General features: G+C 63.3%; 61 protein-coding genes. 17 read left to right on the top strand and 44 right to left on the bottom strand.

What is annotated here, in order from left to right:
- The first annotated feature begins 367 nt into the window (after positions 1-367).
- Positions 368-1273, top strand: a complete 906-nt coding sequence (locus PFU01S_RS18460; RefSeq protein WP_027916270.1) for a LysR family transcriptional regulator — start codon at positions 368-370, stop codon at positions 1271-1273.
- Positions 1274-1283: 10 nt separating this feature from the next.
- On the opposite strand, the gene PFU01S_RS18455 is transcribed toward PFU01S_RS18460, so the two are convergent.
- The 14 genes from PFU01S_RS18455 to PFU01S_RS18390 form a co-directional block, all read right to left on the bottom strand.
- Complete coding sequence (locus PFU01S_RS18455) at positions 1284-1979, bottom strand: response regulator (protein ID WP_027916271.1); 696 nt, start codon at positions 1977-1979, stop codon at positions 1284-1286.
- Positions 1976-4630, bottom strand: a complete 2655-nt coding sequence (locus PFU01S_RS18450) for a DUF4118 domain-containing protein (RefSeq protein ID WP_028686583.1) — start codon at positions 4628-4630, stop codon at positions 1976-1978. The genes PFU01S_RS18455 and PFU01S_RS18450 overlap by 4 nt, the downstream gene beginning before the upstream one ends.
- Positions 4631-4652: 22 nt before the next feature.
- The gene (kdpC, locus tag PFU01S_RS18445; RefSeq protein WP_027916273.1) at positions 4653-5219 is read right to left on the bottom strand and encodes a potassium-transporting ATPase subunit KdpC; all 567 of its coding nucleotides are present in this window, start codon (positions 5217-5219) and stop codon (positions 4653-4655) included.
- A 10-nt stretch (positions 5220-5229) separates the two neighbouring features.
- On the bottom strand, positions 5230-7284 hold the full coding sequence (gene kdpB, locus PFU01S_RS18440) for a potassium-transporting ATPase subunit KdpB (protein ID WP_028686584.1): 2055 nt from the start codon (positions 7282-7284) through the stop codon (positions 5230-5232).
- Positions 7285-7293: 9 nt separating this feature from the next.
- Entirely contained in the window at positions 7294-8988 is a 1695-nt protein-coding gene (gene kdpA / locus PFU01S_RS18435; protein WP_028686585.1) for a potassium-transporting ATPase subunit KdpA, read from the bottom strand.
- Between the two features lie 10 nt (positions 8989-8998).
- A complete protein-coding gene (gene kdpF, locus PFU01S_RS18430) occupies positions 8999-9088 on the bottom strand; it encodes a K(+)-transporting ATPase subunit F (RefSeq protein WP_033695165.1) in 90 nt (29 codons plus the stop codon).
- Positions 9089-9222: 134 nt separating this feature from the next.
- Positions 9223-10272 carry an AI-2E family transporter gene (locus tag PFU01S_RS18425; RefSeq protein WP_027916276.1) on the bottom strand — a complete coding sequence of 350 codons (1050 nt, stop codon included), beginning with the start codon at positions 10270-10272 and terminating at the stop codon, positions 9223-9225.
- Between the two features lie 11 nt (positions 10273-10283).
- Positions 10284-11078 carry a DUF4892 domain-containing protein gene (locus PFU01S_RS18420; RefSeq protein ID WP_027916277.1) on the bottom strand — a complete coding sequence of 265 codons (795 nt, stop codon included), beginning with the start codon at positions 11076-11078 and terminating at the stop codon, positions 10284-10286.
- Positions 11079-11187: 109 nt separating this feature from the next.
- Entirely contained in the window at positions 11188-12042 is an 855-nt protein-coding gene (locus tag PFU01S_RS18415; RefSeq protein WP_028686586.1) for an alpha/beta hydrolase, read from the bottom strand.
- Entirely contained in the window at positions 12039-12827 is a 789-nt protein-coding gene (locus PFU01S_RS18410; protein ID WP_027916279.1) for an alpha/beta fold hydrolase, read from the bottom strand. Before PFU01S_RS18410 ends, PFU01S_RS18415 begins: the two co-directional genes overlap by 4 nt.
- Before the next feature lie 91 nt (positions 12828-12918).
- Positions 12919-13293 carry a hypothetical protein gene (locus PFU01S_RS18405; RefSeq protein WP_028686587.1) on the bottom strand — a complete coding sequence of 125 codons (375 nt, stop codon included), beginning with the start codon at positions 13291-13293 and terminating at the stop codon, positions 12919-12921.
- A 132-nt stretch (positions 13294-13425) separates the two neighbouring features.
- Positions 13426-13884, bottom strand: coding sequence for a phosphohistidine phosphatase SixA (gene sixA, locus PFU01S_RS18400; RefSeq protein ID WP_028686588.1), 459 nt, complete (start codon positions 13882-13884; stop codon positions 13426-13428).
- Positions 13881-14228 (bottom strand): DUF4389 domain-containing protein, encoded by a 348-nt coding sequence (locus PFU01S_RS18395; protein WP_028686589.1) that lies wholly within the window; start codon positions 14226-14228, stop codon positions 13881-13883. Before PFU01S_RS18395 ends, sixA begins: the two co-directional genes overlap by 4 nt.
- 37 nt (positions 14229-14265) lie before the next feature.
- Positions 14266-15291 carry an NAD(P)H-dependent glycerol-3-phosphate dehydrogenase gene (locus PFU01S_RS18390; RefSeq protein ID WP_027916283.1) on the bottom strand — a complete coding sequence of 342 codons (1026 nt, stop codon included), beginning with the start codon at positions 15289-15291 and terminating at the stop codon, positions 14266-14268.
- 201 nt (positions 15292-15492) lie between these two features.
- Here PFU01S_RS18390 and PFU01S_RS18385 point away from each other — a divergent pair, with 201 nt between their 5' ends.
- The 5 genes from PFU01S_RS18385 (at position 15493) to fabB (ending at position 22380) form a co-directional block, all read left to right on the top strand.
- Positions 15493-17607: a TonB-dependent receptor plug domain-containing protein gene (locus PFU01S_RS18385; RefSeq protein WP_028686590.1), complete on the top strand. Its 2115-nt coding sequence runs from the start codon at positions 15493-15495 to the stop codon at positions 17605-17607.
- Positions 17607-18497, top strand: coding sequence for an ABC transporter substrate-binding protein (locus PFU01S_RS18380; RefSeq protein WP_028686591.1), 891 nt, complete (start codon positions 17607-17609; stop codon positions 18495-18497). The genes PFU01S_RS18385 and PFU01S_RS18380 overlap by 1 nt, the downstream gene beginning before the upstream one ends.
- Positions 18494-20425 (top strand): ATP-binding protein, encoded by a 1932-nt coding sequence (locus PFU01S_RS18375; RefSeq protein WP_028686592.1) that lies wholly within the window; start codon positions 18494-18496, stop codon positions 20423-20425. The genes PFU01S_RS18380 and PFU01S_RS18375 overlap by 4 nt, the downstream gene beginning before the upstream one ends.
- Before the next feature lie 207 nt (positions 20426-20632).
- Positions 20633-21148: a 3-hydroxyacyl-[acyl-carrier-protein] dehydratase FabA gene (fabA, locus tag PFU01S_RS18370; protein ID WP_023533607.1), complete on the top strand. Its 516-nt coding sequence runs from the start codon at positions 20633-20635 to the stop codon at positions 21146-21148.
- 11 nt (positions 21149-21159) lie between these two features.
- Complete coding sequence (gene fabB / locus PFU01S_RS18365; RefSeq protein ID WP_027916287.1) at positions 21160-22380, top strand: beta-ketoacyl-ACP synthase I; 1221 nt, start codon at positions 21160-21162, stop codon at positions 22378-22380.
- A 96-nt stretch (positions 22381-22476) separates the two neighbouring features.
- Here the strand turns inward: fabB and PFU01S_RS18360 are convergent, their stop codons facing one another.
- The 3 genes from PFU01S_RS18360 to htpG form a co-directional block, all read right to left on the bottom strand.
- Positions 22477-23481, bottom strand: a complete 1005-nt coding sequence (locus PFU01S_RS18360; RefSeq protein ID WP_028686593.1) for an amidohydrolase family protein — start codon at positions 23479-23481, stop codon at positions 22477-22479.
- Between the two features lie 114 nt (positions 23482-23595).
- Positions 23596-24321 (bottom strand): dienelactone hydrolase family protein, encoded by a 726-nt coding sequence (locus tag PFU01S_RS18355; RefSeq protein WP_028686594.1) that lies wholly within the window; start codon positions 24319-24321, stop codon positions 23596-23598.
- 64 nt (positions 24322-24385) lie between these two features.
- Positions 24386-26290, bottom strand: a complete 1905-nt coding sequence (gene htpG / locus PFU01S_RS18350) for a molecular chaperone HtpG (RefSeq protein WP_028686595.1) — start codon at positions 26288-26290, stop codon at positions 24386-24388.
- 432 nt (positions 26291-26722) lie between these two features.
- Here htpG and PFU01S_RS18345 point away from each other — a divergent pair, with 432 nt between their 5' ends.
- Positions 26723-26998: a hypothetical protein gene (locus PFU01S_RS18345; RefSeq protein ID WP_027916291.1), complete on the top strand. Its 276-nt coding sequence runs from the start codon at positions 26723-26725 to the stop codon at positions 26996-26998.
- 66 nt (positions 26999-27064) lie between these two features.
- On the opposite strand, the gene PFU01S_RS18340 is transcribed toward PFU01S_RS18345, so the two are convergent.
- The 11 genes from PFU01S_RS18340 to sdhC all read right to left on the bottom strand — a co-directional run bounded on the left by PFU01S_RS18340 (position 27065) and on the right by sdhC (position 41098).
- Positions 27065-27814, bottom strand: coding sequence for a DUF599 domain-containing protein (locus PFU01S_RS18340; protein WP_028686596.1), 750 nt, complete (start codon positions 27812-27814; stop codon positions 27065-27067).
- 236 nt (positions 27815-28050) lie between these two features.
- Entirely contained in the window at positions 28051-29364 is a 1314-nt protein-coding gene (gene brnQ, locus PFU01S_RS18335) for a branched-chain amino acid transport system II carrier protein (RefSeq protein WP_027916293.1), read from the bottom strand.
- A gap of 406 nt (positions 29365-29770) precedes the next feature.
- The gene (gene sucD / locus PFU01S_RS18330) at positions 29771-30655 is read right to left on the bottom strand and encodes a succinate--CoA ligase subunit alpha (RefSeq protein WP_004376004.1); all 885 of its coding nucleotides are present in this window, start codon (positions 30653-30655) and stop codon (positions 29771-29773) included.
- Positions 30655-31821, bottom strand: a complete 1167-nt coding sequence (gene sucC, locus PFU01S_RS18325) for an ADP-forming succinate--CoA ligase subunit beta (protein WP_023533614.1) — start codon at positions 31819-31821, stop codon at positions 30655-30657. Before sucC ends, sucD begins: the two co-directional genes overlap by 1 nt.
- 172 nt (positions 31822-31993) lie before the next feature.
- Positions 31994-33430, bottom strand: coding sequence for a dihydrolipoyl dehydrogenase (gene lpdA, locus PFU01S_RS18320; protein WP_028686597.1), 1437 nt, complete (start codon positions 33428-33430; stop codon positions 31994-31996).
- Between the two features lie 94 nt (positions 33431-33524).
- Positions 33525-34745 (bottom strand): 2-oxoglutarate dehydrogenase complex dihydrolipoyllysine-residue succinyltransferase, encoded by a 1221-nt coding sequence (gene odhB / locus PFU01S_RS18315; RefSeq protein WP_027916295.1) that lies wholly within the window; start codon positions 34743-34745, stop codon positions 33525-33527.
- Between the two features lie 42 nt (positions 34746-34787).
- Complete coding sequence (locus tag PFU01S_RS18310; protein ID WP_023533567.1) at positions 34788-37619, bottom strand: 2-oxoglutarate dehydrogenase E1 component; 2832 nt, start codon at positions 37617-37619, stop codon at positions 34788-34790.
- A gap of 238 nt (positions 37620-37857) precedes the next feature.
- Positions 37858-38562 carry a succinate dehydrogenase iron-sulfur subunit gene (locus PFU01S_RS18305; protein ID WP_023533615.1) on the bottom strand — a complete coding sequence of 235 codons (705 nt, stop codon included), beginning with the start codon at positions 38560-38562 and terminating at the stop codon, positions 37858-37860.
- An 11-nt stretch (positions 38563-38573) separates the two neighbouring features.
- A complete protein-coding gene (sdhA, locus tag PFU01S_RS18300) occupies positions 38574-40346 on the bottom strand; it encodes a succinate dehydrogenase flavoprotein subunit (RefSeq protein ID WP_023533625.1) in 1773 nt (590 codons plus the stop codon).
- A gap of 3 nt (positions 40347-40349) precedes the next feature.
- On the bottom strand, positions 40350-40718 hold the full coding sequence (gene sdhD, locus PFU01S_RS18295) for a succinate dehydrogenase, hydrophobic membrane anchor protein (RefSeq protein ID WP_023533603.1): 369 nt from the start codon (positions 40716-40718) through the stop codon (positions 40350-40352).
- Positions 40712-41098 carry a succinate dehydrogenase, cytochrome b556 subunit gene (gene sdhC, locus PFU01S_RS18290; RefSeq protein ID WP_088523617.1) on the bottom strand — a complete coding sequence of 129 codons (387 nt, stop codon included), beginning with the start codon at positions 41096-41098 and terminating at the stop codon, positions 40712-40714. The genes sdhD and sdhC overlap by 7 nt, the downstream gene beginning before the upstream one ends.
- A 352-nt stretch (positions 41099-41450) precedes the next feature.
- Here sdhC and gltA point away from each other — a divergent pair, with 352 nt between their 5' ends.
- Positions 41451-42740: a citrate synthase gene (gene gltA, locus PFU01S_RS18285; RefSeq protein ID WP_023533602.1), complete on the top strand. Its 1290-nt coding sequence runs from the start codon at positions 41451-41453 to the stop codon at positions 42738-42740.
- Positions 42741-42848: 108 nt separating this feature from the next.
- Here the strand turns inward: gltA and PFU01S_RS18280 are convergent, their stop codons facing one another.
- The 9 genes from PFU01S_RS18280 to PFU01S_RS18240 all read right to left on the bottom strand — a co-directional run bounded on the left by PFU01S_RS18280 (position 42849) and on the right by PFU01S_RS18240 (position 49880).
- Positions 42849-43454, bottom strand: a complete 606-nt coding sequence (locus tag PFU01S_RS18280) for an START domain-containing protein (protein ID WP_028686598.1) — start codon at positions 43452-43454, stop codon at positions 42849-42851.
- Between the two features lie 33 nt (positions 43455-43487).
- Positions 43488-43742: a YkgJ family cysteine cluster protein gene (locus PFU01S_RS18275; protein WP_027916297.1), complete on the bottom strand. Its 255-nt coding sequence runs from the start codon at positions 43740-43742 to the stop codon at positions 43488-43490.
- 126 nt (positions 43743-43868) lie between these two features.
- Positions 43869-44333 carry a hypothetical protein gene (locus PFU01S_RS18270; RefSeq protein ID WP_023533622.1) on the bottom strand — a complete coding sequence of 155 codons (465 nt, stop codon included), beginning with the start codon at positions 44331-44333 and terminating at the stop codon, positions 43869-43871.
- Positions 44334-44397: 64 nt separating this feature from the next.
- Complete coding sequence (locus PFU01S_RS18265; protein WP_027916298.1) at positions 44398-45840, bottom strand: aminotransferase-like domain-containing protein; 1443 nt, start codon at positions 45838-45840, stop codon at positions 44398-44400.
- A 292-nt stretch (positions 45841-46132) separates the two neighbouring features.
- A complete protein-coding gene (locus PFU01S_RS18260; protein WP_371259684.1) occupies positions 46133-46942 on the bottom strand; it encodes an OmpA family protein in 810 nt (269 codons plus the stop codon).
- Entirely contained in the window at positions 46942-47295 is a 354-nt protein-coding gene (locus PFU01S_RS18255) for a DUF4398 domain-containing protein (protein ID WP_027916300.1), read from the bottom strand. Before PFU01S_RS18255 ends, PFU01S_RS18260 begins: the two co-directional genes overlap by 1 nt.
- Before the next feature lie 9 nt (positions 47296-47304).
- A complete protein-coding gene (locus PFU01S_RS18250; RefSeq protein ID WP_027916301.1) occupies positions 47305-48126 on the bottom strand; it encodes a substrate-binding periplasmic protein in 822 nt (273 codons plus the stop codon).
- A gap of 74 nt (positions 48127-48200) precedes the next feature.
- Positions 48201-49130: an electron transfer flavoprotein subunit alpha/FixB family protein gene (locus PFU01S_RS18245; protein WP_028686599.1), complete on the bottom strand. Its 930-nt coding sequence runs from the start codon at positions 49128-49130 to the stop codon at positions 48201-48203.
- The gene (locus PFU01S_RS18240) at positions 49131-49880 is read right to left on the bottom strand and encodes an electron transfer flavoprotein subunit beta/FixA family protein (protein ID WP_027916303.1); all 750 of its coding nucleotides are present in this window, start codon (positions 49878-49880) and stop codon (positions 49131-49133) included. It lies immediately after the preceding gene.
- A 575-nt stretch (positions 49881-50455) separates the two neighbouring features.
- Between PFU01S_RS18240 and PFU01S_RS18235 the strand changes: the two genes are divergently transcribed.
- A complete protein-coding gene (locus PFU01S_RS18235; protein WP_028686600.1) occupies positions 50456-52120 on the top strand; it encodes an electron transfer flavoprotein-ubiquinone oxidoreductase in 1665 nt (554 codons plus the stop codon).
- Positions 52121-52213: 93 nt separating this feature from the next.
- On the opposite strand, the gene PFU01S_RS18230 is transcribed toward PFU01S_RS18235, so the two are convergent.
- From PFU01S_RS18230 to PFU01S_RS18220, 3 genes are all read right to left on the bottom strand, one after another.
- A complete protein-coding gene (locus tag PFU01S_RS18230) occupies positions 52214-53533 on the bottom strand; it encodes an MFS transporter (RefSeq protein ID WP_027916305.1) in 1320 nt (439 codons plus the stop codon).
- Positions 53534-53606: 73 nt separating this feature from the next.
- Positions 53607-54080: a response regulator gene (locus PFU01S_RS18225; RefSeq protein ID WP_028686601.1), complete on the bottom strand. Its 474-nt coding sequence runs from the start codon at positions 54078-54080 to the stop codon at positions 53607-53609.
- 152 nt (positions 54081-54232) lie between these two features.
- A complete protein-coding gene (locus tag PFU01S_RS18220) occupies positions 54233-54709 on the bottom strand; it encodes a sigma-70 family RNA polymerase sigma factor (protein WP_028686602.1) in 477 nt (158 codons plus the stop codon).
- Between the two features lie 211 nt (positions 54710-54920).
- Here PFU01S_RS18220 and PFU01S_RS18215 point away from each other — a divergent pair, with 211 nt between their 5' ends.
- From PFU01S_RS18215 to PFU01S_RS18205, 3 genes are read left to right on the top strand one after another with little or no spacing between them, the layout of a single operon-like run.
- Positions 54921-56087: an efflux RND transporter periplasmic adaptor subunit gene (locus tag PFU01S_RS18215; RefSeq protein WP_027916307.1), complete on the top strand. Its 1167-nt coding sequence runs from the start codon at positions 54921-54923 to the stop codon at positions 56085-56087.
- Positions 56088-58052: a MacB family efflux pump subunit gene (locus tag PFU01S_RS18210; protein WP_028686603.1), complete on the top strand. Its 1965-nt coding sequence runs from the start codon at positions 56088-56090 to the stop codon at positions 58050-58052.
- 3 nt (positions 58053-58055) lie between these two features.
- Positions 58056-59471, top strand: coding sequence for an efflux transporter outer membrane subunit (locus PFU01S_RS18205; protein WP_028686604.1), 1416 nt, complete (start codon positions 58056-58058; stop codon positions 59469-59471).
- Between the two features lie 79 nt (positions 59472-59550).
- Here the strand turns inward: PFU01S_RS18205 and pvdP are convergent, their stop codons facing one another.
- The gene (gene pvdP, locus PFU01S_RS18200) at positions 59551-61179 is read right to left on the bottom strand and encodes a pyoverdine maturation tyrosinase PvdP (protein ID WP_028686605.1); all 1629 of its coding nucleotides are present in this window, start codon (positions 61177-61179) and stop codon (positions 59551-59553) included.
- Positions 61180-61390: 211 nt separating this feature from the next.
- Between pvdP and PFU01S_RS18195 the strand changes: the two genes are divergently transcribed.
- The 5 genes from PFU01S_RS18195 (at position 61391) to PFU01S_RS18175 (ending at position 69219) form a co-directional block, all read left to right on the top strand.
- Entirely contained in the window at positions 61391-62737 is a 1347-nt protein-coding gene (locus PFU01S_RS18195) for a dipeptidase (protein ID WP_027916311.1), read from the top strand.
- Between the two features lie 16 nt (positions 62738-62753).
- Positions 62754-64040: a pyoverdine-tailoring periplasmic protein PvdN gene (gene pvdN, locus PFU01S_RS18190; RefSeq protein ID WP_028686606.1), complete on the top strand. Its 1287-nt coding sequence runs from the start codon at positions 62754-62756 to the stop codon at positions 64038-64040.
- Between the two features lie 37 nt (positions 64041-64077).
- Complete coding sequence (gene pvdO, locus PFU01S_RS18185) at positions 64078-64980, top strand: dihydropyoverdine dehydrogenase (RefSeq protein ID WP_033736625.1); 903 nt, start codon at positions 64078-64080, stop codon at positions 64978-64980.
- 27 nt (positions 64981-65007) lie between these two features.
- The gene (locus tag PFU01S_RS18180) at positions 65008-66657 is read left to right on the top strand and encodes a cyclic peptide export ABC transporter (protein WP_028686608.1); all 1650 of its coding nucleotides are present in this window, start codon (positions 65008-65010) and stop codon (positions 66655-66657) included.
- 111 nt (positions 66658-66768) lie between these two features.
- Entirely contained in the window at positions 66769-69219 is a 2451-nt protein-coding gene (locus PFU01S_RS18175; RefSeq protein WP_033736584.1) for a TonB-dependent siderophore receptor, read from the top strand.
- Between the two features lie 450 nt (positions 69220-69669).
- On the opposite strand, the gene PFU01S_RS18170 is transcribed toward PFU01S_RS18175, so the two are convergent.
- The 3 genes from PFU01S_RS18170 to PFU01S_RS18160 form a co-directional block, all read right to left on the bottom strand.
- Complete coding sequence (locus PFU01S_RS18170) at positions 69670-70638, bottom strand: alpha/beta hydrolase (RefSeq protein WP_027916316.1); 969 nt, start codon at positions 70636-70638, stop codon at positions 69670-69672.
- A 36-nt stretch (positions 70639-70674) separates the two neighbouring features.
- Positions 70675-88362, bottom strand: a complete 17688-nt coding sequence (locus PFU01S_RS22735; RefSeq protein WP_042139768.1) for a non-ribosomal peptide synthase/polyketide synthase — start codon at positions 88360-88362, stop codon at positions 70675-70677.
- On the bottom strand, positions 88362-88990 hold a 629-nt coding region (locus PFU01S_RS18160; protein ID WP_042139767.1), incomplete at its 5' end, for a phosphopantetheine-binding protein. The genes PFU01S_RS18160 and PFU01S_RS22735, both read right to left, overlap by 1 nt.

Below are 88990 nucleotides of genomic sequence, written 5' to 3'. Positions count from 1 at the left end.
GGCCCCTACGCTACGCTCCGGGGTCCCCTCGCTCCGGGCTTGCTCCCGGGAGGACCGCGCTGCAGGCCCCATCCTGGGGCCCAGCGCTTGACGGGCATCCATGCCCGTCACCTCCCTCCGCAAGCCCTGCGCTCGGCCTCCTGAAGTCGCGATCTGTGTTGCCTGGACTACCGTGCGCTTAGAAGCAAAAGCCAAAGCAACGGCAACGGCAACGGCAACGGCAACGGCAACGGCATCTTGGGCTAAAGCTCCAGCCCCATTTCAGGACGAATCTTATAGATGAACCCCGAAGACCCGTAAGGCGGTAGCAATCTCCCCGCCCCAGCATTACCCTCGACCCCCACCCCGCTCAGCATCAGGCACCCGCATGGCCTTCACCAGTGACTCCCTTACGATCTTCCTGGCCGTGCTGGAGGCCGGGTCCTTTTCCGCTGCAGCGCGCAAGCTAGGCCGGGTGCCATCCGCAATAAGCATGGCCATCGCGCAACTGGAGGCAGAACTGGACCTGCCGCTGTTCGACCGCACCACCCGCAAAGCCTTGCCCACCAGCGCAGCCCTGGCGCTGGAGCCGCAAGCCAGGCAAGTGATCTGCCAGCTGAACCTGCTCGATGCCCAGGCCCTGCAACTGCACCAAGGCTTGGAAAAGCGCCTGACCCTCGCCATGGCACCCGAACTGCAAACCGGGCCCTGGAGCCAACCCCTACACGCCTTGGCGCAGGCCTTTCCCGGCCTGGAAGTGGAGGTGCGCTCGGCCAGCCAGCGCGAGGCCATCCGCTTGCTGCACGACGGCACCGTGCAACTGGCACTGGTCTTCGAACGCCCTGGTATCGATGAGCGCGAGTCGTTTCTCGAAGCCGGCAGTCAGCTACTGGTGGCCGTCGCCTCCCCGCGTCACCCTGCCGGCGTGCAGGGTGCCATGCCCCTGCCCGAAGAAGCCTTCGCCGAACAGCGGCAGATCATCGTCGCCTCCGGCAACCCCACCGGCTCTGACCCGCGCATGGTGCTGTCCCGACGCATCTGGCTGACCGACAGCTACCTGGCCACACTGGACCTGGTGCAATCAGGCCTTGGCTGGGCTTATTTGCCACAGCCCCTGGTAGAGCCGCTCATCGCGTCAGGCGCGCTGGCAGAGGTGCGCATGGACAATATGGCCAGCCGCCTGCGCCTGTGGGTGGACATCATCTGGATCAAATCCAGACCCTTGGGCCTGGGCGCACGGCACTACCTGGACAGCGTCCGCACGCTGTTCGAGAAGGACCCGCCCAGAGCCTGAGCCAGGCCGGTCACTGCACTGGGGCGAGCAACCGGTACCCTACCCCTGCCTCGGTGGCAATGAAGCGCGGCGCCATTGGGTCGTCGCCAAGCTTTTGCCGCAGGTGCCCGACCACGATGCGCAAATAATGCGTGTCACCCACATGGGTTGGCCCCCAGATGTCCTTGAGCAGTTGCTGCTGAGTGATGACGCGCCCCGGATGGCTTGCAAGTTGCGCCAACAGTGCATATTCCTTGCGGGTCAAGGTCACTTCGGCGTCATCCAGGGTCACGCGTCGCAAGGCAAGATCGACGGTCAGCGGCCCAATGCTGAGGCAGGCTGGGGCACCGCCCGTCTGCGGTATCTGCCTGAGCAGCGCACGAATACGCGCGAGAAACTCCTGAATGCCAAACGGCTTGGTCACATAGTCGTTGGCGCCGCTGTCCAAGGCGTCGACCTTCTGCGCTTCGCTGGCGCGTACCGACAAGACCACCACCGGCACCGTGCTCCACTGGCGCAGTTCGCGCAGCACCTGCTGCCCGTCCATGTCCGGCAGGCCCAGGTCCAGGACCACCAGGTCAGGCTTACCCAAGGCCGCCTGCGCCAGCCCCTGGGTGCCGTTCTCCGCTTCTAGGACTTTATAACCCTGGGAAGCCAGGCTGATGCGCAGGAATTTGCGGATCTGGGGCTCATCATCGATGACCAGCAAAGTGGCGGTCTGGCTCATGGCACGTCGCTTCCGGTATCCGGTTGGGTAGGCAGCGGCAAGCATAAAGTCATGCAGGTGCCAACGCCATCGATGCCCTCGCCAACCCTGACCTGACCGCCATGTGCCCCGATCATCCCCTGGCAGATCGCCAAGCCCAGGCCGGTGCCCTGACCACCGCGATCACCGCGGGCAGCGGTGTAGAACATGTCGAAGACCTTGTCCCGATCTGCCAGGGCAATGCCAGGGCCTTCATCGCTGACGGCGATGTGCAGTTGCTGGTCGCGCGCCGTCACCTCGACGCGCAGCCGCCCCTGAGCAGGCGAAAACCGCGCGGCATTCTCGAGCACGTTGACCAGGGCCTGCTCGACCAACGCGGCATGCACGAACAGCAGCGGCAAGTTGGCCGGCACCTGAGTTTCCAGGTTCAGGGGTGCCAGCACGGCGCGCAGTCGATGCAACGCGCTGCCCACGATGTCGGCAGGCGCTACCCAGTCCCGTGCCAGCTTGAGACTGCCGTGCCCCAGGCGGGTCATGTCCAGCAGGTTCTGAATATAGCGGTCCAGCCGCTCGGCTTCGTCGCGGGTGCCTTCGAGCAGCTCACGCCGGTCCGACTCGGCAAGGGCCTCGCCCAACGCCAGCAAACTGTCGATGCTGCCGCGCATGGACGTCAGCGGCGTGCGCAAGTCGTGGGATACGGAGGCCAGCAACGCACTGCGCAGTTGTTCGGTCTCACCGTGCAGACGCGCCGCCTCCAACTGCTCGGACAACTGCGCCCGCGCCAGGGCTTGGGCCACAGGCTGCGCCAAGCCACGAAGCAATCGCCGGTCGGGGCCACTGAGTGCCTGGCCTGGGCGCTCAGACACACCCATCAAGGCCAGAGGCTGGCTGTCCACGGTCAAGGGCCACCACCACCAACGCCCTTCGGGCAGGGTGTCGCTGCTGCGCCCGGCCGCCTGGTCGTGCTGCCAGGCCCACTGGGCCGCGGCGCGCTCGTTATCGGTGAAAGCAATGGGACCGCCGCTGGCTATGTGCAGTTGGCCATGCTCGTCGCGCTGCAGGATGCAGACCTGCCAGCCAAGCCGACCATCGAGGTGCTGGTGCGCAACCTCCAGCACCGCCTGACGGTCCGTGGCCCCGGTCAGGCGTCGAGACAGGTCCAACAACTGGATGGTTTGCGCCTGGGTTTCACGCAGGGCCTGCAACTGGCTGCGCTGGCGCGCGGCCAGGTTACCCGTGAGCGCGGCCATCAGCAGGAAGAACACCAGGGTCAGCACGTCCTCTTCGCGCTGGATACTCAGGGAAAAGTTGGGCGGAATGAACAGAAAATCGTACGCCAGGAATGAAAGCAGCGCACAGGCCAGGGCGGGGCCAAGGCTGGTGCGCACCGCCACCAGCAGGACCGCTGCCAGAAACACCAGGGAAATGTTGGGCAATGCCAGCACGCTGGCCACTGCCCAGGCCAGGCCCGCCGCCAGAGCGGTCGCTGCCAGCGCCAGCAGGTAATGTCGCCACACCCACGCATACCGGGCCGTTGGCTTGGGTGCCGAGCGCAGGACGTCGCGATCGAGCACATTGACCTCCAGACCCTGACTGGCCCGCAACAGCCGTGCAGCGACACCAGCGCCGAACAGGCGGCGGCGCCACCGGTCTCGGGACTGTCCGACCAGTACCACGCTGGCACGCCGCTCTCGGGCATGCTCGATCAGTGTACGGGCCACCTCCGCGGCGCGCAGCACGACCACGTCCCCACCCAGGCGCTCGGCCAGTTGCTGGGCGGCCTGTAACCGCTGGCGCCCGGTCTCGTCGCGCAGGCGACCGTTATCCACGTGGACCAGGCTCCAGGGTAGGTGCCGGCGCTGCGCCACGCGGCTGGCATGACGCACCAAGCGCTCGGCCTGGTCATCGCCATCCACACCGACCAGCAAGCGCCCACGCAGCGCTGGCGCTGCAGCGCCGCCTTGGCGATAGCCCTGGGCCGCATCGGCATCGACCTGGGCGGCAGCGGCCTGCATGGCCAGTTCGCGCAGCGCGCTGAGGTTGCGCTGGGAAAAGAATGCGTCGATGGCTGCGCGCGCTTGCTCAGGCACATACACCTTGCCTTCGCGCAAGCGTTCGAGCAGGTCGCGCGGCGGCAAGTCCACCAGCAACAGGTCGAACGCTTCGTGCACCACCCAGTCCGGCACCGTTTCACGCACCAGGACACCGGTGATATCGCGCACCTTGTCGTTGAGGCTCTCCAGGTGCTGGACATTGACCGTGGTGTAGACGTCGATGCCGGCGGCCAGCAGTTCCTGCACATCCTGCCAGCGCTTGGCGTGGCGGCTGCCCGGTGCGTTGCTGTGGGCCAACTCGTCCACCAGCACCAGGCTGCCCGGGGTACCGAGCACCCCATCCAGGTCCATTTCGTGCAAGGTCACGCCCCGGTAACGGGTGCGTAGCATCGGTTGCTGGCGCAAGCCTGCCAACAGGGCCTCGGTTTCGGCACGGCCATGGGTTTCGACCACGCCTACCAGTACCGGGCGGCCCATGCGCTGCTGGGCATGGGCGTGGGTGAGCATGGCAAAGGTCTTGCCGACACCGGGCGCGGCGCCAAGAAACACCTTCAGCCGGCCTCGCCCTGGCTGGGGGAAATTCGCCAGCAGCGCATCGGCGCGGTCGGAGTCACTCATGGGATTTCCTTCACAGCAAGGGTCACAGGCCCTGGCCCGAACGGCTCGTCTTTTCCAGCGCCTGGTTAAGGGCCAGGACGTTGACCACCGCAGGGCCCACCAATGGGCGCAGCGTGGCGGCTTCGAGCAGACTCTGCAAGCGTTCGACGGGTAGATGCCGGGCGGCAGCTACCCGTGGCAACTGATACGCCACGGCCTGCGGCGGCAGGTGGGGGTCCAGCCCACTGCCCGAGGTCGTGACCAAGGCCAAGGGGACCGGCCCTTGCCCTGGCCGGTACAACGCACCCGCCTGTGCCTGGACACGCTGCATCAACGCGGGATTGCCAGGGGCAAGGTTGCTCGCGCTGCTGGCCACGGTCGCGAAATCACCTGCCGAAGGACGGGAATGAAACCAACCGTCACCCTCGAAGCGCTGGGCGATCAAGGCAGAGCCGCGCACACGCCCCTGCTCGTCTTGCACCAGGCTGCCATTGGCCTGGTAGGGGAACGCCACCTGGGCAATACCCGTGACTGCCAAGGGGTACAGCGCACCCGTCAGAAAGGTCATCGACAGGAGCAGACTCAGGGCCGGGCGTAGGTATGCAGTCATGATGGCCTCCTCAGACCAGGTGCAAGGCGTTGAGCAACAGGTCGATGACCTTGATGCCGGCAAACGGTACGATGATGCCGCCCAGTCCGTAGATCAGCAGGTTGCGCCTGAGCAGCTGCGCAGCGCTGGCAGCCTTGATCTGCACCCCACGCAGGGCCAACGGAATGAGCACGACGATGATCAGTGCGTTGAACACGATGGCAGACAGGATGGCGCTCTGCGGGCTTGCCAGCTGCATGACGTTGAGCACGCCCAGCTGCGGGTAAATCACCGCAAACAAGGCTGGCAATATGGCGAAATACTTGGCCACGTCGTTGGCGATGGAAAAGGTGGTCAGCGCCCCACGGGTGACGAGCAGCGCCTTGCCAACGTGCACCACGTCCAGCAGCTTGGTCGGATCACTGTCCAGATCGACCATGTTGGCCGCCTCACGGGCAGCCTGGGTACCATCGTTCATGGCCATGCCCACATCCGCCTGGGCCAGGGCTGGCGCGTCGTTGGCACCATCGCCGCACATGGCCACCAGGCGCCCGTCTTGCTGCTCCTGGCGAATGCGCGCCAGTTTTTTCTCCGGTGTAGCCTCGGCCAGCACATCGTCCACGCCTGCTTCGGCCGCGATCGCGGCTGCCGTGAGCGGGTTGTCGCCAGTGACCATCACGGTCCTGATGCCCAGTTTGCGCAGTTCGGCAAAGCGTTCGCGAATGCCAGGTTTGACCACATCCTTGAGGTGAATCACGCCCAACAGGCGCTTGTCGACGCAGACCAGCAGCGGCGTACCGCCTGACTGGGCGGTGCGCTCTACCTCACGGGCAAGGGCTGGCGGCATATCCGCGCGCGGCATATCGACGAAGGCAAGGAGCGCATCGACGGCACCTTTTCGATAACGATGTGCCCCCAGGTCGATACCAGACAGGCGTGTCTGGGCAGTGAAGGCCACCGGTTGGTAGTGCCCGGCCGGCGGTTCGACGAAATCATGAAGCTGATGCAGGTACTCGACGATCGACTTGCCCTCTGCCGTGTCGTCGGCCAGCGAAGCCAGCAAAGCCCCCTCCCCCAGCTCACGGGCCGTCACCCCGGGCGCAGCGTACAGTGCGCTGCAGCGGCGGTTACCGAAAGTGATGGTACCGGTCTTGTCCAGCATCAAGGTGTGCACATCGCCTGCGGCTTCCACGGCGCGCCCTGAACGGGCGATGACATTGAGGCGCACAAGGCGGTCCATGCCGGCGATGCCGATGGCCGAGAGCAGGCCGCCGATGGTGGTGGGAATGAGTGTGACGAGCAACGCCGCCAGGAAGATCAGCGGCAAGCTGCCCCCAGCGAAGTGAGCAAAGGGTTGCAGGGTCACCACCACGATCAGAAACACCAGGGTCAGGCCGATCAACAGCATGTCCAGGGCGATCTCGTTGGGCGTTTTTTGCCGGCGCGCGCCCTCGACCAGGGCGATCATGCGGTCCAGGGTGGAATCACCGGGGTTGCTGGCGATGCGGATCAGCAGCCAGTCCGACACCAGAAGGGTATTGCCGGTCACCGCCGAACGATCGCCGCCTGACTCGCGAATGACGGGCGCGGATTCCCCGGTGATGGCTGCCTCGTTGACGGCAGCGATGCCTTCTATCACCTCGGCGTCGGCGGGGATCATCTCCCCAGCCTCCACCCGGACGACATCACCCTTGCGCAGGGACGCGGCCGGGACGTTGTCGAAGCTGCCATCCGGGTTGCGCCGCCTGGCCGAGAGCCCCTGGCTGCCGGCTTTGAGGCTGTCGGCACGGGCTTTCCCCCGGCCTTCGGCCAGGGCCTCGGCGAAGTTGGCAAACAGCACGGTGAACCACAGCCAGGCGGCGATCTGCACCGCAACGCCTGGGGTGACGCCATTGGCTGGGGTCAGGCACAGCACGGTGGTCAGTACGGCCGTGATGGCCACCACCAGCATGACAGGTGAGCGCTTGAGCTGACGCGGATCGAGCTTGAGGAACGCCTGCAGCAATGCCGGCCGCCACAGCGCGGCCAGCCGCGTCTGGGCTGCTGCGTCTGGTTGGGCCTTGATCTCTGGAATGGGCATGTTCATGGTCATCTCTCAATAGGCCTGGCTAAAATGGTCGGCAATCGGCCCCAAGGCCAAGGTCGGCAGGAAGGTCAGCCCGCCTACCAGCAAGATGGTCAGCAGCAGCAGGAAGGTGAACAGTGGCCCATGGGTGGGGAAGCTGTTGGGGCCTTGAGGTGCCTGTGGCTTGGCTGCCAGGCTCCCTGCCAGCGCCAGGATTGGCAGGATGTAACCAAAACGGCCGATCAGCATCGCCAGACCGATCATGAGGTTGTGAAACACCGTGTTGGCGCCAAAGCCTGCGAAGGCTGACCCGTTGTTGGCGGCCCCGGAGGTATAGGCATACAGCAACTGGCTGAAGCCATGGGCACCGGGGTTGCTGACCGCTGTGGCCGGCCCTGGCTGGCTGGCAGCGACGGCGGCCAGTACCAGCACGCCGACCGGCATCACCAACAAGGTCGCCACCAACAGCTGCACCTCACGGGCTTGAAGCTTCTTGCCCAGGTATTCCGGCGTGCGGCCGATCATCAGCCCGCAGAGAAACACCGCGATCAGCACGAACAGCAACATGCCGTACAGGCCCGCCCCGACGCCGCCGAAGATGACTTCGCCGACCATCATGTTGACCATGGCCACCATGCCGGTCAGTGGGTTGAGGCTGTCGTGCATGGCATTGACCGAACCGTTGGAAGCGGCCGTGGTGGTGACCGTCCACAACACCGATCCGGTGGTGCCAAAGCGACTTTCCTTGCCTTCCAGAGGGGCTGCCTGCTCTACCTCGCTGGCGTGCAGCGCTGGGTTGGGCTGATGTTCGGCCCACAAGGCCGAGGCGCCGCCGACCAGAAACAGTGCAAGCATGCAGGCCACAATGGCGCGGCTCTGGCGCAAGTCTTTCACGTAATGGCCGAACATGAACACCAGAGCCACGGGAATCAGGATGATCGCCGATACCTCGAACAGGTTGCTCCACGCTGTCGGGTTTTCAAACGGATGCGCCGAATTGACGCCGAAGAAGCCGCCGCCGTTGGTACCCAGCTGCTTGATCGCAATCTGGCTGGCTGCCGGGCCGAGCGGGATCAACTGCTCGGCCCCTTGCAACGTCAGGGCATGGGCATAGTCGCTGAAGGTCTGTGGCACGCCCTGCCAGACCAACAGCAGCGCCAGCAGCAAGGACATGGGCAAAAGCCCATAAAGCGTGGCCCGGGTCATGTCCACCCAGAAATTGCCCAGGGCCGCACTGCTGCGACGGGCGATACCACGGCACAGGGCTACCAGCACGGCCAGGCCCGTGGCAGCACTGACGAAGTTCTGCACGGTCAGGCCGAGCATCTGGTTCAGGTAGCTGATGGAGGCCTCGCCACTGTAGGCCTGCCAGTTGGTGTTGGTCACGAAACTGACCGCGGTGTTGAAGGCCAGCGACCACTCAAGACCGGGTAAGCGCTGCGGATTCAACGGCAGAAGGCCTTGGCCCAACAGCGCGCCGAACAGCAGGAGGAACCCAACCAAATTGAAGATCAGCAGCGCCAGGGCATAGTGGCGCCAGCCCTGTTGCTGCGATGGGCAAATCCCAGCCAGCCGGTAGCAGGCATTTTCGATCGGTCCCAGTAATGGCGTAAGCCACGTGCGCCGGCCCTCCATGACATTGAAGTAGAACCTTCCCAGCCAAGGGGCCGGTAGCAGGACTATGGCGAAGAAGGCCAGCAGCAAGGCGATATCGTAGGCATGCATGGGCGACCCCTTAACTGCGATCGGCGCGCAATAGCGCCGTCAGCAGGTACACCGCCATGGCCACCGCGATCAGCAGTGACATCCCTTCGAGCACGTTCATGAATGATTCCCCGTTGATGCGGCAGTGGCCGCTTTACGGGGATTTTCGGTCAGGCCAGCGTAAAGGCTCGAGATCGAAGCGGCAGGCCTGGCATAAAGAACACGTAAAGAAAGGTGTTCGGCCAGGCAGCAGGGCTAGGCAGTTGGGGTGGGCTGCACGTTGCGACTCCAGTCCAGCAGCAGGCTGTAGCCTATGGCCAATAACGTCGGGCCAATGAACAGGCCGATGAAGCCGAAGGCAATCAGGCCGCCGAACACGCCGAGCAACACGATCACCAGCGGTAGGTCTCCGCCACGGCTGATCAGGTAGGGCTTGAGCACGTTGTCCACGCCACTGATGACGAAGGTGCCCCAGATGCCCATGAAGATCGCCATGCCGTACTCACCCTTCCAGACCAGCCAGCCGGTCACCGGCAGCCAGGCCAGCGGCGGGCCCATGGGGATCAGGCTGAGCATGAAGGTGACCAACCCAAGCACGATGGCACCCGGCACGCCTGCGATGAGAAAGCCGATCAAGGCGAGCAGGGCTTGCGCCGCCGCCGTACCGATCACACCGTTGACCACCCGTTGCACCGTGCCGGCTACCAGGTTCAGGTAATACTCGGCACGCTCGCCGGTCAGCCGGTGCAGCAGCCGCAGCACGAACGCCGAGAGCCGCGGCCCGTCGCGATAGAAGAAGAACACGAAGACCAGGCTCAGGGTGAGCTCCAGCACGCCACTGCCGATCTGCGCGCTGCGGGCCAGCAACCAGTTACCCACTTGCCCCAGGTAGGGTTTGACCGACGCCAGTAGCGCAGCACCCTGCTGGTCCAGCGACGACCACCAGCTGGCCATGCGTTCGCCTACCAACGGGATGTCGACCAGCCACACGGGCGCATCCGGCAGGCCATCGACCTGCACATCACGCACGAACAAGGTTGCATCACGAATGTGGTCGGCCAGGTTGAAGCCCAGCCAGACCAAAGGCAGCGCCACGATAAGGATCCAGGCGCTGGTCAACAGACCGGCGGCGAGGGTTTCGCGTCCACCCAGCACGCGGGTGAGAAAACGCATCAGGGGCCAGCTGGCGAATGCGAGGATGGCCCCCCACAGCAGCGCCGAAATGAAGGGGGCCATGACCCACAGGCCGGCGCCCAGCAATGCCAGCAACAGGATCTGGATCAGCAGGCGGTCATTTTCAACCATGGTCTTGCCCGTCAACGAATCAGTTCGAGGTGCAGGCCATCGGTGGGCGAGTCGCCGACTTCCAGGCGAGCGCTGCGTACACCGGCCTTTATCAGCGCTTCACGCCAGGCCTCGGCCTGGGCGCCGCTGAGGGTGGCGCGCAAGGTGCTGTCCAGGTTGAGGCTGCGTGCAAGCAGGGTTGCCCAGGCCGGCTGCGGGTCGCTCAAATCAGGATAATCAAGCTTGCCGGTGTCACGCATCTCACGCAGCACGGTTGCAGCCGTGGGCAGCAGCTCACCCAACGGGTGGGCTGCGACGAACTCCTCCACATGCAGGTAGGCCCGCCGGTTGCCACGGGTTACGCTGTAGAGTGCGACCAACGTATCAGCCTGGTCGGCAGAGCGGCGTAGCAGGATGAACGCCTGGCGCTCATCGCCACCATTGAGCCGAGCATTGGCAAAGACTTCGTTGGCCCACAGGCTGGCCTCGCCACAATCGCGGCCTTGGCACCAGAACAACGGGTACCCGCCTTCTTGCTGCAAGCTCTCGCGCGCGCGCGTGAACGCCTCCCGCGCAGAGCGCTCAACCGGCAGTTCATAGGTCGTGGAGCTGACCTGGCCACGGCTCTCGACTTTATCCTCCACCCGCAGACGGCCGCTGATCTTGCGCAGTGGCCCCAATGGGTAGACACGCTCCTGCTCCACGGCGGGGCGCTGGTCGACAATCTTGGCGTCCACTGGCACGGGCAGGCCGCCGGCCCAGAGCGTAGAGCTGGCGAGCAGCGTACCGGCGGCCAGCAGGCAACGCCAGGCGACAGGCGCAGTCATAGGCAAACCACGCGGCGCCCGGCGTCAAGGTGAAGCATGTACATGTCTGGCAATTGCATGGTTGTCTCCCTGATCAACCCGCCAAGCCTCGACACTTGTCCGGTGCAAGTCAAGCAAAGCCAAAGAAGCGATTGAAACAGTCTGCTACAAGCGTTGCGCCCTGCTCATCGTTCAGGTGCAGGTGATGGCCACCGGGCAAGGTCACCTGTTCAAAGGGTAGCTGCTCAAGCAGCCCTTCGCGACGTGCCAGCATGCCCTGCGCTGCCACCACCAGGCAGCCGGGGCACTTGACGTGTCGCACGTAGGCCATTGCCTGGTCTTGCGTCAGGCGCACTGGCGAGGGCAAAGTCAAGCGGCTGTCGCTGCGCCAGCTGTACCCCCCGGCCACGGGCATCAGCCCACGCTGGGCCAGCAGCTCGGCCGCTTCGCGGCTCACCGCCACCATGCCCTTCATGCGTGCCTCCACGCCTTGGTCCTGCGTGCTGTACACCGACTTGCGCTTGGTATCGAGGCGCATCTGTGCACGCAGCGCCATCCCCAGGCGCTCGGGGGCGTCCTGCTCTTCGCCGGTGGGCGGGATGAGGCCATCGATAAGTGCCAGGTGGCTGACGCGCTCGGGCAGTGCGGCGGCCAGTTGCACGCTGATGATGGCGCCAAGCGAATGGCCCAGCAGCGCGAACTGCTCCCAGCCCAGTTGCTCGGCTGCGCGCACGATGTCGTAGGCGTAGTCGGCCAGCGCGTAGCCGGCACCCGGCGGGCGATGCTGCGAATGGCCATGACCGGCCATGTCCAAGGCCACGATGCGCAGGCCCTGAAGGCGAGGCGCGAGACGCGCGAAGCTGTTGGCGTTGTCCAGCCAGCCGTGCAACGCAATGACCGGCAGGCCGTCCTCGGGGCCGAACACGTGGCCGGCCAGTTCGATATGGCCAAGATTCAAGCGTATGTCTTCGACCTGCACGTTCATGCCTGCCCCCACCTATCGAACAGGCCCTTGATCAGGCTGGCGGTATCTTCCGGGTGCTCCAGCGGGAACATGTGGCCACCCGGAACGCTGTGGTATTCCCCCTTCGGTATGCCCCGCACCGCCAAGGCATGATGGCGGCGCACGACGGTACTGGCCTGGCCACGGACCATGGCCAGCGGCAGGCGCAACTGCCGGACAGGCGCAGGGTTCAGGTGGGGTACGTTGCGATAGATGCTGATTTCGGTAGCAGGATCGAAGCGCAGGGACAGCGTGTGCTGCTGCTCGTGCAAGCCATGTTCGACGTAGGCATCCAGGCAGTCGGGGTCGAAGTGGCGGAACAGTGATCGGCTGGCGAAATACGCGCGGGCACTGAGCCGATCTTCGAATTCGGCGCGCCGCCCTAGCGTCCGACCGGCTGGGGTAATGCGGTCGATCAAGCCCAGGTGCTTGGCGGCGCGCAGCAACAACTGGTCTGCGCGGGTCAGCACGGGCGAGTCGAGCATGACCACGCCCCGGTAAAGTTCTGGTCGGCGCAGGGCGGCATGCAAATGCAGAACACCCCCCAGCGAATGCCCCACGCCCCAAACGGGGTCGGGCTGCTGCTCAAGATGGTACAACAGCTCGTCCACCAGGCTCTGCCAGTTGGCGTCCACCGGAAACCGCGGGTCATGGCCGTGCTGGGGCAGGCTCTGCACGTGGTAGTCCGGCGCCAGAGCGGCGAACAGCTTGCCGTAGGTGGCCGACGGAAACCCATTGGCATGGGCAAAGAATATCGGTTGCGGCATGGCGGGCTTCCGGGCGCAGAGAATGGCCCATTGTGGGTGTCCACCAGGGCTCAGGCAACGTTCGGAAAGGTCATCGGCAAGGGCGATCAGGTCATGCCGATCGATCAAAGCTGCCCAGCGAGCGTCGCAGGCACGCCTTGATGAAGACTTGATGGCTTTCCAGCGTCTCACGGGCCAGACGCTGGTCATCAGCGTCCAGCTCCAGCCTGCGCAATGCCAGGCAGCTGGTTTGCATCAGATGGGCCACGCGGGTGCAGGCTTGCTGCAAGGCGAGCAGCTCCTGCTCGGCCTGCTGACGTCGATTTTCCTCAAGCGCCGTGTCCGTCTGGATCTTGCGCATCAGATGGTAGAACTTGGCGTCGGCGACCTCCCGCAGCAAGCTGTGCTGGGCGTGATCCAGGGCGATGCCTTGCTCGACCTTCTCAGTGGTGGTTTGCAGGTCCAGCGAGCACAACAATTTCCACATTTCGCCCGTCATCGACCCAACCTTGTACATGTCCTTTGTGGCAAAGCTAGCAAACCGCAATCGATTGAAACAACTGACAAAAATGCCAGTTGCCTCCCTTGCAAACCCGCTTGGCAAAGCCACGGCAGGCAATCAGCGGGACGTGTGCAAGGCCCGTAGCGTCATCAGGCCTGCCAGGGGCCAATCACCCTCAAGTTCCGCCAGGCTGGCAGTGCCCATGGCGGCTGGCCGCTGCAGGTGACCGTGTTCGAGCAGCCCGACCAGGTGCCCGACCAGTGGCTGGTGGCTGACCAACAGCACGTGATCAAGGCCAAGGCGCTCGATCTGGCCGATCGCGTGTTGCACATCGCTCTCGGGGGTCAGCCACGGCACCGTGCTTACCGGCTCGCTCAACCCCAATGCCTCATGAACCAACGCAGCGGTCTGCTGCGCCCGGACATAAGGGCTGGCAATGATCGCCTGCAATGGCTTGCCTGCCAGGTGTGCGGCGCTGTGCAGCACCTGCTCGCGACCATGCGCGGTCAAGCGCCGCTCGGCATCGCGGGTGGCTCGCGGCTCGGCTTCGCCGTGGCGCAACACCCACAGGTTCACAGCTTGGGCTCTTGGTCAGGTTGGGCAGGCTCAGGCGCGCGCGCCACGTGGGGCGCCTCGCCGTCGGCCGGGCGTGGTGCTGGCCAATCGGCAAACGGCCAGGGTTTCTGATCCGTGTGGAAGGTGCCGAAACGTCCGATTTGTGCCAAGTACTGGCTCAGGCTATCGCCAAGGTCCATCACGCTGGCGCTGGGGGCGCCGTAGATCAGCCGATAGATCAACTGGATCACCACCAGGCCTGCGAGCACCAACTCGGCCAATTGCCAGACCACCAGGAAAATCAGCATCCAGACCACACGCAGGATGAGGGACTCGCGCTGGGCGTGTTCAGGGGTATCGTTCATGTGTCGCTCCTTGCCGTTTTGCCAGGGTTATCCGGGCTCAGTTGAAGCCGCTGGTGGAAATGAAATCGACATCGGTCTTCGGCTCGGCGCTCATCAGGTGCTCGATCACCTGGTTCAACGTGCGGCCTTCGAACAGGATGGCATGCAGGCCAGCGACCAGGGGCATGTACACCTGCGCCTGCTGGGCCTTGGCCTTGAGCACCTTGAGGGTATTGACGCCCTCTGCCACTTCCCCCAGCCGACTCACGGCCTCATCCAGGCTCAGCCCCTGGCCGAGCGCGTAGCCCACCTGGTAGTTGCGGCTCTTGGGCGAGGAACAGGTGACGATCAGGTCGCCCACGCCGGCCAGGCCCAGGAAAGTCATGGGGTTGGCACCCTGGCTGACCGCAAAGCGGGTCATCTCGGCCAGGGCGCGGGTGATCAGCATGCTCTTGGTGTTCTCGCCCATGCCCAGCGCCACGGCCATGCCAGCGATGATGGCGTAGACGTTCTTCAAGGCGCCGCCGAGTTCCACGCCAAAACGGTCACTGCTGGCATACACGCGGAAAGTCTTGCCATGCAGCACAGCCTGCACCTGCTGGCACAAAAGCTCGTCTTCACTGGCCACCACGGTGGCAGTCAGGGCGTGCTCGGCAATTTCCCGGGCAAGGTTGGGCCCGGAAAGCACACCTATGCGCGCCTGCGGGGCGATCTCCTCGACGATCTGGCTCATCAGTTTGAACGTCTGGGCCTCGATCCCTTTGGTGAGGCTGACCAGCCCCTTGCCACGCAACAGGTCGGCATGTGGCGCCAATACGCTGCGCAAGGCGCTGGAGGGCAAGGCCACGAAAATCAGGTCGCAGGCCTTAAGCGTGGCCAGCAGGTCACTGACCGGCTCCACCCCTTCGTGCAGCCCGATGCCCTTGAGGTAACGCGGGTTCTCGCGATGCTCGCGCATCGCCTGGGCCTGTGCCGGGTCGCGCATCCATTGACGCACTGGCACACCGTTCTGTGCCAGCAGGTTGGCCACGGCCGTGCCAAAGCTGCCGCCGCCCAGAACTGCAACAGGTTGCTGATCAGTCATATCCAATCCGTTAACACCTAAAATAAATGGCGACCGGCGCATTATACGGGTCGCCTGCCCCGCGCCAAGGCCGGTCGGGCATCGCTCATCCAGGCCAGGTATGTACCCACCGGTCGGCGAGCATCAATACCGCCGCAGATCACTGGCAAAACGGCAAAGTTCATTTACCATGCCGGTTTACCCACGATACAAGGCCGCTCCGTGCTCCCTGGCTCGCCTCCCTACCCGCGGCTGTTGCTGTTGACCGCCCTGCTCGGTGCACCTGCCCTGGCAGATGACTTGTTCATCGACAACAGTGACCTGCCACAGGTTTTGACTGCAACACGCCTCAAACAATCCCCGGCTGCGGTGCCAGGGAGCATGACCGTGCTCGACAGCGCGTTGATCCGGGCCAGCGGCGCGCGTGACATTCCCGAACTGCTGAGGCTCGTGCCGGGCATGATGGTGGGCTACGGGGCGGGCAATCAACCGACCGTCAATTACCACGGCAGCAACGTCAACGAAGCACGTCGCATGCAGGTGCTGATCGACGGCCGCTCGGTGTACCGGGCAGGGCTGGCTACGGTGGACTGGAGCGATATCCCGCTGGCGCTGGAGGACATCGACCGGATCGAGGTGTTCAGGGGGCCGAACACGGTCAGCTATGGCGCCAATGCCCTGATGGCCGTGGTGAACATTCTCACTCGCAATCCTGCCGACAGCCACGGCACGCGTCTGAAAGTCACACGCGGGCAGAACGGCATCGACGACTTCTATGCCAGCCAGGGCTTTGGCTGGGACAACGGCGATATGCGTCTATCGCTGTCGGGCCAGCAGGATGACGGGTTCGACCATGACCAGTTCGGCCAGGACTACCGTGACAGCCGCCGCGCCACACGTTTGAACCTGAGCGCCAGCCATACCCTGACGGTGGACCAGACACTGGAATGGCAACTGGCCGCCAAGGAAGGCACCAACCAGCGGCCTTATACCTACCAGCCGGTATTCCCGTTCGTGACCCAGCGCGGCAAGGATGCCGACGTCAAGGCCATGGACTATGCAGGCTCGGTGCGTTGGAACATCGACTTTGCCGCTGAACACAGCCTGTATGTCCAGGGCTCGGCGCAGCATTTCGACCGCCAGCAGGTGTGGCGAGCCTGCGACGCGGCGCTGTCCTTCAGCCCCGAACTTACCCGCCTCTGGCAGATGAACCCCAATTACGCCGAGCGGGTAGCCCGTGGCGCGAACAACCCGCCACCTAGCAGCAACCCCCAGGAGCAGGCCCTGGTCGATGCGATCAAGGCACAGTGGAACAGTCAGGGCGGCAGTGACGTGGTGTGCGGCGATGTCGACCAGAGCACGCGCGAAACCCGCTATGACCTGGAAATTCAGGACACCTACAGCCTGACCGACAGCCTGCGCCTGCTCAGCGGCATGAACTATCGCTATGATCGTGCCGACTCGCAGACCTATTTCAATGGCAGCGTCGACGACCAGACCTGGCGGCTTTTCGGGCAACTGGAATGGCGAGCCGACGAGCACTGGATCGTGCAGGGTGGCGCCATGTTCGAGGATTCGCGGCTCTCTGGCAGCTCGCTTACCCCACGGTTGGCGGTCAATTACCTGATCACCCCGCGCCATGGCCTGCGCGCCGTCTATTCCGAGGCGGTACGTTCGCCTGACATGTTCGAAAACAACGTCAACTGGAGCTACACCGTCAAGAACCTGATGCCCTACGCCTTTGGCCAGCAGCATGGCGAATACTTCGTCAAGACCCGCGGCCCTGGTGACCTGGAGCAGGAGCACATGCGCTCGCGTGAGCTGGGCTACAACGGTTATTTCAGCGACCTGGACCTGAGCATGGACCTGAAGGTGTTCTACGACGAGATCACTGGCATGATCAGCGAGCCGCTCAAGAACAACCAGTACATTGCCAGCAATGCGAACCGGGCGCGCTTCAGCGGCAGCGAGGCCCAGTTCGATTGGCGCCCTACCCTGCGCGACCGGCTGCGCTTGACCTTCGCCCATGTCGACGCCTGGGCCAGCAATCCTGCCGACCGCAACCTCAGCGCCAGCACCAGCGGCTCTGCCGGCTGGATGAGGGACTGGGGCCACGGCTGGTCCAGTGGCGCTTTCTACTACGGTGACGATGCCCTCAATCAGTACCGCTACGAGCGCCTGGACCTGCGCGTGGCCAAGCGCTGGCGCGTGTACGGGAGCAATCTGGAACTGGCAGCCCTGTGGCAGCAACGCCTGGATGATGAGCCCACCACCGCCGTGCAGAACCGCTATGACAGCCGGCAGCGGCTGAGCCTGAGCGCGGAGCTGGAGTTCTGATGGTTCGTTTGCTGCGCCTGTTGGTGCTATGGCTGTGGCCATTGGGGCAGTTGTCCGCCAGCGAGATCTTGCTGGTCGGCGCCCAGGACCAGCCAGGCATCCGCAGCTTCATCGCTGCCCTGGAAAGTCGACGCCCCAACGACCACGTGCATTTTCAGGCTGCCAGCGAGCTGCCTGCGCCGAGCCGGCTCGACCTGGACCTGCGCCTGGTGTTGCTGGACGACGAGGCATTACAGTGGCGCCTGTCGCAAACCGCCGGCCCACCGGCACTGGCCATGAGGGTCAGCCGGGTGCAGGTGGAACAGCGCCTGGGAAAGTCACGCCCCGGGTTTCTCACCTTGTTGTGGAGCGACCCGCCACTGGATCGGCAGTTGCGCCTGACCCGCTACCTGTTGCCGCAAGCCAGGCGCATCGGGGTGCTCTACGGTGAACACAGTGGGTTTCTGCTTGATGAGCTGCGCCGTGCCGCGCAACCGCTTGGCCTCGAGATCGTGGCACAGGCTTGGCCCGACCCACGTGACAGCCGCCCCCTGCAACACCTGCTGGGCAGCAGTGACGTGCTGCTCGGGCTTGATGATCCGGACCTGTACAATTCCAAGACAGCGAAAAACCTGTTGCTCAGCAGTTACGGCCGTCAAATGGCCCTGATTGGCCCCAATGCCGGATTCGTCCGTGCCGGCGCGCTGGCCAGCACCTACAGCGACCAGCAAGATTGGTTAAGCGTGCTCGACAGTCTGCTCGGGCAATCACCTGCGCGCTGGCCCCGCAGCCTCTACCCAGCCCATTTCGGGGTCAGCGGCAATCAGCAGGTGGCACGGGCGCTGGGCCTGGAGCCCATTGATCCCGACACCGCCGCCCAAGCCTTGGCTGATGGAGAGCGCACCCCATGACCAAGGGCGTGAACTGGGACATTCATACGCGCACGCAGATCATCAGCCTAGGCCCGGCGCTGCTGCTGACGCTGCTATTGATCAGCTTCTTCACGTTCGTGCGCATCCAGGATTTGCGTCAGGAGCTCAACCACACCGGCCAATTGATCGCCAACCAGCTTGCGCCCGCGTCCGAATACGGGGTCATCTCAGGCAACAACGAAGTGCTCGAAGGCCTGATGCGCGCCACGCTGAGCATTCCCCACGTGCGGTTCCTGGAGGTACAGGACAGTCGCAATCACATTCTGGTGTACGTCGAGCAGTCTGACGAAAGCACCAACCGTGCCCAGCAGGTGGAAGTGTTTCAAGCGCCGATTCGTCTGCAGCAGATACGACTCGAAAGCGACTTTTTGCAGGAAGGCCTGGCGGCTGCCCCGGCCATCGGCGATGACTACCTGGGCCGGGTCATCGTCGGCATGTCGGACGATGCGTTCAGCCAGCGTCAGCAGGAGATCGTGATCAAGGCCGCAGTGCTGGCGTTGTTCGCACTGCTGTTCACATTTTTGCTGGCTCGCCGTCTGGCCATGAGCCTGGCCAAGCCCATCAGCGACATGGGCCATGCCGTCAAGGCCATCCAGCAGGGTCACTACGACACGCCGGTTCCGGTGGTGGACGACAGCGAGCTAGGGCATCTGGCCCGGCACATCAATAACCTGGCGCATGCGCTCGAGCAGGCCAGCACCGAGCAGAAAAAAGCCATCGCCGAGCTGATCCAGGCACGCGAGGAAGCCGAGCAGGCCAACCGCGCCAAGTCTGATTTCCTGGCCATGATGAGCCACGAGCTGCGCACACCGCTAAACGGCGTATTGGGCATGCTGCAATTGCTCGAAACCACCTCGATGAGCAGCGAGCAGGCCGACTACACCGCGGTGGCGAGCGAGTCGACGGGGCATCTGCTGCGGGTCATCAATGACATCCTCGATTTTTCGCGGATCGAACGGGCGGCCTTGCAGCTCGAACACATCGATTTCAACCTCGGCGAGCTCATCACCCACTGCGTCCAGTCGTTCCAGCATGCTGCACAGCAACAAGGTCTGGCGCTCGACTTGAGCCTGGCCGAGGACACCGCCCAGTTGCAGGTGAACGGCGATCCTACCCGGATCCGGCAGATTCTCCTGAACCTGATCGGTAATGCCCTGAAGTTCACCGAGCAGGGGCAGGTGCGGGTCGAAGCCCGTTGGCAGTTGATGGATGAGCAGCGCATCTGGCTGACATGCAGCGTGCAGGACACGGGCATCGGCATTGACAATGATCGTCTGGAGATGATGTTCGTCGCTTTCCAGCAGGCCGACAGCTCGATTTCTCGCCGCTACGGCGGCACCGGCCTGGGCCTGTCCATCGCGCGCACCCTGGCCGAGCGCATGGGCGGGCACCTGCACGGTCAGAGCCTTGAAGGCCATGGCTCGACCTTCACGCTGGAGATGCCACTGGCACTGCCAGCATCGGCGCGCCAGATCCGCCGCGCTGCGCCGCCCGGCCAGCTTGCCTGGACCGAACCCACCAGGGTACTGCTGGTCGAAGACAATGCTGTCAACCAGAGCGTCACCGAGGCCATGTTGTGCAGCCTGGGCGTTGAGGTGAGCACGGCCGACGACGGCCAGCAGGCCGTGGAGCTGGTCAGGCTGCAACGTTTCGCCGCCGTTTTCATGGACTGTGGCCTGCCCTACATGGATGGTTACGAGGCCACGCGCCAGATGCGCCTGCTGACCCACGGTGCACACGTACCGATCATCGCCCTGACTGCCAATGCATTGCAGGGTGATCGCGAACGATGCCTTGCCGCAGGAATGGATGACTATCTGAGCAAACCCCTGCGCCGCAGTGAATTGCAGCAGGTGCTGGTGCGCTGGCTGCCAGGACGGGCAACCGCGACTGGCGATAAATGCTAAAGTGCGGCAGTCTTAAACACTGGACAGGACTCCTTTCGGACCTGAAAATAGACGTTTCAGTGCACACCTGTACTTCTTTCGACAGGTGCGCTGTGACTTTCACTACAACGCAATAGTCTACCTGTAGGCTGCCGCCCCGTTCGCGATGCGTGACGGGCTGGCCGGGAAGATTCATCCCCTGCCGCAGGGGGTTATTGAGGAGCTCGCATGACCAAACAACACGCCTTTACTCGGGAAGACCTGCTGCGCTGCAGTCGCGGTGAGCTGTTCGGCCCAGGTAATGCGCAACTGCCCGCGCCGAACATGCTGATGGTCGATCGCATCACCCACATCAGTGAAGAAGGCGGCAAGTACGGCAAAGGTGAATTGGTCGCCGAGCTGGACATCAATCCTGATCTTTGGTTTTTTGCCTGCCATTTCGAAGGCGACCCAGTGATGCCAGGCTGCCTGGGCCTCGATGCCATGTGGCAGCTGGTCGGCTTTTTCCTGGGCTGGCAAGGCCTGCCGGGCCGCGGTCGTGCACTGGGCTCCGGTGAAGTGAAGTTCTTCGGCCAGGTGCTGCCTACCGCCAAGAACGTCACCTACAACATTCACATCAAGCGCGTGCTCAAAGGCAAGCTGAACATGGCCATCGCCGATGGTTCGGTCAGCGTCGACGGCCGCGAGATCTACACCGCCGAAGGCCTGCGGGTCGGCGTGTTCACCTCCACTGACAACTTCTAAGGGTTATTCGCATGCGCCGCGTCGTTATCACTGGTCTGGGCATCGTGTCGTGCCTGGGCAATGACAAAGCTACCGTCACCGAAAACCTGCGCAACAGCCGTCCGGGTATCCGTTACAACCCGGAATACAAGGAAATGGGGCTGCGTAGCCAGGTTTCCGGCTCCATCGACCTCAACCTCGAAGAGCTGATCGACCGCAAGGTCTTCCGTTTCGTCGGGCATGCGGCTGCCTACGCCTACCTGGCGATGCAGGACGCCATCAAGGACTCGGGCCTGACCGATGAGCAGGTCTCCAGCCCACGTACCGGCCTGGTGGCCGGCTCCGGCGGTGCATCGACCCTGAACCAGATGGAAGCGCTGGATACTCTGCGCGAAAAAGGCGTCAAGCGTGTAGGCCCTTACCGGGTCACTCGCACCATGGGCAGCACAGTTTCGGCGTGCCTGGCGACGCCGTTCAAGATCAAGGGCATCAACTACTCGATCTCTTCCGCCTGCGCTACATCGGCTCACTGCATCGGCACCGCACTGGAGCAGATCCAGTGGGGCAAGCAGGACATCGTGTTCGCCGGCGGCGGTGAAGAAGAGCACTGGAGCCAGTCGTTCCTGTTCGATGCCATGGGCGCCCTGTCGACCAAGCGCAACGAAACCCCGGAACTGGCCTCGCGTGCCTATGACGCGGATCGTGATGGCTTCGTCATCGCCGGCGGCGGTGGCATGGTGGTGGTCGAAGAGCTGGAACACGCTCTGGCCCGTGGCGCCAAGATCTACGCCGAGATCATCGGCTATGGCGCCACCTCCGACGGCTACGACATGGTCGCCCCAAGCGGCGAAGGCGCCATCCGCTGCATGCAGCAGGCGCTGTCGACCGTCGACACGCCGATCGACTACCTGAACACCCACGGCACCTCTACCCCAGTGGGCGACGTTGCCGAAATGAAGGGTGTGCGCGAAGTGTTCGGCGAAAATGCACCGAAGATCAGCTCAACCAAGAGCCTGTCCGGCCACTCGCTGGGGGCTGCCGGTGTACACGAGGCGATCTACTGCTTGCTGATGATGGAAAACAACTTCATCGCTGGCTCGGCCAACATCGACGAACTGGACCCGGCGGTCGCTGACCTGCCGATCCTGCGCAAGACCGAAGAAAATGCCAAGATCGATACGGTCATGAGCAACAGCTTCGGTTTCGGCGGCACCAATGCCACCCTGGTGCTCAAGCGCTGGGAAGGCAAGTGATTCGCTGACGCGCCAATAGAGAACGCCCCGACTGGTTCGGGGCGTTTTCATTTACGCTGGAAAACAGATCCGTTGGGCCCGACGCGACCTACGCTGTCATTTACCCTTGGGCAGCACAGCCAGAAAGTTGTCCTTGGCCACGCGTCTGGCTACATCCTCGGGCAAGGCATCCAGAAATGGCCTGAAACTGTCCATCTCCTCTCCCAGGCTATCGAAGCGGCCGACCACATCCGAGCCCAGCATGAACCGCGTTGGGTAGCGTTCAACGAGCGCCAGCCAGGCTTTGCGTGGGACGTCCTGTTCATCGAGCAGGTAGGGCTTGAGCACACTCCACGACAGGTCCACGTACAGGTTCGGGTAGTCTTCGAGTAATCGCGTCAGCACCGGCAGTAGAAAATCCATCTGTGTCTGATGCCGGTGAATTTCCATGCTGCTGCCGGCGTGTGCCCAGATGAAACGCGTATGCGGATGATTGCGCAGGGGCTCTTCGATCTCGGCCAGGTACAACGGGTTACGCTCGCGCTTGGAAGTGATGTTGGAATGCAACAGCACCGGCAGGTCGCGCTCGGCGGCCAGGTGATAGACCCGTGTCATGGCTTCGTTGTTGGCACGCGGGGTTTCGCCGCTGGTCAACGCCGTCAGGTCATCGTGACGGGTGAATACCTCGCCAATACCCTGCCAGAGGCCTGGGTAAAGGTCGAGCATGCGTTCGATATGGCTCACGGCATTCTTGTCGACTGGATTGAAGCCGGTCAGGAAGGGATGGAATCGCTTGCGTTGTTCGTCCGACAATGGCTGCAGCGCCGCTGCTACATAGGTATCGGTGGCGCTGTACCAATAGGCGTCCGCATCGTCGCCGGCGTAATAGCGGGGACGCTTGGGCTCGTCTTCATGCCATTTCTTGGCAACGGGAATGCCCGAAATCATCGACTGATCGATGCCTGCAGCGTCCATGGCCTTGAGCAGCGCCGGCATACCTTCGGATTCCTGGAAGAAATCCACGTAATGCAGGTGAGCATCGCTGTAACGGTATTCACGGGCCTCGGCCCCTGGCCCCAGCCAGGCGGTCAACGCTACGCAGGCCAGTGCTCTGGCGATCATGGTGGGTTTCCTTGTAAGGGGGCAAACCTACTAGACCTGCACGCGCAGCGTGCGGTTCGCCAGCCTTGCCATCAAAGCAGGGCTGGCGAACCGCACACTGCGGCCACCTGCGCGCTAGCGCTGGAATACCTCGACCAGCAGGTTGTGCATCGCGCGGAAGGCGCGCTCGGACGTGCGCCGGTCATACTGTGTCTTGCCGGGCACGTTGGCATCCGGGTCGGTGAACGAATGCACCGCCCCGCCATAGCTCACCAGTTGCCAATCGACCTTGGCGGCGTTCATTTCGTCTTCGAATGCCGGTAGCTGCTCTTTGGGCACCAAGGGATCGGATGCGCCATGCAGCACCAGGACCGAGCCCTTGATGCGTTTGGCATCCTCGGGGTCAGGCGTGTCCAGCGTGCCATGGAAGGAGATCGCTGCACGAAGATCAGCCCCCGCACGCGCCAGTTCGAGCGCGCAGCAGCCCCCAAAGCAGAACCCGAAGGTAGCCACCTTGCCTGGGCTCAGTGGCGCCTTGGACTGACCGAGCAACTGGGCAAGGGCACCTTCCATGCGCCTGCGCAACTCGCCGCGGTCGTTTTTGAGCGGCATCATTGCTGCGCCCGCTTCATCGGCATTCGCCGGGCGAACGGTCTGCCCATAGAGATCGACGAGCAGCACCACATAACCTTGCGCTGCCACCTCCTTGGCGATGCGCTCGGCCCCTTCGGTCACGCCCATCCAGTTGGGCGCCATCACCAGGCCAGGTCGACCCAGGGCGCCGGGCTCATAGGCCAAACGGCTTTCGAAGGTCTTGCCGGACAGGTGGTGGATCAAAGATTCGACGACTACCTTACTCATGCTGTACTCCTCAGGCTGCACCATGAAAAAAGCCCGCCGAAGCGGGCTTTAGCCATACGTCAATTCAAGCAGACAACTCGACCAACAGCTTGTTCAGGCGCCGCACATAGGCTGCTGGATCCTTCAGGCTATCACCGGCTGCCAGCGCGGCCTGGTCGAACAGGATGTGCGACAGCTCGGCGAAGCGGTCCTCACTCTGTTCGTGATCGAGCTTCTCGATCAGCGGGTGGGTTGGGTTGAACTCGAAGATAGGCTTGGAATCGGGCACTTTCTGGCCGCTGGCTTCCAGAATCTGGCGCATCTGCAACCCCAGGTCCTGCTCGCCGATGGCCAGGATGGCTGGCGAATCAGTCAGGCGATGGGAGACACGCACTTCGGCGACGTTTTCGCCCAGTGCGGTTTTCAGGCGCTCCACCAAGCCTTCCTTATCCTTGGCGACTTCTTCCTGGGCCTTCTTGTCCTCTTCGGTATCAAGTTTGCCCAGGTCCAGATCGCCACGGGCCACATCCACGAACGCCTTGCCGTCAAATTCGTTCAGGTAGCTCATCAGCCACTCGTCGATGCGGTCGGTCAACAGCAACACTTCGATGCCTTTCTTGCGGAAGACTTCGAGGTGCGGGCTGTTCTTGACCTGCGCGTAGGACTCGCCGGTGAGGTAGTAGATCTTGTCCTGCCCTTCCTTGGCGCGGGCCAGGTAGTCAGCCAGCGACACACTCTGCTCGCCGCTTTCGTCCTGGGTGGACGCGAAGCGCAACAGGCCAGCGATCTTTTCCTTGTTGGCAAAGTCTTCGGCCGGCCCCTCTTTCAATACCTGACCGAAGTTTTTCCAGAAACTCTTGTACTGCTCGGGCTCGTTCTTGGACAGTTTTTCGAGCATGTCCAGCACGCGCTTGGTCAACGCGGTCTTCATCGAATCGATGATCGGGTCTTTCTGCAGGATTTCCCGCGACACGTTCAGCGACAGGTCGTTGGAGTCCACGACACCCTTGATGAAGCGCAGGTAAAGCGGCAGGAACGACTCGGCCTGATCCATGATGAACACGCGCTGCACGTACAGCTTCAAGCCGCGCGGGGCTTCGCGCTGGTACAGGTCGAACGGTGCACGGGCAGGCACGTACAGCAGCGAGTTGTATTCGAGCTTGCCTTCGACCTTGTTATGGCTCCAGGCCAACGGGTTTTCGAAGTCATGGCCGATGTGCTTGTAGAACTCCTGGTATTCCTCGTCCTTGATCTCGGTACGCGGACGGGTCCACAGGGCGCTTGCACGGTTGACGGTTTCCCACTCTTCGGCTGGCTGCTCTTCGCCTTCGGCGGCTGCCTGCTCCTTGGGCAACTGGATTGGCAGGGCAATGTGATCGGAATACTTTTTGACCACGTTGCGCAGGCGCCAGCCATCGGCGAATTCCAGCTCGTCTTTTTTCAGGTGCAGGACAATGCGGGTACCGCGCTCAGGCTTGTCGACGGTCGCAACTTCGAACTCGCCCTCGCCCTTGGACGACCAGTGCACGCCTTCGCTGGCAGGCTGGCCTGCACGACGGCTGTAGACATCGACCTGATCGGCCACGATGAATGCCGAGTAGAAGCCCACGCCGAACTGACCGATCAGGTGCGAGTCTTTCTTCTGATCGCCGGTGAGGTTCTTCATGAAGTCGGCAGTGCCGGATTTGGCAATGGTGCCCAAGTGAGCGATGACGTCATCGCGGGTCATACCGATGCCGTTATCCTCGAGGGTGACCGTACCGGCCTCCTTGTCGAAGCTCAGGCGAATCTTCAGGTCGGCATCGCCTTCGAGCAGTTCAGGCTTAGCCAGCGCCTCGAAGCGCAGCTTATCGGAGGCGTCGGAGGCGTTGGAGATCAGTTCGCGCAGGAAGATCTCCTTGTTCGAGTACAAGGAATGGATCATGAGGTGCAGCAGTTGCTTTACCTCGGTCTGGAAGCCCAGCGTTTCTTTTTGAGTCTCCACGCTCATGTTCTTCAAACTCCGATCAGATGACAGTGGTCGCCAAGCGGCAAAATGGCTGCGTTGGCGGCGGATGTCATGCAGATGGGGGCTGCCAAATCGATTTCAAGGGCCTGCATGGTTCGATCTTCAAATCCGAGCGGGTCATGGCGAGCCGCTGTGCCGCCCTGCTTGCCGCGGGCGGTGTAACGTTTCCGGGTTAGGACGGGCGTCGATACAGAAACAGCAAAGAGCCATGCATGTTCGTACCTCGCGTACATTGTGATACCGGCTAAGTGGCAGTTGCCCGCAACGGATAACCCACCTTAGTGCGAAACACTCGCCAGGGCCGGAAGTTCAGTTTCAAGATATTTAATATCTGTGTACTGACGGTGGAACTAATCCAGCAGGCCCCGACTCGAAGCATCAAGTCAACTTATTCCACCAAGGAGAGACACCCTCATGCGTAAACCATTTGCTTTTGCTCTGATGCTGGCTGCTGCCATGGGCCTGGCTGCTTGCGATAAAGCGAGCGAAGACAAAGCCCAGGACGCACAAGAACACCGTGAAGAAGCCCAGGAGAAGATGGGTGACGCACAGGACAAGATGAACGACGCTGCCAAGGAAAACGCCGAAGCTGCCCAAGACCAGGCCGAAGCCAATCGTAAGGCTGCCGAAGAGGCTTCCCCAGCCACTCCAGCAACCACCACGACTCCGGCCGATCCTGCCAAGCAGTAATCGAACCGATCAAAAAACCCGACAATGTCGGGTTTTTTTATGCCTGTCATTCATGGACTAATCGTTTCAGTTAGGCACAGTGGACTGGGAGGCATGCACCTCACCTGTCGAACTTTCGGTGGGGGTGAATACCATGACGTCAAGCACGTCCGAGTGGAACTCGCGGCGATAAAGAATCAGCACAACCCCTACACTTACCGCCATGAACAACCAGGGGTTGATAAACCAGCTCAACATGGCCATGCCGAAGTAATAGGCGCGCAGCCCGAAGTTGAATTGGTTGGCAGCCAACGACAACACCCTGGCAGCCCTCAAGGCAAAGGCCTTGCGTTCTAGTTCGCTGACCTGGCGCTCGCCGATCATGGGCGCCGAGCCCACCAAGACAGCAGCGAAGTTGTATTGACGCATGCACCAGCTGAACGTGAAGAAGGCATACACGAACACCGTGGCCAGGCACAGCAACTTGATCTCCGACATCCCTTGGGAGGCCTGCTGTACCAACGGCAGGTCGGCCAGCAACGACAACGCGCGGTCGGAAGCTCCCAGCACCGTCAGGATACCGGCGAGAATGATCAGGGTGCTGGAGGCAAAAAACGAGGCGTTGCGTTCCAGGTTGCCGATCACGCTGGCATCGGCAATGCGGTTGTCACGCAGCAGCATCCTGCGCATCCAGTCCTCGCGATACAAATGCAGCACGCTGGCCAGGCATGCAGTGTCCCGCCCCTTCCAGATGGCATAGCGCGTATAACCGCCCCAGCACAGCACGAACCAGCATGCCGCTATGAGGTTATTGAGATTACTCAGGATGAAGTTCATGCAGAGATCCGTAGGTGCCATGTGCCGAAAGCATAAAGACCGTCTTTCGACGCTGGCAAGCCGCAAAAGGCACGCAAACTCCGAAGAATAATTTCCAGGGCGGTTCGCTTGCGGCGTTTGGCAGGGTGCATGCGAACAAAAGCCCCGCATCCTTGCGAATGCGGGGCTTGCGCTGCCAAGCGGTGGGTCCAGCATCCCATGGCTTGTGGCCAATGCCGGACCTTGTGCTTAGCGACTCATGCCATGGCCTGACGGGGCTTGCCGAGCATGCGATCGCATACCACTGCACCCACCAAGGTCACCACCGACGGCACCAGCCAGGCAAGGCCCTGATCGCTCAACGGCAAGTGCGCCATGAAGTCCGGGAGCACGTGGGCAATGCTGCTGCCTTTAACGGCATCGACCATGCCGAACAGCAACGAAACCAGCATTACCGGGCCAAGGATGCGCGTTGGCGAGTTCCACAGGTCGTTCACGAAGCTCAACCCCACCACGACGATGCACGGCGGGTAGATGGCGGTAAGCACAGGGATCGAGAACATGATCAGCTTGGTAAGCCCCAGGTTGGACACCAGCAGCGAGAAGCCCGCCAGGATCACGACCAGTGCGCGGTAGGACAACGGCAGGATCTGGCTGAAGTACTCGGCACACGCGCAGGTCAGGCCCACGGCAGTCACCAGGCAGGCCAGCGCGATCAACACGGCCAGGAAGCCGCTGCCCAGCGAGCCGAAGGTATGTTGCACATAGGCGTGCAGCACGGCCGCACCGTTGCTGGCCCCTGCCGCGATTTCGTGACTACCGGCGCCCAGGCGGAACAGGCTGATGTACACCAGCGCCAGACCAACACCGGCAATCAGCCCGGCAATGATGGCATAGCGGGTGATCAACTTGGGCGACTCAACGCCGCGCGAGCGGATGGCGTTGACGATGACGATGCCAAATACCAGCGCCCCGAGCGTATCCATGGTCAGGTAGCCGTCGGAGAAGCCCTTGGAGAACGCAGCAGCAGCATAGGCAGGCTGCGCCTCGCCAATGGTGCCCGCTGGCAATGCGAATGCCGCGATGCCAAGCACGGCCAGCGCGATGATTTTGAGCGGTGCCAGGAACCGACCCACGGTGTCCAGCAGCTTGCCAGGGTACATCGACACCGCCAGCACCACGATGAAGTAGACCAGGCTGTAGATGAACAACGCCAGCGGGCTTTCACCCGTCAACGGCGCTACACCCACTTCAAACGATACCGTCGCGGTACGCGGTGTTGCGAACAAGGGGCCGACCGACAGGTAGCAAACGGCTGCCAGCAGGCCACCGAAGAACTTGCCAATCGGGCTGCTCAGCGCATCCATGCCGCCGCCTACCTTGGCCAGGGCGACCACGGTGATCACAGGCAGCCCTACCGCCGTGACCAAAAAGCCCAGCGCAGCCATCCATACATGCGGGCCGGATTGCAGGCCGACGATGGGCGGGAAGATGATGTTGCCAGCGCCTACGAAAAGCGCGAACGTCATAAAGCCAAGCGCCAGGATATCCTGGCCTTTAAGAACTTTCATTTGAGGTAGTACCACACTGCTGAAATCGGGATTCGTGAGGGGATTTCCCCATGGGTGAGGGAAATGCTGCCCGGCTTGGTAGGCCAGACCCGTTTAGCGTGTCGTTCCCTTTTGGGGCACGGGCACAAAATAGTCGCGTAGATTAACCGGTTTACCCTTCAAACGCACTGGCACAGTGCGTGTTGTCCGATGTGCGTACGCCATTGTCGTCTGCGTGAACGGAACGATCGGTATTATCCGCTGGCTGAACACGGCGTATGTACGAAAATTCCTATCACAGCCATCGAAAAAACCTAATCGCTTTACCCCTACCCTGCCGCGCAAATCTTCGTCAGAAGAAGCAGCCCCCTGATACGACAAAGGCCACCCGAAGGTGGCCTTTGTGCGCGTGGGGGGTGCAGCGGTATTACTTCTTCACTTCCCAACCGGTCAGCTCGGCCAAGGCCTTGCCGATGTCGGCCAGCGAACGCACGGTTTTGACACCTGCGTCCTGCAGGGCTGCGAACTTCTCGTCTGCAGTGCCCTTGCCGCCGGAAATGATGGCGCCAGCGTGGCCCATGCGCTTGCCCGCAGGTGCGGTAACACCGGCGATGTAGGAAACGACAGGCTTGGTGACGTTGGCCTTGATGTAGGCTGCGGCCTCTTCTTCAGCCGAACCGCCGATCTCACCGATCATGACGATCGCTTCGGTCTTCGGGTCTTCCTGGAACAGCTTCAGGATGTCGATGAAGTTGGAGCCCGGGATCGGGTCACCGCCGATGCCGACACAGGTCGACTGACCGAAGCCGGCGTCGGTGGTCTGCTTGACAGCTTCGTAGGTCAGGGTGCCGGAGCGCGACACGATACCGACCTTGCCTGGCAAGTGAATGTGGCCAGGCATGATGCCGATCTTGCATTCGCCTGGCGTGATGACGCCTGGGCAGTTAGGGCCGATCAGGGTCACGCCCAGCTCGTCGCACTTGACCTTGGCGTCCAGCATGTCCAGGGTCGGGATGCCTTCGGTGATGCACACGATCAGCTTGATGCCGCCGAACGCCGCTTCAAGGATGGAGTCCTTGCAGAATGGCGCTGGTACGTAGATGACCGAAGCATCGGCGCCGGTCGCCTCGACGGCTTCCTTGACGGTGTTGAACACCGGCAGGCCCAGGTGGGTGGTGCCACCCTTGCCTGGGGTGACGCCACCGACCATCTTGGTGCCGTAGGCGATGGCTTGTTCGGAGTGGAAAGTACCTTGCGAGCCGGTGAAGCCCTGGCAGATGACTTTGGTGTCTTTATTGATCAGGACGCTCATTACTTGCCCTCCGCAGCTTTGACAACTTGTTGAGCAGCGTCGGTCAGGCTGGTTGCAGCAATGATGTTCAAACCGCTTTCTGCCAGTACTTTAGCGCCCAGTTCGGCATTGTTGCCTTCAAGGCGAACGACGACCGGAACCTTGACGCCGACTTCCTTCACCGCACCGATGATGCCTTCGGCAATCATGTCGCAGCGAACGATGCCGCCGAAGATGTTGACCAGAACGGCCGCGACATTGCTGTCGGACAGAATGATCTTGAACGCTTCGGTAACGCGCTCCTTGGTAGCACCGCCGCCCACGTCGAGGAAGTTGGCTGGCTTGCCGCCATGCAGGTTGACGATGTCCATGGTACCCATGGCCAGGCCAGCACCGTTGACCATGCAGCCGATGTTGCCTTCCAGGGCAACGTAGTTCAGTTCGAACTTGGCAGCGTGGGCTTCACGGGCATCGTCCTGGGACGGGTCGTGGAAGGTTTTCAGCTTCGGCTGACGGTACATGGCGTTGGCATCGATGTTGATCTTGGCATCGAGGCAGTGCAGGTCGCCGTCGGCCTTGATCACCAGCGGGTTCACTTCCAGCAGGGCCAGGTCGTGATCCTTGAACAGCTTGGCCAAGCCCACGAAGATCTTGGCGAACTGTTGAACTTGCTTGCCTTCCAGACCCAGCTGGAACGCCAGCTCACGACCTTGGAACGGCTGAGCGCCGACCAGTGGATCGATAGTGGCCTTGAGGATTTTTTCAGGCGTGTCGTGCGCGACTTTCTCGATGTCCACACCACCTTCCGTGGAGGCCATGAACACGATGCGGCGGCTCGAACGATCGACCACAGCGCCCAGGTACAGCTCTTTGGCGATGTCGGTGCAGGATTCGACCAGAATCTTGGAGACGGGCTGACCGTTGGCATCGGTCTGGTAGGTGACCAGATTCTTGCCCAACCACTGTGCAGCGAACGCCTTGGCGTCTTCCTTGCTGCGAACCAGCTTGACGCCGCCCGCTTTACCGCGACCGCCAGCGTGAACCTGGGCTTTGACGACCCACTCGTTCCCGCCGATCTTGTCGCAGGCTTCTGCCGCTTCTTCAGGGGTGTCGACCGCGAAACCCTTGGAAACTGGCAGGCCGTACTCAGCGAACAGCTGCTTACCCTGATACTCGTGAAGATTCATGCTTTTTACCGTCTTCGTTAGGTACTGCGCTTCGGCGCTGCGCCATCACTGGCGCCGCACCACCTGTGACCGTTGACCCCGGGTTATCCCATGTGATCCGGTCCGGCGGACTTTCCGCGGTGAGTCATGCACGCAAGACTCACGACGGGCAGCCCGCCGTGGTTTCTTATGATTAACGCTTCTTACGGTTGGCGACGTGAATGGCACCGCCATTCACCGCCAGCGCTGCTTCATGCAACGCTTCGGACAGGGTTGGATGGCTGAAGACCATCATGCCCAGGTCCTCGGCACTGGTGCCGAATTCCATTGCGATTGCGCCTTGCTGTACCAGTTCGGCAGCCGATGGGCCAATCACGTGCACACCCAGTACGCGGTCGGTCTTGGCATCGGCGATGACCTTGACGAAACCACCGGTGTCGTTGGCTGCCATCGCACGGCCGCTGGCCGCGAACGGGAAGGTGCCCACGTTAACCTCAACACCCTCGGCCTTCAAGGACTGTTCGGTCTTGCCAACCCACGCGATTTCCGGGTGGGTGTAGATGACCGATGGGATCAGATCGTAGTTCATCTGGGCCTTGTGACCCTTGATGCGCTCGACGACCATGATGCCCTCTTCCGAGGCCTTGTGCGCCAGCATCAGGCCACGCACCACGTCACCGATGGCGTAGACGCCCGGCACGCTGGTTGCGCACTGGTCATCGACGTAGATGTAGCCACGCTCGTCAATGTTCACACCGCTGTCGGCAGCCAGCAGGTCGGTGGTCACTGGACGACGGCCCACGGCAACGATCAGCTTGTCGAAGGTGATCTTCTGCTCGCCTTCGGCGTTGGTGTAGGTCACCTCGACTTCGTCGCCGTTCACCTTGGAACCGGTGACGCGCGCACCCAGCTTGATGTCCAGGCCCTGCTTGGTCAGGACCTTCTGGGCTTCCTTGGAGACGGCGCTGTCGGCAGCCATCAGGAAGGTGTCCAGGGCTTCGAGTACGGTCACTTCCGCGCCCAGACGCGCCCATACCGAACCCAGTTCCAGGCCGATCACGCCAGCGCCGATCACGCCAAGGCGCTTGGGCACGGATTGGAATTCCAGGGCGCCGGTGGAGTCGACGATCACGTTCTGGTCGACCGGAGCCGGCGGAATGTCGATCGGGCGCGAGCCGGAAGCCAGGATGACGTTATCCGCTTCGATGACTTCGCTGGTGCCGTCGGCCTTGGTCACTTCGACCTTCTTGCCCGCCAGCAGCTTGCCGTGGCCCTGGATGGAGGTCACGCCGTTGGCCTTGAACAGGGTAGCGACACCGCCGGTCAGGTTCTTGACGATGCCTGCCTTGCGGCCAACCATCGCCGGTACGTCCATCTTCACTTCGCCAGTGGAGATACCGTGGACATTGAAGCTCTCTTTGGCTTCCTTGTATTTCCAGGAGCTGTCCAGCAGCGCCTTGGAAGGAATGCAGCCTACGTTGAGGCAAGTGCCGCCCAGGGCCAGCTTGCCCTCGGCGTCGGTGTACTTCTCGATACAGGCAGTCTTCAGACCGAGTTGGGCGGCCTTGATAGCAGCTACATAGCCGCCAGGACCGGCACCAATCACTACCACGTCGAATTTCTGGGTCATAAAAGATTCCTTGTTAGCTCAAGCGGCCGCTGCAAGCCGCAAGACAGACAGGCTTCGATCTGAAGCCTGTCGCTCGCAGCTTACAGCCGCGCGATTAGATGTCCAGCAGCAGGCGGGACGGATCTTCCAGCAGGTTCTTGATGGTCACCAGGAAGGTTACCGCTTCCTTGCCGTCGATCAGGCGGTGATCGTAGGACAGTGCCAGGTACATCATCGGGCGAATCACCACTTGGCCATTGATGGCCATTGGGCGCTGGATGATGTTGTGCATGCCCAGGATCGCGGCTTGCGGTGGGTTGACGATCGGCGTCGACATCATCGAACCGAAGGTACCACCGTTGGTGATGGTGAAGGTGCCGCCGGTCATTTCTTCGATGGCCAGCTTGCCGTCACGGGCTTTCTTGCCGAAGGTGGCGATGCCGTTCTCGATTTCGGCCAGGCTCATGGACTCGGCGTTGCGCAGTACCGGAACCACCAGACCACGGTCGCTGGAGACAGCCACACCGACGTCCGCGTAACCATGGTAGACGATGTCGTTGCCGTCGATCGAGGCATTGACTGCAGGGAAGCGCTTGAGCGCTTCGGTCGCAGCCTTGACGAAGAACGACATGAAGCCCAGGCGCACGCCGTTGTGGGTCTTCTCGAACAGGTCCTTGTACTTCGAACGCAGGGCCATGACTTCGGTCATGTCGACTTCGTTGAAGGTGGTCAGCATGGCCATGTTGGACTGGGCTTCGACCAGGCGCTCGGCGATCTTGGCGCGCAGACGGGTCATCGGCACACGTTTCTCGGTACGATCGCCAGCGGCGGTCACGACCGGTGCCGCTGCAGCTGCGGCAGGCTTGGCCGCCGGGGCAGGCGCCGACTTCTTGTTGGCAACGGCAGCGACCACATCTTCCTTGGTCACGCGACCGCCTTTACCGGTACCCGAGACGCTGGCCAGGTCAATGCCATTTTCTTCTGCCAGCTTGCGGGCAGCAGGGGCAGCGACCGGGTCGTCTTCACCGGCATCGGCAGCAGCGGCAGCCGGTGCGGCGGCCTGGGCAGGCGCAGCAGCCGGTGCAGCGGCAGCAGCGCCGCCTTCCACGATCGAACCCAGCACTTCGTCGGACAGGACGGTGTCGCCCTCGCCCTTGACGATGTCACCCAACACGCCGTCGGCAGTGGCCAGCACTTCCAGGACGACCTTGTCGGTCTCGATGTCGACGATCAGCTCGTCCCGCTTGACGGCGTCGCCTGGCTGCTTGTGCCAGGTGGCAACGGTGCCGTCGGCAACCGATTCCGGGAAGGTTGGGGCTTTGATCTCGATAGCCATTATCAGTGTTTCCTTAAATTCGGTTTCAGATGCGCGAAGGCGTTAAACGGTGAACGCGTCTTGCAGCAGTCGTTCCTGCTGCTCGGCGTGCTTGGAAGCGTAACCACAGGCTGGCGCGGCAGAAGCCTCGCGACCGGCGTATTCCAGGTTCAGCGCCTTGTTGTGGCGGCCCAGGATACGGCGCATGTGGTGCTGGCTGCTGTACCAGGCACCCTGGTTCATTGGCTCTTCCTGACACCAGACCGCATGCTTGAGGTTGGTGTACGGTGCCAGGATTTCGACCAGGTCGTCTTCCGGGAACGGATACAACTGCTCGATACGCACGATCGCAATGTCTTCGCGGCCTTCGGCACGACGTTTTTCCAGCAGGTCGTAGTAGACCTTGCCACCGCACAGCACCAGGCGCTCGACCTTGGCTGGATCGAGGGTGTCGATCTCCGGAATGACGGTCTGGAACGAACCTTCCGCCAGATCTTCCAGCGTCGAGACGGCCAGCTTGTGACGCAGCAGCGACTTGGGCGTGAGCACGATCAGCGGCTTGCGCAGCGGGCGAATGACCTGACGACGCAGCAGGTGGTAGATCTGCGCCGGCGTGGTCGGCACGCACACCTGAATGTTCTGCTCTGCACACAGCTGCAGGTAACGCTCCAGGCGTGCCGAGGAGTGCTCGGGGCCCTGCCCTTCATAACCGTGAGGCAACAGCATGGTCAGGCCGCACAAACGGCCCCACTTGTGCTCGCCACTGGTGATGAACTGGTCGATGACCACTTGCGCACCGTTGGCGAAGTCGCCGAACTGGGCTTCCCAGATCACCAACGCGTTGGGCGTGGTGGTGGAGTAGCCGTACTCGAATGCCAGTACCGCTTCTTCGGACAGGAAGGAGTCGTACAGTTCGAAGCGTGGCTGGCCCGGGTACAGGTTCATCAGCGGTACGTAGGTGCTGGCGTCCTTCTGGTTGTGCAGCACCGCGTGACGGTGGGAGAAGGTACCGCGGCCGATGTCCTGGCCGGTCATGCGGATCGGGTGCCCTTCGAACTGCAGCGTGGCGTAAGCCATGGTCTCGGCGTAGCCCCAGTTGATCGGCAGGCCACCGGCTTGCATCTTCTGGCGATCTTCGTAGATCTTGGCGACCTGACGCTGGACCACGAAACCTTCGGGCAGCTCCAGCAGTTTGGCCGACAGCTCCTGCAGGGTCTTGAGGTCGAAGCGGGTGTCGTGGCGAGCCGTCCAGGCGTGACCCAGGTAGGGGCGCCAGTCCACGAACAGCTCGCGGTTCGGCTCCTTGACCAGGCTCTTGACCACATGCAGACCGTTGTCCAGTGCGCTGCGATAGTCGTCGATCTTGGACTGGGCGCGCTCGGCATCGATGCGGCCTGCCTGGATCAAGGCTTCTGCGTACAGCTCACGGGTGGTGCGCTGCTTGGTGATCTGCTGGTACATCAGCGGCTGGGTGCCGTTGGGCTCGTCGGCCTCGTTGTGACCGCGGCGACGGTAGCAGACCAGGTCGATGACCACGTCACGCTTGAACTGCATGCGGTAGTCGACGGCCAGCTGGGTGACGAACAACACGGCTTCCGGGTCGTCGCCATTGACGTGCAGGATCGGCGCCTGAATCATCTTGGCCACGTCGGTGGCGTACTCGGTCGAGCGCGCATCGAGCGGGTTACTGATGGTGAAGCCGACCTGGTTGTTGATCACGATGTGCACGGTACCGCCGGTCTTGAAACCGCGGGTCTGCGACATCTGGAAGGTTTCCATCACCACGCCCTGGCCTGCGAAGGCCGCATCGCCGTGGATGGAGATAGGCAGCACCTTGTCGCCGACGCTGTCGTTGCGGCGGTCCTGACGGGCGCGCACCGAGCCTTCGACCACAGGCGACACGATTTCAAGGTGGGACGGGTTGAATGCCATGGCCAGGTGGACTTCGCCCCCCGGGGTCATCACGTTCGAAGAGAAGCCCTGGTGATACTTCACGTCACCGGAGCCCAGCTCGTTCATCTTCTTGCCTTCGAACTCGTCGAACAGCTCGCGCGGGTTCTTGCCGAAGGTATTGACCAGCACGTTCAGGCGACCACGGTGGGCCATCCCGATGACGACTTCCTTGGTGCCGTAGGAGCCGGAGCGCTGAATCATCTCGTCCAGCATCGGGATCAGGCTTTCGCCACCTTCAAGGCCGAAACGCTTGGTGCCTGGGTACTTGGTGCCCAGGTATTTCTCCAGACCTTCGCCTGCGGTGACGCGCTCGAGCAGGTGGGACTGCACGTCGGCGGAGAATTCAGGACGGCCACGCACGCTTTCCAGGCGCTGCTGGAACCAGCTGCGCTGCTCGGAATCGACGATGTGGGTGAACTCGGCGCCAATGGTGCGACAATATGTCTTCTGGAGCGCATCGAGGATGTCGCGTAGGCTCGCCTCCTCTTTGCCGATGAACAGGTCGCCGGCACGGAAGGTCGTATCAAGATCGGCATTGGTCAAGCCGTAGTGATTGATCGACAGGTCTACGGGCGCAGGGCGCTGCCACAACCCCAAGGGGTCAAGCTTGGCAGCCTGATGGCCGCGCATACGATAGGCCTGGATCAGTCGCAGCACTTCAACCTGCTTCTTCTCGTGTTCACTGCTCACGCTCCCGGCAGATACCGGCTGGGCGCGGCGCTGGTTCTTTGCCAGCAGTACGAAATGATCGCGGATCGTGGAGTGCGATACGTCGGTAGCGGTGCTGCCGTCGGCGGGCAACTTCTGGAAGTAGGTGCGCCACTCTTCTGGCACAGCGTTAGGGTCGTGCAGGTAGAGTTCGTAGAGCTCTTCCACATATGCAGCGTTACCACCTGAAAGGTGGGCGCTTTCCCACATGCGCTGCATCACGCTTTCTTGCATGCTTGGTCACCCTCGATTAGGGGACTGATCGGCGAGAGCCATGAAACCTGGAACGGTCCGAAAACAGCGACTGAACCACGCCACCTGGATCCTGCTGATTTTCCGGGTACCAGCCCGGAAAGCCCCTGCTGGTCTCATCTTCATAGGTAATGAACAGGGGCTTTGTGAGCCCCGTTCGGGTTTTTCCTCGGCGCGGGCGTTACACCCGCGCGTCGGCGTACTGCAGGTACAACGTCTATCAGGTGCCGCTTTGCAGCAGCATGTTACGTACGTGGCCGATTGCCTTGGTCGGATTGAGACCTTTAGGGCAAACGTTGACGCAGTTCATGATCCCGCGGCAGCGGAATACGCTGAACGGGTCATCCAGGGACGCCAGGCGCTCCTGGGTCTTGGTGTCACGGCTGTCGGCCAGGAAGCGGTAGGCTTGCAACAGCGCGGCGGGGCCCAGGAACTTGTCCGGGTTCCACCAGAACGACGGGCAGGACGTGGAGCAGCACGCGCACAGGATGCACTCGTACAGGCCGTCCAGCTTGTCACGGTCTTCCGGCGACTGCAGACGTTCGATGGCCGGAGGCGGCGTATCGTTCTGCAGGAACGGCTTCACCTTCTCGTACTGCTTGTAGAAGATGCTCATGTCCACGACCAGGTCACGAATGACCGGCAGACCAGGCAACGGACGCAGTACCAGCTTGTTGCCCTTGACCACGCCCGACAACGGGGTGATGCAGGCCAGGCCGTTCTTGCCGTTCATGTTCATGCCATCGGAACCGCACACGCCTTCACGGCAGGAGCGACGGTACGAGAAGCCCTCGTCCTTTTCCTTGATCAGCGCCAATACATCCAGAACCATCAGGTCCTTGCCGCCGGTATCGACGTCGAACGACTCCATCTTGGGGGCCGCGTCGGTGTCGGGGTTGTAGCGATAAACTTCGACTTTCAACATAGCAGCCACCCTTAGTAGGTCCGGATTTTTGGTTCGAAGGCCGGCACGGTCTTCGGCGCAAAGTTGACGCCACGCTTGGCAACGCGCTTGACACCCGGGTAGTACAGGGTGTGGCACAGCCAGTTCTCGTCGTCACGGTCTTCGAAGTCTTCACGGGCGTGAGCGCCGCGCGACTCTTTACGGGCTTCGGCCGCGATGGCGGTAGCTTCGGCAACTTCCAGCAGGTTCTGCAGCTCCAGCGCTTCGATACGCGCGGTGTTGAAGGCCTGGGACTTGTCGTTGATCTTGACGTTGGCGATACGCTCACGCAGGCCAGCCAGCTGCTCGATACCCTTGAGCATGTACTCGCCGGTACGGAATACGCCGAAGTAGTTCTGCATGCAGCTCTGCAATTCGCGCTTGAGGCTGGCAACGTCTTCGCCGGTGGAGCGCTCGTTGAGCTTGTTCAGGCGATTGAGGGCAACGTCGATGTCGGTGTCGCTGGCGTCGAGGTGCTCGATGCCGTCGCTCAGTGCCTTCTCCAGGTGCAGGCCGGCAGCACGGCCGAACACCACCAGGTCGAGCAGGGAGTTGCCACCCAGGCGGTTGGCACCGTGAACCGATACGCACGCTACTTCACCTACGGCGAACAGGCCAGGGATGATGTGATCCTTGCCTTCTTCGTCCATGGTGATGGCTTGGCCATGAATGTTGGTGGCAACGCCGCCCATCATGTAGTGGCAGGTTGGAACGACCGGCACTGGCGCGACGACCGGATCGACATGGGCGAAGGTCTTGGACAGTTCGCAGATGCCTGGCAGGCGGCTGTGCAGCACCTCCTCGCCCAGGTGGTCCAGCTTCAGCAGCACGTGGTCCTTGTTCGGGCCCACGCCGTTGCCGGCGATGATTTCCTTGACCATGGAACGGGCAACCACGTCGCGGCCGGCCAAGTCTTTGGCGTTCGGCGCGTAGCGCTCCATGAAGCGCTCGCCATGGGCGTTGATCAGGTAACCACCCTCACCGCGGCAACCCTCGGTGACCAGTACGCCGGCACCGGCGATACCGGTCGGGTGGAACTGCCACATCTCGATGTCCTGCACCGGAACACCAGCGCGCAGCGCCATGCCGATGCCGTCACCGGTATTGATCAGGGCGTTGGTGGTGGAGGCGTAGATTCGGCCAGCACCGCCAGTGGCCAGAACGGTGGCCTTGGACTTGATGTACATGGTTTCGCCGGTTTCGATGCAGATCGCGATCACGCCGACGAAGGCGCCTTCCTGGTTCTTCACCAGGTCAACGGCATAGTACTCGTTGAGGAAGGTGGTACCGGCTTTCAGGTTACCCTGGTACAGGGTGTGCAGCAGCGCGTGACCGGTACGGTCGGAAGCGGCACAGGTACGGGCAGCCTGGCCACCCTTGCCGAAGTCCTTGGACTGGCCACCGAACGGACGCTGGTAGATACGGCCGGTTTCGGTGCGCGAGAACGGCAGGCCCATGTGGTCCAGCTCGAAGACCGCAGCCGGGCCTTCCTGGCACATGTATTCGATAGCGTCCTGGTCACCGATGTAGTCCGAGCCCTTGACGGTATCGTACATGTGCCAGCGCCAGTCGTCGTTCGGGTCGGCCGAAGCGATGGCGCAGGTGATGCCGCCCTGGGCGGACACGGTGTGCGAACGGGTCGGGAAGACCTTGGTGACCACGGCAGTCTTGTGACCGCCCTGGGCCAGTTGCAGCGCTGCGCGCATGCCGGCGCCGCCGCCACCGATGATGATGGCGTCGAAGGAAATGGTTGGAATGCTAGCCATGGATCAGATACCCCAGAGAATCTGCACACCCCAGACGAAGTAAGCGAACATCGCAACGCCGCATACCGCCTGGAACAGGAAACGAATCGCAGTTGCCGACTTGCCGAACGACATAGGCGTCAGGTAGTCGGTAGCAATGGTCCACATGCCGACCCAGGCGTGAGCGCCGAGGGCAACGAGGGCCAGCAGACTGAAGATCCGCATCGCGTTGTTGGAGAACAGGGCATGCCACTGGGCATAGTCGATGCCTGGGTGGGCGACCACGTAGCCGATCAGGAAGATGAAGTAAGCCGCGAGAACGACCGCCGAGACGCGCTGCGCCATCCAGTCATAGAGGCCCGAACGCGACAGGTTCGTGACGTTGGTTACCATACCCAAACTCCCACCAGAACGATCAGCACCACGGAGATGACGATCACGATTTTCGAGCCCAGCTTGCCGCCTTCCAGCGTCTCGCCGACACCCATGTCCATGATCAGGTGACGAACACCTGCCACGAGGTGATAAAGCAGGGCGGACAACAGGCCCCAGGTCACGAACTTGGCCAGCGGGCTGGTCAGACACGCCTTCACTTCACCGAAACCTTCCTCGGAACCCAGCGACTTGCCCAGTGCATACAGCATGATGGCAAGGCCGATGAACAGGATGACGCCGGAGATACGGTGCAGGATGGACGTGTACGCAGTGACAGGAAGCTTGATGGTCCTTAGGTCTAGGTTTACAGGTCGTTGGCTTTTCACGGCTTTTTTCACACTGAAGAGCCCCTAGCGAATCAGGGCAAAGTTGTTGGTAAGTGTACTGGTCAGGTACCCACCACCCAGGGAACGGCGACCCCCAGCAGGTCGGGCTTGCAAGCCCCTGGCGGTCGGGTGCCGAGTATAGACAGTTAGGCTGCTCATGACAACGTGAGGGGGTAGCCCGAATAGCGCATTGCCTTTAACGAGCAAAAGGCGTAAACGGGCGAGAATTTCGGGAAAAATCAGGCTTGAACAGCTGATTCAACAAGCCTTTAGGCAAATTGACATCTGAATTTATCCCTCTATAGTGGTGCGGGCCCTGCGTGGGGGGTCTGTCTGATGATTTCAAGCATTAATAGGAGGCCACATGGCTGACAAAAAAGCGCAGTTGGTCATCGAGGGCACTGCCCCCGTCGAGCTGCCCATTTTAACCGGCACGGTTGGTCCTGATGTAATCGACGTCCGCGGGTTGGGGGCCACTGGTCACTTCACCTTCGACCCTGGTTTCATGGCAACGGCCTCGTGCGAGTCGAAGATCACCTACATCGACGGCGACAAGGGTATCTTGCTGCACCGCGGCTACCCCATCGAGCAACTGGCCGAGCAGTCCGACTACCTCGAGACCTGCTACCTGCTGCTCAACGGCGAACTGCCCAATGCCGAGCAGAAAGCCCAGTTCGTCAGCACCGTCAAGAACCACACGATGGTTCACGAACAGCTCAAGACGTTCTTCAACGGCTTCCGCCGCGACGCTCACCCGATGGCGGTGATGTGCGGTGTGGTCGGCGCCCTGTCGGCCTTCTACCACGACTCCCTGGACATCAATAACCCGCAACACCGCGAAATCTCCGCGGTGCGCCTGGTCGCCAAGATGCCGACCCTGGCCGCGATGGTGTACAAGTACTCCATGGGCCAGCCCATGATGTACCCGCGCAACGACCTGTCATATGCGGAAAACTTCCTGCACATGATGTTCAACACCCCGTGCGAGATCAAACCGATCAGCCCGGTGCTGGCAAAGGCGATGGACCGGATCTTCATCCTCCACGCCGACCACGAGCAGAACGCCTCCACCTCCACCGTGCGCCTGGCAGGCTCGTCGGGTGCCAACCCGTTCGCCTGCATCGCTGCCGGCATCGCGGCACTCTGGGGCCCGGCCCACGGCGGCGCCAACGAAGCGGTACTGACCATGCTCGATGAGATTGGCGATGTGTCCAACATCGACACCTTCATCGCCAAGGCCAAAGACAAGAACGATCCGTTCAAGCTCATGGGCTTCGGTCATCGCGTCTACAAGAACCGCGACCCGCGCGCCACTGTGATGAAGCAGACCTGCGACGAAGTTCTGCGCGAACTGGGCATCAAGAACGATCCACAGCTCGAGCTGGCCATGCGCCTGGAAGAGATCGCCCTCACCGATCCTTACTTCATCGAGCGCTCGCTGTACCCGAACGTCGACTTCTACTCGGGCATCATCCTGAAGGCCATCGGCATTCCAACCAGCATGTTCACCGTGATCTTTGCCCTGGCGCGCACCGTCGGCTGGATCTCGCACTGGAAGGAAATGCTCTCCAGCCCGTACAAGATCGGCCGCCCGCGCCAGTTGTACACCGGCGAGGCGAAGCGCGATATCGTGGCACTGACCGACCGCAAGTAAGCGTTCACCGTCAAATGCCAAAAGGCTGCCCTAGGGCAGCCTTTTTCGTAGGTCCTGTGCTGACCGCCTCTAAAGTCAGGCGGCCTTCACCAATGCAGCAGAAAAACCTCAGTTTTTCTCGGCGCGCGCGCGAAGCGCCTTGAGCGTATTGAACGGGGCTTCCACGACGAACTTGTTGGCAATCATCGCCGGCACACTCCCGCCTGGCTCGGTATGCACTTGGTACGTCACCTCCGTGCTGTCACCCTTGGGCACCAGCTTCCAGAAACCGTCTACCATAGCCACTCGAACAAAGCCCTTCTCTTCGGGCACGTAGGCAGGCTCTTCGACGAGGTTACGTGTAAGGCTGCCATCGGCACCCTTGACCGTGGTAACACGCAGCACGGAGTCGCGCGGCGTTACAGGCCAGGGCGTATTGAACTGGGTATAGGTCCAGCTCTGATCACCCTCATGCTTGAGCAGTTTCTGCAACTTGCACTCGTGAATCCAGGCACAAGCCCCGGCCACATCCTCCTGCAACGCCTGGACTTTGGCCAACGGCGCCTTGATGACGGTCACGCCTCGGTACGCCTTGTATTTGGAGCCCGGCACTTCACTGAGGGACACCTTGATGCCCTCCTCGTCCTTGGCCACCTGCCAGTTTTCAGCCAAGGCAACAGGTGCAAACAGAACACTGAAGCTACACAGCAGCGCTATACGCTTGAACGATCTCATCATGTTTATCCTTGTTGTCGAAGATCCAGCCTGTCACGCCGCCGTTACCCGCTCCCACCAGCCAAGAATCCTGATCGCCTCTTCATTGTCAGCACCGCACACCTCGGGATCGGCCTTGAACCCACCACAGACCGCCGGCCGCTCGGGTTTGCCGAACAGGTCGCACAGATTCGCAGGCGTCAGGTGCAGGCACCTCACACCTGCCGGCTTGCCCTCGGGCATCAGCGGCATGGCTGAAGTAATGGATGGCGCGATGCAACAGGCGCCGCAGCCTTCGCGGCATTTCATGGCATTCAAGTGAATCAGGACTCCAGAGTACGGGATAGGGCGGCACACACGGATAGTAACCGCTCAAACAGACGTTTGAAATTGCCGCCCTGATGAAAATCCACTGACCGGCCGGTCAGCTCCCATCTACTGACGGTACTCGAAATCGATGGCGGCGCCTTCGACATCCCGGCGGCTGTCATTGCGAAGCTGCAGTTGCATTTCGTTGCTGATCAAGCGGCCATTGAGTTGAAACGGGCTGTCGGCTTCGGACTTTTCGACGAACAGCGGCGGTAGCAACGGTTTGCGCTTCCTGATGGGCGAGGGTTCACCAACGTTCGGCTGCAGGTTATCGACCAGCTCGGTGGGCAAGCTCAGGTCGAGGTTGGTTTTCGGCAACGGCTTGGCCACTTGCTTGCTGACCTTTTTGTGCGTCGACTTGGCACGCTTGCTGGCTGCCTTGCGAGCACTTTGCTGTGCCTTCGGCTTGACTTGCGCTTTACCTGAAGCGGACTGTGCCTGGCTTGCTGGCTGGGCAGCCTGAGCTGGGCTGCCCGGCAAAGCCACAGGCAGCAGACACAAGACCAACAGATACCGGCGCAGTGCGTTCATGGCAAATGGACAGAACCCCATGGAAAATGCGTATGCTCCCTGTTCCGCAGCCGCCTGGCAAGCCTCACAAAAGTGGGATGGCAGGCTCCCTGCACAATTGTTGTGCCAGTAGTCCCAAGGTGATGACTGCGCGCTCGGCCTCCTTGTTCCATGGAATCCCGCAGTTCAGGCGGATACAGTGGTTGAACTGTTCGGTATTGCTGAAAATCAGCCCCGGCGCGATGCTGATCCCCTGTTCGAGCGCTCGCACGTGCAGCTCCTGGGTATTGACCCGGCCAGGCAAGCTCACCCAGAGAATGAAGCCGCCCGTTGGGCGAGTCATCTGAGTGCCCTCTGGAAAGTGCTGCTGCACGGCCAACTGATAAGCGCTGAGGTTCTTGCGGTATTCCTGGCGAATGAAGCGAAGGTGGCGATCATAACCCCCGTTTTCCAGGTATGCCGCCACCGCCATCTGGGTCACGCTGCACGCCGAGTGGGTGGTGAAGGTCTGCAAGCGCTGGATCTCGTCCTGGTAACGGCCTGCAATCATCCAACCCACACGCACGCCTGGCGACAGCGTCTTGGAGAAGCTTGAGCAGTAGATGACCCTGTCCAGCCGGTCGAAGGCCTTCAAGGCCTTGGTCTTGCCCTGCTCGAACATCAACTCGCCATAGATGTCATCTTCGACGATCTGGATGTCGTAGTCCGATGCCAGGCGCAGCAACTGCTTTTGCCGCTCTTCGGGAATGGTACCCCCTAGCGGGTTGCTCAACCGTGCGGTCAACACCAATGCCTTGATGGACCATTGATTGGCGGCCAGTTGCAAGGCCTCGAGGCTGATGCCGGTCGAGGGGTCGCTGGGGATCTCGATCACTTTCAATCCGAGCAAGTCCGCCAGCTGCAACAGACCGTAGTAGGTCGGCGACTCGGCCGCAATCAGGTCGCCGGGCTTGGTGAGCACGCGCAGCGACATTTGCAAGGCATCGACACAGCCATGGGTGACGATTACCTCCTGCGGGTCGACCAGCACACCAGCGTCGCGCATGCGAATGGCGATCTGCCGACGCAGAGGTTCGAAGCCTGGGCTGAACATGTAGCTGAAAGCACGCGGGCTGTGAAAGCGCGTCACTTTGGCCAGTTGCTGGTGCAGGGCACGCACCGGCAGATAGTCGACGTGCGGTACGGCCGCGCCGAAGGCGAATACGCCATCGCGGCGCGCTTCGGTCAGTACCTGCTGGATGATGCTGGCCCGGGTCACCAGACCGGGACGCTCCACGCGCGCGATGTCCGGCGTGGGCGCCGTGAGCGCCGGAGTCTGGTGCACATAGTAGCCAGACTGGGGACGCGCGCGAATCAACCCCTGGTCTTCCAGGTTGGCATACGCTTGCAGGACGGTGGCATGGCTGACATTGAGCTGCGCACTCATCTTGCGCACCGAAGGCACCCGTTCCCCGGGCTGGTAGACACCGCGCCGGATGTCTTCGGCCAGTTGCTGGGCGATACGCTGGTACAACAGCAGATTGGTCATGGCTGGATCTCGACGCGCGGACAGGCTCATTATTCTTGTGTCGCTCACTGCGGCTCAGGATACCGGAACAGTTGCAAAGTGTACTGGGACAGATGACAGGATAGTCAACGGTACACTTGCTTGGAAGCGATTTGCAGCGCCCGCGTGCGTGCGGTGCACAGGTAGGCTGATCTTGAACCTACCCAACAGGTGGCGAGTGCCCATGAGTCACTCAGGCGCAGAGGCAGCAGCTGCCATGCACCGCCCGTTTCGACGGCCAGCATGGGCCACTGCCCGAGCCTGCTATCAGCCGTCAGCGTGCCGGCGCAAGCTTGCCCTTGTCGTCGGAAAACACGATCTCGACCCGTCGATTTTGCGCCCTGCCCCGCTCCGAGGCGTTGACTTCAACCGGGTACTGGTCACCGTAGCCCTCCACCTGCATTCGCTTTTCATCGATGCCCAAGTCGGCCAGCATATCGGCCACGGCCTGCGCCCGGTCGCGGGACAGCTTGAGATTCTCTTCGGGCGTCCCCGTGCTGTCGGTATAGCCTTCGATGCGCACTATCCGGCGGGGGTTGAGCTGGAGGAACTGCACGAGCTTGAGCACCGTCCGGCTGGCCGAGTTCTTGAGATCGGCGCTGCCGGTATCGAACAATACATCACCCAGCGTCATGACCAGACCACGGTCGGGCTGCTCAGACGCCAGGGCGACGATCTGCGACTCGACCCATTTGCCCTGCTGCTGCACGCTGGCCAGCTTGGCCTCGCGCAGCGCCAGTTGCAGCCGTTGGCGTTCCAGGTCGAGCTTGGCCTGGCGCTCCTGATTCAGCGCAAGCTTGGCGTGCTCACTGGCGATTTCGCTGTAGCGTTGACTGAGGTAGGCGTAATGGCGTACATCGGCACCGGTACCCATGTAGCTGGACAAACGCTCTGCACGGGACAGCGACTCGCCGGCGCGAATCACATCACGCGGCGCGCTGCGCAGCACATCCGAGTCATCCTTGACCTTCTGGAAGCTGGCAGCGGCTTGATCCAGCGCGGCCGTGCTGCGCTGGCTGGCGCAACCGGTCAGCCCTGCTGCAAGGGCCAGCACTGTCAGTGCCGTGATAGAACCACGCGCCATCATGGCTGCACCTCCAGCTGCTTGCGCAAGCGCTTGATCCTCGATTGCAGCAATTGCAACTGCTCATCACTCTTTTGGTTCAACACCTGGGCCTCGGCCAGCCGAGCATCGAGCTCAGCCTGTTCGGCGCGCATGCGAGCGTCGCGAAAGTCTTGTGTGAGCATGTTTGTACGAGCACGTCCCAGTTTGTCTTCGGCCAGCTTGAACGCTTCGACCTGGTCGGTAGCACCAACCGCTTTCGCTTGTTCCAGGGCCTGCTCGGAAAGGCGCATCTGCTCATCCGGGGCAGGGTCATTGGCGCAGCCAGCCAGGGCAAACATGGCCATGGCAAGGATCAAAGGTTGGGTTTTCACGCGATCTTCCTAGTGTTTGGGGGCGTCGCCCTGCACCTGCAATTGAGCCTTCCAGCGCTCGAGATTGGCCTGCAGCACAGCATCGGACGTACCGGAGATGGGCAATTCTGTCAGCTTTTTCGCCAAATGCCCACGCAGCCAACTGTCATTGCACGCCGAGTCATGGGACAGCGCCAAGTACAGCCCAGGTCGGTCCACGGGTAGGCCGCGGGCAATCAGGGCATCGTTCATGCCCAGGCTCTGGACCATGGCCATGCCCGAATAGCGACCGGCCAGCACATAGTCCACCTGGCCGAGTACCAACTTTTGAAAGGCCTGGGTCAGGTTCTGCGCCATCACCGGTTTCAACTGGTCTTTGGCGAACGCGGTAAAGGCAGGGGTCAACCGCGCCCGTTCCGACAGACTGCCCCGATAACGCGCAAGGTCAGCTGGGCCATCGAAGGTCAACTCGGCATCGTGCCGCGTCCATACCAGGTACTCGTTGAGCTGCAGCGGCGGGTGGATGTAGTCCAGTGACGTCAATTGCTCCACTTGCAGCGGCGCATCGAGCAGCAGGTCCATGCGACCGCTGCGCACTTCCTCAAGGGCCTGGTCGCGCCTACCCGCGTTGAGCACTTCCACCTTGATTCCCAGCTCGCTCGCCACGTGGCGTAGCAGGTCGACGTTGGCGCCAATCAAGTGCTTGGGGTCTTTGGGGTCCTGCCACGAGTAAGGCGGCGCGTCGGGGCTGCCGGTGGCCACCAGGCGTTCGCACTTGCCTGCCGCCATCGCCAGCGGCGATACCAGAACTGTCATGCAGGCCAGCACCCTGCCCATTGCACGCAACCTCATCCCACACTCCTCGACCATAAAAAAACCCGGCCCTCAACGAGAGGGCCGGGTTCTTTATAAGTGAAGCCAGCGGATCAGACCAGCTTTTCCAGCTCCGGCACGGCTTCGAACAGGTCGGCAACCAGGCCGTAGTCGGCCACCTGGAAAATCGGTGCCTCTTCGTCCTTGTTGATCGCCACGATCACCTTGGAATCCTTCATCCCGGCCAGGTGCTGGATGGCGCCCGAGATACCCACGGCGATGTACAACTGCGGAGCGACGATCTTGCCGGTCTGGCCGACCTGCATGTCGTTGGGCACAAAGCCCGCATCGACGGCCGCACGGGATGCGCCAACAGCGGCGCCAAGCTTGTCGGCCAAGCTATACAGGTGGCTGAAGTTATCGCCGTTACCCATGCCGCGACCGCCGGAAACGACGATTTTGGCAGCGGTCAGCTCAGGACGATCGGACTTGGCCAGCTCTTCGGAAACGAACGCCGAAATGCCAGCATCGTGGGCAGCACCCACCGCCTCGACAGCGGCGGTGCCACCTTCGGCGGCCACGGCATCGAAGCCGGTGGTGCGCACGGTGATGACCTTCACGCTGGCGCTCGATTGCACGGTAGCGATGGCGTTACCCGCGTAGATCGGGCGCTTGAAGGTGTCGGCAGATTCGACCGAGATGATTTCGGAGATCTGATCGACGTCCAGCAGCGCTGCAACGCGCGGCAGGGTGTTCTTGCCATTGGTAGTGGCCGGGGCCAGCACGTGGCTGTAGCCCTGGGCAAGCTCGACGATCAACGGCGCAACGTTTTCGGGCAGCGCATGGGCGTAGGCGGCATTATCGGCGACCAGCACCTTGGCCACGCCAGCGATCTTGGCGGCGGATTCGCCAATGGCACCTACGTTCTGACCGGCGACCAGTACGTGCACGTCACCACCGATCTTGGCGGCGGCAGCAACGGTATTGAGGGTGGACGGTGCTACGGCACCGTTCTCGTATTCAGCGACAACCAGGATAGTCATTTAGATTACCTTCGCTTCGTTCTTCAGCTTCTCGACCAGTTCGGCCACCGATTTGACCTTGATGCCAGCGCCACGGGCAGCGGGTGCTTCGACTTTCAGGGTCTTGTTGGTAGAGACCAGGGAAACGCCCAGCGCATCTGGCGTCAGGGTCTCGAGCGGCTTCTTCTTGGCCTTCATGATGTTGGGCAACGACGCGTAGCGCGGCTCGTTCAGGCGCAGGTCGGTGGTGACGATGGCCGGCAGGTTGAGCGCGACGGTTTGCAGGCCGCCGTCGATTTCACGGGTGACGTTGAGCTTGTCGCCAGCGACTTCGACCTTGGACGCGAAGGTGCCCTGGGCGTAACCGGTCAGTGCGGCGAGCATCTGGCCGGTCTGGTTGTTGTCACTGTCGATGGCCTGCTTGCCGAGAATGACCAGCTGCGGCTGCTCCTTGTCGACCACGGCCTTGAGCGCCTTGGCCACTGCCAGGGAGTTCAGCTCGTCGGCTGCTTCGACCAGGATGGCGCGGTCGGCACCCAGCGCCAGGGCGGTACGCAACTGCTCCTGGGCGGTAGTCGGGCCGACGGATACGACCACGATCTCGGTCGCAACGCCTTTTTCCTTTAGGCGAACGGCCTCTTCCACGGCAATTTCGCAGAAGGGGTTCATGGACATCTTGACGTTAGCAAGGTCGACGCCGGAGTTGTCCGCCTTGACGCGAACCTTGACGTTGTAGTCGACCACTCGTTTGACAGCTACAAGAACCTTCATGGATTCCTCGTTACTCTCCGGTGAATAGATAGTCGCCTGGGACTAGGCCCTGCGATACGCGTGGGTACAAGGGCACCTCTGGAAACGAGCCGCAGACGAAGTTTTCATGGTGACCGCAACCAAGCGCGCCCCGACCCATCAGTCCTGTGCACATGCCTGGGGCAAAAATGCACGCGGGCCATTTGCTGTCGTGGCGTGTAGACTTCACTACAAACCGCTTGAACGCTTGAAAACCCTGCTCCACACCTGGTCTTTAGAGGTGTACCTGCGCCCGGCTGCATGCCTACGGCGAACGTAAAACCGCTCGTATCTTGACCGTATCACCCCATCCGGTCAATACGGCAAATCGGTCACCTTCCAGCCGCGTACCTTTGATTTTACTGGGCTGCGGCAAATTCAAACAAACGTTTGTATTGGACCGGTCAAGTGGTGTAGATATAATGCGCGTCTAAGACAAAACGGTGTAGTTCGTCATTTGCCCAGCTACAACCTGGTGGCCTCGCCACCGCTGCGAATGCCCGCGCACCCATAAGACAAAGCAACAGCTATGAGCCTTGATGAGTAGGAGAGAACCTGTGGAACGCGAATACATGGAATTCGACGTGGTCATCGTCGGCGCCGGCCCGGCGGGTCTGTCCGCCGCCTGCCGCCTGAAGCAGAAGGCCGCCGAAGCCGGTAGCGAAATCAGCGTCTGCGTGGTGGAAAAAGGCTCCGAAGTCGGTGCCCATATTCTCTCCGGCGCCGTGTTCGAGCCACGCGCCCTGAACGAGCTGTTCCCGGACTGGAAGGCGCTGGGCGCGCCGCTGAACACTGAGGTCAAGCGTGACGACATCTACGTGCTCAAGGATGCCGGCAGCGCCACCAAGGTGCCTGACCTGTTCGTGCCCAAGACCATGCACAACCAGGGCAACTACATCATCTCGCTGGGCAACCTGTGCCGCTGGCTGGCCCAGCAGGCCGAGAACCTGGGTGTCGAGATCTACCCAGGCTTCGCAGCCCAGGAAGCGCTGTTCGACAAGGACGGCGTCGTACGCGGCATCGTCACAGGCGACTTGGGTGTCGATCGCGAAGGCCAGCCCAAGGACGGTTTGTACACGCCGGGCATGGAACTGCGCGCCAAATACACCTTGTTCGCCGAAGGCTGCCGTGGCCATATCGGCAAGCAACTGATCAAGCGCTTCAAGCTTGATAGCGATTCGGATGTCCAGCACTACGGCATCGGGCTCAAGGAGCTGTGGGAAATCGACCCAGCCAAGCACCAGCAAGGCTTGGTGGTGCACACCGCCGGCTGGCCGCTGGACGTCATGGCCAAAGACAACACCGGTGGCTCGTTCCTTTACCACTTGGAGAACAACCAGGTGGTGGTCGGGCTGATCGTCGACCTGTCCTACGCCAACCCCTACCTGTCGCCCTTCGACGAGTTCCAGCGCCTGAAACACCACCCGGTGATCAGCCAGTACCTCGAAGGCGGCAAACGCATCAGCTACGGTGCCCGCGCCCTGGCCAAGGGCGGCATCAACTCGCTGCCCAAGATGGTGTTCAAGGGTGGCGCCCTGATCGGTTGCGACCTGGGTACCATGAACGTGGCCAAGATCAAGGGCAGCCATACGGCCATGAAGTCGGGCATGCTCGCCGCAGAGGCCGTCGCTGACGCCCTGATCGCCGGCAGTGAGGGCGGTGACCAGCTCGACAGCTATGTCAGTGCCTTCAAGGCCAGCTGGCTGCATGAGGAGCTGTTCGCCAGCCGCAACTTCGGCCCGGCCATGCACAAGTTCGGCCCGTTGCTCGGTGCTGCGTTCAACTACATCGACCAGAACTGGTTCGCCGGCAAGCTGCCCTTCACGCTGCGCGACACCAAGCCCGACTATGCCTGCCTGAAGCTGGCCGCGGACTCGCAAAAAATCGAGTACCCCAAGCCCGACGGCAAGCTCAGCTTCGACAAGCTCAGCTCGGTCTTCTTGTCCAGCACCAACCATGAAGAAGAGCAACCCTGCCACCTGAAGCTAGCCGATCCGAACATTCCGATCGCCAGCAACCTGCCGCTTTATGACGAACCTGCCCAGCGCTATTGCCCGGCAGGCGTCTACGAAGTGGTCACCCAGGAAGATGGCAGCAAGCGCTTCCAGATCAACGCGCAGAACTGCGTGCACTGCAAGACGTGCGACATCAAGGACCCGGCCCAGAACATCACTTGGGTCACGCCTGAAGGCGCTGGCGGGCCCAACTACCCGAACATGTAGTCACCTCGCTCTGCACGATACAAAAAGCCCCCGGTTCGAAAGAACCGGGGGCTTTTTTGCAGGGTGTGCTCCGAAACGGTGTGATTGTGAGTGTCAGGCCGTGCGCGGGAGCTCAAGCCCCGCTTCACCCGCCGCCATGGGCTCTCGCCGCCCGAAGTACACCGAGGTCATTACCCCTACCCCGCCCATCACCAGACAGAACCCGACACACACCCAAGGGCTCCATGGCATCAGTGCGATAAGCGCCAAGGGCGTGATACTGGCCCACAGCGCATAGGCCACGTTGTAGGTGAACGAAATGCCCGATACGCGAATCTGAGCAGGGAACAGCCCGACCATGACCGATGGCACCACGCCCACCACACCGCACGACAAGCCCGCCAGGGCATAGGCCACCCAGGTCATGCCCCAGTGCCCGATCAGGCTGGCATAGAGCACGCCGACCCCGAGGGGTAGCAGCACGCTGTACAACAGCAGCGCCCGCCACGCGCCCACGCGGTCGACCAGCAACCCGGCAAGCACACAGCCCAGGTTCAGAAACACGATGCCCACGCTGCTCAGGGCAAAGGTATCTCCCGCGCTCATGCCAAAGCGCTGCTGCATGACCGTCGGGGTGATCACCACCAGCACCACCACCGCCGAGGTCAGCACGCAGGTCAGCAGCGCCGCGGGTGCCAAAGCGCGTTTATGTTCGCCAAGCACCTGTCGCAAAGGAAACTTCACCGGCGCCTGTTGACTACGCAACGCCAGGAAAACCGGTGTTTCACTCAGCCAGCGGCGCAACCACACGCCGATGACCCCGAACACGCCCCCCAGCAGGAACGGATAACGCCAGGCGTAGCTGAGTATTTCCTCGGGCGAGAACACATGGGCCAGCAAGGTTGCCGTCAGTGCGCCCAGCAGATAGCCGAACGTGAGCCCGGCCTGCAGAAAGCCCAAGGCATAGCCGCGTCGCCCGGGCGGCGCATGTTCGGCAACGAAGGTCCAGGCACTGGGCACTTCACCACCGACCGCGGCCCCTTGCAGGATGCGTAGCGCCAGCAACAACAACGGCGCCGCGTACCCAATGTCGGCATACGTCGGCATGACGCCGATGAGCAGGCACGGCAGCGCCATCATCAAAATGCTCAGGCTGAACACGCGCTTGCGGCCCAGGTGATCAGCGAAATGCGCCATCAGGATGCCGCCCAGTGGCCGGGCCAGGTAACCGGTGACGAAGATGCCGAAGCTTTGCAGCAGCCGTAGCCATTGAGGCATCTCAGGCGGGAAGAACAGCTGGCTGAGGGTGAGGGCGAAGAAGACGAAGATGATGAAATCGTAGATTTCCAGCGCGCCGCCCAGCGCAGCCAGGCCCAGCGTCCGGTGGTCACGGCGGGTGAACCGGGGTGGACGAGCGGTATCGGTGGCAGTCATGGCAGGTTTCGCAGCAATGGTCAAAGGCCGGAGGATAGCAAATAGCGACCCGATTGCCCCTACCCTGCCTGGATCAGCGATGAAAGACCGTCTGGGCCAAGTTGCCGGGTGCTCTGGGGCCTCCCCTGCGCAACCCGTCCGGCATCCGTAGGGTGCCCACCACCAGGGGTGCGTCGACGATCGACATAAAGGACGCCAGGGCGGCATCGTCGGGCACGTGCGGCAGGCTCAGGCTGACCGCCTGGCGCTCGGCCTGGGGTACCGCAGGCACCTTCAGTTGGGCGCAATGGTAAAGCAGGGCATGCTGGATCTGCGTGCTGACCCGGCAAAACCGGGCCAGGTCCACGCCTGCGTGGCTGGCCAACTCGATATTGCCCAACAGCAGGTGGAAGGGCTGGAGGGCACCCAGCACCAGCCGCTGTAGCTCCTCGAAACTGTCGACGGGGGCAATACGGTAATACCCCAGGCCATTGAGCATACGCTCCAGTTGCAGGCGTTGGTGCGGGTGAGCATCGGCAATCAGGATACGCAAGGACTTGTTGGCCATGGTCGAACCTGGACAGTGGAGGGGCCGCCAAGACTTGGTCGAGCCCGTCAAGCCCTGGCCAAGTCCAGCATTGATACCCCTAGATACAAGCCGGGAAACCCTCGGAAAGCAAGCGGTGGCCCGACAGAATGTGCAGTTTGCGCGGCGTGCCGTCAGGACTCCCACTGGCGCATGCGTTGCCGGCAGTGCTTCATGGCATTGACGATGTGCTTTTCCACCAGGCTGCGCGACAAGCCCAGGCGTTCGGCAATCTGCGGATGGGACAAGCCTTCGAGCTTGCGCAGCAGAAAGCTGTCACGGCATGGCTTGGGCAGTTCGTCCAAGGCACGCTTGAGCAGGTCCAGGCGCTGGGCGTGGTGCATGTCCTGGGACCAGAGCGTGTGCTGCCACTGAATACCCTCATCGAGCACTTCCAGCGGTTCGGTCTGGCGAATCAAGTGACGCCGGTGTCGATCCACCACCAGGTTGAGCGCAGTGCGATAAAGAAACGCGCGGGGGTGCTCGATCACTTGCGCATCGACACGCTCCAGCACCCGGACGTAGGCGTCATGGGCCACATCCTCGGCAGCCTGGCGGCTACCGAGGCGTGCGCTCAGGAAATTGACCAACTCGCGATAATAGTGTTCCACGGCGGCACCCTGAATCGCCCGATGACGGCCCCGCGCAGCCCAGACGGGCGCAGGTGATATCAAATTGGAATCTTACAAATTATCATTACCCGCAGCAACCGACGTCGGTCGCCTGGCAAACCTAAATTAGCCGCCATGACCTTCGTTTAACGGGGACCTGCCTGCGCACAGGCACCGCCTGCGTTCAGGCCCAATTCGGCTGGAAGTCCCCATGAGACGTGCACCCGCTATTCGCCACCGCCTGCTTCTGGGCGGCTTAGCCCTGCTGAGCCTGGGCAGTCTTCTGGCCTGGCGTACCCTACCTTTGGGCGCGGTACCGACCAACACCGTCAGCGTGACGCGTGCAGACATCGAAAGCAGCGTCACCGCGCTGGGCACGCTGCAACCCAGGCGCTATGTGGATGTTGGCGCACAAGCGTCCGGGCAGATTCGCACGCTCCATGTCGAAGCCGGCGATACCGTGCGCAAGGGACAACTGCTGGTGGAGATTGACCCGTCCACACAGCAGGCGCGCGTGGATGCCGGGCGCTTCTCCATCGACAACCTCAAGGCGCAGCTCGCCGAGCAGCGCGCCCAGTTCAAACTGGCCAGGCAGCAGCTCGCCCGCCAGCGCAGCCTAGCCGATGCCGGCGCCACCCGCGAAGAGGATGTGCAGGCGGCCGATGCGCAGCTCAGCGTCACCCAGGCGCGTATCGACATGTACCAAGCGCAAATCCGCCAGGCCCAGGCGAGCCTGCGCAGTGACGAAGCCGAGTTGGGCTATACCCGTATCTACGCCCCGATGGATGGCACCGTGGTGGCGGTGGATGCCCGTGAAGGCCAGACCCTCAATGCCCAGCAACAAACCCCATTGATTCTGCGCATCGCCAAGCTCTCGCCGATGACGGTGTGGGCGCAGGTGTCGGAGGCCGATATCGGCAAGGTCAAGCCCGGCATGACGGCCTATTTCACGACACTGGCCGGCGGCAAGCGCCGCTGGAGCAGCCGCGTCAGGCAGATCCTGCCGATTCCACCCAAACCGCTGGAGCAAACCAGCAGCGGTGGCGGCAGCCCGGCGAGCGCGACCAATGGCGCCACCGGTACTCAGGTGGTGCAGTACACCGTCTTGCTGGATGTGGAGAACCCTGACGGTGCGCTGATGGCCGAAATGACCACGCAAGTGTTCTTCGTCGCCGGGCAGGCCAGCGGTGTACTGACCGTACCCCTGGCTGCGCTGGACGAACAGGATGGCGTGCACATGGCACAGGTGCTCGCCCCCGATGGCCAGGTGCGACCGCGTCAGGTACGAACAGGGCTGAGCGATCGCCTGCGTGTGCAGGTGCTCGATGGCCTGGGCGAAGGTGAGCGGTTGCTGATCGGCCAAGGCAGTGGAGGCTGAATGACCACGCCCCTGATCGAACTGCGCGACATCTGCAAGGCTTACGGCGGCTTCGGCACCCCCAAGGTGGACGTGCTGCGGGGTATCAGCCTGCGCATTCATCCCGGTGAGTTCGTTGCGATCGTAGGCGCTTCGGGCTCCGGAAAATCGACCCTGATGAACATCCTCGGTTGCCTGGACCGCCCCACCAGCGGCAGCTATCACTTCGCGGGGATGGACGTGGCCGAGCTGGGCAACGATGAGCTGGCTTGGCTGCGCCGTGAGGCGTTCGGATTCGTCTTTCAAGGCTATCACCTGATCCCCTCCGGCTCTGCGCTGGAAAACGTAGAGATGCCGGCCATCTATGCCGGCATCCCGGCCCAGGAGCGCCACGCCCGCGCCGCGGCCCTGCTGGAGCGGCTAGGCTTGGCAAGCCGCACCGCCAACCGCCCGCATCAACTGTCGGGCGGTCAGCAGCAGCGGGTGTCGATTGCCCGCGCCTTGATGAACGGTGGCCACATCATCCTCGCCGACGAGCCTACCGGCGCCCTGGACAGCCACAGCGGCAAGGAAGTCATGGCGTTGCTGGACGAATTGGCCAGCCAAGGTCATGTGATCATCCTGATCACCCACGACCGAGATGTCGCGGCCCGCGCGCACCGGGTCATCGAGATCCGCGACGGCCTCATGATCAGCGACTCGGCCGATGAGCGCGACGGCACAGCCCGCCACCCAGGCCTGCAGGCCGATGATCTGCGTCAGCGCCTGGACCAGGGGGCGCAGTTGCGCGGCGCCTGGAAAGGCGAGCTGGTCGAAGCACTCCAGGCAGCCTGGCGCATCATGTGGATCAATCGCTTTCGCACGGCGCTCACCTTGCTGGGTATCGTCATCGGGGTAGCCTCGGTTGTGGTCATGCTGGCCGTGGGCGAAGGCAGCAAGCGCCAGGTGATGGCGCAGATGGCCGCGTTCGGCTCGAACATCCTTTATCTCAACGGCAAGCCGGCGACACTCGGCGAGCCGGCAGGCACCGTCACCCTGGACGATGTCGCGGCCATCGGCGAATTGCCGCAGGTCAAGCACGTCATGCCCGTGATCGGGGAAAAGCTCATGGTGCGCCAGAACAACACCAGCCAGATGTTTTACGTGGGCGGCAACAACACTTGGTTCGAGGACATTTTCAACTGGCCCGTGGTGGAAGGCTCATTCTTCAGCCAGGCCGACGAAGCCGCCGCGGCGGCGGTCGCCGTGATTGGCCAGAAAGTGCGGGAAAAGATGCTGGGCGACCATGCCAACCCGATCGGTCAATACCTGCTGATCGGCAACGTGCCATTCCAGGTGATCGGCATACTGGCGGGAAAAGGCGCCAGCTCCGGCGACCAGGACAGCGACGGGCGTATCGTGGTGCCGTACTCGGCCGCCGCCATCCGCCTGTTCGGTCATCGCGACCCCGACTACATCACCATTGCGGCGCGCGATTCGACCCAGGTCAACGCGACCGAGGCGGCCATCGATCACCTGTTGCGCCAACGCCACCAGGGCCGCCACGATTTCGAACTGACCAACGATGCGGCGTTGATCCAGGCCGAGGCACGCACCCAGAGCAGCCTATCGCTGATGCTAGGCGCCATCGCGGCCATCTCGCTACTGGTGGGCGGCATTGGGGTGATGAACATCATGCTGATGACCGTGCGCGAGCGTACCCGCGAAATTGGTATCCGCATGGCCACCGGAGCCCGCCAGCGCGACATCATGCGCCAGTTCCTCAGTGAGGCGGTCATGCTCTCGATGGTGGGCGGGCTCAGTGGCATCGTCCTGGCCTTGGTCGTCGGCGCCGGCTTGATGCTGGCCGATATCGCGGTGGCCTTCGCGCTGCCAGCCATGCTTGGCGCTTTTACCTGCGCTGTGATCACCGGCATCGTGTTCGGCTTCATGCCCGCACGCAAAGCCGCCCGACTCGACCCGGTCAAAGCCCTTACCAGCGAATAAGCCATGCCCTTGCCAAGCCGCATCAGCCTGTTGACCCTTTGCCTGGCGTTCGCCGGGTGCAGCCCACCCACCCTGCCCCAGGCAGCGGTCGATATGCCGCGTACCTGGCAGGGCCCGACACACGCTTTCGGTGAGGCCGACCGACCGGCGCGTCAGTGGTGGCAGTCCTTCAACAGCCCCGAGCTGGACAGCCTGGTGCAACGCGCCCTGCTTAACAGCCACGATCTGGCGGCCGCCACCGCACGCATCCGGCAGGCCAGAGCGCGAGCCGCCATCGCCAACGCACCCCTGCTGCCAGCGGTCGAGCTGGGCGTGGATGCCAGCCGCCAGCGGCTGCTCAAGGGTGAGGGTTATAACGACCTCGATGTCACCCGTAGCGAGCGCACCAGTACCGCGTTCGATACCCAGCTCAGTGCCAGCTATGAAATCGATTTCTGGGGCGGCCTGCGGGCTAGCCGCGACAACGCCCTGCGCACATTGCAAGCCAGCCGCTTCGACCGGCAGACGGTGCAGTTGACCCTGCTCAGCGACATCGCCGACACGTATCTGCAGGGCCTGGCCTTAGCCGAACAACTGCGCATCGCCCAACTGAACCTGGACAATGCACGGGGCATTTTGCGCCTGGTCCAGGCACGCCAGCGCGCAGGCTCGGCAACACGCCTGGAGCTTGCCCAGCAGCGCAGCCTGGTCGCGGCCCAGGAGCGTCAGGTCCCCCTGATGGCGCAACGCGTGCAAGACACCCGCATCACCCTTGCAACATTGCTCGGCGACCCAGTACAGCAACTGCCGACCAGCCGCCAGCCGTTCGCCAGCGTGGCCTGGCCGACGGTTGACAGCGGCCTGCCCAGCGACCTGCTGACCCGTCGCCCCGATATCGCCGCCGCCGAGGCCCGCCTGGCAGCGGCCAACGCCAACGTGCAGGTGGCCCGGGCGGCCATGCTGCCCAAGGTAACCCTTGGCGCCACCCTGGGCAGCGGCGCGCGCACCTTCGCCCAGACGCTGGAAAGCCCCTATTACACCCTGACCTCTGGTCTGCTTGCGCCGATTTTCGACAACGGCAGGCTCAGGGCTTCCCGCGATCTGGCCGAGGCCGAGCAGGCCGAACTGCTGGAGCAGTATCGCAGCAGCATTCTCGCTGGCCTGAGCGATGTGGAGAAGGCGCTCAATGCCCTGGACGGAGTCGACCGCCAACGCCACTGGCAGGACGAAGAAGTGCGACAAGCTCAACTGGCCTTTGACCTGGCCGAACAGCGCTATGGCGCAGGCGCCGAGACCGTACTGACCGTGCTGGAAACCCAGCGCACGCTGTATGTAGCCCAGGATCAGCAGGCAACGCTTCGCCTGGCCCGCTTGCAAGCGAGCGTGGCGCTTTACAAGGCGCTCGGTGGTGGGTGGCAGGTGGGCGGTGATGCCCCTTAGGCGCAACGCTGGGCTGGAAAAACGCCAGGGTCGCCCAGGCCGCTGCGCGGCCTATCGCGGCATGAATCTCCATGAACCCTCACCGCAATGGCCGCGTCACCTTGAGATGCCGGGCATACCATGGCCGCTGCGGCACCTTGGGCCGTAACGCGGCGAAACGATCATCCTCGGCATAGATGATGCGCAGGGCCAGCTTCATGGTCTCCGGGTCCATCTCCACACTCCGCCCTGGGCGCAGCCCAGGCGCTGTGGAGCATCCATGGGTATCAGGCCCCAGCCAGGGGTCGGCAACTTCCACCCATCGCCCCGGTGCGAACCAGGGCACGCCGTTGACGTCCAGGCGCCACACTTCACCAGGATGAAGCCGTTCATGGGCCTGGAACCAGTCCTCGATGCGGTCGTCGACCCAGCCATGAAAGCGCCAGAACACCGGGTTCACATGGGATGAAAAAGGGTCGCCGAGAAAATCGTTCTCGGCGCCATACCAGCGTTGGGCATAGTCGTCGGGCGTGCGCGCCATCGGCACCGGCATGCCGTTGGCCGGATCGCGCGGCACCGAGGCCCAGCGCATGTGCAGCCAGTCATGCAAGCCCAGCTCCAGCTCTGAGCCAAACTGCCCCAAGGTCAAGGTACTGAGGTAATGCGGATCGCTGTAGCGCGACTCCCAGACCTGGAAGTTGCCGTAGAACGTGTCCGGGCTCTTGATGTCACGCACCCACTGGGTGTACTCCTCGTCATCATCGGCCAGCCATGTCGGCGGCAAGGCGTTGCCGTCATGGTTGTCGAAGTAGGCTGCGAACCCTACGCGGTCGCGCTCGAGCGCTGGCTGGGGCAAAGGAAAACGCGGCCACGACGGTAACGGCTCAATGGCCCTGGCGTTGCCCAGCATGTGCCGATGCATGAACAGAAAGTCCTCGCCGGAGCCGTTGCGGTCCTTGTGCCGGCCCCGTGCATCACGCTCGCGCGCCCTCGGCCCTGGCTGCCAGCCAAGCCCGCGCAACGCACCGCGCTTTTCGTCATCGAGCTTGTGCCACTTGTCCCGCGACGCATGCCAGAGCTGGTGAAACAGCCGGTGTTCCGGCGCGATCAGCTTCGCCAGCAACGGCGCCGACAATGGCGTGCGCTCCCGCGCTTCGGGGAACGTTCTTTTCAGCGCCAGGAAACGGTTGTCCTGCACGGGCAGCGCCAGTGGCCGCTCAAGCGCCGCCACGTGCCCGCTCAAGGTCGCAGGCCCTGCGTTGCCGTACGCCCCCCAGACCTCGTCAAGCACAACCTGGCACTCGTAGCGTGCCCCCAGGGGGTTGGCGTCTGTGGCCAACAGCCGCCAGCGCAGTGTCCCTGGTCGGTCGAGCAACAAGTCAGCCACCACCCGATAGCGTGGCTCCAGGGTGCTGCGCAAACGTTCAGGGGTGTCGAGGTAGCCGCGCAACCCCCGCCCGCTCGAGGCCACATCCAGGAAAAGCTCAAGCTCCCCTGACGGCATACCGGCGAGCCCGGCCTCGCAGCCTTGAGGTGTCCAGCGCCAGATACCGCGCAAGGTGTCGCCCAGCTGCCTGACAGGCGTATCGGCAAGTTCCACCACCGCCTCGCCGGGGGTCTCAGGGTATTGCTCTTCACTGGCTCGCCGCCGCTGCAGGTACCGCGCGCCTGGCACTGCCATACCCGTCAATGCCACACCGGCGATGAACCCGCGTCGAGAAATCGTCATTGCCCTACCTGTGCTTTCACTTCGGCCATGGAGCACGGCCCATCCAAGGCTAGGACGTGGCTCGGCGGGCGAAATTTAGCGCTGCAGTGCGCCCTGGCACCTGTCTTCAGTCAACGGGCGGGCGCTTAAATTTCCGCTATCGCAGCTCGTTCCCTCCAGGTAGCGGCGGCATCCAAGCCCATCCCTCGACGGTGAACCTACTGAGACCAAGATGACGACACCACGCTGGAAAAAAGCCTTGTATATCAGCCTGGCCGCGGCCGTGACCGCCGGTGCCGGGTGGGCGGCCTGGGACTATCTCGACACGCCGTCAGGCTACCCCAGGGACGTCATGCGCCAGGCCAATGACCTGCAGGAACGCCTGCTTTCGTTCGACAGCCACATCACACTGCCGCTGACCTTCGGCACCGAAGGCAGCGAAGCCGACCAAGACGGTGCTGGTCGCTTCGACCTGAACAAAGCTGCGCGCGGGCGCCTGTCTGCCGCTGCCCTGACCATTTTCGCCTGGCCCGAATCCTGGACCGGCGACGATGGCCCACACCGCCCTACCCCCGGCTTCGTCGAGGCCGCCCGCCACACGCAAGAGGTGCGCTACAACGCCATCATGGGCATGGTCCGCGACTTCCCCGAACGGGTGGGCGTTGCCTATACCCCGCAGGACATGCGCAGGTTGCACGGCGAAGGCAAGTTTGCGGTGTTGCTCAGCATGCTCAATGCCTACGCACTGGGCGACGACCTGGACCAGCTGGACCGTTGGGCTGCGCGCGGCGTGCGCCTGTTCGGCTTCAGCTACGTAGGCAACAACAGCTGGGCCGACTCCTCGCGCCCGCTGCCCTTTTTCAATGACACCGTCGATGCACTCGAAGGCCTGTCATCCATCGGCAAGCAGGCAGTACAGCGCCTGAACGATCTGGGGGTGATCATCGACGTGTCGCAGATGTCCAGCCAGGCCCTGGCCCAGGTCGTGGCGCTCAGCCGGGCACCGGTGGTGGCGTCGCATTCGGCGCCCCGGGCGATGGTCGACATCCGCCGCAACCTGTCGGACAAGGAAATGCAACTGATCAAGGACAGCGGCGGTGTCATCCAGATCGTCGCCTTCTCCACCTACCTCAAGCCCTTGAGCAACAAAACCCAGGAGCGCCTCAACGCGCTGCGCAGCGACTATGCCCTGCCGCCCCTGGCTGACCTGAACTACGCCCTCATGCCGGGCGACCCCGTTATCGCGGGCTGGCCGGAACAGAAAGTGGGCCAGTACGCCAATGCGTTGTACGCCATTCTCGACGAAGAACCGCCAGCCACGCTCAAGGACTACGGCGACGCCATCGACTACGCGGTGCGCAAGGTCGGCATCGACCATGTAGGCCTGAGTTCGGACTTCAACGAAGGCGGTGGCATTGACGGCTGGCAGGACGCCAGCGAGGCCCGCAACGTCACGGCCGAACTGATTACACGGGGTTACTCCGAAGCTGACATCAGCAAGCTGTGGGGCGGCAATTTCCTGCGTGTCTGGCAGCAGGTGCAGGCGGCAGCGGCCCCTGGCGCCACCCCCTCACGATGATGATGCGAGCCCTCAGATGAACGACCGTCGCGCCTTTCTCAAGCAGGCCAGCCTGCTCGCTGCCAGCCTGCCACTGGCAAGCCATTTGATACCCGCCGCCCAGGCAGCGCCCACACGGGCCGCAGGCTCTGACGCCTGGGCGGGCTTTCGCAGCTTGTTCGACCTCGACCCAGCCTACGCCCACTTCGCCAACTTTCTGATCACCTCGCACCCAAAACCGGTACGCGACGCCATCGAGGCTCTGCGCGCGCAATTCGATCGGCACCCGGCCCGGCTGGTGGACTGGGATAGCCAGTCGGAATGGAAGCACGAAGCGCAGGTCCGCGAAGCGGCGGCCCGTTACCTGCAAGTCGCCCCACGGCAAATTGCCCTGACCGGCAGCACGACAGAGGGGTTGGGCCTGATCTACGGCGGGCTCAAGATAGCACCCGGGCAAGAGATCCTGACGACGGTGCACGAGCACTCGGCAGCGCGCCACACGTTGGACTTTCGCACCGCCCGCGATGGCACCCCGGTACGCCGGCTGCGCCTGTTCGACGAGCCGTGGAACCTGTCCACCGACCAGGTGCTGAGCACCATCAAGGCGGCCATCAACCCCAAGACCCGCGTGCTGGGCATGACCTGGGTGCATTCGGGCAGTGGCGTGAAGCTGCCGGTGGGCGCCATCGGCGAACTGGTGCGCGAGGCCAACCGGGACCGCGCCGAGCATGAGCGCATCCTGTACGTCGTCGACGGCGTGCATGGCTTTGGTGTAGAGGACATGCACTTTGCCGAGCTCAACTGCGACTACTTCATTGCCGGCACGCACAAGTGGATGTTCGGCCCGCGCGGCACAGGGATCATCTGCGCGGCCAGCACCGCACTCGACAACCTGAACCCCCTCATCGCGACTTTTTCCGAAGATGAGGATTTCGCCACCACCTTCACCCCAGGCGGCTATCACGCCTTCGAGCACCGATGGGCGCTGGGCGCAGCCTTCGACTTGCACCTGCGGCAGGGCAAGGCCGCCATACAGGCACGCATTCACGGCCTCAACGACTACCTCAAACAGCGGCTCGAAACGATGCCGGGCGTGCAACTGGTCACGCCGCGCAGCACTCGCCAATCGGCAGGTTTCACCTTCTTTCGGGTAGCCGACCAGGATGCCGACGAGGTCGCCGCCTACCTCAACAGCCAGCGCATCGTCGTCGATGCGGTGTCGCGCGACGTGGGCCCGGTGGTACGCACTGCACCGGGCCTGCTCAACACCGAAGCCGAAATCGACCGGCTGATCGCTGTGCTCACTCCACGCTTGCGCCGCTGAACCCCTCATGCAGACCATCGATCACGGACTTTTCACCATGCCCAACCTGCCTTGCGTTTCATTCAAGCCATTGTCCAGCACCCTGTACAGGCTCGGCACTGCCGTGCTGCTCGGCCTGCTGGCCAGCCCTGCCGTACACGCGGGCGAAGCGATCAAACCCGGTAGCGTTTTCAAGGACTGCCCACATTGCCCGGAAATGGTAGTGCTGCCCGCCGGCAGTTACCTGATGGGTACCCCGGAGGATGAAGTGGGTCGCGAATACGATGAGGGCCCGCAGCATACCGTGACCTTCGCCAAACCGTTCGCGGTGGGCCGCTTCCCGGTCACCGCAGGCGAGCTGGATGCGTACATCCGGGAAACCGGGGTCAAGATCGCCGATGGCGACACCCGTCCTGGCCGCTTCTGCAAGGCCAGCAAACCCACCTACAAGCAGGGCCCTCGCCAGCCGGCGGTGTGCATCAGCTGGTTCGACGCCGATGCGTATGCTCAATGGCTGACGAAAAAAACCGGGCACACTTACCGCCTGATCAGCGAGGCGCAGCGCGAATACGCCGCCCGGGCCGGCTCCACTGGCTCTTTCCCGTTCCCCTTCGACAACAACGACGAGAAGGCCTACAGCATCAGCCAGCACGCCAATACCTATGGCCCTGCCGATGGCTACTCCTACACCGCGCCCGTGGGCAGCTACCCGGCCAATGCCTTTGGCGTGTACGACATGCACGGCAATGTCTACGAGTGGACGGCCGACTGCCTGAACCCAGACTACGAAGGTGCGCCTGCCGATGGCAGCGCCTGGAAAACCGGCAACTGCGAGAAACGCGTCATGCGCGGCAACGACTGGGGCGAGGCCCCGGTGTTCTCGCGCTCGGGCAACCGCAACAACCGCTCGCCCGAGGTTCGCGGCGATTTCCTTGGTTTCCGAGTCGTCCGCGAACTCTGACAGCCCCACGCGATTGAGGAGAAACACATGACCCATCAACCTCGTGGCGCCGTCAGGGAACTGTTCGGCCTGCTCAAGCCGTTCTGGCCTCTGGTCACGGTTTGCATCGTCCTGGGCATGATCGGTGGCCTGAGCGTCACCGCTTTGCTGGCCACCATCAACAGCAGCTTGCACAGCGACGCCGGCCTGACGCAAGGCGTGGTACTGGGCTTCGCTGGCCTGTGCCTGCTGGCCCTGCTCAGCTCGGTTCTGTCCGACATGGGCACCAACTACGTAGGCCAACACGTCATCGCCACCTTGCGTCGTCAGCTGGGTGAGAAGGTGCTGGCCGCGCCCATCGACCAGATCGAGCGCTACCGCAGCCATCGGCTGATCCCGGTACTGACCCATGACGTGGACACCATCAGCGACTTCGCCTACGTCTTCGCCCCGCTGGCCATCTCGCTCACCGTGACGCTGGGGTGCCTGGGCTACCTGGCGCACCTGTCCTGGCAGATGTTCCTGGTGATACTGGTGGCCATCGGCGTGGGCACCGTGCTGCAGTTCATCGCCCAGGCCAGAGGCATGCGGGGCTTCGAAGCCGCCCGGGAAGCGGAGGACGACTTGCAGAAACACTACAGCGCCATCGCCGAAGGGGCCAAGGAACTGCGCATTCACCGGCCGCGCCGCCAACGGATGTTCAGCCACGGCATCCGCGACACGGCCAATCGGATCTGCGTCACCCAGGTCCGTTCGATCAACACCTTCGTGATCGCCAAGACCCTGGGCTCGATGTTGTTCTTCGTGGTGATTGCGGTGGCGCTGGCCCTGCAATCGTACTGGCCCTCGACAGACAAGAGCGTTACCAGCGGTTTCGTGCTGGTGCTGCTGTACATGAAAGGCCCGCTGGAGCACCTGATCAGCACCCTGCCGATCATCGGCAAGGCCCGGATCGCCTTTCGTCGTATTGCTGCGCTGTCGACGCAGTTCTCCTCGCCCGAACCACACCTGCTGCTGGACGACGCACGCAAACCGACCATGGCCATGAACGCGCTCGAACTTAAGGACGTTCGCTACACCTTCCCTGCCGTGGAGGGCGCCGAGCCCTTCCAGTTCGGGCCGGTGAACCTGCGAGTCCAGCAAGGCGACATCGTGTTCATCGTCGGTGAAAACGGCTGCGGCAAGACCACCCTGATCAAGCTGCTGCTGGGCTTGTACGCCCCGCAAGGCGGGAGCATCGTGCTCAACGGCCAGCCCGTGACGGCCCAGACCCGCGATGACTACCGCCAGCTGTTCACCACCATCTTCGCTGACTACTACCTGTTCGACGACGTGATCCAAGGCGATCAACCGCTACCCGATGACGCCGGGCGCTACCTCAGGCGCCTGGAGATCGACCACAAGGTGAGCATTCGTGACGGGGTGTTCAGCACCACCGACCTGTCCACCGGTCAGCGCAAGCGCCTGGCGCTGGTCAGCGCCTGGCTGGAGGAGCGTCCCGTACTGGTGTTCGATGAATGGGCCGCCGACCAGGATCCGACCTTCAGGCGGATCTTCTACACCGAGCTGCTGCCGGACCTGAAGCGGCTGGGCAAGACCATCATCGTGATCTCCCACGACGATCGCTACTTCGATATGGCCGACCACTTGGTGCGCCTGTACCGCGGCAAGATCGCGCCAGCACTCCACCCCGCCTGAAGCGTTGTAACCGGACTGAAATTTTTTCTTTCCGGTTTTCCTACGCTGGTGCGTCTCACTGAGCAACTAATACAAATCATTATCATTTAAATCTCCACCAGAGAGGATGTAATGCCAGCCCTTAGCACGCTCAACCCGATCACCCAAGCCTTCAGGCTTCACCGTGTCTTCCAGACGACGCTGCTCGGCTCGAGCCTGGGCATGGCGCTGTGCCTGCCGCTGTCGGCCCAGGTGATGGCCCAGGAAGTGGATGTGGACATTGCCGCCATGCCGCTCTCCGCTTCGCTGCAGGCGTTCGGTCGCCAGGCCGACCAGCAGGTGCTGTTCAGCCCCGATGATGTGCAAGGGCTCAACGGTCGAGCCGTCAAGGGCCACCTCACCGCGCAGCAGGCCCTGGCAACCTTGCTGGCAGGCACGGGGCTTGCGTACGACATCCAGGGCAACAGCGTGACCATTCACCGTCGTGGCAACGACACCAGCTCGCTGCAGCTGGACGCCACCACCGTGCAGAGCAACCTGGACGGCTCGAGCGAAGCCAGCCGTTCGTACACCGTCAACAGCAGCAGTGCGTCCACCAAGCTGCCCATGTCCCTGCGTGAAACCCCCCAGTCGGTCAGCGTCATGACCCGTCAACGCCTGCAAGACCAACAGCTGACCACCCTGAGTGACGTGCTCAAGCAGGCGCCGGGCCTGTCGGTGCAGAACATCGACAGTGAGCGGGTGAACATCTATTCGCGCGGCTATTCGATCGACAGCTACCAGTTCGACGGTATCCCCACGACCCTGATCGTGCAGACCAGTGCCAGCCCACAAAGCCTGATCGACACCTCGATTTATGATCGCGTCGAAATCGTGCGCGGCGCTACCGGCCTGATGACAGGCGCCGGTGACCCCTCGGGCAGCATCAACCTGGTCCGCAAGCGCCCGACCTCCACCTTCCAGGGCTCGATCACCGCCGGGGCGGGTTCCTGGGACACCTACCGCACCGAGGTGGACGTGTCCGGCCCCCTGACCGACGATGCCCGCCTGCGCGGTCGCACGGTCGTGGCGAACAAGCAGGGCAACAGCTACATCGACCACTACCAACAGGAAAAACAGACCTACTACGGCATCCTCGAAGCCGACCTCACCGACAGCACCCTGTTGAGCGTGGGCGTGGACTACCAGAAGAACAACCCGCGTGGCGTATCGTTCGCCAGCTTCCCGCTGTTCTACAGCAATGGCGAACAGACCGACTTTTCCCGTTCGATCAACGCAGGTTCGCGCTGGAGCTACCGTAAGCAGAACACCCTTACCACCTTCGCCAACCTTGAGCAGAGCCTGGTCAACGACTGGAAGCTCAAGGTGGCGGTCAACAACATGTACAGTTCGCGCGACTATTCCCTGGCCTCGCTCAGCGGCGACTTCCCCGACAAGCAAACCGGCGAAGGGGCCTACCTGTACGGCGGCGACGGCTCAGGCTCGCAGCGCCAACTGGGCATCGACGCCTTGGTCCAGGGCCCCTTCCAGCTGTTGGGCCGCGAGCATGAGCTGGTGATCGGCTTGAGCGGTTCGGAATTCCACGACTACAGCGACCCGGCCGACGACGACCTGGAAGGCCGTCCGGCCAACATCTACACCTGGGACAACGACACCGAGCGCCCCCTTTCCGTGGGCAAGCTGATGAACGACGACACCACCGTGCGCCAGAACGCCGCGTACATGGTGGCGCGTTTCAAACCCACCGATGACCTGTCGCTGATCCTGGGCGCACGGGTGGGCGACTACAGCTACAAGAAAAAAACCGTGGCCAACCCGTCCTATCCGGGCCTGAACAGCCGCGCCTCCACCCGCGAGAGCGGTTTCGTCACCCCTTATGCAGGGGTGGTGTACGACCTTACCGACATCCACTCGCTTTACGCCAGCTACACCAAGATCTACAAGCCGCAGTCGATCCGCGATCAGGCAGGCAAGACCCTGGAATCGCGCGAAGGTGACAACTACGAAATTGGCCTGAAAAGCGAATTTCTGGATGGGCGGGTCAACACCGCCGTCGCCCTTTACGAAATCAAGCAGGACAACCTGGGCGTGGCCACCGGCGAAACCGTCGAAGGGACCATTCGTGAGTCGGCGTACCGCGCGGTGTCCGGCGCCAAGACCCGCGGCATCGACATGGAAATCTACGGCGAAGTCATGCCCGACTGGAACGTCAGCGCCAGCTACAGCCACAGCCTGACCAAGGACTCGGACCGCGAGCGCATCATGACCGAAGCGCCTGCCAACCTGGTCAAGCTCTGGACCACATACCGCCTGCCCGGCGATCTCAACCAGCTGACCGTGGGCGGCGGCATGAACTGGCAGAGCGGCCTGAGCCTGACCACCAGCCAGGGCAAGGCGACCCAGCAGCAATACGCTGTGTTAGACCTGATGGCACGCTACGACATCACCAAGGAACTGAGCGCCACCGTCAACGTGAACAACGTGTTCGACAAGAAGTACTTCAGCGCATTGGACCCCACGTTCTTCACCGGTTACTACGGTGAGCCCCGCAACGTGATGTTCACCACCCGGTACAGCTTCTAAAGCCCCTGTCTGTGACGACAAGCCGGCTCGGCGACTGAGCCGGCTTGCCTGCGAAGTGCAGGGAGGCAGCGCGACTCGAACGCTATCAAGCATCCAGTCACCTCCCCACGTATAAGATCGGTGATGCCGACAAACTGCATCCACTGGCCATCGAGCGTGGGTTCAAGGTCTGGTGGCTACTGATCTACTTCATCGCCTCATTGCTCGCAGCTTCACCCTTGATTTCGACCGGCCCTAGGGCTTTCCTGCTCGGTTTATGTGGTTGGCTGCAGTCACCACTCCCTGTGGCGGCTTGTATGCCTACCTGGCATTGCGGGATTTCATCAAGATCACCCGCGCGCAAGCCTTAGTTAAGAATCAGAAAAAGCACACACCTACTCTCCAAGTTGGTCGCACTACATAGGCCTGGATGTGTGTGTGCTCTGTTACGGTAACGGCACGCGAGGACTATTACGCTCGTCCCCCAACCGCGCTCAACCACGCCCCCACATCCCGATAAATCCCCCCGACCTGCCCCACCAACCCCGACATCCGCAAAAAGTCATGGCTAAGCCCCTGCGCCCGCACAAAGGTCACCGGCGTCCCGCTTGCCTGCAACCTGTCGCGATACGCTAGGCCTTCATCGTGCAATGGGTCGTACTCCGCTACCCACAGGTAGGCCGGCGCCAGCGGCGTGTCCACTTGGGCCAGCAGCGGTGAAGCGCGCCAGTCCAGGCGTTGTTCGGGCAGCGGTGCGTAATGCTGGTAGAACCACGCCAGCGTCTCGGTCTCCAGCAAATAGCCTTCGGCATGCTGGCGGTGGGAGTCGCGCAGGCACGACAGGTCGGTGACCGGGTAGAACAGTAACTGCGCCAACGGCTTGATCGCCAGCGTTTCAGGGGCCTTGACCGCAGTGATGGCCAGGACGGTCGCAAGGCTTGCGCCGACGCTGTCGCCGGCAAACACCACCCGGCGGTTGTCCAGCCCAAGGGCCAGGGCGTGCTCGGCCAGCCAGTTGGCGGCATCGAGCGCGTCGTTCACAGGGACCGGAAAACGGTGCTCCGGCGCCAGTCGGTAATCCGGGGCGAGCACTGCGAAGTCGCCCATGCTCGCCAGGCGCCGGCACACCGAGTCGTGCGAGTCGAGGCTGCCGACCACATAGCCGCCGCCGTGCAGGTAGAGGATCACCGGTTGCGGTGCAGCTGCAGGCTGCCCGTTGCGGTAGAGCCGAGCGGGCAGCTGGGCGCCGTCGCGGGTCGGGATGCTCAGTTCGCTGACACTCAGGTCACCGGGCGGGCTGGGGTCGAGCACTTGCGAGCTGGCGGCGAATTCGGCGCGGGCCTGGGCCACGTCCATCGCGTGCATGGGCTGGCTCTTGCCGGTCAGCCTGCCGAATTCGACCAGTTCCAGAAACGCTGCCAGGTCAGGGTGCAATGCCATGTTCGATCCTTACTTGAAAATCAGTGACAGGGCGCGTCACGCGCGCCCTTGGGTTTCGGTGGTCGTGTCCAGGCACTCGCACACCTCGCGCAGCAGCTGGGGCTGCTTGAGGATCTCGAAGTGCGACGCGTGGATGAGCGTTGCATCGTCCTGGCTGAACCGCCGTTGATAAGCTTGAGCCGGTGCGCCGTACCCGTCCTCTGCCCACCAGAAGCTGGCCGGGCACTCGATGGCGGGCAGCGGCGCAAGGCGTCGCGACAGCGCCTTCAGGCGCAGCGCCACCGTAAAGGCATGCACCAGTTCCTCGGCAGCGAAGCGCGGTGAATCACCGCTGCCCAGCACGTGGGCCTGCACTTGCGCTACCAGCGCTTCAAGGGCCGGTTGGGAGCCGTCGTCAGACAGGTCGAACGCCGGCAGGCTTTCGGGCGGCTGGTCGAGGATGATGGACAAGAAGTTGCGCAGCTCTTCGGTCAGGTCGTCTTCCGGCCCGTGGTCACCGGGCACGAAGCTGTCCACCAGCCCAACGAAGTGCACGCACTGGCCCTGCCCTTCCAGCACACGGGCCACCAGCAGCGCCAACGGCCCGCCCAGCGACCAGCCCAGCAAGTGGTACGGCCCTTGTGGTTGCTGTTCGCGGATGAAGCCTGCGTAGTCCTGGGCCATGGCTTCCAGCGAGCTGTCCTGCCAGTGCTTGTCCAGCAGCATCCTGCACTGCACGCCGATGACCTGGCGCACCCCGTCCAGCCGTCGCGCCAGAGGCTCATAGTCGAACACGGTGCCGAACCCTGCGTGAAGACAGAACAGGGGCTCGCACTGCGCGACCGGGCCATTGAGCGGCAGCAGCGGTGAAAGCACTGCCACGGCGTCGTCCACGTAACCGGACAACTCGGCGATGGTGGGTTTGCTCATCATGTCGCGCAGCTTCAGCTCAACGCCCAACGCCGGTTGATTGCGCACCTTGGACAGCACCTTCAGGGTGCGCAAGGAATCGCCGCCCAGCTCGAAGAAGTTGTCCGTCACCCCAACCTGCTCCAGCTCCAGCACCTCTTGCCAGATCGCGGCAAGGCCGGCTTCGAGGGCGTTGCGCGGCGCCACGTACTCGCGACCCTTGAAGGACGGGTCTGGCAGCGCCTTGCGGTCAACCTTGCCGTTGGGGCTCAGCGGCAGGTGCTCCAGCACCAGGATCTGGCTGGGCACCATGTAGTCAGGCAAGCCCTGTTGCAATGCCATGCGCAGCGCCTCGCCTTGTAGCGCCGGGCTGCTGGTGGCCACATAACCGATCAGTTGCTTGCCGCCTTCGGTGTCACGGGCCACGACGACCGCATCGCGCACCTGGGGTTGGCTGCGCAAGCGGGCCTCGATTTCGCCCAGCTCGATACGAAAGCCCCGGATCTTGACCTGATGATCCAGGCGGCCAAGGAAGTCGATCACCCCGTCTGCCCGGCGGCGTACCAGGTCGCCGGTGCGGTACAGGCGCGCACCCTTGCCACTGGGGTCGGCCACGAATCGCTCGGCCGTCAGGCCTGGTCGAGCATGGTAGCCCCGCGCAAGCCCTTGCCCGCCGATGTACAACTCACCTGGCACGCCGTCGGGCAATGGGTTCAGGCCGGCATCGAGAATGTGCAGGGTACGCTCACCCACCCGTGTGCCAATCGGCGCATAGGCCGCCTCGCAGCGCTGGTCGGTATCGACCACCCACAGCAACGGTGTGACCACCGTCTCGGTGGGGCCGTAGCCATTGGTCAGCAGCCTTGGACGCAGGGTGCGCTTGACCAATTCGAAGTTGGCATCGGCCACGGCGTCGCCGCCAAAGCAGTAGATCTGCACCGGTGGCGGGCTATCGAAGGCCTGGCCGTATTCGGCCAACTGTTGCAGGTACGCAGGCGGGAAACAGGCGATGGTGATGGCCTGCTCATGCAGCACCTGCCAGGTTTCCTCGGGCGTCCACAGACGGTTGTCGCGCACCACCAGCTGACCACCGGCCGCCAGGGTGGACAGCCACCGCTCCTGGGCGCCATCGAAGGCGAACGACATGAACAGCAACTCGCGGGTCGCCTCGCTCATCCCATAGCGCTCGATGATGGCCTGGCAGTGCATGGCCAGCGGCCCGCGGGCGACCGCAACGCCTTTGGGCTTGCCCAACGAACCGGAGGTGTAGATCAGGTACGCCAGGTTGTCTTCGTCGATCACCACCGCCGGCAGGGCGACCTGCGCCTGCACCGGCGCGAGCGATTCGAGCAGCAGCGTGTCGACCCCTTCGGCGCTTGGCAAACGTTCGCTGACGCTAGCCTGGCTGATGAGCAGCCGCATGGCTGAGTCCTCGATGATCCACTGCACCCGCTCGCGCGGGTAATCGATGTCGACAGGCACATACGCAGCGCCGGTCTTGAGCACCGCATAGAAGGCCACGATCATGTCTACCGAGCGCTCCAGCGCCACCCCGACACGTACCTCCGGGGCAGCACCGGCGTCGATCAGGGCCACGGCCAGGCGGTTGGCGCGCGCTTCAAGCTCGGCATACGTCAGGGACTGCCCGGCGCAGCTGACCGCTACCTGCTGACCACGGGCCTGTACATGCCCGGCGATGCGCTGCAGCAGCGGCGTGCGGGTCGGGTTGGCGACCAGCCGGTTGGCCTCGGCCTGCTGCCGCTCAGCGTCGGCATCGAGCATGGGCAGGCTGCCGATGGCGGCCAGTGGGTCGCCCAGCAGCGCTTGGAGCAAGCGCTCGAAGCTGCGCCTAATGCCCTGGCAGGCAGCGTGGCTGAAGCGGCTGCGCCAGTACAGGAACTCGATGCTCAAGGTGTCATCCAGGTGCACGGCAAGGTCCATGGCATAGTTGGTCACGTCGCGGCCTTCGCTGGCGCCGAAGCGCAAGCCGTCTTCGCCGGCGTCTTGCAGGCGCTCGTCCAGGGGATAGTTCTCGAACACCACGATGCTGTCGAATAACGCCTGTCCGCTTTGCCCGGACCAACGCTGTACATCGGCCAAAGACACGTGCTCGTAGTCGCGCACCTGCACGTTGTAGTCCTGCAGGGCCTGCAACCACTGCCCCACCGGCTGTTCGGGCAGAGGCGCCTGGATGATCGGCAGCGTGTTGATGAACAAGCCCAGCATGTCTTCAGCACCCGGCAGGTTTGCCGGACGACCGGCGACGGTTGCGCCGAAGCACACGCGCGCTTGCCCGGTGTAGCGTTGCAGCAGCAGCAGCCAGGCTGCCTGGATCAGCGTGTTGGGTGTGACCCGCAGGCGCTGGGCCTGATCACGCAGTTGCCGGGTTTGCGCGGCGTCCCAGTTCAAGTACAGCGCGTCGTAGCCGTCGGCCTCGGCGACGGGCGCTGGATGCAACCCGGTGGCCAGCAGGGTGGGCCCTTCGAGCCCGGCCAGCTTGTCTTTCCAGAAGTGTTCCATCTGCGCCTGGGGCTGGGCGGCCAGCCAGGCGATGTAGTCGCGGTAGCTGCCGCGTTTGCCGGGCAGTGCTTGTCCACCGTACACGGCGAACACCTCACCCAGCAGGCGTGAGTGGCTCCAGCCGTCCATGAGGATGTGGTGGCTGCTCCAGATCAGTTGCTGGCGCTCCTCATCCAGGCGCACCAGGGTCAGGCCCATCAAGGGCGGCTGCAGCAGGTCGAAGCCGCGGGCGTAGTCCTGCTCGGCCAGGCCTTGCAGGTCGGCGGCGCTGACCGGGCGGCCCCGCCAGTCGAGCTCGCGCACACGCAGTTCGGCACGCTTGGCCACCCATTGCAATGGCTCGTTGAGGTGGCTTTCGGTCCAGAACCCGGTGCGCAGAATTTCATGGCGATCGACCATGTGCTGCCAGGCCGCGAGGAAGCGGGCGTTATCCAACCCTTGTACCTGCACGCTGGTTTGGCTGACGTACAGCCCCTGCTGAGCGGCTTCGAGGGTGTGGAACAGGATGCCCTGCTGCATCGGCGACAGCGGGTACAGGTCTTCGACAGCCTCGGTCGGTACCGGCAAACGGTCCAGCTGTGCTTGGCTCAGCCCCGCGAGCGGGAAGTCGGACGGGGTCAGGCAGAGGTGTTCCAAGGCCAGGCAGTGCTCAACGACCGTACGCAGCTCGCTTACGTAGGCATGCGCCAGGTGCTCGATGATGCCCGCGGCGAACCGCTGGCGGCTGAAGGTGAAGTCTAGCTTCAGGGCGCCTTCGAACACCTGCCCGTTGATGGTCAGGGCATTGCCCAGCGGCGCCTGATCACTGACCTGGCGCCCGCCGCTTTCCGCGGCCGGGGCGAACAGCGCATCGTCCTCACCGGCGGCGCTGGCGCTGAACTGGCCCAGGTAGTTGAAGGTGATGCGTGGCTGCGCCAGGCCGGTCAATGCCTGGCGGGTAGCCGTATCGCCCAGATAGCGCAGCACCCCAAAGCCAAGGCCTTTGTCCGGGATGGCGCGCAGGTGTTCCTTGATCTGCTTGATGGTATCCCCCACTGGCCCCGCCACCGGCAGCCTCACCGGGAACAGGCTGGTGAACCAGCCTACGGTACGGGTGAGGTCGACGTCGTCGAACAGCGCCTCGCGGCCGTGGCCTTCCAGCTCGATCAATGCCGCGTGCTCGCCCGTCCAGTGGCAGATCACCCGGGCCAGGGCAGTCAGCAGCAGGTCGTTGACCTGGGTGCGGTAAGCTGCCGGGGCCTGCTGAAGCAGTTGCCGAGTCAACGCTGCATCCAGTTCAACCTGCACGGTATGGGCGTCGCCCACCTGCTGGCTGCCTTGGGCATCTTCGCCAGGCAGCGTCTGGGCAAAGCCCTGCAGTTGGGCCTGCCAATAGCCCAGTTGCTGGCGCAGGGTTTCGCTTTGGGCGTGGGCTTGCAGGCGTTCGGCCCAGGCCTTGTAGGCGCTGGTCTTGGCCGGCAGGCTGAGCGGCTGCCCGGTCAGGCACTGCTGGTAAGCCTGCTGCAGGTCCTCGAACAGAATGCGCCACGACACGCCATCGACCACCAGGTGATGGATCACCAGCAGCAAGCGCTGGCTGCCGTCGGCCAAGGTGGCCAGCACCGCGCGCAGCAGCGGGCCGTCGGCCAGGTCCAGGCTGCGCTGGGCATCGTCGCACAGGGCAGTGAGTGCCTGGGCATCGGTTACCTCGCGTTGCCACAGCAGCGCCTGGGCGTTGTCGCCGTGGCAGGCCTGCCAACCCTGATCGCCTTCACTGAAGCGCAGGCGCAGGGCATCGTGATGGTGCACCAACGCCTGCAACGCTTGCTCGAGCGCAGCCCCGTGAAGCGGCGCGCTCGGCACCAGCAGCACCGACTGGTTCCAGTGGTGACGCTGGGCGATGGCTTCGCTGAAGAAGCTGTGCTGCACCGGCAACAACGGCGTGGTGCCGGTGACCGCACCCTGATCGATCTGCAAGACTGTGCCTGCCGTGCCAACGACCTGGGCCAAGGCCCGGAGGGTCTGGTGCTGGAACAACGCTTTCGGGGTCAGGTGCAGCCCCAGCTGCCGCGCTCGGCTGACCACCTGGATGGAGATGATCGAGTCACCGCCCAGCTCGAAGAAGTTGTCGTCCACTCCGACCCGCTCAAGCTTCAGCACATCTTGCCAGACTGTGGCCAACTGCTGTTCGAGCGCTGTCTGCGGGGCGACGAAAGCATGGCTGCTGGCAGCCTCGGGCTGGGGCAGCGCCTTGCGGTCGATCTTGCCGCTCGGGCTCAATGGCAGGCCGTCGAGCACCATCAGGTGAGCCGGCACCATATAGTCCGGCAGGCTCGCCTTGAGCGCTTCGCGCAGCGTGGCCACGGCCACCTGCGTGACCACATAGCCCACCAGTTGCGGCCCACTGGGGCCAGGCTGCGCCATGACCAGCGCCTCGCTGACACCGGCCTGGGCCAGCAGGCAAGTCTCGATCTCGCCCAGCTCGATGCGGAAGCCACGGATCTTCACCTGATGGTCCACCCGGCCAACGTAGTCGATCACGCCATCGGCGCGGTAGCGCGCCAGATCGCCCGTGCGGTACAAGCGCCCGCCGTTGCCGGCGAACGGGTCGGGCAGGAAGCGCTCGGCGGTCAGCGCGCTGCGGCCGAAGTAGCCACGGGCCAGCAACTCGCCGCCGATCACCAGCTCACCCACGACACCGGTCGGTACCGGTTGCCCGGCATCGTCCAGCAGGTAGATCTCCCGACCAGGCAAGGCCGTGCCGATCGGCAAGGTGTGAGGTACGGGTTGTTCACCCAGCACGTATGGAGTGCAGTCGAGCGTGGTGGAGGTGACCGTGGTTTCCGTCGGACCGTAGGTGTTGAGCAGGCGCACATGACCCAGGCCGGCCTTGTGCCAGGCGGCCATGCCTTCAGGGGGCATGGTTTCGCCGCCCGCATGAATCTGACGCAGTTGCCCGTAGTCGCGTGGCCCTACGCTGGCAAACTGGGTTGCCAGCAGGTTCCAGTACGCGGTCGGCAGGTCGGCCACGCTGATGCCGTGGGCCAGCACCCGCTGGTAGAACGTCTCGCTGTCCCAGATTTCGTTGCCGCGCAGCATCACGGTGGCACCGCAGACCAGCGGGGCGTACAGCTGCTCGACGAAGGCATCGAAGTTGAACGTGGCGAATTGCAGCACGCAATCGGACGCGTGGATATCGGAATACCACTGGGCCACGAAGGCGTGGCGGGTCAAGGCGCCATGGCTGATGGCCACGCCCTTCGGCCGACCGGTCGAGCCGGAGGTGAAGATCACGTAGGCCAGGTTGTCGGCGTGCACGCGGTTGAGCGGATCGCTGCCGGAGCCGTTGCCGTCGTCAGGCGTATCCAGCAGCAGGCACTGCACCTGCGCGTCCAGTGCCAGCGTTTCGCGCAAGTGCGACTGGGTCAACAGCAACGCGATGCGACTGTCTTCGACCATCTGCTGCAAGCGCTCTTGGGGGAATTTCGGGTCGAGCGGTACATAGCCGCCGCCTGCCTTGAGCACGGCCAGCAGGGCAACGACCATCGGCGCATCGCGCTCGGCGGCGATGCCGACCAGCACGTCGGGGCCCACGCCTTGGGCGATCAAGCGGTGCGCCAGGCGGTTGGCCGCTGCGTTGAGCTGGGCGTAGGTCAGCTCGGTGGTTTCAGTGATCAGCGCAGTGTGGTTCGGAACACGCCGGGCCTGCTGTTCGAACAGCACATGGGCAGGCGCCAGGCTTGGGTATTCACCGGCGGCCATGCCCCAGTCCTGCACCGGGGCGCGCTGACGCCCGTCGTCCAGCAGGGTCAGATCGCCCAGGCAAAGCCCGTCGGCCCCCTCGACCATTTGCAGGAGCAAGTGGGCCAGGTTGTCACCGATGCTCGCGATACCCGGGGCATCGAACGCCTCGCCCGCATAGGTGAAGTGCAGCAGCACGGTAGACCCGGCGTTTACGCTGACGGTCAGCGGGTAGTTGCTCTGCTCATGGTTATCGATGCTGCCAAAGCGCAGGTCCACGGGCGCTGCTTGCAGCGCCTCGGAAACCGGATAGTTCTCGAACACCAGGATGTTGTCGAACAGTGCTTCACCGCCCTGCCCGGCCCAGCGCTGGATATCGAAGAGCGGGGTGTGCTCCTGCTCGCGCAGCGCCAGGTTGAGTTGCACAAGCGCGTGCAGCCACGCTTGCAGCGGCTGATCAGCCTGGGGGCTGGCCACCACCGGCAAGGTGTTGATGAACAGGCCGATCTGTTGCTCCACGCCGCTGATCGCCAGCGGGCGTCCGGCGACGGTGGCCCCGAACACGACGCCGTTGTGCCCGGTGTAGCGTTGCAGCAACAACAGCCAGGCCGCCTGGATGACGGTGTTGAGGGTGACTTTATGACGGCGCGCAAAGGCATTCAGGCGCTGGGTGTGATGTTCGTCCAACCGGTGGAAATGATCGCGTTGACCTGAGCTGCGCGATGCCGGCTTCAAGGCTTGTGCAAGCAGGGTCGGCGCCGGCAGGCAGGCCAATTGATCGCGCCAGAACACTTCGCTGGCCTGACGGTCCTGACGCAGCAACCAACCGATGTAGTCGCGGTACTGCGTAGGCCCATGGGTCACCGGCTGGCCAGCATAGCGCTGGAGTACTTCGCCCAGAAGCTGCGAGGTGCTCCAGCCGTCCATCAGGATATGGTGGCTGGTGTAGATCAGGTGATAGTCCTGCGCGTTGGTCTGTGCAAGTACCAGCCTGAGCAGCGGCGCGGTGTGAAGCTCGAAGCCTTGTTGCAGTTCGCTTTGCGCCAGTGCGTCGAGGGTGGCTTTTGCAGCGGGGTCGTCGCGCAGGTCCAGCAGGCGGAACGGCAGCTCGACCCGGCTCATGACCATCTGCACGGCCTGCTCGAACTGCCAGTTGAACCCGGTGCGCAGGATGGCGTGGGCGTCGAGGGTGGCCTGCCAGGCGCTGCGAAAACGCTGCGGGTCGAGCCCGCCGATGTCCAGGCGCATCTGATTCAGGTAATCGCCGCTGCCCTGCTCGTACAGGCTATGGAACAACATGCCTTGCTGCATCGGGGACAGTGGATAGATGTCCTCGAGGTTGGCCGCCGACACCGCAAGCTGGTCCAGCTGCGCCTGGTCCAGACCGGCCAGGGGGAAGTCGGAGGGCGTCACGCCACCTGCATCAGGGGCCAGGCAGTGTTCGATCAGCGCCTGCAGTTGTGCGCCGTAGGCATCGGCCAAAGCCTCGATGGCCTGCACATCGAACTGCTCGCGGCTGAACGTCCAGTCCAGGCTCAGGCAACCGTCGTATACGCGCCCGTTGAGCACCAGCCAGTTGTCCAGGGGTGCGTCCGGGCTTTGCTCACGGCCGCGCTTTTCTGTGGCGGGGGTGAACAAGGCGTCATCGTCGCCAGCAAAACTGCCGTCGAACTGGCCCAGGTAGTTGAAGGTGATACGCGGTGTCGCCAGCGCCGCCAAGGCCTCGCGTGTGGCAGCGTCCCCCAGGTAGCGCAGGACACCGTAGCCGACACCCTTGTCGGGAATGCCGCGCAGGTGCTCCTTGACCTGGCGAAGCGTGTCGCCAAGGTCGCTGGACACGGGCAACTTCACCGGGAACACGCTGGTGAACCAACCCACGGTACGGGTGAGGTCGACGTCGTCGAACAGCTCCTCGCGGCCATGGCCTTCCAACTGGATCAGCGCGGCCTGTTCGCCTGTCCACTGGCAGATCACACGCGCCAGGGCGGTCAGCAGCAAGTCGTTGACCTGGGTGCGGTAGGCTGCAGGCGCCTGCTGCAACAGGCGACGGGTTTGCTGGGCATCCAGGCGGGTCTGCACAGTCTGGGCGTGGTGCCCCTGCATGCCTGCATCGACCTTGACGCCCGGCAGGTCTGCGCGCTGCCCGCGCAGTTGTGCCATCCAGTAGTCCTTCTGCCCCTGCAGCGCTGGGCTGTGGGCATGCGCCTCCAGTTTCTGCGCCCAGGCCTTGTAAGCCGTGGTCTTGCTCGGCAGTTTCACGGGCTGCCCGGCCAGGCATTGCGCGTAGGCCTGTTGCAGGTCCTCGAAGAGGATGCGCCACGACACGCCATCGACCACCAGGTGATGGATCACCAGCAGCAAGCGCTGGCTGCCGTCGGCCAGCGTGGCCAGCACGGCGCGCAGCAGCGGGCCCTCGGCCAGGTCCAGGCTGCGCTGGGCATCGTCGCACAGGGCGGTCAGCGCCTGGGCATCGGCCACCTGGCGTTGCCACAGCAGCGCCATCACCGGCTCGCCATGTTCGGCCAGCCAGCCTTGCTCACCTTCGCTGAAGGTAAGGCGCAGCGCATCGTGATGTTGCACAAGCGCCTGCAACGCCTGCTCCAGTGCAACGCCCTGAAGTGCTGTGCGTGGTACCAGCAGCACCGACTGGTTCCAGTGGTGACGCTGGGCAATGACCTCGCTGAAGAAGCTGTGCTGCACCGGCAGCAGCGGCATGCCGCCGAGGACGGTGCCTTGGTCGATCTGCACCGCGCTGTCGGCATTGCGCACGACCTTGGCCAGGGCGCGCAGGGTCTGGTGCTGGAACAGCTCCTTGGGCGTGAAGTGCAGCCCCTGCTGACGGGCCCGGCTGACCACCTGAATGGAGATGATCGAGTCACCGCCCAGCTCGAAGAAGTTGTCGTCCACCCCGACCCGCTCAAGCTTCAGCACGTCTTGCCAGATACGCGCCAGTTGCTGTTCGAGCGGGGTCTGGGGGGCGATGAACGCCTGGTTGCTGGAGGCCTCGGGCAGCGGCAGCGCTTTGCGGTCGATCTTGCCGCTCGGGCTCAGCGGCATGTGATCGAGCAGCATGACATGGGCAGGAACCATGTAGTCCGGCAGGCTCGCCTTGAGCGCTTCGCGCAACGCCTGCACGTCTGCATCTGCAACCAGGTAAGCAACCAGTTGCGGCCCGTTCGGACCAGGCTGTGCCACGACCAACGCCTCGCTGACACCGACCTGGGCCAGCAGGCAGGTTTCGATCTCGCCCAGCTCGATGCGGAAGCCACGGATCTTCACCTGATGGTCCACCCGGCCGACGTAGTCGATCACGCCATCGGCGCGGTAACGCGCCAGGTCGCCCGTGCGGTACAAGCGCCCTCCGTTGCCGGCGAACGGGTCGGGCAGGAAGCGCTCGGCGGTCAGCGCGCTGCGGCCGAAGTAGCCACGGGCCAGCAACTCGCCGCCGATCACCAGCTCACCCACGACACCGGTCGGTACCGGTTGCCCGGCATCGTCCAGCAGGTAGATCTCCCGACCAGGCAAGGCCGTGCCGATCGGCAAGGTGTGAGGCACGGGTTGTTCGCCCAGCACGTATGGAGTGCAGTCGAGCGTGGTGGAGGTGACCGTGGTTTCCGTCGGGCCGTAGGTGTTGAGCAGGCGCACATGGCCCAGGCCGGCCTTGAGCCAGGCGGCCATGCCTTCAGGGGGCATGGCTTCGCCGCCCGCATGAATCTGGCGCAGTTGCCCGTAGTCGCGTGGCCCTACGCTGGCAAACTGGGTTGCCAGCAAGTTCCAGTACGCGGTCGGCAGGTCGGCCACGCTGATGCCGTGGGCCAGCACCCGCTGGTAGAACGTCTCGCTGTCCCAGATTTCATTGCCGCGCAGCATCACGGTGGCACCGCAGACCAGCGGGGCGTACAGCTGCTCGACGAAGGCATCGAAGTTGAACGTGGCAAATTGCAGCACGCAATCGGACGCGTGGATATCGGAATACCACTGGGCCACGAAGGCGTGGCGGGTCAAGGCACCATGGCTGATGGCCACGCCCTTCGGCCGACCGGTCGAGCCGGAGGTGAAGATCACGTAGGCCAAGTTGTCGGCGTGCACGCGGTTGAGCGGGTCGCTGGCGGAGCCGTTGCCGTCGTCAGGCGTATCCAGCAGCAGGCACTGCACCTGCGCGTCCAGTGCCAGCGTTTCGCGCAAGTGCGACTGGGTCAACAGCAACGCGATGCGACTGTCCTCGACCATCTGCTGCAAGCGCTCTTGGGGAAATTTCGGGTCGAGCGGTACATAGCCGCCGCCTGCCTTGAGCACGGCCAGCAGGGCAACGACCATCGGCGCATCGCGCTCGACGGCGATGCCGACCAGCACGTCGGGGCCCACGCCTTGGGCGATCAAGCGGTGCGCCAGGCGGTTGGCCGCTGCGTTGAGCTGGGCGTAGGTCAGCTCGGTGGTTTCAGTGATCAGCGCAGTGTGGTTCGGAACACGCCGGGCCTGCTGCTCGAACAGCACATGGGCAGGCGCCAGGCTTGGGTACTCACCGGCGGCCATGCCCCAGTCCTGCACCGGGGCGCGCTGACGCCCCTCTTCGAACAGCTTCAGCTCGCCCAGGCAACGCTGGGGCGAGCCGTCGGCCATCTGCGCCAGGAGATGGGCCAGTTGGCTTGCAACCTGGGCAATGCACTCGGCACTGAACTGCGCAGCGTCATAGCTGTAATGCAACAACAGGTCGGCCCCGGTGCTGACGCTCAGCGTCAGCGGGTAGTTGTTCTGCTCATGGCTGTGCACGTCGCCAAAGTGCAGGTCACTGACGCCGCCCTGCTGCAGCGCCTCGGACACGGGGTAGTTTTCGAAGACCAGCAAGGTGTCGAACAATCCATCGCCGCCCTGCCCGGCCCAGCGCTGCACATCACTCAGTGCACTGTGTTCGTGGTCCCGGAGTGCCAGGTTGATGCCCTGTACGGTCTGTAACCAATCCGCCAGCGCTTGTTGCGGTTCAGGCTGCGCGACCACGGGCAAGGTATTGATGAACAAGCCGATCTGCCGCTCGATGCCCTGCAATTGCGTAGGCCGGCCCGCCACCGTAGCCCCGAATGTCACGCTGTCGTGACCGGTGTAGCGCTGCAACAGCAACAGCCAGGCGACCTGCACGAGCGTGTTGAGGGTGACTTTCTGCTGACGGGCAAAGCCGTGCAACTGTTCGGTGATCGCAGCGTCCAGGCGCCATTTGAATTCGCCTTGCCCACTCTGGCCGGTGGCGGCGCACTTGAGCGCACGGCTGAGCCAGGTCGGCTCGTCAAGGGTGGCGAACTGCGTGCGCCAGAAAGCCTCGCTGACCCGTTTGTCCTGGCGTTGCAGCCAGCCGATATAGTCGCTGTAGCGCCCATTGAGGCTGTGTACCGCCTGGCCTGCGTAGTGCTGCAACACCTCGCCGAGCAACTGCGAATTACTCCAGCCGTCGAGCAGGATGTGATGGCTGGTATAGATCAGTTGATAACGATCATCCCCCGTGCGGGCCAGCGTCAGGCGCAGCAGTGGCGCCTGGGCCAGGTCGAAGCCTTGCTCGCGTTCGGCATCGGCCAGGCGCGTCAGTGCAGCGTCAAGGTCTTCATGGCCACGTAGGTCAATTTCACGGCATGGCAACTGCACCTGCTTGCGCACCCACTGAAGCGGCTGGACCAGCCCGCCTTGCCAGAGGAACCCGCTGCGCAATATGTCATGTCGCTGCACCACCGCCTGCCAGGCCTCCCGGAAACGCTCAGGCGCCAGCCCCTGGACGCTGACCGACAGCTGGTTGATGTAGTCGCCCCCTTGCTGCTCCAGCAAGCTGTGGAACAGCATGCCCTGCTGCATGGGCGAGAGCGGGTACAGGTCCTGAACGTCCGCCCAAGGCAGGCCAAGGGCGTCCAGTTGTGACGGGTCGAGCATGGCCAGCGGGAAGTCCGAAGGCGTCACCCCGGCACTGTCCGGTAGCAGACAGTGGGCGACCAGCTGGTTCAGCTCGCGTGCGTAATCCTGCGCCAAGCGCTCGATGTCAGTGCGCTCGAACATCGCTTCGCTGAAGGTCCAGCCCAAGCGCAATTGGCCTGCGTACACTTGGCCGTTGATGCTCAGCCAGTTGCCCAGCGGCGCCTCGGCGCCCTGTTCGGCGCCGGCGTCCTCGCTGGCTGGCACGAACAGGGCGCCTTGATCGCTGGCAAAACTGCCGTCGAACTGGCCCAGGTAGTTGAAGGTGATGCGCGGCTCGGCTAGGCCGTTCAAGGCTGCCTGCGACTGGGCGCTGCCCATGTAGCGCAAGGCGCCGTAGCCGATGCCCTTGTCGGGGATCGCGCGCAGTTGCTGCTTGACGGTCTTGATCGCGTCGGTCACGTCACCTGCACTGTCCAGGCGTACCGGGAAGGCGCTGGTGAACCAGCCCACCGTGCGGGTCAGGTCGACATCGTCGAACAGGTCTTCACGGCCGTGCCCTTCAAGCTGGATCAGCGCCGAAGCCTGCCCGGTCCAGCGGCAGATCACGCGGGTCAGCGCGGTCAGCAGCAGGTCGTTGACCTGGGTGCGGTAGGCCGCCGGGGCTTGTTGCAGCAGTTGCCGGGTCAGCGTGTCGTCCAGGCGCGTGTGTACCGTACAGGCATGGCGCTTTTCGAGGCTGGCGTGAGGACGTGCGCCTGGCAGGTCGTCGACGGCGCCTTCGACCTGCGCCTGCCAGTACGGCAGCTGCTCGGCCAGGGCCGGGGTTTTGGCCAGTGCCTGCAGGCGTTCTGCCCAATGCTTGTAGGCCGTGGTCTTGGCCGGCAGCGACAGCGCCTGGCCTGCCAGGCACTGCGAGTAGGCCTGCTGCAGATCGTCGAACAGAATGCGCCAGGACACACCGTCCACGACCAGGTGATGAACCACCAGCAACAGCCGCTGACTGCCATCGTCCAGCTCCGCCAGCACAGCCCGCAGCAGTGGCCCTTGGTGCAGGTCGAGGCTGCGCTGGGCCTGCTCGCACAACGCGGTCAGGGCCTGGCCGCGCTCGACCGTGGCGTGCCACAGCAGCGGCGCCTGCTCCTCGGCGCCCTGTTGCTGGGCCGCAGCCCGGTGCCAGGCGAGCCCGGCTTGGGCATCGAAGCGCAGGCGCAAGGCATCATGGTGCAGCACCAGCGCCTGCAACGCCGCCTCCAGCACCCGTGGCTGCAACGCCTGCGTCGGCGCCAGCAGCACGGACTGGTTCCAGTGATGCGCATCGGCAATGCCTTGGGCGAAGAACCAGCGCTGGATGGCCAGCAGCGGCAGGCTGCCAGCGACCGGGCCCTGGTCGATGCGGGCGACCTCGCCAAAACGGGCCACACCGGCCAGGGCCTGCACGGTCTGGTGCAGGAACAGGTCTTTGGGGCTGAGCACGATGCCGGCCTGACGGGCCCGGCTGACCACCTGGATCGAGATGATCGAATCGCCGCCCAATTCGAAGAAATTGTCGGTCACCCCAACCTGAGGGACCTTCAGCACCGCCTGCCAAATCTGCACCAACGCCTGCTCGAGCGGGCTGCTGGCGGCCACATGCTGGCCTTGCAGCTGGGTCAGGTCGACTGCCGGCAGGGCCTGGCGGTCGATCTTGCCGTTGGGGGTCAGGGGCATGCGTTCGAGCAACTGCACGTGCGTGGGCACCATGTAGTCAGGCAGGTCCACCTTCAAACGGCGCTTGATCGATTCGCGGCGCTCAGCCTGGGCCTGATGATCGGACGCCAGTTGCGGCGCGTCGTCGCTCACCACGTAGCCGACCAGTTGCTGGCCGCTCGGGCCGGCCTGGGCCACCACCACCGCTTCGCGCACACCCGGCACCGCCAGCAGGCGAGCTTCCACCTCGCCCAACTCGATACGAAAACCTCGCACCTTGACCTGGCGGTCGATGCGCCCGAGGTAATCGATGATGCCGCTGCTGCGCAGGCTTACCCGATCACCGCTGCGGTACAGCCGGGCACCGTTGCCGAACGGGTCCGGTACGAACCTTTCGGCAGTGAGCGCCGGGCGCTTGAGGTAGCCACGGGCCAAACCCTGCCCGCCCAGGTACAACTCTCCCGGGATGGCCAGGGGCAACAGGTTCAGGTCGGCATCGAGCACATACGCGCGCCGTTCACCGACGCGATCACCAATGGGCGCATAGGCTGCGCCGCAGCGGTCCTGTTCGCCGGCTTTCCAGATCAGGGGGGTGACCACGGTTTCGGTAGGGCCGTAGCCATTGATGATGTAGGTCGGGCGCAGTGCGCGCCGGGCCATGGCGTAGCTGGCCTCGGACACCGCATCGCCGCCGAAGCAGTACACCCGCATCGGCGGTGGGTTGCCGTCGCGCTCGGCGTGCTCGGCCAGTTGCTGAAGGTAGACCGGTGGAAACGCCGCGACCGTCACCCCATGCTCATGCATGGCGGCATAGGTTTGCTCCGGCGTCCACAGCTGCGGGTCGCGGATCAGCAGCGAAGCGCCGTGGGTCAGGGGCGTGAGCCAGCGCTCGTGGGCACCGTCGAAGGCGAACGACATGAAGTGCAGTTCGCAGTCGGCTGGCGTCATTTCGTAGCGCTCGCCAATCGCCCGGCAGTGCATGGCGATGGGGCCATGGGCTACCGCCACCCCTTTGGGCAGGCCGGTGGAACCCGAGGTGTAGATGACGTAGGCCAGGTTATCGGCCTGGGCGGCGTTCGCCGGCGCGTGGCAGGGTTGCGAGGCCAGGTCCATGTGGTCCAGGGCCAGGGTTGCCAACCCCTCAGGGACCGGCAGGCGCTGCATGAGCGCGCTGTCGCTGAGCAGCAGGGCCATGCCACTGTCCTGCATCAGGTAGGCCAGGCGTTCGCGGGGGTATTGCGGATCGAGCGGCGTATAGGCACCGCCGGCCTTGAGCACCGCCAACAGGCTCACGACCATCTCAAGGCCACGCTCCAGGGCGATACCGACCAGCACTTCCGGCCCGACCCCGGCTGTGACCAGGGCATGGGCCAGGCGGTTGGCCTGCTGATCGAGCTGGGCAAAGCTCATGCGCTGCTCGCCAAACAACAAGGCGGTGGCCTGCGGGGTTTGCGCAGCCCACTGGGCAATGCGCTCGTGCACCAGCGGGCCGTCGGCGTGACGCAGGTCCGGGGCGTTGCGCACAGCGTGCAGGTGCTCATGCTCATCGACGGCCAGCATCGGCAGCGCAGCAATGCAGCGCGACGGGTCGGCGACGAGGCTGCGCAGCAGGGTCAGCCAATGGCGCCCCAGGCGCTCGATGGTGGCGGCATCGAACAGGTCGCACGCATAGGTCAGCGACCCCCACAGGCCGTCTTCGCCCTCGACGGTGTCCAGCGTCAGGTCGAACGAGGCGCTGTGGCTTTCCCAGAACAGCCCTTCGATATCGAGCCCAGGCACCTGCCGGGTGCGTTGGTCGCGGCCTTGGCGCTGGTGGTTGTACATCACCTGGAACAACGGGTTGTGGCTCAGGCTGCGGTCTGGCTGCAAAGCTTCGACCAGTTGTTCGAACGGCAGGTCCTGATGCGCCTGGGCACCGAGCACCGTCTGCTTGACCTGTTGCAGCAACGCCGGGAACGCCAAGGCCCCCTGCACATCGGCGCGCAGCACCTGCGTGTTGACGAAGAAGCCCAGCAGGCGATCGGTCTCGACCCGGTTGCGGTTGGCGTTGGGCACCCCGACGCGAATATCGGTCTGGCCGGTGTAGCGGTGCAGCAGCACCTGGAACGACGCCAGCAACAGCATGAACACCGTGACCTGTTGCTGCTGCGCCAGGCCTTGCAAGGCTTCGCTCAGGGCGCTGTCGATGGGCAGGTCGACACGCGCGCCGCGCAGGCTTGGCTGGGCCGCACGCGGACGGTCGGTGGGCAACTCCAGTACAGGTTGATGCGCGCCCAGTTGCTCACGCCAGTAGGCCAGTTGCTGCTCGCTGCCGCCGGCTTCCATCCAGCGACGCTGCCAGATGGCGTAGTCGGCGTATTGAATGGGCAGCGCGGGCAGCTCGACCGCCCGCCCGTGGACGAAGCCCAAGTACAGCTGCATCAGCTCATCGACCATGACCTGCATCGACCAGCCATCGGAGACGATGTGGTGCTGCACCATCACCAGCACATGTTCATCGTCAGCCACCGTCAGCAGCCCCAGCCGTACCAGCGGACCGTGTTCGAGGTCGAAGGGCCTGGCGATCTGCTGCTCGATCAACGCCTGTACCTGGGCGTCTTGGTGCTCGGGTGCCAGGGTGGCCGGCAGGTGCAACGGCTCGATCGCGATCGGCAGGGCGCCATGCACGCGCTGGCAGGGCCGCTCCTCCTCCACCACGAAGGTGGTGCGCAGGGTCTCGTGGCGTGCCACCAGGGCATCGAACGCCTGCTGCAAGGCCTGGGTGTCGAGGTGGCCGCGCAGGCGCAGGGCGGTAGGGATGTGAGAGGCGCTGCTGCCTGGCTCCAACTGCCAGAGGAACCACTGGCGCTCCTGGGCGAAGGACAGCGGCAAGCTGTCCAACTGCTCGCGGATGACCGGAATCGGCAGGTTGCCGGGCGAGACCTTTTGTTCGGCCATCTTGGCCAGGTACTGACGGCGCTTGTCCACGGGCAAGGCGATGAAGCGTTGGGCAATGCGCAGGGCGCTGGCGTGATCCATTACACCGCCTCCATTTCGTCGAGCAAGCTTTCGAGCTGGTCAAGGGTGGAGGCATCCACCGCCCCGCCTTCGCGCTCCAGTTGGCGGGCCAGCTCGCCCAGGGTGGGGTATTGGAAAATCAATTGCGCAGTTGCCTTCATACCAAGCTCGAGTTGAATGCGTGAGACCAGGCTCACGACGAGAAGAGAGTGACCGCCCAGGTCGAAGAAATGGTCGTTCAAGCCGACCTTGTCGAGCTGGAGCAGGTCCTGCCAGATCGCTGCCAGTTGGCACTCGACCGGGCGTTGCGGGGCTTCGTAGCCCTGTTGTTGTGGCGCGGCCTGGGGCAGCGGCAAGGCCTTGCGGTCCAGCTTGCCATTGGGGCTGAGCGGCCACTGTTCCAGCAGCAGCCATTGGCCGGGCACCATGTAGCCGGGCAAGTTGGCCTTGAGGTGAGCCTTGAGGCGCTCGCGCAGCAGCGCCTGGCGCGTGGCCTCCAGGTCAGCGCCGGCGACCAGCACGTAGCCGACCAGTTGCGCACCGGCGGCGCCAGGCTGAGCCAGCACGACCGCTTCACGGACTTCGGCCACCTCCAGCAGGCGCGCCTCGATCTCACCCAGCTCGATGCGCTGGCCACGGATCTTCACCT

The sequence above is a fragment of the Pseudomonas fulva NBRC 16637 = DSM 17717 genome, assembly GCF_000730565.1.
Lineage (GTDB): Bacteria > Pseudomonadota > Gammaproteobacteria > Pseudomonadales > Pseudomonadaceae > Aquipseudomonas > Aquipseudomonas fulva.
This window is presented reverse-complemented; position numbering and strand designations above follow the sequence as displayed.

Excerpts from the sequence above, each read along its gene's own strand:
- PFU01S_RS18375 (WP_028686592.1), top strand. The coding sequence starts at position 18,494 with ATGACCAAGGGCGTGAACTGGGACATTCATACGCGCACGCAGATCATC.
- sdhA (WP_023533625.1), bottom strand. The coding sequence starts at position 40,346 with ATGGCTAGCATTCCAACCATTTCCTTCGACGCCATCATCATCGGTGGC.
- PFU01S_RS18180 (WP_028686608.1), top strand. The coding sequence starts at position 65,008 with ATGACCCATCAACCTCGTGGCGCCGTCAGGGAACTGTTCGGCCTGCTC.
- PFU01S_RS18425 (WP_027916276.1), bottom strand. The coding sequence starts at position 10,272 with ATGGTTGAAAATGACCGCCTGCTGATCCAGATCCTGTTGCTGGCATTG.
- PFU01S_RS18280 (WP_028686598.1), bottom strand. The coding sequence starts at position 43,454 with ATGAGATCGTTCAAGCGTATAGCGCTGCTGTGTAGCTTCAGTGTTCTG.
- PFU01S_RS18260 (WP_371259684.1), bottom strand. The coding sequence starts at position 46,942 with ATGGCGCGTGGTTCTATCACGGCACTGACAGTGCTGGCCCTTGCAGCA.
- PFU01S_RS18415 (WP_028686586.1), bottom strand. The coding sequence starts at position 12,042 with ATGAACGTGCAGGTCGAAGACATACGCTTGAATCTTGGCCATATCGAA.
- PFU01S_RS18420 (WP_027916277.1), bottom strand. The coding sequence starts at position 11,078 with ATGACTGCGCCTGTCGCCTGGCGTTGCCTGCTGGCCGCCGGTACGCTG.
- PFU01S_RS18225 (WP_028686601.1), bottom strand. The coding sequence starts at position 54,080 with ATGGCCAACAAGTCCTTGCGTATCCTGATTGCCGATGCTCACCCGCAC.
- PFU01S_RS18175 (WP_033736584.1), top strand. The coding sequence starts at position 66,769 with ATGCCAGCCCTTAGCACGCTCAACCCGATCACCCAAGCCTTCAGGCTT.
- PFU01S_RS18410 (WP_027916279.1), bottom strand. The coding sequence starts at position 12,827 with ATGCCGCAACCGATATTCTTTGCCCATGCCAATGGGTTTCCGTCGGCC.
- PFU01S_RS18230 (WP_027916305.1), bottom strand. The coding sequence starts at position 53,533 with ATGACTGCCACCGATACCGCTCGTCCACCCCGGTTCACCCGCCGTGAC.
- PFU01S_RS18405 (WP_028686587.1), bottom strand. The coding sequence starts at position 13,293 with ATGTGGAAATTGTTGTGCTCGCTGGACCTGCAAACCACCACTGAGAAG.
- PFU01S_RS18195 (WP_027916311.1), top strand. The coding sequence starts at position 61,391 with ATGACGACACCACGCTGGAAAAAAGCCTTGTATATCAGCCTGGCCGCG.
- fabA (WP_023533607.1), top strand. The coding sequence starts at position 20,633 with ATGACCAAACAACACGCCTTTACTCGGGAAGACCTGCTGCGCTGCAGT.
- PFU01S_RS18390 (WP_027916283.1), bottom strand. The coding sequence starts at position 15,291 with ATGACTGATCAGCAACCTGTTGCAGTTCTGGGCGGCGGCAGCTTTGGC.
- sdhD (WP_023533603.1), bottom strand. The coding sequence starts at position 40,718 with ATGGTAACCAACGTCACGAACCTGTCGCGTTCGGGCCTCTATGACTGG.
- pvdN (WP_028686606.1), top strand. The coding sequence starts at position 62,754 with ATGAACGACCGTCGCGCCTTTCTCAAGCAGGCCAGCCTGCTCGCTGCC.
- PFU01S_RS18360 (WP_028686593.1), bottom strand. The coding sequence starts at position 23,481 with ATGATCGCCAGAGCACTGGCCTGCGTAGCGTTGACCGCCTGGCTGGGG.
- pvdP (WP_028686605.1), bottom strand. The coding sequence starts at position 61,179 with ATGACGATTTCTCGACGCGGGTTCATCGCCGGTGTGGCATTGACGGGT.
- kdpB (WP_028686584.1), bottom strand. The coding sequence starts at position 7,284 with ATGAACATGCCCATTCCAGAGATCAAGGCCCAACCAGACGCAGCAGCC.
- fabB (WP_027916287.1), top strand. The coding sequence starts at position 21,160 with ATGCGCCGCGTCGTTATCACTGGTCTGGGCATCGTGTCGTGCCTGGGC.
- PFU01S_RS18455 (WP_027916271.1), bottom strand. The coding sequence starts at position 1,979 with ATGAGCCAGACCGCCACTTTGCTGGTCATCGATGATGAGCCCCAGATC.
- PFU01S_RS18305 (WP_023533615.1), bottom strand. The coding sequence starts at position 38,562 with ATGTTGAAAGTCGAAGTTTATCGCTACAACCCCGACACCGACGCGGCC.
- kdpC (WP_027916273.1), bottom strand. The coding sequence starts at position 5,219 with ATGACTGCATACCTACGCCCGGCCCTGAGTCTGCTCCTGTCGATGACC.
- brnQ (WP_027916293.1), bottom strand. The coding sequence starts at position 29,364 with ATGAAAGTTCTTAAAGGCCAGGATATCCTGGCGCTTGGCTTTATGACG.
- PFU01S_RS18240 (WP_027916303.1), bottom strand. The coding sequence starts at position 49,880 with ATGAAGGTTCTTGTAGCTGTCAAACGAGTGGTCGACTACAACGTCAAG.
- PFU01S_RS18340 (WP_028686596.1), bottom strand. The coding sequence starts at position 27,814 with ATGAACTTCATCCTGAGTAATCTCAATAACCTCATAGCGGCATGCTGG.
- PFU01S_RS18210 (WP_028686603.1), top strand. The coding sequence starts at position 56,088 with ATGACCACGCCCCTGATCGAACTGCGCGACATCTGCAAGGCTTACGGC.
- pvdO (WP_033736625.1), top strand. The coding sequence starts at position 64,078 with ATGCCCAACCTGCCTTGCGTTTCATTCAAGCCATTGTCCAGCACCCTG.
- PFU01S_RS18275 (WP_027916297.1), bottom strand. The coding sequence starts at position 43,742 with ATGAAATGCCGCGAAGGCTGCGGCGCCTGTTGCATCGCGCCATCCATT.
- sucC (WP_023533614.1), bottom strand. The coding sequence starts at position 31,821 with ATGAATCTTCACGAGTATCAGGGTAAGCAGCTGTTCGCTGAGTACGGC.
- PFU01S_RS18215 (WP_027916307.1), top strand. The coding sequence starts at position 54,921 with ATGAGACGTGCACCCGCTATTCGCCACCGCCTGCTTCTGGGCGGCTTA.
- odhB (WP_027916295.1), bottom strand. The coding sequence starts at position 34,745 with ATGGCTATCGAGATCAAAGCCCCAACCTTCCCGGAATCGGTTGCCGAC.
- PFU01S_RS18345 (WP_027916291.1), top strand. The coding sequence starts at position 26,723 with ATGCGTAAACCATTTGCTTTTGCTCTGATGCTGGCTGCTGCCATGGGC.
- sucD (WP_004376004.1), bottom strand. The coding sequence starts at position 30,655 with ATGAGCGTCCTGATCAATAAAGACACCAAAGTCATCTGCCAGGGCTTC.
- PFU01S_RS18310 (WP_023533567.1), bottom strand. The coding sequence starts at position 37,619 with ATGCAAGAAAGCGTGATGCAGCGCATGTGGGAAAGCGCCCACCTTTCA.
- lpdA (WP_028686597.1), bottom strand. The coding sequence starts at position 33,430 with ATGACCCAGAAATTCGACGTGGTAGTGATTGGTGCCGGTCCTGGCGGC.
- PFU01S_RS18245 (WP_028686599.1), bottom strand. The coding sequence starts at position 49,130 with ATGACTATCCTGGTTGTCGCTGAATACGAGAACGGTGCCGTAGCACCG.
- PFU01S_RS18380 (WP_028686591.1), top strand. The coding sequence starts at position 17,607 with ATGGTTCGTTTGCTGCGCCTGTTGGTGCTATGGCTGTGGCCATTGGGG.
- PFU01S_RS18250 (WP_027916301.1), bottom strand. The coding sequence starts at position 48,126 with ATGAGGTTGCGTGCAATGGGCAGGGTGCTGGCCTGCATGACAGTTCTG.
- kdpF (WP_033695165.1), bottom strand. The coding sequence starts at position 9,088 with ATGAACGTGCTCGAAGGGATGTCACTGCTGATCGCGGTGGCCATGGCG.
- htpG (WP_028686595.1), bottom strand. The coding sequence starts at position 26,290 with ATGAGCGTGGAGACTCAAAAAGAAACGCTGGGCTTCCAGACCGAGGTA.
- kdpA (WP_028686585.1), bottom strand. The coding sequence starts at position 8,988 with ATGCATGCCTACGATATCGCCTTGCTGCTGGCCTTCTTCGCCATAGTC.
- gltA (WP_023533602.1), top strand. The coding sequence starts at position 41,451 with ATGGCTGACAAAAAAGCGCAGTTGGTCATCGAGGGCACTGCCCCCGTC.
- PFU01S_RS18450 (WP_028686583.1), bottom strand. The coding sequence starts at position 4,630 with ATGAGTGACTCCGACCGCGCCGATGCGCTGCTGGCGAATTTCCCCCAG.
- PFU01S_RS18265 (WP_027916298.1), bottom strand. The coding sequence starts at position 45,840 with ATGACCAATCTGCTGTTGTACCAGCGTATCGCCCAGCAACTGGCCGAA.
- PFU01S_RS18270 (WP_023533622.1), bottom strand. The coding sequence starts at position 44,333 with ATGAACGCACTGCGCCGGTATCTGTTGGTCTTGTGTCTGCTGCCTGTG.
- PFU01S_RS18170 (WP_027916316.1), bottom strand. The coding sequence starts at position 70,638 with ATGGCATTGCACCCTGACCTGGCAGCGTTTCTGGAACTGGTCGAATTC.
- PFU01S_RS18205 (WP_028686604.1), top strand. The coding sequence starts at position 58,056 with ATGCCCTTGCCAAGCCGCATCAGCCTGTTGACCCTTTGCCTGGCGTTC.
- PFU01S_RS18460 (WP_027916270.1), top strand. The coding sequence starts at position 368 with ATGGCCTTCACCAGTGACTCCCTTACGATCTTCCTGGCCGTGCTGGAG.
- PFU01S_RS18395 (WP_028686589.1), bottom strand. The coding sequence starts at position 14,228 with ATGAACGATACCCCTGAACACGCCCAGCGCGAGTCCCTCATCCTGCGT.
- PFU01S_RS18355 (WP_028686594.1), bottom strand. The coding sequence starts at position 24,321 with ATGAGTAAGGTAGTCGTCGAATCTTTGATCCACCACCTGTCCGGCAAG.
- PFU01S_RS22735 (WP_042139768.1), bottom strand. The coding sequence starts at position 88,362 with ATGGATCACGCCAGCGCCCTGCGCATTGCCCAACGCTTCATCGCCTTG.